This window comes from Ruegeria sp. YKSD163 (assembly GCF_059612905.1).
On record NZ_JBXWRM010000002.1, the window covers coordinates 57,672 to 166,315 of the forward strand.

General features: G+C 64.2%; 117 protein-coding genes, 1 tRNA gene and 3 pseudogenes (2 of these 121 cut by a window edge). 38 read left to right on the forward strand and 83 right to left on the reverse strand.

What is annotated here, in order from left to right; all coding sequences use genetic code 11:
- Both AC2FNA_RS03035 and AC2FNA_RS03040 read right to left on the reverse strand, forming a co-directional pair.
- Positions 1-716 carry the 5' portion of a mechanosensitive ion channel family protein gene (locus AC2FNA_RS03035; RefSeq protein ID WP_496824400.1) on the reverse strand. It extends 307 nt beyond the left edge of the window, so 716 of the gene's 1,023 nt are visible here — the first part of the coding sequence; the start codon lies at positions 714-716; its stop codon lies beyond the left edge, outside the window.
- A 197-nt stretch (positions 717-913) separates the two neighbouring features.
- On the reverse strand, positions 914-2,176 hold the full coding sequence (locus tag AC2FNA_RS03040) for an alpha/beta hydrolase (protein WP_496824402.1): 1,263 nt from the start codon (positions 2,174-2,176) through the stop codon (positions 914-916).
- A gap of 3 nt (positions 2,177-2,179) precedes the next feature.
- On the opposite strand from AC2FNA_RS03040, the gene AC2FNA_RS03045 reads away from it, so the two are divergent.
- On the forward strand, positions 2,180-2,755 hold the full coding sequence (locus AC2FNA_RS03045; RefSeq protein ID WP_496825038.1) for a transposase: 576 nt from the start codon (positions 2,180-2,182) through the stop codon (positions 2,753-2,755).
- Positions 2,756-2,827: 72 nt separating this feature from the next.
- On the opposite strand, the pseudogene AC2FNA_RS03050 reads toward AC2FNA_RS03045, so the two are convergent.
- The 12 genes and pseudogenes from AC2FNA_RS03050 to AC2FNA_RS03105 all read right to left on the reverse strand — a co-directional run.
- Positions 2,828-3,079: pseudogene (locus tag AC2FNA_RS03050) on the reverse strand (DDE-type integrase/transposase/recombinase); the annotation flags it as partial.
- 29 nt (positions 3,080-3,108) lie between these two features.
- Positions 3,109-3,213, reverse strand: a pseudogene (locus AC2FNA_RS03055) (hypothetical protein); the annotation flags it as partial.
- 9 nt (positions 3,214-3,222) lie between these two features.
- Positions 3,223-3,633: an IS66 family transposase gene (locus AC2FNA_RS03060; RefSeq protein ID WP_496824404.1), complete on the reverse strand. Its 411-nt coding sequence runs from the start codon at positions 3,631-3,633 to the stop codon at positions 3,223-3,225.
- Between the two features lie 130 nt (positions 3,634-3,763).
- Positions 3,764-4,000 (reverse strand): annotated as a pseudogene (locus AC2FNA_RS03065) (DDE-type integrase/transposase/recombinase); the annotation flags it as partial.
- A 39-nt stretch (positions 4,001-4,039) separates the two neighbouring features.
- Complete coding sequence (locus AC2FNA_RS03070) at positions 4,040-4,198, reverse strand: hypothetical protein (RefSeq protein WP_496824406.1); 159 nt, start codon at positions 4,196-4,198, stop codon at positions 4,040-4,042.
- 16 nt (positions 4,199-4,214) lie between these two features.
- Complete coding sequence (locus AC2FNA_RS03075; protein ID WP_496824407.1) at positions 4,215-4,388, reverse strand: hypothetical protein; 174 nt, start codon at positions 4,386-4,388, stop codon at positions 4,215-4,217.
- A gap of 47 nt (positions 4,389-4,435) precedes the next feature.
- The gene (locus AC2FNA_RS03080; RefSeq protein WP_496824408.1) at positions 4,436-5,110 is read right to left on the reverse strand and encodes a YcbK family protein; all 675 of its coding nucleotides are present in this window, start codon (positions 5,108-5,110) and stop codon (positions 4,436-4,438) included.
- Positions 5,111-5,219: 109 nt separating this feature from the next.
- A complete protein-coding gene (locus tag AC2FNA_RS03085; protein WP_164128637.1) occupies positions 5,220-5,510 on the reverse strand; it encodes a DUF6127 family protein in 291 nt (96 codons plus the stop codon).
- 44 nt (positions 5,511-5,554) lie between these two features.
- Positions 5,555-6,547 carry a hypothetical protein gene (locus tag AC2FNA_RS03090; RefSeq protein ID WP_496824411.1) on the reverse strand — a complete coding sequence of 331 codons (993 nt, stop codon included), beginning with the start codon at positions 6,545-6,547 and terminating at the stop codon, positions 5,555-5,557.
- Positions 6,548-6,569: 22 nt separating this feature from the next.
- Positions 6,570-9,311: a phage tail protein gene (locus AC2FNA_RS03095; RefSeq protein ID WP_496824413.1), complete on the reverse strand. Its 2,742-nt coding sequence runs from the start codon at positions 9,309-9,311 to the stop codon at positions 6,570-6,572.
- Positions 9,304-9,531, reverse strand: coding sequence for a hypothetical protein (locus tag AC2FNA_RS03100; RefSeq protein ID WP_496824415.1), 228 nt, complete (start codon positions 9,529-9,531; stop codon positions 9,304-9,306). The genes AC2FNA_RS03095 and AC2FNA_RS03100 overlap by 8 nt, the downstream gene beginning before the upstream one ends.
- Positions 9,528-9,776, reverse strand: coding sequence for a hypothetical protein (locus tag AC2FNA_RS03105; protein WP_164128633.1), 249 nt, complete (start codon positions 9,774-9,776; stop codon positions 9,528-9,530). Before AC2FNA_RS03105 ends, AC2FNA_RS03100 begins: the two co-directional genes overlap by 4 nt.
- A gap of 196 nt (positions 9,777-9,972) precedes the next feature.
- Between AC2FNA_RS03105 and AC2FNA_RS03110 the strand changes: the two genes are divergently transcribed.
- The 3 genes from AC2FNA_RS03110 (at position 9,973) to AC2FNA_RS03120 (ending at position 13,054) form a co-directional block, all read left to right on the forward strand.
- A complete protein-coding gene (locus tag AC2FNA_RS03110) occupies positions 9,973-11,157 on the forward strand; it encodes an adenylate/guanylate cyclase domain-containing protein (protein WP_496824417.1) in 1,185 nt (394 codons plus the stop codon).
- Positions 11,158-11,212: 55 nt separating this feature from the next.
- Complete coding sequence (locus tag AC2FNA_RS03115) at positions 11,213-12,478, forward strand: adenylate/guanylate cyclase domain-containing protein (protein WP_496824419.1); 1,266 nt, start codon at positions 11,213-11,215, stop codon at positions 12,476-12,478.
- 87 nt (positions 12,479-12,565) lie between these two features.
- On the forward strand, positions 12,566-13,054 hold the full coding sequence (locus AC2FNA_RS03120) for a thermonuclease family protein (RefSeq protein ID WP_496824421.1): 489 nt from the start codon (positions 12,566-12,568) through the stop codon (positions 13,052-13,054).
- A gap of 31 nt (positions 13,055-13,085) precedes the next feature.
- Here the strand turns inward: AC2FNA_RS03120 and AC2FNA_RS03125 are convergent, their stop codons facing one another.
- From AC2FNA_RS03125 to AC2FNA_RS03155, 7 genes are read right to left on the reverse strand one after another with little or no spacing between them, the layout of a single operon-like run.
- Entirely contained in the window at positions 13,086-13,934 is an 849-nt protein-coding gene (locus AC2FNA_RS03125) for a phage BR0599 family protein (RefSeq protein WP_496824423.1), read from the reverse strand.
- Positions 13,931-15,613 (reverse strand): vWA domain-containing protein, encoded by a 1,683-nt coding sequence (locus AC2FNA_RS03130; RefSeq protein WP_496824425.1) that lies wholly within the window; start codon positions 15,611-15,613, stop codon positions 13,931-13,933. Before AC2FNA_RS03130 ends, AC2FNA_RS03125 begins: the two co-directional genes overlap by 4 nt.
- Positions 15,606-18,071, reverse strand: a complete 2,466-nt coding sequence (locus AC2FNA_RS03135) for a phage tail tape measure protein (protein WP_496824427.1) — start codon at positions 18,069-18,071, stop codon at positions 15,606-15,608. Before AC2FNA_RS03135 ends, AC2FNA_RS03130 begins: the two co-directional genes overlap by 8 nt.
- The gene (locus AC2FNA_RS03140) at positions 18,064-18,249 is read right to left on the reverse strand and encodes a DUF7697 family protein (protein ID WP_496824428.1); all 186 of its coding nucleotides are present in this window, start codon (positions 18,247-18,249) and stop codon (positions 18,064-18,066) included. The genes AC2FNA_RS03135 and AC2FNA_RS03140 overlap by 8 nt, the downstream gene beginning before the upstream one ends.
- A gap of 41 nt (positions 18,250-18,290) precedes the next feature.
- The gene (locus AC2FNA_RS03145; protein WP_164128628.1) at positions 18,291-18,746 is read right to left on the reverse strand and encodes a phage-derived protein YdaY family protein; all 456 of its coding nucleotides are present in this window, start codon (positions 18,744-18,746) and stop codon (positions 18,291-18,293) included.
- 2 nt (positions 18,747-18,748) lie between these two features.
- Positions 18,749-19,687 carry a phage tail tube protein gene (locus AC2FNA_RS03150; RefSeq protein ID WP_164128627.1) on the reverse strand — a complete coding sequence of 313 codons (939 nt, stop codon included), beginning with the start codon at positions 19,685-19,687 and terminating at the stop codon, positions 18,749-18,751.
- A 24-nt stretch (positions 19,688-19,711) separates the two neighbouring features.
- The gene (locus AC2FNA_RS03155; protein WP_496824431.1) at positions 19,712-20,131 is read right to left on the reverse strand and encodes an acyl-CoA transferase; all 420 of its coding nucleotides are present in this window, start codon (positions 20,129-20,131) and stop codon (positions 19,712-19,714) included.
- Positions 20,132-20,315: 184 nt separating this feature from the next.
- Between AC2FNA_RS03155 and AC2FNA_RS03160 the strand changes: the two genes are divergently transcribed.
- The 4 genes from AC2FNA_RS03160 to AC2FNA_RS03175 all read left to right on the forward strand — a co-directional run bounded on the left by AC2FNA_RS03160 (position 20,316) and on the right by AC2FNA_RS03175 (position 24,036).
- The gene (locus AC2FNA_RS03160) at positions 20,316-21,485 is read left to right on the forward strand and encodes an MFS transporter (RefSeq protein ID WP_496824432.1); all 1,170 of its coding nucleotides are present in this window, start codon (positions 20,316-20,318) and stop codon (positions 21,483-21,485) included.
- Between the two features lie 81 nt (positions 21,486-21,566).
- A complete protein-coding gene (locus AC2FNA_RS03165) occupies positions 21,567-22,427 on the forward strand; it encodes a hypothetical protein (protein WP_496824434.1) in 861 nt (286 codons plus the stop codon).
- Positions 22,428-22,665: 238 nt separating this feature from the next.
- On the forward strand, positions 22,666-22,968 hold the full coding sequence (locus AC2FNA_RS03170) for an SH3 domain-containing protein (protein ID WP_496824436.1): 303 nt from the start codon (positions 22,666-22,668) through the stop codon (positions 22,966-22,968).
- A gap of 276 nt (positions 22,969-23,244) precedes the next feature.
- Positions 23,245-24,036 (forward strand): alpha/beta fold hydrolase, encoded by a 792-nt coding sequence (locus tag AC2FNA_RS03175; RefSeq protein ID WP_234184549.1) that lies wholly within the window; start codon positions 23,245-23,247, stop codon positions 24,034-24,036.
- Positions 24,037-24,059: 23 nt separating this feature from the next.
- Here AC2FNA_RS03175 and AC2FNA_RS03180 read toward each other — a convergent pair whose 3' ends face one another.
- From AC2FNA_RS03180 to AC2FNA_RS03210, 7 genes are read right to left on the reverse strand one after another with little or no spacing between them, the layout of a single operon-like run.
- Positions 24,060-24,692 carry a DUF6441 family protein gene (locus AC2FNA_RS03180; RefSeq protein WP_496824437.1) on the reverse strand — a complete coding sequence of 211 codons (633 nt, stop codon included), beginning with the start codon at positions 24,690-24,692 and terminating at the stop codon, positions 24,060-24,062.
- A complete protein-coding gene (locus tag AC2FNA_RS03185; protein ID WP_234184551.1) occupies positions 24,689-25,000 on the reverse strand; it encodes a head-tail joining protein in 312 nt (103 codons plus the stop codon). Before AC2FNA_RS03185 ends, AC2FNA_RS03180 begins: the two co-directional genes overlap by 4 nt.
- On the reverse strand, positions 25,000-26,013 hold the full coding sequence (locus AC2FNA_RS03190; RefSeq protein WP_234184552.1) for a major capsid protein: 1,014 nt from the start codon (positions 26,011-26,013) through the stop codon (positions 25,000-25,002). Before AC2FNA_RS03190 ends, AC2FNA_RS03185 begins: the two co-directional genes overlap by 1 nt.
- A 31-nt stretch (positions 26,014-26,044) precedes the next feature.
- The gene (locus AC2FNA_RS03195; RefSeq protein WP_234184553.1) at positions 26,045-26,410 is read right to left on the reverse strand and encodes a head decoration protein; all 366 of its coding nucleotides are present in this window, start codon (positions 26,408-26,410) and stop codon (positions 26,045-26,047) included.
- Positions 26,411-26,416: 6 nt separating this feature from the next.
- A complete protein-coding gene (locus AC2FNA_RS03200; RefSeq protein WP_234184554.1) occupies positions 26,417-27,400 on the reverse strand; it encodes a head maturation protease, ClpP-related in 984 nt (327 codons plus the stop codon).
- Positions 27,401-27,404: 4 nt separating this feature from the next.
- Positions 27,405-28,913 carry a phage portal protein gene (locus AC2FNA_RS03205; RefSeq protein WP_234184555.1) on the reverse strand — a complete coding sequence of 503 codons (1,509 nt, stop codon included), beginning with the start codon at positions 28,911-28,913 and terminating at the stop codon, positions 27,405-27,407.
- A gap of 5 nt (positions 28,914-28,918) precedes the next feature.
- Positions 28,919-29,134 (reverse strand): phage head-tail joining protein, encoded by a 216-nt coding sequence (locus AC2FNA_RS03210; protein ID WP_234184556.1) that lies wholly within the window; start codon positions 29,132-29,134, stop codon positions 28,919-28,921.
- 48 nt (positions 29,135-29,182) lie between these two features.
- Here AC2FNA_RS03210 and AC2FNA_RS03215 point away from each other — a divergent pair, with 48 nt between their 5' ends.
- Positions 29,183-29,797, forward strand: coding sequence for a plasmid pRiA4b ORF-3 family protein (locus tag AC2FNA_RS03215; protein ID WP_234184557.1), 615 nt, complete (start codon positions 29,183-29,185; stop codon positions 29,795-29,797).
- 10 nt (positions 29,798-29,807) lie between these two features.
- Here AC2FNA_RS03215 and AC2FNA_RS03220 read toward each other — a convergent pair whose 3' ends face one another.
- Positions 29,808-31,706 carry a terminase gpA endonuclease subunit gene (locus AC2FNA_RS03220; protein ID WP_234184558.1) on the reverse strand — a complete coding sequence of 633 codons (1,899 nt, stop codon included), beginning with the start codon at positions 31,704-31,706 and terminating at the stop codon, positions 29,808-29,810.
- Complete coding sequence (locus tag AC2FNA_RS03225; protein ID WP_234184559.1) at positions 31,621-32,217, reverse strand: terminase small subunit, Nu1; 597 nt, start codon at positions 32,215-32,217, stop codon at positions 31,621-31,623. The genes AC2FNA_RS03220 and AC2FNA_RS03225 overlap by 86 nt, the downstream gene beginning before the upstream one ends.
- A gap of 117 nt (positions 32,218-32,334) precedes the next feature.
- Here AC2FNA_RS03225 and AC2FNA_RS03230 point away from each other — a divergent pair, with 117 nt between their 5' ends.
- The 4 genes from AC2FNA_RS03230 to AC2FNA_RS03245 all read left to right on the forward strand — a co-directional run bounded on the left by AC2FNA_RS03230 (position 32,335) and on the right by AC2FNA_RS03245 (position 33,878).
- On the forward strand, positions 32,335-32,604 hold the full coding sequence (locus tag AC2FNA_RS03230; RefSeq protein ID WP_234184560.1) for a hypothetical protein: 270 nt from the start codon (positions 32,335-32,337) through the stop codon (positions 32,602-32,604).
- Between the two features lie 96 nt (positions 32,605-32,700).
- Positions 32,701-33,207, forward strand: a complete 507-nt coding sequence (locus tag AC2FNA_RS03235) for a DUF3489 domain-containing protein (RefSeq protein ID WP_234184561.1) — start codon at positions 32,701-32,703, stop codon at positions 33,205-33,207.
- 75 nt (positions 33,208-33,282) lie between these two features.
- Positions 33,283-33,558 (forward strand): type II toxin-antitoxin system Phd/YefM family antitoxin, encoded by a 276-nt coding sequence (locus AC2FNA_RS03240; RefSeq protein WP_234184562.1) that lies wholly within the window; start codon positions 33,283-33,285, stop codon positions 33,556-33,558.
- A gap of 8 nt (positions 33,559-33,566) precedes the next feature.
- Complete coding sequence (locus AC2FNA_RS03245) at positions 33,567-33,878, forward strand: type II toxin-antitoxin system RelE/ParE family toxin (protein WP_234184563.1); 312 nt, start codon at positions 33,567-33,569, stop codon at positions 33,876-33,878.
- Here the strand turns inward: AC2FNA_RS03245 and AC2FNA_RS03250 are convergent.
- Entirely contained in the window at positions 33,814-34,110 is a 297-nt protein-coding gene (locus AC2FNA_RS03250; protein ID WP_496824443.1) for a DUF7220 family protein, read from the reverse strand. The two genes, AC2FNA_RS03245 and AC2FNA_RS03250, sit on opposite strands and share 65 nt — an antisense overlap.
- Positions 34,111-34,126: 16 nt before the next feature.
- Between AC2FNA_RS03250 and AC2FNA_RS03255 the strand changes: the two genes are divergently transcribed.
- On the forward strand, positions 34,127-34,690 hold the full coding sequence (locus tag AC2FNA_RS03255; protein ID WP_496824445.1) for a CIA30 family protein: 564 nt from the start codon (positions 34,127-34,129) through the stop codon (positions 34,688-34,690).
- On the opposite strand, the gene AC2FNA_RS03260 is transcribed toward AC2FNA_RS03255, so the two are convergent.
- A complete protein-coding gene (locus tag AC2FNA_RS03260; RefSeq protein ID WP_496824447.1) occupies positions 34,660-35,907 on the reverse strand; it encodes a DNA modification methylase in 1,248 nt (415 codons plus the stop codon). The genes AC2FNA_RS03255 and AC2FNA_RS03260 overlap by 31 nt on opposite strands.
- A gap of 636 nt (positions 35,908-36,543) precedes the next feature.
- Here AC2FNA_RS03260 and AC2FNA_RS03265 point away from each other — a divergent pair.
- Positions 36,544-38,190, forward strand: a complete 1,647-nt coding sequence (locus tag AC2FNA_RS03265) for a tetratricopeptide repeat protein (protein ID WP_234184566.1) — start codon at positions 36,544-36,546, stop codon at positions 38,188-38,190.
- An 87-nt stretch (positions 38,191-38,277) separates the two neighbouring features.
- Here the strand turns inward: AC2FNA_RS03265 and AC2FNA_RS03270 are convergent, their stop codons facing one another.
- The 12 genes from AC2FNA_RS03270 to AC2FNA_RS03325 form a co-directional block, all read right to left on the reverse strand.
- Positions 38,278-38,700: a DUF6362 family protein gene (locus AC2FNA_RS03270; RefSeq protein WP_234184567.1), complete on the reverse strand. Its 423-nt coding sequence runs from the start codon at positions 38,698-38,700 to the stop codon at positions 38,278-38,280.
- Entirely contained in the window at positions 38,693-39,382 is a 690-nt protein-coding gene (locus AC2FNA_RS03275; protein WP_496824449.1) for a crossover junction endodeoxyribonuclease RuvC, read from the reverse strand. Before AC2FNA_RS03275 ends, AC2FNA_RS03270 begins: the two co-directional genes overlap by 8 nt.
- Positions 39,383-39,468: 86 nt before the next feature.
- Complete coding sequence (locus tag AC2FNA_RS03280; protein WP_234184569.1) at positions 39,469-42,396, reverse strand: DUF7146 domain-containing protein; 2,928 nt, start codon at positions 42,394-42,396, stop codon at positions 39,469-39,471.
- Complete coding sequence (locus tag AC2FNA_RS03285; RefSeq protein ID WP_234184570.1) at positions 42,389-43,672, reverse strand: AAA family ATPase; 1,284 nt, start codon at positions 43,670-43,672, stop codon at positions 42,389-42,391. Before AC2FNA_RS03285 ends, AC2FNA_RS03280 begins: the two co-directional genes overlap by 8 nt.
- The gene (locus AC2FNA_RS03290; RefSeq protein WP_234184571.1) at positions 43,669-44,442 is read right to left on the reverse strand and encodes a PD-(D/E)XK nuclease family protein; all 774 of its coding nucleotides are present in this window, start codon (positions 44,440-44,442) and stop codon (positions 43,669-43,671) included. The genes AC2FNA_RS03285 and AC2FNA_RS03290 overlap by 4 nt, the downstream gene beginning before the upstream one ends.
- 10 nt (positions 44,443-44,452) lie before the next feature.
- Complete coding sequence (locus tag AC2FNA_RS03295; protein ID WP_234184572.1) at positions 44,453-44,653, reverse strand: DUF6511 domain-containing protein; 201 nt, start codon at positions 44,651-44,653, stop codon at positions 44,453-44,455.
- Positions 44,654-44,817: 164 nt separating this feature from the next.
- Positions 44,818-45,051: a hypothetical protein gene (locus tag AC2FNA_RS03300; RefSeq protein WP_234184573.1), complete on the reverse strand. Its 234-nt coding sequence runs from the start codon at positions 45,049-45,051 to the stop codon at positions 44,818-44,820.
- The gene (locus AC2FNA_RS03305; RefSeq protein WP_234184574.1) at positions 45,048-45,773 is read right to left on the reverse strand and encodes a hypothetical protein; all 726 of its coding nucleotides are present in this window, start codon (positions 45,771-45,773) and stop codon (positions 45,048-45,050) included. The genes AC2FNA_RS03300 and AC2FNA_RS03305 overlap by 4 nt, the downstream gene beginning before the upstream one ends.
- 4 nt (positions 45,774-45,777) lie before the next feature.
- The gene (locus AC2FNA_RS03310; protein WP_234184575.1) at positions 45,778-46,632 is read right to left on the reverse strand and encodes an ATP-binding protein; all 855 of its coding nucleotides are present in this window, start codon (positions 46,630-46,632) and stop codon (positions 45,778-45,780) included.
- Entirely contained in the window at positions 46,629-47,117 is a 489-nt protein-coding gene (locus tag AC2FNA_RS03315) for a hypothetical protein (protein ID WP_130989808.1), read from the reverse strand. Before AC2FNA_RS03315 ends, AC2FNA_RS03310 begins: the two co-directional genes overlap by 4 nt.
- Positions 47,118-47,161: 44 nt before the next feature.
- Positions 47,162-47,551, reverse strand: coding sequence for a hypothetical protein (locus tag AC2FNA_RS03320; protein ID WP_234184576.1), 390 nt, complete (start codon positions 47,549-47,551; stop codon positions 47,162-47,164).
- A gap of 22 nt (positions 47,552-47,573) precedes the next feature.
- Entirely contained in the window at positions 47,574-48,167 is a 594-nt protein-coding gene (locus AC2FNA_RS03325) for a sigma factor (protein WP_234184577.1), read from the reverse strand.
- Positions 48,168-48,529: 362 nt separating this feature from the next.
- On the opposite strand from AC2FNA_RS03325, the gene AC2FNA_RS03330 reads away from it, so the two are divergent.
- Positions 48,530-49,729: an ImmA/IrrE family metallo-endopeptidase gene (locus AC2FNA_RS03330; protein ID WP_234184578.1), complete on the forward strand. Its 1,200-nt coding sequence runs from the start codon at positions 48,530-48,532 to the stop codon at positions 49,727-49,729.
- Positions 49,729-50,199, forward strand: coding sequence for a DUF4411 family protein (locus tag AC2FNA_RS03335; RefSeq protein ID WP_234184579.1), 471 nt, complete (start codon positions 49,729-49,731; stop codon positions 50,197-50,199). Before AC2FNA_RS03330 ends, AC2FNA_RS03335 begins: the two co-directional genes overlap by 1 nt.
- A 60-nt stretch (positions 50,200-50,259) precedes the next feature.
- Here AC2FNA_RS03335 and AC2FNA_RS03340 read toward each other — a convergent pair whose 3' ends face one another.
- Positions 50,260-51,210, reverse strand: a complete 951-nt coding sequence (locus AC2FNA_RS03340; RefSeq protein ID WP_234184580.1) for a helix-turn-helix domain-containing protein — start codon at positions 51,208-51,210, stop codon at positions 50,260-50,262.
- Entirely contained in the window at positions 51,170-52,411 is a 1,242-nt protein-coding gene (locus tag AC2FNA_RS03345) for a hypothetical protein (protein ID WP_234184581.1), read from the reverse strand. Before AC2FNA_RS03345 ends, AC2FNA_RS03340 begins: the two co-directional genes overlap by 41 nt.
- A 337-nt stretch (positions 52,412-52,748) precedes the next feature.
- Here AC2FNA_RS03345 and AC2FNA_RS03350 point away from each other — a divergent pair, with 337 nt between their 5' ends.
- From AC2FNA_RS03350 to AC2FNA_RS03380, 7 genes are all read left to right on the forward strand, one after another.
- A complete protein-coding gene (locus AC2FNA_RS03350; RefSeq protein WP_234184582.1) occupies positions 52,749-53,204 on the forward strand; it encodes a DUF2924 domain-containing protein in 456 nt (151 codons plus the stop codon).
- Positions 53,201-54,526 carry a recombinase family protein gene (locus AC2FNA_RS03355; RefSeq protein WP_234184583.1) on the forward strand — a complete coding sequence of 442 codons (1,326 nt, stop codon included), beginning with the start codon at positions 53,201-53,203 and terminating at the stop codon, positions 54,524-54,526. Before AC2FNA_RS03350 ends, AC2FNA_RS03355 begins: the two co-directional genes overlap by 4 nt.
- Positions 54,523-54,993, forward strand: a complete 471-nt coding sequence (locus AC2FNA_RS03360) for a hypothetical protein (protein WP_496824454.1) — start codon at positions 54,523-54,525, stop codon at positions 54,991-54,993. The genes AC2FNA_RS03355 and AC2FNA_RS03360 overlap by 4 nt, the downstream gene beginning before the upstream one ends.
- The gene (locus AC2FNA_RS03365; RefSeq protein ID WP_234184584.1) at positions 54,990-55,505 is read left to right on the forward strand and encodes a DUF488 domain-containing protein; all 516 of its coding nucleotides are present in this window, start codon (positions 54,990-54,992) and stop codon (positions 55,503-55,505) included. The genes AC2FNA_RS03360 and AC2FNA_RS03365 overlap by 4 nt, the downstream gene beginning before the upstream one ends.
- Positions 55,444-56,208, forward strand: coding sequence for a DUF8758 domain-containing protein (locus tag AC2FNA_RS03370; protein ID WP_234184585.1), 765 nt, complete (start codon positions 55,444-55,446; stop codon positions 56,206-56,208). Before AC2FNA_RS03365 ends, AC2FNA_RS03370 begins: the two co-directional genes overlap by 62 nt.
- A gap of 329 nt (positions 56,209-56,537) precedes the next feature.
- Positions 56,538-58,685 carry a DNA methyltransferase gene (locus tag AC2FNA_RS03375; protein WP_496824456.1) on the forward strand — a complete coding sequence of 716 codons (2,148 nt, stop codon included), beginning with the start codon at positions 56,538-56,540 and terminating at the stop codon, positions 58,683-58,685.
- A gap of 3 nt (positions 58,686-58,688) precedes the next feature.
- Entirely contained in the window at positions 58,689-61,277 is a 2,589-nt protein-coding gene (locus AC2FNA_RS03380) for a DEAD/DEAH box helicase family protein (protein WP_234184587.1), read from the forward strand.
- 346 nt (positions 61,278-61,623) lie between these two features.
- On the opposite strand, the gene AC2FNA_RS03385 is transcribed toward AC2FNA_RS03380, so the two are convergent.
- On the reverse strand, positions 61,624-61,935 hold the full coding sequence (locus AC2FNA_RS03385) for a type II toxin-antitoxin system RelE/ParE family toxin (protein WP_496824458.1): 312 nt from the start codon (positions 61,933-61,935) through the stop codon (positions 61,624-61,626).
- Positions 61,936-61,939: 4 nt separating this feature from the next.
- Positions 61,940-62,197 carry a ribbon-helix-helix domain-containing protein gene (locus tag AC2FNA_RS03390; RefSeq protein WP_496824460.1) on the reverse strand — a complete coding sequence of 86 codons (258 nt, stop codon included), beginning with the start codon at positions 62,195-62,197 and terminating at the stop codon, positions 61,940-61,942.
- An 827-nt stretch (positions 62,198-63,024) separates the two neighbouring features.
- Here AC2FNA_RS03390 and AC2FNA_RS03395 point away from each other — a divergent pair.
- Positions 63,025-64,485, forward strand: a complete 1,461-nt coding sequence (locus tag AC2FNA_RS03395; protein WP_496824462.1) for an ADP-ribosylglycohydrolase family protein — start codon at positions 63,025-63,027, stop codon at positions 64,483-64,485.
- A gap of 30 nt (positions 64,486-64,515) precedes the next feature.
- On the opposite strand, the gene AC2FNA_RS03400 is transcribed toward AC2FNA_RS03395, so the two are convergent.
- Together AC2FNA_RS03400 and AC2FNA_RS03405 are read right to left on the reverse strand one after the other, a co-directional pair.
- Entirely contained in the window at positions 64,516-65,244 is a 729-nt protein-coding gene (locus AC2FNA_RS03400; protein ID WP_496824463.1) for a DUF5681 domain-containing protein, read from the reverse strand.
- A complete protein-coding gene (locus AC2FNA_RS03405) occupies positions 65,241-66,542 on the reverse strand; it encodes a site-specific DNA-methyltransferase (protein ID WP_496824465.1) in 1,302 nt (433 codons plus the stop codon). The genes AC2FNA_RS03400 and AC2FNA_RS03405 overlap by 4 nt, the downstream gene beginning before the upstream one ends.
- A 384-nt stretch (positions 66,543-66,926) precedes the next feature.
- Between AC2FNA_RS03405 and AC2FNA_RS03410 the strand changes: the two genes are divergently transcribed.
- Positions 66,927-67,433 carry a DUF2924 domain-containing protein gene (locus tag AC2FNA_RS03410; protein ID WP_496824467.1) on the forward strand — a complete coding sequence of 169 codons (507 nt, stop codon included), beginning with the start codon at positions 66,927-66,929 and terminating at the stop codon, positions 67,431-67,433.
- Positions 67,430-69,109 carry a recombinase family protein gene (locus AC2FNA_RS03415; RefSeq protein ID WP_496824469.1) on the forward strand — a complete coding sequence of 560 codons (1,680 nt, stop codon included), beginning with the start codon at positions 67,430-67,432 and terminating at the stop codon, positions 69,107-69,109. Before AC2FNA_RS03410 ends, AC2FNA_RS03415 begins: the two co-directional genes overlap by 4 nt.
- Positions 69,110-69,413: 304 nt before the next feature.
- Here the strand turns inward: AC2FNA_RS03415 and AC2FNA_RS03420 are convergent.
- A tRNA-Ser gene (locus tag AC2FNA_RS03420) sits at positions 69,414-69,503 on the reverse strand.
- Positions 69,504-69,711: 208 nt separating this feature from the next.
- On the opposite strand from AC2FNA_RS03420, the gene AC2FNA_RS03425 reads away from it, so the two are divergent.
- The 8 genes from AC2FNA_RS03425 to AC2FNA_RS03460 all read left to right on the forward strand — a co-directional run bounded on the left by AC2FNA_RS03425 (position 69,712) and on the right by AC2FNA_RS03460 (position 76,870).
- Positions 69,712-70,593 (forward strand): SPOR domain-containing protein, encoded by an 882-nt coding sequence (locus tag AC2FNA_RS03425; protein WP_496824470.1) that lies wholly within the window; start codon positions 69,712-69,714, stop codon positions 70,591-70,593.
- A gap of 17 nt (positions 70,594-70,610) precedes the next feature.
- Positions 70,611-71,777: a D-alanyl-D-alanine carboxypeptidase family protein gene (locus tag AC2FNA_RS03430; RefSeq protein WP_496824472.1), complete on the forward strand. Its 1,167-nt coding sequence runs from the start codon at positions 70,611-70,613 to the stop codon at positions 71,775-71,777.
- Positions 71,774-72,409 (forward strand): dTMP kinase, encoded by a 636-nt coding sequence (tmk, locus tag AC2FNA_RS03435; RefSeq protein ID WP_496824473.1) that lies wholly within the window; start codon positions 71,774-71,776, stop codon positions 72,407-72,409. The genes AC2FNA_RS03430 and tmk overlap by 4 nt, the downstream gene beginning before the upstream one ends.
- A complete protein-coding gene (locus AC2FNA_RS03440) occupies positions 72,406-73,527 on the forward strand; it encodes a DNA polymerase III subunit delta' (RefSeq protein WP_496824475.1) in 1,122 nt (373 codons plus the stop codon). The genes tmk and AC2FNA_RS03440 overlap by 4 nt, the downstream gene beginning before the upstream one ends.
- Complete coding sequence (locus AC2FNA_RS03445; protein WP_496824477.1) at positions 73,524-74,339, forward strand: TatD family hydrolase; 816 nt, start codon at positions 73,524-73,526, stop codon at positions 74,337-74,339. The genes AC2FNA_RS03440 and AC2FNA_RS03445 overlap by 4 nt, the downstream gene beginning before the upstream one ends.
- On the forward strand, positions 74,336-75,136 hold the full coding sequence (locus AC2FNA_RS03450) for an MBL fold metallo-hydrolase (protein WP_496824479.1): 801 nt from the start codon (positions 74,336-74,338) through the stop codon (positions 75,134-75,136). Before AC2FNA_RS03445 ends, AC2FNA_RS03450 begins: the two co-directional genes overlap by 4 nt.
- A 61-nt stretch (positions 75,137-75,197) precedes the next feature.
- Positions 75,198-76,130: an AEC family transporter gene (locus AC2FNA_RS03455; RefSeq protein WP_234139003.1), complete on the forward strand. Its 933-nt coding sequence runs from the start codon at positions 75,198-75,200 to the stop codon at positions 76,128-76,130.
- Positions 76,131-76,171: 41 nt separating this feature from the next.
- Positions 76,172-76,870, forward strand: coding sequence for a CbiX/SirB N-terminal domain-containing protein (locus AC2FNA_RS03460; protein WP_496824481.1), 699 nt, complete (start codon positions 76,172-76,174; stop codon positions 76,868-76,870).
- A gap of 2 nt (positions 76,871-76,872) precedes the next feature.
- Here the strand turns inward: AC2FNA_RS03460 and AC2FNA_RS03465 are convergent, their stop codons facing one another.
- From AC2FNA_RS03465 to AC2FNA_RS03495, 7 genes are all read right to left on the reverse strand, one after another.
- Positions 76,873-78,150 (reverse strand): peptidoglycan-binding domain-containing protein, encoded by a 1,278-nt coding sequence (locus AC2FNA_RS03465; RefSeq protein WP_496824483.1) that lies wholly within the window; start codon positions 78,148-78,150, stop codon positions 76,873-76,875.
- Between the two features lie 146 nt (positions 78,151-78,296).
- The gene (locus AC2FNA_RS03470) at positions 78,297-79,373 is read right to left on the reverse strand and encodes a GGDEF domain-containing protein (protein WP_496824485.1); all 1,077 of its coding nucleotides are present in this window, start codon (positions 79,371-79,373) and stop codon (positions 78,297-78,299) included.
- Positions 79,370-79,957: a heme NO-binding domain-containing protein gene (locus AC2FNA_RS03475; protein WP_234143519.1), complete on the reverse strand. Its 588-nt coding sequence runs from the start codon at positions 79,955-79,957 to the stop codon at positions 79,370-79,372. The genes AC2FNA_RS03470 and AC2FNA_RS03475 overlap by 4 nt, the downstream gene beginning before the upstream one ends.
- Before the next feature lie 87 nt (positions 79,958-80,044).
- Complete coding sequence (locus AC2FNA_RS03480; RefSeq protein WP_496824487.1) at positions 80,045-81,820, reverse strand: DUF4153 domain-containing protein; 1,776 nt, start codon at positions 81,818-81,820, stop codon at positions 80,045-80,047.
- Between the two features lie 82 nt (positions 81,821-81,902).
- Positions 81,903-83,462: a trimethylamine methyltransferase family protein gene (locus AC2FNA_RS03485; protein ID WP_496824489.1), complete on the reverse strand. Its 1,560-nt coding sequence runs from the start codon at positions 83,460-83,462 to the stop codon at positions 81,903-81,905.
- 116 nt (positions 83,463-83,578) lie between these two features.
- Complete coding sequence (locus AC2FNA_RS03490) at positions 83,579-84,268, reverse strand: HAD family hydrolase (RefSeq protein ID WP_496824491.1); 690 nt, start codon at positions 84,266-84,268, stop codon at positions 83,579-83,581.
- 24 nt (positions 84,269-84,292) lie between these two features.
- Positions 84,293-84,574 (reverse strand): DUF3572 domain-containing protein, encoded by a 282-nt coding sequence (locus AC2FNA_RS03495; protein ID WP_496824493.1) that lies wholly within the window; start codon positions 84,572-84,574, stop codon positions 84,293-84,295.
- Between the two features lie 96 nt (positions 84,575-84,670).
- On the opposite strand from AC2FNA_RS03495, the gene AC2FNA_RS03500 reads away from it, so the two are divergent.
- Positions 84,671-86,059, forward strand: a complete 1,389-nt coding sequence (locus tag AC2FNA_RS03500; RefSeq protein WP_496824495.1) for a diguanylate cyclase — start codon at positions 84,671-84,673, stop codon at positions 86,057-86,059.
- 12 nt (positions 86,060-86,071) lie between these two features.
- Here AC2FNA_RS03500 and AC2FNA_RS03505 read toward each other — a convergent pair whose 3' ends face one another.
- The 4 genes from AC2FNA_RS03505 to AC2FNA_RS03520 are packed head-to-tail and all read right to left on the reverse strand — an operon-like array spanning position 86,072 to position 87,994.
- Positions 86,072-86,542 carry a periplasmic heavy metal sensor gene (locus AC2FNA_RS03505; protein WP_496824497.1) on the reverse strand — a complete coding sequence of 157 codons (471 nt, stop codon included), beginning with the start codon at positions 86,540-86,542 and terminating at the stop codon, positions 86,072-86,074.
- Positions 86,543-86,914, reverse strand: coding sequence for a hypothetical protein (locus tag AC2FNA_RS03510; protein ID WP_496824499.1), 372 nt, complete (start codon positions 86,912-86,914; stop codon positions 86,543-86,545).
- Entirely contained in the window at positions 86,898-87,500 is a 603-nt protein-coding gene (locus tag AC2FNA_RS03515; protein ID WP_496824501.1) for an RNA polymerase sigma factor, read from the reverse strand. Before AC2FNA_RS03515 ends, AC2FNA_RS03510 begins: the two co-directional genes overlap by 17 nt.
- Before the next feature lie 5 nt (positions 87,501-87,505).
- On the reverse strand, positions 87,506-87,994 hold the full coding sequence (locus AC2FNA_RS03520; protein ID WP_496824502.1) for an EF-hand domain-containing protein: 489 nt from the start codon (positions 87,992-87,994) through the stop codon (positions 87,506-87,508).
- A 234-nt stretch (positions 87,995-88,228) separates the two neighbouring features.
- On the opposite strand from AC2FNA_RS03520, the gene AC2FNA_RS03525 reads away from it, so the two are divergent.
- Positions 88,229-88,621, forward strand: coding sequence for a DUF983 domain-containing protein (locus AC2FNA_RS03525; protein ID WP_234138989.1), 393 nt, complete (start codon positions 88,229-88,231; stop codon positions 88,619-88,621).
- Between the two features lie 23 nt (positions 88,622-88,644).
- Entirely contained in the window at positions 88,645-89,352 is a 708-nt protein-coding gene (locus AC2FNA_RS03530; protein ID WP_496824504.1) for an NUDIX hydrolase, read from the forward strand.
- Between the two features lie 82 nt (positions 89,353-89,434).
- Here the strand turns inward: AC2FNA_RS03530 and AC2FNA_RS03535 are convergent, their stop codons facing one another.
- The 21 genes from AC2FNA_RS03535 to AC2FNA_RS03635 all read right to left on the reverse strand — a co-directional run.
- Positions 89,435-91,102, reverse strand: coding sequence for a ribonuclease J (locus tag AC2FNA_RS03535; RefSeq protein WP_496824506.1), 1,668 nt, complete (start codon positions 91,100-91,102; stop codon positions 89,435-89,437).
- On the reverse strand, positions 91,099-91,878 hold the full coding sequence (locus tag AC2FNA_RS03540; RefSeq protein WP_496824508.1) for a type III pantothenate kinase: 780 nt from the start codon (positions 91,876-91,878) through the stop codon (positions 91,099-91,101). The genes AC2FNA_RS03535 and AC2FNA_RS03540 overlap by 4 nt, the downstream gene beginning before the upstream one ends.
- Before the next feature lie 12 nt (positions 91,879-91,890).
- Complete coding sequence (locus AC2FNA_RS03545; RefSeq protein ID WP_496824510.1) at positions 91,891-92,640, reverse strand: biotin--[acetyl-CoA-carboxylase] ligase; 750 nt, start codon at positions 92,638-92,640, stop codon at positions 91,891-91,893.
- 57 nt (positions 92,641-92,697) lie between these two features.
- Positions 92,698-94,140: an NADH-quinone oxidoreductase subunit NuoN gene (gene nuoN / locus AC2FNA_RS03550; protein WP_496824511.1), complete on the reverse strand. Its 1,443-nt coding sequence runs from the start codon at positions 94,138-94,140 to the stop codon at positions 92,698-92,700.
- 15 nt (positions 94,141-94,155) lie between these two features.
- Entirely contained in the window at positions 94,156-95,697 is a 1,542-nt protein-coding gene (locus AC2FNA_RS03555) for an NADH-quinone oxidoreductase subunit M (RefSeq protein ID WP_234169454.1), read from the reverse strand.
- Complete coding sequence (nuoL, locus tag AC2FNA_RS03560) at positions 95,697-97,841, reverse strand: NADH-quinone oxidoreductase subunit L (RefSeq protein WP_496802737.1); 2,145 nt, start codon at positions 97,839-97,841, stop codon at positions 95,697-95,699. Before nuoL ends, AC2FNA_RS03555 begins: the two co-directional genes overlap by 1 nt.
- A 6-nt stretch (positions 97,842-97,847) precedes the next feature.
- Entirely contained in the window at positions 97,848-98,153 is a 306-nt protein-coding gene (gene nuoK, locus AC2FNA_RS03565; RefSeq protein WP_011048465.1) for an NADH-quinone oxidoreductase subunit NuoK, read from the reverse strand.
- Between the two features lie 78 nt (positions 98,154-98,231).
- Positions 98,232-98,834, reverse strand: a complete 603-nt coding sequence (locus AC2FNA_RS03570; RefSeq protein WP_234138981.1) for an NADH-quinone oxidoreductase subunit J — start codon at positions 98,832-98,834, stop codon at positions 98,232-98,234.
- On the reverse strand, positions 98,831-99,253 hold the full coding sequence (locus AC2FNA_RS03575) for a carboxymuconolactone decarboxylase family protein (RefSeq protein ID WP_496824514.1): 423 nt from the start codon (positions 99,251-99,253) through the stop codon (positions 98,831-98,833). The genes AC2FNA_RS03570 and AC2FNA_RS03575 overlap by 4 nt, the downstream gene beginning before the upstream one ends.
- Positions 99,250-99,744, reverse strand: a complete 495-nt coding sequence (gene nuoI / locus AC2FNA_RS03580; RefSeq protein WP_234138978.1) for an NADH-quinone oxidoreductase subunit NuoI — start codon at positions 99,742-99,744, stop codon at positions 99,250-99,252. Before nuoI ends, AC2FNA_RS03575 begins: the two co-directional genes overlap by 4 nt.
- A 2-nt stretch (positions 99,745-99,746) precedes the next feature.
- Positions 99,747-100,784, reverse strand: coding sequence for an NADH-quinone oxidoreductase subunit NuoH (gene nuoH / locus AC2FNA_RS03585; RefSeq protein WP_234143507.1), 1,038 nt, complete (start codon positions 100,782-100,784; stop codon positions 99,747-99,749).
- Positions 100,785-100,790: 6 nt separating this feature from the next.
- On the reverse strand, positions 100,791-101,177 hold the full coding sequence (locus AC2FNA_RS03590) for a YNQ4 family lipoprotein (protein WP_496824517.1): 387 nt from the start codon (positions 101,175-101,177) through the stop codon (positions 100,791-100,793).
- Positions 101,174-103,198, reverse strand: coding sequence for an NADH-quinone oxidoreductase subunit NuoG (gene nuoG / locus AC2FNA_RS03595; RefSeq protein WP_496824518.1), 2,025 nt, complete (start codon positions 103,196-103,198; stop codon positions 101,174-101,176). The genes AC2FNA_RS03590 and nuoG overlap by 4 nt, the downstream gene beginning before the upstream one ends.
- A 3-nt stretch (positions 103,199-103,201) precedes the next feature.
- Positions 103,202-103,606, reverse strand: coding sequence for a DUF5333 domain-containing protein (locus AC2FNA_RS03600; protein ID WP_496824520.1), 405 nt, complete (start codon positions 103,604-103,606; stop codon positions 103,202-103,204).
- Between the two features lie 98 nt (positions 103,607-103,704).
- Positions 103,705-104,079 carry a hypothetical protein gene (locus AC2FNA_RS03605; RefSeq protein WP_496824522.1) on the reverse strand — a complete coding sequence of 125 codons (375 nt, stop codon included), beginning with the start codon at positions 104,077-104,079 and terminating at the stop codon, positions 103,705-103,707.
- A 5-nt stretch (positions 104,080-104,084) separates the two neighbouring features.
- The gene (gene nuoF / locus AC2FNA_RS03610; protein ID WP_234138972.1) at positions 104,085-105,383 is read right to left on the reverse strand and encodes an NADH-quinone oxidoreductase subunit NuoF; all 1,299 of its coding nucleotides are present in this window, start codon (positions 105,381-105,383) and stop codon (positions 104,085-104,087) included.
- Between the two features lie 9 nt (positions 105,384-105,392).
- Entirely contained in the window at positions 105,393-105,620 is a 228-nt protein-coding gene (locus AC2FNA_RS03615) for a DUF5337 domain-containing protein (RefSeq protein ID WP_496824524.1), read from the reverse strand.
- Between the two features lie 21 nt (positions 105,621-105,641).
- Positions 105,642-106,094, reverse strand: coding sequence for a hypothetical protein (locus AC2FNA_RS03620; RefSeq protein ID WP_496824526.1), 453 nt, complete (start codon positions 106,092-106,094; stop codon positions 105,642-105,644).
- 22 nt (positions 106,095-106,116) lie between these two features.
- Positions 106,117-107,349 (reverse strand): NADH-quinone oxidoreductase subunit E, encoded by a 1,233-nt coding sequence (locus AC2FNA_RS03625; RefSeq protein WP_496824527.1) that lies wholly within the window; start codon positions 107,347-107,349, stop codon positions 106,117-106,119.
- Positions 107,350-107,374: 25 nt separating this feature from the next.
- Entirely contained in the window at positions 107,375-107,686 is a 312-nt protein-coding gene (locus AC2FNA_RS03630; protein WP_496824528.1) for a hypothetical protein, read from the reverse strand.
- Positions 107,683-108,644 carry the 3' portion of an NADH-quinone oxidoreductase subunit D gene (locus AC2FNA_RS03635; RefSeq protein WP_234139054.1) on the reverse strand. Its footprint extends 253 nt past the window's final position, so the window shows 962 of its 1,215 coding nt (coding positions 254-1,215); its start codon lies off the right edge, out of view; the stop codon is at positions 107,683-107,685. The genes AC2FNA_RS03630 and AC2FNA_RS03635 overlap by 4 nt, the downstream gene beginning before the upstream one ends.

Sequence of the window (108,644 nt, forward strand, 5' to 3'; positions counted from 1 at the left end):
TCCGCGTAGAGCTCGCCAGGCTTTGGAAGAATCCGCAGACGCTGACCCGCCAGTTGCGCATTCGGAACTAGGAAGATCGCACGGTCCCAGCCCCGAAGATGCGTTGCCCGCCAATCCATGTCGACAACCTGAGCGACGGTACCGTCCTCCAGCATCACCCAATCGCGGAGTCGGAAAGTGCGCTCGATGCCGAGTGCCACCCCTGCAACGACGTCCGTAAGCATTTGCCGCAGCGCGAAAGCGAGGACCGCGGCAAACCCGCCAGTGGCCACCGTCAGCCGAGGAAAATCGTTCGCGGCAAAGAAGACGAGCAGGCCTGCAAGGAGACAGACCCCATACAGAAAGGTGCGGGAAAGCCGGGTGAGGCTCTCGCCGCGCCCATGGCGCTCTCGTGAGACGGCCGCCGCCTCTAAAAGCCTCGCGACGCTGAAAGAAACGGCAAGGTACATGACCAGCCTGACCAACAGCCCCGGTCGGGCCAGCGTTTGATCCGACAAGAGGCTGTCGCGCAGGAGTTCGGCTGCTGTTCCAAGGCTCCAGCCGCCCGCTAAGACCAGCGCAATCTCGATGATCGCACTCGTGAAGGGATACTTCCCCAGGATTCTACGCAGCATCCGCAAGCGGATGGCGAGGGCCCAGATCACGAGCAGGACGATGGGCAATGCCACTTTCAGGAGAGTTTCGCCCGTCAGGGGTGCCAAGGTGGGGTCAGCCAAAAGGACGCCTCCATTCATTGGGGGGGCGACGCAACGTATACAATACCTCGCTCCAAGTTCGGTCTTTACGAGCGATGGCTTTCTTGAAGATCAAAGTCAACAAACCGCTTGCCGGTGGATCGGGGCGAGCCGCGTCAGTCTGGCTGCGGTAGCATCCAAAGCTTCCGATCCCCGATCGCGCTTTCTGGGACGCCGGCTCACTCGATGATCTCGAGGGCGCCACCGACTCCGACGACAAGCGCTTGGCCGATCAATGTAGGGTTGCTGGCGGCATATCTGTCCCCGGCCAAGATACGCGTGCCGATCAGTTGTACGACTTCGGGCGCATCGGTGAATTTGGTGTGATGGATCGAGCTTGTATCCTTCACCTGGCTGAGGTCGATGACGTTTACGCCAAGACGGGTCAGGCGATCCGCGTCGATATTGCCGACCCTTGGGCGGCGCGCGAGAAATTTCGACAGGCGAAGTGCCTGGTCATCATCGGATATGAGAACGAAGAAACGGCGCTTCTCTGGCGGTATGGAACGCACCTGTGCGGCGAACAATTCGTAGTCGATATCAGGTGCCGCGAGGATGACATTCGCGAGCTTCCCTGTTGAATCGAAGAGATCTTGTTGACCGCCGGCCCGGATCGCTTCCATGGCGAGAAAGTTGCCCATGGAATGGGCGACGACATCTACGGTGTCGAATAAAGACCGACCCAGTTCGCTTGCAACCTCAAAAATTGCATCGCGGGCGATCAGGGCACTGTTGATGTCGTAGACATAGCTGGTGAGGCGCCCGTCGGAGGCCCATGAGAACAGCAACGGAACACCATCATATCCCGTATCCTCGACGAATTGTGCGAGAAGCAGGGCGGCATCGGTCAAGGTCGAGTTGAACCCATGCACCCAGATCAACAGCTTGCGTTCGCCGCGCGGCCTTGTCCTGACGACCGCCTCGGCCTCCGAGAGCAGGCCCTTTCCGTCGAAGGTCTGCGGGTTCGATATGACGAAGTGCCTGTCGGGATCGAGTGGCAGGCTGCGCGGCCGTTCCACTTGCCCGACGACATGGTTCGGCGGGATCTGGACATCCACGGTCGCGAAGCTCAGCGTCTCGCTGCGCTGCCCCGAGAAGAACACGCCCGGCTCCGATGACTGCGCTCGTGTCGTTGCGATGAAGATCCTGTGCGTACGGAGCGATGCGTCCGGTCCTGCGCCCCGCATATCAGGCCCGACAGCGATCAGATGTCTCGGGGCCGAACATGCGCCTGCCGTTCCCGCCAGCAGAAATCCCATCACCGCACGCCGAGTAAGATAGAACCGAGGCTGGACCACGCCGGCATCTCGTCCGCGCTTCTCGTTCTGTCCTGTCACTGGCCCGACCTCGATGTTTCTCTCCAAGCGATCGGAAGCTGCACCCGCCTTGGCAAAACAAGTGCGCGCAGCCCCTCGTGGCTTGTCGTGGGAGATATCATCCAAGACGTGCCCGGGCAATCGCACCGGCGACATAGCATGGCTTTCAACGGCTTGGGAGAGGCCCGTTATCTGTCTACCGTGTTGGATGACTTCTCGCGCTACATCGTGGGCTGGAAACTCTGCACCAGCATGGCGGCAGATGATGTCAGCGCGACGCTCGACATTGCCTTGGCCGCATCAGGCTGTGACAGCGTCACCGTACTGCACAAGCCCCGGCTGCTCAGCGACAACGGACCCTGTTACATCGCGGGGGATCTCGCCGAATACCTCGAGAAGAATGGCATGGATCATGTGCGAGGCACGCCCAACCACCCTCAGACGCAAGGCAAAATCGAGCGCTGGCACCAGACCCTCAAGAACCGCATCCTGCTCGAAAACTACTATCTGGAGGGTGAACTTGAGGCGGCCATCAACGCCTTCATCGAGCACTACAACCATCGCCGATATCACGAAAGCCTCGGCAATCTGACACCCGCCGACGTCGACTTTGGGCGCGGCCCGGCAATCCTGGCAGAAAGGGAGAAGATCAAAACACAGACCATCCAAAACCGGCGCTTGATCCATCAGCGCCAAGCGGCATAACGTCAACCAAAAGAGCCAGAGCCCTCCAGACCAAAATCAGGCCGCCTGTTCCAAATCATTCGACGACGGACAATCCGTGACAAATTCTTCCGGGCAGCCATGTTTACGCATTGCTTCATTTAAGAATTTCAAGGCGGCCTTCTTGTCCCGTCTCTTCGTCACGAAGCTTTCGAGAACCTCACCTTTGTGGTCTACGGCCCGCCAAAGATAGTGTTTCTCGCCGTTGATCTTCACGAACATCTCGTCCAGATGCCAGCGCCATCGGCTGGATTTCATGCTTGCAATTCGGCGCTTTCGGATCTCGGCTGCGAACAGTGGACCGAACGTAACCGCCCGGTTGAGGCCGCGGTTGATCAGGCGGCTTCAGCCTGAGTGTCGCCGATCGGCGCCCAATTCCACGGCAAGAGCTCTTCGAGTCGGTTGATCTTACGATCGTTGATGCGGTCGAGCACGTCGGCGAGATATGCCTAAGGATCGAGGCCGTTCAGCTTTGCCGTCTCGATGATCGTCATGACGCGGGCCAGCGTTTCGCCGCCGGTGTTGGCGCCTGCAAAGAGCCAGTTCTTCCGGCCGATGCCGATCGGGCGCAGGGCACGCTCGGCATCCGCCGCATCGTTCTTTTGCCGCTTAACGTAAGGCTTCACATAGGCCGGCGGGATCAGCCGCACGTCATGCCCAAGCGCCGCAATCTCCCGCGCCCAGAAATGAGAGGTCGGGCAGGATTCCATGCCGATCAGGCAGGGCTTCAGTCGGCCGAGGACATCAAGCAGAGCGGCCCTTCGCACCTTCCTCTGCAAGACAACAGCGCCAGCCTCGTCAACGCCATGAAGCTGAAAGACGGACTTGGCCAGATCAATCCCGAGTGTTGTAATCTCCATGTGGTCGGCTCCTTCCTTTGTTGGCTGTCACACAGTACCAACTTGGCACAATGCGATGCCGTCGGGGTGGAGCCGTCCACACCATCAGACAGATTCTAACTGGTCTCAGTTTCCCACGAACCGCAGAAACTTAGGCGGCGCAAAGCTGACGCCACTCGGCCAGAGCGGCAGCTCGGTTCAACTTGAAATTCTGTCGGCTGGTGAGGTTGCGCTCCGAATTGAAATGGTTGAACACCGAGGCGTGGACGGAAGCAAATTTCTGCAAATTTCGCATGCGTCGAAAGCGTTGGATTGCCCGCTCTCGTCGTCGGAATGGCAGGAGCGAGTTCTCAGCCCTGTTGTTCAATCCTTTCTGCTGCAGGGCAGTGACCAAAGGCTGTTGTCGGTCTTGCTGGCACCCCCGCGCCTACTCCCGCATCACCGCATAGTCTGCCATCATCTCCACGATCACCGCCCCTTCCAGCAGCCGGTCCAGTTCCTCGATCGCCCGCGCCTGTTGCTCCCGGCTGTATTCGACAACCGGCGGACAAGCCCCGAACCCACCGCTATCAAAACCGCCCGCCACGCAACCGCTGAGCAAGCTAATCACGAGACCGAGGCCGACGCGCCGCTGCCGCGAGCATCCGTCGCTTGACATCATTTGCCTTCTCCAAAGTCTCAAGCTTTTCCGCCAGACGCCCGGCTCGCTCGCCCGATCGACGCAGCGCCAGCAGGAACATCAGGATCGCCAGCGCGGTGACGCCATAGCGCAGCACTCAGCGCCCCGCCGCGCTCCCCGCGATCCACGCAATGACCCGACCAATCACCGCCGCCCCCTACGCCAATCATCGAGCCGGGCATAGATCGTGACCGCGATTCCGCCGAGCGCCACGGCGATGAACACCCAGCGGAGCGCATCGAGATAGGGGACCAGAGGCAGAATGGCGTCCTGCGTCTCGGCCAGAATCTCTTGCGCCACCTCGACAACTGCTGCACCCAGCGTCGCCACACCCGCCGCGCCACCCCCCTTCATGGTCCGGCTCTGTGCGAGGCTCTCCCGCGCCAGCGGGGTCTCGGCGGCAAACGCCGTCTCCCGGACCGGAAACCGCTCTCCCCACTGCCGTGCCGGCCCGAGATCGACATGGATGAACCCCGAGCGCGGATAGAAGCCGAACCCAAGGAACCCGACTGCGCGTGCCGCCGCCTCGAACACGACCGGGTCATGGTTCGACATGGCGATATCGAAGGCCGCACCGTCCATGTGCTTGGAACGCATCGCGCCACCAACGGCGCGGTTGTGCTCCGGGCTGCGATAGGCCGAGCGTACGATAAGTGGCTTGCCCAGCCGGTCCCGCAGCGCCTGCAGCCTGTCGAGCGCGACCTCGTTGATCAGCAGCTTGCCCGTCCCACGGCAGGCGATTTCCGCAGGCGAGAAGTTTGGCCAGCGCCAGGCGGCCTCCGGCACATCGCGCCAGTGGGCATAAAATGTCGTGGTCATTGGGGTGTCTCCAGAAACAGAAACGCCGCCTCGGAGGGCGGCGGATACGTGGGGGTTGGTTCGGAATGTCGGGAGTGCCGGAAGCGTACCCTGCGGATCACCGCCCGCCCTACGGCTCGCCGCCAAAGAGCCGGAGCTTGATCACGGTGCCGGCCAGCAGGGCGAGGATGAGACCGGTGGTGATGAGATGCACGGTGGTCTGCACGGCGGTGCGGCGCACGAAGCGGATGCAGTCGAGCAAAGAGCGCAGATCCCGAATGTCGAGCGCGGCGGTCTCGCCCTCGAGCCCGACATCAGCCAGGGCACGCCTGGCGCCTTCTTCCGCGGCGCGCGCCAGCATGGCCTGGAACTCGGCCTCGGGAATGCGCAGGTTGCCGGTCTCACGCAGGGGCGGCGACATGGGCAGTGTTCCTCTTGTCTGATGGTTCAGTTGTTTGACCCGGCTCAGCTGCCACCGGCAAAGCCGATCTCGAGCCCCGCAAGATCGGCCCAGGTCCAGGGCAGGCCGGTATCAGGGTTGACCGCCCATTCGGACGTGAGGGCCTCGAGCGACGCCCCGGCCGGGGCCTGTCCGGCGGCATCATGGTTGGTGCCAGCGATGCGCAGGCGGTTGATGACCTGGCCCGGATTGGGGTTGGTCGAGGCATTGCGGGCGTGGCTTGCCAGGATCACCCGGCCGATGGTACCGGGCGGGGTGGCCCCGGGCGTGAGGGTGGAGGTCACCGCATCCCCGGCCGCCCGGGCATAGGCAAAGGTGGCGGGATCGCCATCGCCCAGTTCGGCATGCCCGCCCACGGCAGTGGCGAGCGCCCCCGGCCCGGTGGGCCGCAGGATGCGGAAGCGCCGGCCGCGGGTGTCCTGGTCGGAGACGAGCACATTGGAGAGAAAGAACCGGCCATTGCCGTCGAGGAAATTGGTGCCGCCGAAGTCGAACCGCACCGCCCCTGCGCCATTGACCTTGTCCGCCTTGCCGAGAACCTGCCCGACCTGGCTCAGATCGACATAAGCCGTGACCCTGTAGTCATCGACATTGCCGGCCACGGCAGCGCCGGTCTCGATATGGATGTCGAAGGTGAAGAGCGTGGCATCGGGAAAGCCTGTGACCGGCGCACCAGTCAGGCTGGGTGCAGAGTTGCTGAGCGTGGCATAATCGAAGGTCATCGCCCCGTTGTTAAGATCGATCCGGGCGATATCGACCGTGGGCAGGCCTATGGAGGCAAAGAACCCATCCCCCGAGGTGGTGCGGTTGAAGTCATCGTAATAGCAATCGGCCCGGATCCAGATGTCGGTCACACCGGGCAGCGAGAGGCTGGCCGCCTGTTCGGCCTCGAAGCGCAGCGCATGGGAGGCAAACACCGGGTTGTAACTCCCCGGTACGGAGGCGTCCTCGACGCCACCCAGCAGGGATGCGCTGTTGGTGATCAGGTAATCGGTCATGATGAAGTCCCGTGGTTGGAGATCAGGGGGTGAGTTCGAGGATCAGCTCCTGCTGGATCACGCCCAGACCGGGCGGCCGGAGATCGAGCACCAGGTGCTGCTCGATAATGTCGAGGCCCGGCCCGGCGCAGGTCAGGATCAGATCCTGTGCAACTACGTCGATGCCGGTGCCGAAACAGAGCAGCACCAAATCCTGCGCCGAGACCTGAACCTTTCCGCCGAGGGTCACGCGATAGGCGCGGAAGGCCCGGTCCTCGTGAGACCCCCGGACGGCGCGCACCCGCAGGGCCGCCTGTTCGACGCCGGGCGGGGGTTCGGGATAATCCGCCTCGGCCAGCGTCCAGCTGGTGGCGGTGCCGGCCTCGATCACCGCGGCCGCCGGTTCCAGGGTCTCGCCGGTGTCGGGATCGACCCAGTGAATGCGGACCTGGTAGGTCACCCCGGGTTCCGGGCCGATATCACTGGCAAGGTAGCTGTCGAAGACGGAACTGGTCTGGGAGAGCCGGTCCCGGTGCGCCCAGGTCAGCATGGCCTCGGGACTGGCCAAAGGGGATACGAAGCCTCCATCGCCCCGGAGATTGCCCGGCGGCAGGGGACGGATCGCGCGGGCGGCAAATGTCACGAGATCGGTGGGCGCCTGCGCCAGCGTCAGGGTGCCAAGCCCGGTGCGCGGCAGGATCCGGACCGGAAGGCTCTCGCCGGCAACATAACGACCGGATGTCGTCTCCGCATGTCCCTGCCAGAAGATCACCGGGGTGCCGGCTGTATGGGCCAGCGGCACGGTGTCGAGACAGCCGCGGCCGACGGTGATCGAATTGGCCGAGAGGCCATCGACCCGGACGAACTCGTCGCCGATGGCGGCCAGCGTGCCTGTGGCGAGACCCGAGAGACCGGTCCAGTCCCGCAGGGGCAGCAAGACCTCCTCGGGATCATCGCCGAGATCGGCATCGAGGATCGCGGTTGGTGCAAAGCTGGTGGTGCCGTCACTGGCATAGCCGGGTCCGGTATCGACCCAGACCAGCGCGTCGAGCGCATCGGCAGAGGGGCGCTCGCCCACGGCCATCAGGAGGCCGGCGTCAGGATCGGCGGCAAGTTCCGCGTCGGCCTGCGCATGTCCCATCTCCTGCACCAGCAGCCAATACGGGGATTCCCGTACCAGCCGGCGCGACAGCGGTTTTGGGGCAGACAGTAAGGATGTGGGCGGAGATACCACCTCACCACCGACAAGGGCGGTTGTACCCAGGGCAAAGGCATCTTCCACGAGCCTGAGGCGAACCCGGTTGTCGCGCCCGTCGCCGTGATCGATCTCGACCACGCGCAGCAGCGCGCCCTCGAGACCCCTCCGGGGATTGACGAGCCGGATGACATCCCCGGGGTCGAGATCGGCGCCCTGCCGGTTCACGGTGATCTCGCCGGAGAGGAGCGGTGCCGAAAGGGCCCGCAGGTCGCGTTCGGCCAGGCGCACGGCGAGGTCCTCGCGCCGGATACCGGGATAGTCGACCGTGGTGGAGATCACCTGTCCCATCAGCTGCACCCGGGCGGTGTCGGTGACACTGACCGATCCGAGCTGGTTGGTGCGCAGGTCGGAGAAGGTGACGGTGAGACTGTTGACGAGGTCCACCGCTTCGCGCCGGCCCAGCTCGCCCCAGTCCACCACGTTGGTGGCATCGAAGACCGGCACGGTCTCGGGGTCGTAATCGTCACGGATGAGCTTCAGCTCCCAGCGGCCGGTGCGGCGGTCGACATAGAGCTGGGCGTCGATGTGATGCAGGATGTCTCCGAGGAATTCCTCGAGACTGGCATCGCTCTGCCAGAGGAGGGAGAGGCCAAGGCCCTCGGCAAGGAGCTGGTCTGCGGCAGCCGCAAAGCTGGGGCCGAAATCCGCCGCCCCGTAGCCAAGCCCCCAGGTCCGGTTGGTGAGGCATTCCCGGATGATATGGGCCGGGTTCATGTCCGGGCCCGGGTCGGAAGCCGGATCGCTCTCGGGTTCCACCGCACCGATCTCGGCCGTCTCCGGATACCATTGCGCCGCGCCATCCTCGGCGGTGAGGATCCGGGTGACCCGGACGGCCCAGGGCTTCAGATAGGGGTTGAGCCCCATGTAGACCTGGCGCAGCACGAGGCTGCAGAGTCCACGGAACCCGGGCACCTCTGTTCCGGCCCGGGCGGCGAGGTAGCTGTTGGGGCCCTGATCGGGCGCCCCCATCAGGATGTCGATATCGCCGACGATGCCGCCTTCACGGCTCTCGCCGCCGAAGAGCTCGGGCTTGTCGATGCGGATGCGGGTGCCCGGCACGGGAATGTCTCCCTCGTCCCCAGACGCTCCGCTTCCGGGCACGGTGGTGAGGCTCACGGCCTGGAAGGCAAAGGAGAGCGTCTTTGGCTCGACCTGCATCCAGGTCAGGTGTTCGCGCTCGTCAAAGGCGATGCCGCGCAGGACGATCCGGTAGGTGGTGCCACTGCCCGGCAGCGTGAGATCGAGCGCCTGTCCGAGGGAGAGGCCGGGAATGCCGTTCGCGCCGTAGATGTTGAGCGCGGCGGTACTGCCTTGCTCACCCGCCGGAAAGGCCGCGGCAGTGGCATTGGCCAGAAGCGTGGTGACCGCGCCAACGCCATCGCCGCTTCCGGAGACGGTGCCATCGGCCAACGACCAGGCGGTGCGGTCATCGACGCGGATCTCGCGGATCACATCCACCGGCCCATGGCAGAGCGCCAGGTGCGCCCCCAGCGCATAGCGATAGCCGACGATCACGGAACTACCCATGGCTCTGCTCCTGCTCCTGCTCCCGCTCCTGCGCCAGTCGCCGCTCGGCCTCGGCAATGGCCCGCATCGCAAGCGCATCGCCGGTGGCGGCCAGCACCTCCGCGTCCACGCCCTCGCGCAGGAAGACCTGCCAGTCGAGCCCGTGGCGGGCAAACCAGCCGCGCGCGCCCCGCAAACACAGCCGGGCGGCGCGCAGATCCCGGACAATCACACGTGTCACTTCTTGCCTCCGGACTTGCGGATCGGATCGACCTTCAGATCGCCGGCCCAGACCACGTTGGGCCCGCGCAGCAGCACCGTGCCGAACACCACCGGGATCGGTCGGCCTTCTTCCGCCGTCGGCAGGTCGAACGCATCGAGCCCCGCGGCCTTAGGAGGCGCCGTCTTCGGCCGCGGCGCCAGCACATAAGAGATCGCCGTCAGCACAAGGCTGGCGACAATCTGGACGACAAAGTTCCAGACCATGGGGAGCGGGCTTTCGGGGGTTGGGGTATGTGCACGTGGCGGCGCAGTACGACGCTAGGGTCGTTGCCGTTTGAAGAATTCTCGATTGCGGCTAGGCTGGACGCATTCGATCAAGGAGGCGCCGGATTTGGCGGAGGTTCAGCCCGAGTTCACATCGCGATTGCCGCGCTGGTTGCGGTGGTATCTGGAGTATGGGTTGGAAGGACACGAAAAACGTCAGAGACGAAGACTGTTCGCCCTCAATTTGATCGCGTTCTTCGCCGTACAGACATCCCTGACATATGCGGCGTTTTATCTGGTCTATGACCTTGATCTAAGGCCGGGCGCACTTGGCGCGACATTCAACGCTGTGATGTTCGGGGCATTGCCCTTTCTTTACCGAAAGAGCGAGTTTTTCGGCTTCTTCATCGGGGCCATTCTGAGCTGCGCCAGTTTTCTTTTCCTGACCTACCTGATGGGGATCGGATCGGGCATTCACTTGTTAATGTTTGTCGCGCCTGCGGCGGTCCTGGTCATCTTCGGCCCCCAGCGATGGGGACTGCTGCTCTCGTCCATTGTGGCGTCGACACTGGGCGTCGGCTGCGCGGTGCTCCTGATCAAAGAGCCTGCTCTGTCCGCGGCTGATGATCCGACCTTGCAGACCGGTCTCATGTTGGTGTCAGCCACTTCGGCATTGTGGTTGGTGCTCATTCCCGGCTATGTCGGCTTCCTCCGTGCCGAACGCGCCGAAGACGCCCTCGAAGCCGAACATGCCCGCTCCGAGGCGCTGCTGTATAACCTCTTGCCCACCGAGATCGCGGCCCGCCTCAAGGACGCCCCCGACCAGACCATCGCCGACAGCCTCGACCACACCGCCATCCTGTTCGCCGATATCGTGGACTTCACGCCGCGCTCGGCCCGGATGACCCCCGAGGAACTGGTGAGCTTCCTCAACAGCATCTTTTCGACCTTCGACGAACTGGCCGCGAAACACGGGCTGGAGAAGATCAAGACCATCGGCGATGCCTACATGGTCGCCGCCGGTCTGCCCCAGCCCGTCGACCGCCCCGTCCACCGCGTCGCCGAAATGGCTTTCGACATGCTCGCCGCCCTGCGCACTCTCTCGGTCGAGATCGACGAAGAAATCGAAATTCGCATCGGCATCCACTCCGGCCCGGTGGTCGCGGGCGTGATCGGGCACCAGAAGCTGTTCTACGATGTCTGGGGCGACACGGTAAACACCGCCTCCCGAATGGAAAGCCACGGAGCCGCAGGCCGCATCCAGGTCACCGCCGCCGCACGCGAGGCGCTCAAGGGCGACTATAATTTCGAGCCGCGCGGACCGGTCGAGATCAAGGGGATCGGCAGGCTGGAGACCTGGTGGCTGACGCAAAAGACCTGACTTGCCAAGCGAGACTGGGTTAGGCTGGACGCATTCAATAAAGGAGGCGCCGGATTTGGCGGAGGTTCAACCCGAGTTCACATCCCGATTGCCGCGCTGGCTGGCGTGGTATCTTGAGTATGGGGTTGAAGGAAAAACAAAGCGTGATCAGCGACGGCAATTCACGGGCAATGTGATAATGGCTTTGTCGGTTCTCACGTCTGTTCTCTATTCTGGCGGCTTTTTCCTCTATGATCCGGAACTATGGCCAACTTGTGCGGTAGCGGTGGCCTTGGGAGTGCAGTTCTTCATTCTGCCGTTTGCCTTCGATCGCTACCCAAATGCAACAATTGCGCTCAGCACGGTGTTTTCCTGCGCTGCCTTTTCGTTTCAGACTTACCTGGTCGGGACTGAAACAGGGCTTTACCTTTACCTTCTGCTGATACCTGCAATCTGGCTTGCGGTTCTGGGACCCAGCAAACCACTTCATCTTGTCTCGACAACATTGACCGGGATCGCAACCATCCTGTTCAGTGTGTTCTGTTTCGGCGCACCAGCACTTCAAGCGGCACAGCAGCCGATTCTACAGGCGCTGCTGATGTCAACTTCAGTCATTTGGGTCGGCCTGCTTATTCTGGCGTTCGGATATGTCGCGTTTCAGCGCGCCGAAACCGCCGAAGACGCGCTCGAAGCCGAACATGCCCGGTCCGAAGCGCTGCTCTACAACCTGCTGCCCACCGAGATCGCGGCCCGCCTCAAGGACGCCCCCGACCAGACCATCGCCGACAGCCTCGACCACACCGCGATCCTGTTTGCCGATATCGTGGATTTCACACCACGATCCGCCCGGATGACGCCTGAGGACTTGGTGAGTTTCCTCAACCGCATCTTCTCGACCTTCGATGGACTGGCCGCAAAGCACGGGCTGGAGAAGATCAAGACCATCGGCGATGCCTACATGGTCGCCGCCGGTCTGCCCCAGCCCGTCGACCGCCCCGTCCACCGCGTCGCCGAAATGGCTTTCGACATGCTCGCCGCCCTGCGCACTCTCTCGGTCGAGATCGGAGAAGAAACCGAGATTCGCATCGGTGTCCACTCCGGCCCTGTGGTGGCGGGCGTGATCGGGCACCAGAAGCTGTTCTATGACGTTTGGGGCGACACGGTGAACACCGCCTCCCGAATGGAAAGCCACGGAGCCGCAGGCCGCATCCAGGTCACTGACGCCGCACGCGAGGCGCTGAAAGACGACTATGATTTCGAGTCGCGTGGGGCGGTCGTGATCAAGGGTATCGGCGCGTTGGAGACATGGTGGCTGACAGGTCGAAAGGCTCTGACAGTTTAGAATAGCCTTCCGCAACCTCGAGCCAAATCCACCACCTGATCAGGTGCCCGCCGAATTTTCGCCACGCGCGCGGGCTAGTCGTGGATCATGGGCAGAAGCATCAGATACAAGCGGTACTACCGCCGAAACGCCATGGTGTTTGCGATGTTCGTGTCCTTGGGCGCCCTGATCCTTTTCGATGTCGATATCGATGACCCGTTCAGCAGCTTCAAATCCGCGGGACGCAACACCGTCCGTATCCTGAACGGTGGAAACGCCAGAACCGGCATCCGTCCGCAGACTGGCTCTGGCGCGCGTAGCCTGACGGGTCCTGTGACGCATGTGCGGGATGGTGATACGATCGAAGTCTCGGGCACCCCGATCCGCATCGCCAATCTTGACTGCGCCGAAAAGGGTTCGATGTCCGGGAACAGGGCCACTGCACGGATGAAAGAACTCGCCCGTTCGGAAACCCTGACCTGTTCCTCGTCCGGGAAACGGTCCTATGATCGTGTCGTCGGAACCTGTGCCTTGCCGGACGGACGGGATATTGGCGCGGTGCTGATCGCCGAAGGGGTCTGCGGCCGCTGGCGGTGACCCAAGAAGCGGTTCAGGTCCGAACACGCCCTCAAATGATACTCGTCCCCCCGAACGGGTTCCTGCCCGGGGTATCCGGGAACCCGCCGAAGTTCAGCAGGTTGCCGAAGCGGTTCGCGCAGGTGTCGCGGCGCAGGTCGCAACCGGGGGCGATCTGGATGCTGGCGGTGAGACCGGGATCGTCGATCTCTGCTTCGAGCGCCGGCATCCGGCCGGAGAGCGTCAGGGTGACACCGGTGTGCCCGGTGATGAAGCCCGGAATGCCTGCGTGGCGCAATATGCCCCCACGATACCAGCCGTCTGGCTGTGTTGCAGCCTCGGGCACGGTGATCTGTTGTCCTGAGCGGGCGGTCGCCGTCGCCGGGACCAGGAAGCTCTCGATATCAAGCCGGCAGCCACCGGCATAGAGCACATGGCGGCAGAGCCGCTGGTAACGGGCGCGCACGCCCTGGCGGCGCATGGCGGTGAAGAGCGACTCGGCCCTGAGAACGATCCGCACCCCTTCGACCCGGGCCGAGACGATGCGGCCTTTCCAATGCGCGACCAGCTCCCCCGGCACCTGCTCATGACCGCGGAAGATGGTAAGCGTGGTGACCGACGAACCCCTCGGCCCGAGCCAGCGGCGGGCGAAGGGATCGGAAAGCGGAAAGGTCAGGCTCAGATCGACCCGGCGCGGATCGCCGCTCTGGACCACGTTGCCATGGGCGAGCGCCGAGGCGGTCCAGGTTGTATCCCCCGGCTCATCGGCAAGCGTGCTGCCGGGAACCACCCAATCCGAGGACCGGCTGGCAAAGCGCCAGGTCTCCGGGCCTTCGGCAAAGCGATAGAGAAAGAGCGGCCGCCCTTCGACGGTTGAGGTCTCGAGGTCGTCATAGGTCATGGGGCCGGATCCGGGATTTCCAGGACGGGGAAGCTCACCTCGGTGCCCGCGGGCCGATGCTCCATCTCGATCCGGTCAGTATCGAGCCGCACCAAGGTCATGAGGTGTCCCGGCGTGGCGATCGGCAGATCCCGGTCGAGCGGGTCGATCCCGAGGCGCAGGCCCAGCGGATCGAGGCTGGCGCTTGTGATGACGCGAAAGATCGGCTGTCCCGGCAGGTCCAGGAGCACATGCCGACCAATCCAGTCGGAGGGCTCAAGGCGCGGCGTCCCGATCAGGACATCGTCACCGGCAAGTGCCTCCTGCTGCAGGACAAGCTCGCGTCCCCAGGTGGGGAGCCAAAACGCCCGGGCCCGCCCGCGCAGTTGATGCAGCCAGCGGCGCCGCGACCAGGTGTTGCCGGGGCTGATATCCTTTAGCGTCAGAACGGAGCCGTGTTCCACCAGGTCGCGGAGAGGTTCGAACACGACCGGGCCCAACCCGCTGTCGACGCCCTCGAAGCTCTGCGACAGGGTCTCGGCCAAAGGCTGACGCAGGATACTCGGGTCCATCAGAACATCCCGGCCGCGGTAGCGTGGAATGCCGAAGAGCGTGCCCAGCAGCGTGTCGCGCAGGCTTTCAGTATCGCCCGGCGCAATCACCGGCACGCCATCGACCGGAGTGTTGTCGAGCATCGCGGTCCAGCTTGTATTGGTGAGTCCGATATTGAACCCGTAGACTTCGACATCGGTGATCGTTTCCAACAGGGCCACGGCCGCCGTGGCCGAGCTCAGCGGATAGGGTTCGCCATCGGTCAGGAACAGGATGATCCGTCGCTTGGCTCCAGCGCCGGCAAAGAAGCCCTGGGCTTGGCTCAGCGCCATGGCAAAATCCGTGCCACCCCGGAGCACCGGCGGCTGGGCCAGCCAGTCCGACAGTTGCGTGAGATCCTGGCGATCAGCGTCGCGTCGCACCTGCATGTCCGCGACCGTTTCGTGCCAGAGCAGGATGCAGATGTCGTTGCGCAAGGCGGGTGGCACACTGCCGGCCAGTTCATCGACCAGGGCCCGCACCGCTGCCATGGCCGCGGTGATCTTGGCCCCGGACATCGATGTGCTGGTGTCGATGGCGATGTAAAGCGCGGTCCCGCGCAGCCCGGAAAGATCGGCGCTCTCCTGCAACAGGAAGCGCGCGGTGACATAGCCGAGATCCGTATGCCGGCGCTCGATTTCCAGCGGCGCCAGCAGACGCGCCAGGCGCGCCGGCGCGATCACCGGGCGGGTGAGATCGACACCGGCTGCAGTTGTCAGGTCAATTCTGTCTGGATGCACTGCCGCAACGTTGAACAAATGCGCCTCCCCGGCATCGCTGGCGGCAACGGCAAAGCCCGGCGCACGGTAGTCGGCGTGACGCGCCGCGATGCTCAGGCGGGTCTCTCCGGAGGTGATATCACCGCCACTGCGGTCCGCCATAAGCCAGAGCGGAACGATCCAGTTGCCCGCCAGACCCCGGCGGGCCAGTGCGAGGGCCTCGGCAAGACCGGGGCCGTCGAGCCGGTGGCGCAGGGTCAGCACCTCGCGCGGGGCATCTCTGAGTGAAAGCCGCTGCTCGCCGGCTTCGCTCTGCAACACGTCCGTGCGCCACTCCAGGACTTCGGTCGCCGGTCCATGCGCGGCGAAGGGCCAGGGGAGATCAGCCATCAAAGGCGCCCCGGTTGCGACGGATCACGTTGAGGATGGCGCGTTCGCCGGCGGGCGTGGCGAGATAGTCGCCCACCAGCCCGGGATCTAGCACGTTGATGATCCGGGGCGTGATCTGTGGAGCGGGTTGTAATGTCCCGGCTTCCACCCCCAGCCGGCCGCCCGGTCCCCGGCGCAGGGGCAGGATGGCCTCCGGCCCGGCCTCGCCCATGAGGCCGATGCCGCGGGCAAAGGGAAACACGGTCGGGCGATCCACGATACCGCCTTGGGCAAAAGCGGCCACTCGACCAGACTGCGCAAAGACACCGCCCTTGGCAAAGCCGCCACCGAAGAGACCACCGATGGCCTTGGTGATCCAGCCGAAAAGACCGCCCCCGCCGCCTGACGCCCCACCACCGGAGAAGGCGCGGAAGAGTGCGTCCTCGATCGGCTTGAAGGCCGAGTCGATCAGCCGGTTCGCAAGGTTCCGGGCAATGCCGGAAACGGCCTGGGCGAAACTGCGCCAGCTGAGCTCGCCGGACTTGAGCGCCTCTTTCAGCGGGCCGGTGATATCCTCGGCCAGACCCTTGGCCAGCTCCTTCGTGCGTTCGATGGCACTCTTCGCCCCATCCCAGGCCTTGCTCCCGGCCTCTGCCGCCTGCTTCAGCGTGCCGCCCGCGCCACCGGCCGCCGATCCCGCCCGACCGAGGGCGGCTTCGGTCTCGCCGAGGGTGGCGTTGAGTCGTTCCGTGGCGGCTGTGGCCTCGCTGGTCGCGTCGCCATTCTCGCCGGACCCGGAGACAGAAGCGCGCAAGACATCCAGTGCGGTGAGCGGTGCCGTGGCCTGACCTGCAAGATCGAGGGATGTGGCCCGCGCCGCAATGGCCCGACCGCGTGCGGCATCGGCGGCCGCAACCAGCCCAAGATCGGGCACGGTGAGCGGATTGTCGGCAAAGGCGCGGTCGAAGGCGGCTCGGGCAACGTTCGCGGCATTGAACGCTGCCCCTTCAAAGTGGTTCTCGATCTGGCCGAGGTCGAGGTCGGGCACGACCGGAATGCGGCGTTCGACCCCGAGGGCCTCGAGTCCGGCATTCACACCGGAGATGAACCCGTTGATCCGGGCAACGACACCGTTCAGCATCGCCTCGACGCCGGCAATCAGGCTGTTGGCCGCCTGGAAGGCGATATCGCCGATCGCGGCGGGCAGCAGGCCCCAGATCGCCTTGATCGCCTCGAATGCGCCTTCAAAGCTGTTCACAACGGTATTCGCAAAGCCCACCACCGCTTCAAGTGCACCCTGCAAGGCGGAAGCCGTCACGGCCTGGACCCCGGCAAACCCGGCCTCGAAGGCGGCGCCGGCGCTGGCGGCGCCCAGACCAATCCGCTCCCAGACCTCGGAGGCGAGATCCCCGAGCAAGGCCATCGCATTGCCAAACCCACCTGCGCCGGAGACCAGCCGGGTGAACTGAAACACGAGTTCGCCGGCACCCACAATCAACGCCCCGATGCCGGTGCGGATGATTGCGCTGCGCAGGAGGACAAGCGCTGTCGCCAAGCCGCGCACGGACAGGGCCGCAACTGCGAGGCCTGCGACCCAACGGCCTGCGAGGACGGCGGCAAAGGTCGCTGCATAGGTGGTCAGACGGCCGATATTGTCGAAGAGCCCAGTGATGGCTTGTCCAAGCGGGCCGGTGCGGTTCGCGAGCGCGGCCATGGCGTTGGTCACCGCTTCCAGCGCGGGCGCCGCGGCGACGGCCAGCTGGTTCGACAGCCCGCGCCAGATCAACCCGAGGCGCGAGATCGCGTCGTTCGTCCGCTCGATCTGGTCGGCATCCTGTTCGGAGACGACAACGCCGAAGGCGCGCACATCCTCGGTCGCCTGGCGGAGCGTCGCGGTGTCGATCCGGCTCATGGCGATGGAGCCTTCCTCGCCGAAAAGCTGGCCCGCGACAGCGGCGCGCTCTGCGGCCGGTACAAAGCTCTCGATGGCGGCGTTGATCGCGCCCACGCGCTGCTCCAGCGGCAGCGCGATCAGGTCGTTGGCGGACAGCCCGAGCCGGTTTAGCGCGTCGGCGGCCGGGCCGGTCCCGGTAGCTGCCTGACTTAGACGGCGCGTCAGATCCTTGGTCGCCTGTTCGATGCCGGACATCGACACGCCGGCCAGTTCGCCCGCGCGCTCCAGCGTCTGGATCGAGGCAACGGTGGTGCCGAGGGACTGCGCAAGCTTGGCCTGCGCATCGACGGTTTCCAGCCCGGACCGGACCATGGTCACACCAGCCGCCATGGCAGCGGCGACGGCGGCAGCCGCAGCCACCTTCACGCGGCGGGCAAAACCCGCGAGCCGGGCGTTCGCCGCTTCCATCTCGCGGCTGAGGCGGCCGAAGCCGCGGGCGCCGGCCTCGCCCACGCCTTCCAGTTCGGCGCGCACCTGTCGCCCACCGACCGCGGTAAGGCGGACTGACACACGCTTTTCAGCCATCGGGACGTTCCATCTTTTCGTTGTATTTGGCGACCATCACCGCTTCGATGACGGGCAGCAGTTCGGCCGCGACGGCGGGCGGCACGCCAAGAGCATCCCCGAGCGCCAGTGCTGCCGACATGTCCCAGCCGACGACGGCGCCAGGGATCACCCGCAGCTGGCCGCCGAGGCGGCCCACGAGGTCCCAGACCTGCCAGCCCTCAAAAGTCAGCGGCTGGTTCAGCCGCGTCGGGCAGTCTTCGCACGCTTGCGCGCCGGCGCCGCAGGGTTCGCAACCCTCGCAGTAGCGCTCGCCCCCGCCGAAGGACCATTCGGCGAGAGCGCGGAGGCGTTTTTTTCCTGCTCCAGCAACAGGCCCTTGGACACGTAGGTCAGCTGGAAGGCCTCGAAGATCGGCCAGATGTCGAGCAGTGCGTCGATGGCCTCGGGGCTCGGGTCGATGGGTTTGCCCTCCGCATCGCCGATGCCTTCCCAGGCAAGCACCGCCCGCCGCGCCAGCGCCTTGGCGAAGGCAACAGCACGTTCCTCGTCGGAGGCCTCCTCTGGCACCACCTCCACCAACCGATCGCTTCGCGTCGCGACCATCAGCGCGGTGGTCAGCGGGCGCAGCTGCAGCCGGACGCCAGGCGCGAGGTCATGCCAGCGCGGCGCGTTGGTCAGGTCGAGCGTCAGCATTCTCAATATACCTCGATGTCGTTGATCAATGTTGCGGTGCACATCCGGCCGACGGCGCCGTCGCGGGCGGCCTGCCAGTCGAATGTGGCCTGCACGCCCTGCGGCCCGGAAATCTCGATCCGTGGCCGCGGCAGGTAGACAGCGTGCACGGTAAAGGTGAAACTCTCGCCCGAGGGCAGCACATAGGCGAACTCCATCTCGCAAGCCTCACCGTTGATCGCCTGCGTCACCAGCGTGCTGTCTGCAAAGCGCACCTCGATCGAGCCGGTCAGCGCCGCAATGGACGGGTCCGCGCCGTCGATCCGCCCGTCGCTGCGAATGGTCTCGATCCGGTCGAGGTTGTTGGCATAGGTGATGTCCGCGGAGACGACATTGCCGAGCGCCGAGCCGTTGCGGGTGACCTGTCCGTTGAAATGGCCGAACCGCTTCAAGGCAATGTCTGCCAGCGCACCGGCACTAGACGCCGTGCCCACCGTCTCGCCCTGTGCCACCAGCCGCACGGTCGCCGTTAGCAGCCCCGACCGCTGCATCTGCCAACTGAGTTGGTCGAGCACGCAGCCCGAGTACATCGCATAGCGCGGCACCTCCGGCATGCCGGTCTCGATGGAGAGGCTCGGCAGCGTCCAGGATCCGGACTGGAACGCATGCGTCCAGGGGCCTGTGCCCGTGGTCGTCGGTGCGCCGAAGGCCGCCTTCAGCCAGAAGCCGAAGGCCTCCGCGTCGAGCGGCACGACGACATCGCCGTCCGCCGTCACCGCGTCCTTGATTGGCGCCAGCGGATCGCGGCCGTAGCCCAGCAACTCCGAATTCAGCAGCGGCTGCTCGGCGCCGAGCGTGGTGCTGGCGAAAGGCATTTTCGTGAAACCGCCTGCCGGCGGCGTGCCATAAACAGTCTCGAACGCAAGCGCCATCTGCGCCCGCGCCCCTTGGGCTCGTGCCATTGTAGTCTCCTCGGGTTGTCGGGATCAGCCGAGCGGATCGGCCGTGGAATAGTGCAGCACCACCGGGATCACGGCTGCCTTCAGACCCGCCGCGCCCTCTACGGCCAGATCAACCGGGCGCGGGGCTTCCGCCTCGACCCAGTCGCAAAGCCCGCCCAGCGTGCTGTCGGCGGCGAGGGCCGTGCCGATGCTGGCGGTCAACGTGTCGAAGGCGGCATCACGGTCGGAACCCTGCACGACCGCCTCGATCTCGGCGCGGTGCTGGTAGTGGTAGGCCAATGGCGACAGCGTCACCTCGGGCTCGCCCGGCTCGCCGTCGCGCAGGATCAATAGGCCCTCGGCCGGCACGCGCTCGGGCAGCACTTCGCCGCGCAGGGCGGCGGCGGGCAGTGCCGAGAGCCGCGCGTGCAGCGCGGCGAGGATGGTTTCGCGTGGGGTGGGCATTGTTGTTCGCTAACCTGCAGAGACACAAAAAGTCGGGGCCGAGGCTGAAGCGGACCTATGGGAACTCAGCCTCAATCGTGCGCGAGGCCAAAATGCTTGCATGGCTCTCGACTTTGGACTTAGCGTGGCTGAGACACGCCGCAGATCACTTCACATCGCATCGTTGTCTTGGAGGATTTCTCGCGTGCCGAAGCGATGGGTTGTTCTGTTTGTGCTGTTTTTCGCCCGAACGGTCATGGCCATCCAGTTTCAGTCCGTGGCAGCACTGTCTCCGTTCATCATGGACAGCCTCGCGATAACGCTCACGGAGATAGGGATCCTGATCGGCCTCTTCTCGGGACCCGGTATCATTGTCGCGGTTGCAGGCGGTGCGGTTGCAAGCTGGTTTGGCGACAAGCGGACCGTCATCGCAAGTCTGGTGCTCATGGTCGTAGGCGCAGCGGTCTTCACGACAACGACGACACTTGCTTGGGCCGTTGCCGGTCGGATCATTTCAGCCGTCGGTGGACTGGTTCTCAACGTTCTGATGACCAAGATGGTGATCGACTGGTTCGCCGGGAGGAATGTTTCAACGGCTCTGGCGATCTTCATCAGCTCCTGGCCCGTCGGGATCGCGCTTGGTCTGCTGATACTGCCACCAATCGCTGCCAATTCGGATTTACGGACAGCCTGGATGGCCCTGACGATCCTCACCGTGGCGGCGCTTCTGCTCTTCGCCTTCGTCTACAAGGTGCCTCCCGGCGCGGTAGCCGGCAACCCGCGGATCAGCTTCTCCGCTCTGCCCTGGACGCCACTGGCATTCGCCGCAATTCTGTGGGGCCTCTACAATTGCGCATTCGCGATGATCTTCGGCTTCGGCACCCTTGTTCTCGCTGAGCGCGGCATGCCGGTCATCGCGGCCAGTTCCGCGATCAGCTTCTACATCATTGCCGGCGCGATATCGATTCCGGTCGGCGGATGGCTGGCGGATCGGACCGGACAGCCCGATCGGATCATCCTCGTCAGTCTGATTGGCGGCATGCTCGTATTTCCAGCAGTTCTTTACCTGCCAAACAGCTTCTTGCTCGCCGCACTTGTGCTGGGCGGCCTGCTGGCCGGGCTGGCGCCAGGGCCCGTGGTCGCCATGCCCGGCCTTATTCTTACGCCTGACATGCGCGCCTTCGGGACCGGCGTATTCTACTCCATCTACTATGTGCTGATGATGATCGCACCGGCTTTGGCGGGCGCCCTTGCCGATTACGTCGGTCATGTCAGCGTCGCCTTCGTTCTGGGTGCCGGGATGATGCTGCTCGCAATTCTTGCGCATTGGGCGTTTCAGCAAACAGCCTCTCCGCCGCAGGTCGCGGGATCATGATCCGGCCATCGCGACAGAAGAAGACAAAGCCGCTTGGCTCACAGGTCTGGCCCGAGCAATGACGGCTTGCGAGGAAAGGCTATGACGGACCGTGGTTTCGCAGAGACCGAGAATGGCAGGATCCTGGCCGGGATGGCCCGAGACTGCCGCATGATCTTTTTCACCGGGCTGCCAGCGTCCGGCAAATCGTTCTTTCTTCGTGCGCTCCTCTCGATTGCAGGGAATGCCGAGCGCCGCGTCCATCTGATGCGATGGGATGCGGGCCTGGCATCGTTCCAGACGGATGCAATCCTGGCACGCTACCCGGATGTCGCGGACGGAAGCCACCCGATCGTCCGAATGGCCGCCGGTTTATGGGGACGACAGGCCACTGCGCGCTGGCTGGACATGCATCCGGATCACGCGGACCTTCTTGTCGGAGAGGTCCCCATCGTCGGAAACAGGTTTTCCGAGTTGGTGAAAGTGCTTCCCGATGAGGTTGAGGCCGCCTTGGCATCGCAGGAGACGGTTTTTGTTTATCCGGTGCCGACCAGGGAGATGCGGGGAAAGCTGGAAGCCCTTCGGAGAGAAACCTTCGCAAACCCAAGGCACCCGGACGAAGCCAGGGATGCTCCTCCCGCCACCATGGATCTGGCCTGGAAGCTGACCTGCACGAAGTCCATCGAACTTGGGCTGGTCCAAGCGGCGGACGCCGAAAGCACGCCCGAATATGACGCGGCAGTGTATCGCCGGTTCTTCGACCATCTGCTGCAGCACCGGAACGCGCGGGCTCTGGATGTGGACATGTTCTATGCAAGCAGCGGATCACCCCACGATATTCAGGATGGCGTTTCGGAAATCTTCGCGACGCCTGGAGAAGTCGAGGACGCGATAGCCGCGATCGAAGCTGTCATGGACCCCGAAGCCGCCGCCCGAGCGGTCGAAAACTGGTATCGAATGTGATCTGTCTGCGGTGGCTGACGTGTCCCGCAAAGCCGACGTCACCGGATTTTGACCTCCGCCCAGTTCACCACAATCAACCCCGGTACGCAATCGAGCGCCCGCTCGACTTGGCGTTCGAGATCCAGTGGGTTTGGCAGTCAGATTGTTGCTAGAAGTCGAACCCTGCCATTGTGTCGATGTTTCTTTCATCCGGCTTACGAACTACGATCCTCATCGAGGCAGATTACAGGAGAAGTCGATGCGCAAAGCCATTTTCGTCGCACTTGCGGCGGTTTCCTTGGGAGCTTTCCTGAGTCCCAACCTTGCATCTGCCGCATCACTCGGGCGCTTCGAGGTTTCCGGCGTCGAAGGAGATGACATGCTCAAGATGCGTGCAGGCCCAGGAACCGGGTACCGCGTGATCCTTGGTCTGCCGAACGGTACCGTGCTGCGCGTCCACACATGCGAGCAAACCGGAGGCACGCGCTGGTGCAGCGTATCCCTTGAGCAAGCACGTGGGCTCAAGGGATATGTATCCTGGGCATACTTGCGGAAATTGTGACCGGAAGCCTCTGGCTCACCTTCGTGTAGACAAGCGGCCGTTGGCCGGCACGCGATCGGGCAGCACCTGACCGCGCAGGGCAGAGGCGAAAGCCGTGTGTGCAACGCGGCGAGGATGGTTTCGCGGGTGTTGGGCATTGTTTTTCGCTAACTAGCGGTGGCAGCCAAGGTCTGGTCGGAGCTCAAAGTTTCCCTTCCTAGATGAGTTGCAAATGATGGCTTCTAGAGCGACGTTTTATGATACGGGTTCTTGGGAGCTCCACAGGATACTGAAATCATGCTGCATCACAGGATTATTGGAACCGGCACACCCGTCATTGTGCTGCACGGTGTGACGCTGGACCTGAGATACATGATGGACGTCATGGAACCCGGCTTTCGCGGGAGCGGTGACTGGAAGCGCATCTATGTGGATATGCCCGGACATGGGCAAAGCCCCGCACGCGAGGACATCAGATCGCAAGATGATCTACTGAACTCCGTGCTGGACTTCGTGAATGTGATATTGCCAGGTGAGCCGTTTGCCATCGTTGGTTTGTCGCGTGGCAGCTACATTGCTCGTGGGCTGATGCATTTCATTCCGGACCGGATTTTAGGCATGGCATTGATCGTCCCTGGCGGCAACCCCTCCGCCGATCCTGCAAGGCTTCCTCCTGCGCAGGTTATTGAACGGGACACATCTATCGGACCGGAATTGTCTGACAGTGAGATCTGGGCACATGAAAACCTTTTTGCCGTCCAGCGATGGGACATTGTCGAAAAGAGGCGACAGATCGTTATCCCCGGTCTCGACGGTTTCGACGTGGAACAGGAAGCACGTGTGAAAAGTGCCTTTGACTTCAGCTTCGCCGAAGAAGAAGAGGCAACGACCGTGACGGTGCCCAGCCTAATTGTCGTCGGGAGACAAGACAGCGTCAGCGGCTATCTCGATGGCATCGATCTGATGCACAGGTATCCGCGAGGGACGCTCGCAGTATTGGATACCGCTGGCCATGGTCTTGGCTGGGAACGTCCAGAAATATTTCAGGCACTGGTGCGGGATTGGCTGGATCGGTTGTCGCGCGTCTGACCGCTTTGTCCGAAGAGCCACCATCACCGAATTTTCCCCTCCACCCACCTCGCCACGATCAGACCCGGCACACTGTCCAACGCCCGCTCGGCATCCCGCCCCAGATCCAGTCGCTTCGGCAACCTGACCTGCGGCACCAGCAGGAAGATCGGCACGGTAGCCCGCCCGCGGCCGGTCTTCGACCGTGACGCCACGCCAAGACCCCGGCTGTTCAGCCGCCCCTCGGCCACGAGCAAGCTCGGCCCGTGGCGGCGATAGACAAACCGCAACCGCAACCCGCGTCGCCGTTCCCATTCACCGGGCGTAATCCGGCCACCCCGCAGGGATTTGCCCGCGGCGGGCAGCGGGATCGCCAGCCAAAACCCGTCCTTCGAGTGGATCAGCGGCCCCGTGTCATGCGCACCGATGATGACCGGCGCCTTCGACCAGACCAGCGCCGCGGCGTTGAGGCTTTCGCCCGCCTTGGGGAAGGTCTGGTTCCGGATCGAGTTCGCCAGCCGCCCCCCGAGCCCTGCTTGCGCGATCTGCCCGCGCCAGGCGGTCTTGAGCCCGGTGCCGGCCTCGCGCATGGCGGCGGTCACGGCCTTCTCGCCCGCTTTCACCTCTGCCGCCATTATCGCGACGATATCGGGATCGATGTTCAGTTTCAGTTTCATAATGGACGCAATTCCACTGTCCAGATCAGCCGTTCGCGGTCCCGAACGGGCTCGCCCTGGACGAGGAAGGCCTCCCCGTCGATCTCGATGCGATCACCGGGACGCGGGCTCGGTACCTCGGCGAGGCGCAGATCCAGCCGGGTGGTTTCCGACCAGAGCCGCGCCTCGCCGAAGCTGGTGATATCGTCCGGCCGCCGCAGGATGGCGCGGATGAGCTTCGGCGCGCCGCCCTCGGCGGTATAGACGACGTCCCGCGCGAGATGCGCATCCGCGAAGAGCGCGTCGAGCGCAGCGGCAAAGGCGCTCATCAGGTCCGCCGGGCCTGTCGCAGCACCTGCGGCCGGGTGCAGATCGGCAGAGGGTTCGACTCGATCTCGAGCCGCACCCATTCATCGCGGTCCCGGTCGGGAATGGTGCGGGCGTAAAGCGGCAGGCCGAGCGTGTTGACCGTCTCGAACGTATCCGCCGGCGCGTGGTAGATCTCGAAGAGCCCCTCGACGCCTTCCGGATAGAAGTAGGCCTTGTCCGTCGGCACGCCAAAGGCGGAACTCCCCCGGTAGCGGCGGAAGGTGATGCCGCCGAAGCTGACCTCGTCGGCCACGCGCCCCCGCAGATCGGCCGCGGCGGCGGTGTTGAGATAGGTCTCGCGCACTTCCTTGTGCGCCACCAGATCGGCAAAGAAAGCCGAGCCACATTCCGCGCGGACCTGCACCGCGCCCGCGGCCAGTCCGCCGAGACTTTCCTCGACGCTCTCGATCAGCGCCTGGCAGCGTTTCCTGAGCGCGCCCGAGGCCGGGCTCGCGTTGTCGAGATCGAAGTCGATCTCGGCCACGGGCGTGATCCCGAACTCGGCGGCGTAATCGATGACGGTCGCGCCGTCCTTCGGATCCTTCACGATCCCCTGGATGCCGTTCAGGAAATGATATTCGAAGGTGGCTTCGGCATCCTGGCGCAGACGCCGCAGCCGGTGAGCCACCTCGGTCTGCACCTGCTGGGTCGCCGTTTCCGAGCCGAAGTCGCGCACCGACTGGATCTCGGAGGCCCAGAGCACATCCTGCTTCTTGAACTGGCGGCAGACGAAGGCGCGCATGTTGCGCCGCTCGGGCACCTGTTGCTCATAGGCCGAGCCGCGTTCGGAAAACGGGATCAGCGACAGCGTGCCGTCGCGGCTTTCGATCACAACGGTGCGGGAGCGCACGCCGCGGGGCGAGAATAGGCCGGAGCCCGAGAGCAGTGCGGGCTTGAACGGGATGTTTTCCAGCGCGCGGGTAAGCTCGATGACCGAGAAGGCATCGGCCTCGAAGATGTCCATGGTGGCCATGGTGCGATCCTTTCGGGGGAAGGGTGTGAGGTCAGCGGGTGAGAATGCCGGCCGCCAGCAGCGCGGTGTGCGCGGCGGTGATCTCGGGATCCGTCGGCGTGCCCGCGAAGACGAGGTCGTGACGGTTGACGATGGCCGGGCCACGCACGAGTGCCACGGCCGGGACATCGCCCCCGCTGGCATCCGCCTTGCCCCAGAGCACCGCCACGGCGGTCTCGGTGCCATCGACGGCGGCCGGGTCGTGGGCGGCGTATTTGCCCGAGGCGGTGATCTTGCCCAGTACGGTTCCAGGCTCGAGCGTGCCGCTAGCCACGGTGATGGTCTCGCGTGTGTAGTCGCGGAAGGCCTCCCAGACGAGGAAGCCGCCGGGATGGGGGGTCTCGGTGAGCGTGGGCATTTGGATTTATCCTTTCTGTCGGAAGGTGCGGGCGATCACATCGCCCCAGGGTCTTGCGGTTGGCCCCGGCCCGGGCTGGGCATGGGCGGGGAAGATGTCGGGGTCGGTCTGCGCCTTCGCGGCCAGCAACGCCGCCCGCACGGCATCGAGGCTGGCATCCTCCTCGAGGAAATGCCCCGCCCTCTGCGGCTGCCCCGCGAGTCGGCAGAGATCGATCACGGCCCGGGCATGGGCGATGGCCTCCGCCCGGACGATTGCGGCATCAGGAGTTGCGTTGCCTTCCGCAACGGAGCTTGCGGGCTCGGGCACCGGAAGCATGGCATCGGCCTGGGTGTTTCCGTCCGGAACACCCTCGGGCGGGGTCTCGGCTGTCTCGGCGGGTTCCACAGGCTCTGCCGCGGCCTCGACCACTTCCGGCGGCGCATTGCGGAAACGCGCCATATCGAAGGCGGCAGCAAGTTTCACGGGCGCGGCGATGCGGTCGATGAAGCCCAGGTCCAACGCCTCCTGCGCATCGAGCCAGGTCTCCGCCGCCATCAGCAGGGCAATCTCGTCCTCGGGCTTGCCGGACTTGGCCACGTAGCCCGAGACGAGGCTGCCCTTCACCTTGTCGAGCGCCTCGGCCATGGCGCGCATGTCCCCGGCCGTGCCCATCACCAGCCCCGAGGGATCATGGATCATCAGGAAGGCGTTTTCCGGCATCACGATCGTATCGCCCGCCATGGCAATGTAGGAGGCAGCCGAAGCCGCGATCCCGTCGATCCAGACGGTGATGTCACCGGCATGGCGCTTCAGCGCATTGTAGATGGCGACCGCATCGAAGACCGAGCCGCCGGGACTGTTGAGGCGCAGATCGACCGGCGTGCCCTCGGGCAGCGCACCCAGCTCGGCCAGGAAGCCCTTTGCCGTGACGCCATAGGCGCCGATCTCGTCATAGATCAGCACTTCCGCGCCGGACGCCCGGGCGCGGATCGTGTACCAGGATTTCATGGGATCACTCCTGCTCAGCTGTGGTGGACGAAGCTCTGCCGTCCCCAGGGGATGTGTCTGTGTCGGGCGCAGCTGTCGGCGTGGCCCGCGCGCCCTGCGTCTCGCCCGGGCTTGTGCGGTAGATCAGACCCAGCTCGGCGGCGCGCGCGGCGTCCGCGGCGTTCTCGCGGTCCACTTCCTCGATGTCATAGCCGGTGGCCTCGACCACCTTGCGCCGGGAGGTCAGCCCGGCCTCCATCGCCAGCACCTGTGCCTGGATGTCCTTCAAGGGATCGACCCAGTCCCAGCGTGGCGGGATCCATTGCACCGGTCGGACGCTCGCCGTGTCGCCAGCGTCGATCGCGCCGGACAACACGGCCGTTTCCAGCCAGCGCCGCCAGATCGGCCGACAAAGCTGATGGGCAATGACCCCGTGCTGCAGCTGTCCGATGCGGCGGCGGAACTCGACGAGCTCGGCTCTGAGGCTCGAGTAGTTGGCCTGCCGGACATCGCCGGTGACGAGGTGATAGGGCAGACCCAGCGAGGCCGAGACCGCCAGCAAGGTGCGGTACTGGAAGGCCTCGTAGCTGCTGCCGACATCAGCGGGCGCCGAGAACTTCACATCCTCGCCCGGCAGCAACACCTGCATGGTGCCGGGCTCGAGGCTGGCGATGGCCGAGCCATCAAGATCGGCCTCACTCTCGCCCATCATGGGGTCTTCCGGCGCGGTCTTGGTGATGAAACCCGCGAACATCGCTGCGGTCTTCTTCCGGTCGAGCTCGGCATCGTCGTATTGGTCGAGCAGGAAGAGCCGCACCATCGCCGGGGCCACATGCGGCAGGCCCCGGATCTGGCCCGCATCGATGGGCCGGTAGATGTGCAGCACATCTCCAGCCGGCACGCGGACCGTCTCCGGGATCACCGCGCCCATGTCGGTGCTGTCACCGGGATGGCGGCGGCGGAAGTGATAGGCGACCCGCCGCCCTATGGCATCGAACTCGATCCCGCAGCGGATACGGTTGCCATTGGCCGCCGTTTCCGTTGTCTCAAAGGGCAGCATTTCGGATTGCAGGAGCTGCAGTTGCATCGGCACCAGCAGCCCATCCTCGGCGCGCCGCGGGCGCAGGCGAACGAAGCATTCGCCGGCGACGAACATCTCGCGCGCCACCATGGCCTGCAGCCCGTAGAAGTCGGTCAGACCGTCGGCATCGGCCTCGTCGGTCCAGGCGAGCCACAGCCGCTGGACACGGTCGCGCAGATCGGCGTCTCCGATCAGCGAGGACGGCTTGATCCCGTCGCCCACGAGGTTCGCGGCAAAGGCCTCGCAGGCGTTGGCGGCATAGCCGTTGGTCACCACCAACTCGCGCGAGCGTGCCAGCAGGCGCGGGCCACCGGAGGCGACCAGCGCGTTGATGTTCTCCAAAGGCGGGTTCCAACCCCTGAGCCGGCGTTTCGCCATGGCGCCTTCGAGACGGGCGCGCATGGAAGAGGGGCCGTCGGTGGTCCGGCGACGAAAGCGATCGAAGAGACCCATGTTGATCAGAGGCCCTTTGTCGTCGTCACGCGCACATGGCGCACCATGCGTCGGCCCTCGGCCGCGGCAATCTCGCGATCCAGCGCCTCGATGGCCCGGTCGATCTCGCCCAGGCTGCGATAGTCGACCGTCTTGCCGTCATAGCTGACGCGGGCGACACCGGAGGACCGCTGTGCGGTCAGTGCGTCGCGCCGGGCGCGGAGGTCCGTGATTGTGGCCATGGCCGTCACCTTGTTATGTTGCCGCCAAACCCAAACTCAGGTCGCGCCATGTCCCAGAAAATCGCCAGGATCAGAATCGCGCTCGCACATCTCGAACCAACGATCTGGCGGCGGGTCGAGGTCAGCCTGACGACCAATCTCAGGGCGCTGCACGAGATCATCCAGGCGGTCATGCCCTGGGAGAGCTATCACCTCTATGACTTTCGGATCGGCGACCGTGTCTATGGCGAGCCCGATCCCGAGGATGCGCTCTGGGGTCGCAAGATCTACCAGGCCAGGAGCATGCGCCTCGGCATGCTCGTCGATCGCGGGGTTACGGAGTTCCTCTACACCTACGATTTCGGCGACGACTGGCAGCATCGGATCCTGATCGAGGAGGTCACCGACGCGGTTCCCGGCACCGACTATCCCACCTTCGTTGATGGAGAACGCACCGCGCCTCCGGAAGACGTTGGCGGTCCGAATGGGTTCATGGACTTTGTCGAAGCCATGGCCAGGCCCCGTCATCCGCAGCACCGGGACATGGTCCGCTGGTATGGCGGTCCGTTCAATCCGGTGGATTTTGGCGCGGCACACATCGCGGCCAACCTTCGCACCATCGCGCTGAAGCGAAAGGCGTCCCTGGAGGCCTTCGAGCGCAGCCGCAACAAGCGGCTGCACTGAACTCTGTCGCTCACCCCATGTAACTCGATCGCGCGACGCGGCGGACATGTGCCCTGCGGGTCGGTTGCTGTGTCGTGACTGAGGCGTTGTCCCTGGTGTCGTTGACCGCGAACTGCGCGGCCAGTTCCTCCCAGCGGGCGTCCGACCAGCGATCGGCCCCGAGGATCCAGGCGGCCGCGCGGGCGTAGACCCGACAATCGAGCGCCTCGTTGCGCTCGCGCAGCTTCTGCCATTCGAGTTTCGCGAACCCGCGTTTGGTCTTCACCGTGACCAGTTGCTCGGCCGTCAGCTGTTTCAGCCATTCGGCGTCGATCCAGCCCGGCAGATGGATGAAGCCAGGAGGAAACCGCTCTCCATCCGCCGGGCTGGACTCCACCCGCGGCTCAAGCCGCAGGAAGCGATATGTTTCCGCCTTGAACGTGGATGTTGCCACAGACCAGAGCCGCGCGCCACGGCGCAGGCGTTTGCCACCGACCGTGGCATCCACGAAGGTCGGACCTGTCACCGGACTGGCGCGGTTGAAGCCCTCGAGGCCCTTGACCGGTGCGACCTGCGCAAAGCCCACCTGCCGCGCCCAGCCATAGACGGCGGCCGTCTCGTAGCCCGTATCGATCGCCAGCCGCGCGATGGTCATCGGCGTGCCGCTCGCATGAGCCCAAGTCCGGCCTAGCAGGCCCGAGAGTTTCTGCCAGCAGGCCGGATCCCCCGGGCCGCCCTCTATCACGATATGATCGATGAGCCAGCTCTGCAGGCCCTTGCCCCAGGCCCAGACATCGACCTCGATCCGGTCCTTCTGCACATCGGCCCCGGCGGTGAGGAACAGACCACCTGCCGGCACCGTGCCCGCACGCCAGTCTTGCTTCAGCCCCAACAGCCGCTGCCAGTCCGGGGCCTCGCCGCTTTCCATCCAGGTCTCGCCCAGCGAGGTGTTGACGAAGGTCTTCATCGTCTCGTCCCCACCAGCGCGGGCAGACAGAAACGCCCTGGACATGGCCTCGAGCCGGACCCAGGGCGAATAGATCTCGTTCAGATGGAACCCGGCGGTTCCGTCAAACGGGGCTTCCGCAATCCAGCGACCCTTCGAGATCGCAGACCAGCGGGTCTCATCCGTCCAGCCCGCATCACAGTCTACGCAGTGGTAGCGGGCCGTTTCCGGACGATGACTGCCATCCTCCGCCTTGTCCCATTTGACCTGCTCCCAGGTCAGCACCTGTTCCGCCCCGCAGCCCGGACATGGCACCCAGAACCGGCGCTGGTCGCTTTCCTCGAAGGCTGCTTCGATCCGGCTCGCGCCCTTGTTCGTCGGCGTCGAGACCAGCACGATCTTGCGGTTCCAGAAGGTCACCGTGCGTTTCTTCGCAAGGTTGACCGGGTCGCCCTCGGCGCCCGCACTGAACGGATAGCGGTCCACCTCGTCGCAGAGGAGCAGCCGGATCGGCCGGCTTGCCAGACCCGAGGGCGCATTGGCGCCGACGATGGTCAGATGCCCGCCCGGGAACCGCTTGTGCAGGATCTTGTTGTTGCCATCGCGGGATTTCGGGTTGGCAATCTTGTCCTGCAGACAGGGCGTGTCCCGCGCCATCGGCGAGAAACGGTCCTTCGACCAGGTCTCCGCGTCCCGCTCGGTCGGCATCACCACCATGATCGGTGCCGGGTCGTGGTCGATATGGTAACCGACCATGTTGAGGATCGACTCGCTTTTCCCGATTTGACTGCTCGACATGATCACGACGGTTTCCGCCGCCGGATCCGAGATCGCATCCATGATGCCGCGCTGGTATTCCGCGCGGCTGGTGCGCCATTGTCCGGGCTCGGCGCTGGCCTCAGAGCTCAGCCGCCGGTTCTGGTCCGCCCAGGCGCTGATCGTCAGGTCCGGCGGGGGCCGCAGCACCGCCAGGGCCTTCTCCACCGTCCGTTTCAGGATCGGCGACCCCCTCAAGGTCAGTCTCGGTCTCGAGTTCAATGTCTGGCTGCGCGAGATCATCGAGCACCTCGCGGATCGCAGTTCGGATCAGGGTCCGGGTGTCTCCGACGGTGGGTTGGTCAAAAACCTGCGGCGCCAGCCGGTCCGGCAGTGCCAGCAGGCGGGTTCTCAGAAGGGCCAGCACGGCAATCCAGGCCGCCTCGATCTCATCGGCCGCGATCAGCGCCCGGCGCCTTTCTTCCGCCTCCATCTCGGCGAGATCGGCCCGGGCCCGAATGAAGCGGGCCCGTTCGGCGGCATAGTCAGGTGCCCCGGCCTGCGCCTTCAGCGCCTGGTCCCGCAGGTAGCGGACATAGCCGCGCACCGAGCCGATCAGGTCATATTGCCCGCGCTCGGCCTTCGGGATCACGCCCTCCCGGCTCAACTGCTGCACCCGGCGTTCGGAGAGATCCAGGAGCCGCGCGATCACGCCGATGGGTTGGGCCGCCGATGACATGAGATGATCCCAATGCTCCGATCAAAGCCATGATATTGCTGCGATTATACTGGATGTGCCTGCGTACCAGAGCGAAGCTGATGAAAGGACAACGACACAGCCCACGGAGCCAGCCCGATGATCCGCCTGAACCCGCAAACAACACCCCGCCACGACCTCCACGCCGAAAAGGCCCGGCGGAACCGGGAAGCGGCATTGGCCGCCTTCGTCGCAAAAAAGGCCGAGATCGACGCAATGCTCGCCCGCCTGCAGGCGCTGAGCGATGACCACTTCGGCTTCGACCCGGACGCCATCAACTGGGGCAGCGTCGGCTCCATCGCCAGCGTGGCCGATGACCTCGCACAGATCACCGACTTCCTCTTCGGCGAAGGCGAACACGCAGAGTGATCTCCAGCCCAGCCGGAACTCTCGCCGCGCTCCCTGCGTGGCTTGGGGTCGTAGGAGGGGCGCGACGGTCGCGGCCCCGCATACGGAGACGACCCCGTGACCAAGCTTTCCGATACCCAAGCCATCATCCTCAACTCGGCGGCACAGCGCGAGGACCGCATCGCACTGCCGCTGCCCGAGAGCCTGCGCGGCGGCGCCGCCGCCAAGGTGGTCAGCGCGATGCTGGCCAAGGGCCTTCTCGAAGAGGCCGAAGCGGACATGCGCAAGGGCGATCCCGTCTGGCGAGAGACCGGCGACGGCCATGGCGTCACGCTGGTCGCCACCGGCGCAGGCCTTGCCGCCATCGGTATCGAACCGGACACCGCCGCTGCCCCCGAACCCGCGCCGAAGACGCGCGCACCGCGCACGGGCACCAAGCAGGCCGCGCTGATTGCCATGCTGCGCGCGCCCAAAGGCGCGACCATCGAGGAAATCACCGCGGCCCTGCAATGGGCACCGCATACCGTGAGGGGCTTGTTCGCAGGCACCCTCAAAAAGCGCCTCGGCCTCGAGGTCACCTCGGAGAAGGTCGAGGGACGCGGGCGCGTCTACGCCCTGCGCTAAGCGAGGCACCTCTCGACGCGCATCGAGTTTCGCACTATATTCGCATTGAATTCGATGCGTGCCGGGAGGTCTGCCATGAACATCACCAAGGACATCAGCCCGTTGACGGAGTTCAAACGGGATTCGGCGCGTCTGATTGCCCAGATCAAGGAGACCGGTCGGCCGCAGATCCTGACCGTGAACGGCAAGCCCTCGGTCGTCGTGATGGATGCGGCCGCGTGGCAGGAGATGCAGGACCAGCTTGATTACGCGGAAACCGTAGCCGGCATCCGCAAGGGACTGGTGCAGGCCCGCGCCGGTGAGGGCACCGATGCCGGCCAATTCTTCGACACTCTCGCCAAGTCCGACTGACCGCCGCCATGATCGAGGCGCTGCCCGTGATCATCACGCAGAATGCGGCGGATGATCTGACCGCATCATGGATCTGGCTGCGGGATCGCAACCCAAGGGCGGCCGAGGATTGGCTGGCGGGGATACGCCAAACCATTCTGGGTCTTGGCACGATGCCCTCGGCCCATCCCATCGCACCCGAGGCGCGGGAGTTCGATCAGCCGATCCGACGTGCGCTTTACGGCAAGGCAACGCGCTGGCGGATTTACTATGCTGTCATCGATGGGGCGGTGCAGGTTCTCCATGTCCGCCACGGTCGCCGGAGCGACTGGCAACCCTGATCGTCTCGAACACCCGCCGCAGCAGATAGGACCGGACCAGGCTCACTCCTGTGAATATCCCGCCCATCGACAGGTTCTGTGCCAGCGTCGTATGCAACCCGAAGATCGGGAAGATCAGGATCTGCGTGACGACCGCGACGCCATAGCCGATCACCACATTGGCTATGGCCTCAACCAGTGACATCAGGCGCGACTGTCGCTGCGCCGAGGGACTTGCGCAGGCGTCAGCCATTCCTAATTTTCCATTCATGCAAGACGACATGCTTTCCCCGACCGTCGCCCCAGAGATCATCGACGATCTCCGCTTTGACCCGCCACTCGCCGTGACCGGCAATGGCTGGGTGCTGGTGTCCGATCGGGTCATGGGCGGGGTCTCCAATGGCGCGGTGACCCGGGAAACCATCGCCGGCCGGGAGGCCATCCGCATGACCGGCGGTGTGAGCCTGGAGAACAATGGCGGCTTTCTCCAGGTCGCCCTTGATCTCGGCGAGGCAGGCGGTGTCGTGGATGCGAGTGCCTGGGACGGCATCCGGCTCGATGTGTTTGGCAACAACCAGACTTACAACCTGCATCTTCGGACGTCGGATATCCGCCGCCCGTGGGAGTCCTACCGCCAGGGCTTTCATGCCCGCCCCGAATGGACGACCGTGTTCCTGCCGTTCGGAGATTTTGCACCACATCGAACCGAGCGGCCACTGAACCTCAGCCGACTGCGGCGCGTGGGTCTTGTTGCCATTGGCCGGGAGTTCGAGGCGGACGTGGCGATTGCCGACATTCGCTTCTATGCCGCGTCTGACGCACCAGGCGGCTGAGCGGTCGAGATTTCGTCGAAGTTGCGCCCATCCCCATCCAACACGGCCTGTTTCCCGGTGAACTTCTGCCAACGCTGGACGGCCACATCGACATAGGCCGGGTTCAGCTCGATGCCGTAGCAGACGCGGCCCGTGGTCTCGGCTGCGATCAGCGTGGTGCCCGAACCCATGAAGGGCTCGTAGACCGCCTGACCCGGGCTTGAGTTGTTCAGGATCGGCCGACGCATGCATTCCACCGGCTTCTGGGTGCCATGAACGGTCTGTTCGTCCTGGTCCTTGCCCGAGATGTGCCAGAGCGTCGTCTGCTTTCGGTCGCCTGCCCAATGGCCCTTGCCGGATTTGCGGACGGCGTACCACGCCGGTTCATGCTGCCAGTGATAATCACCCCGGCTCAGGACCAACCGGTCCTTGGCCCAGATGATCTGCGACCGGATGGTGAAGCCGGCGAGTTCGAGGCTTTCCGCCACGGTCGCTGCGTGCAAGGCGCCATGCCAGACATAGGCGACATCGCCGGGGAACAGCGCCCAGGCCTCGCGCCAATCAGCGCGATCATCGTTCAGCACCTTGCCGGTGCGCCTGGTCTTCGCGGCGCCCGCCTGGTTGCGCCAGGACGGGTCATATTCCACACCGTAGGGTGGGTCGGTGACCATCAGAAGCGGCGAAACGCCGTTCAGCACCCGCTCGACATCCGTGGCGACCGTGCTGTCACCGCAGAGGAGCCGATGGTTGCCGAGGACCCAGAGATCTCCGGGCCGGCTGATCGGATCCTCCGGTGTTTCCGGAATGTCATCTTCCCCGTCCTGCGGGCCGGTGCTTTCGTCGAGGCTTGACATCAGCCCGTTCAACTCATCGTCGGTGAAGCCGGTCAGCCCGAGGTCAAAATCCGCCTCCAGCAAATCGGCCAGTTCGAGGTTCAAGAGGTCCTTGTCCCATTCGGCATTCTCGCCCGAGCGGTTGTCCATGATCCGGAAGGCGCGGGCCTGTGACGCGGTCAGCCCCTTGGCGACATGCACCGGGGCGGTCTTGAAGCCGAGCTTGCGCGCGGCTTCCAGCCGGGTGTGTCCGGCCAGCACGACCATCGCCTCGTCCACGACGATCGGCTGCCGCCAGCCGAACTCCTGGATCGAGGCAGCGACCGTGGCGATGGCCTGCTCGTTGCGCCGGGGATTGCGCGCATAGGGAATGATCTGCTCCAGCGGCAGGTCGACGACGTCCATGGTGATGTCCTTGGAGATGCTTGATGCACGAAACGGGTCTGGTCCGCAAAACGAAATGGGGTACACACCCCGTTTCGGTTCAGGCGGGGGGCTCGGGCCTTCAGGCCCTTGTTTTATTGGCTTTGAGCGCAAAGCGAAACGAAACGGGTGTTTTTCAGGGTGTCACTGGGAAAACGTCGCGCCTCGCCCGCCCGAATACAATTCTCGACAGGAAGGACCCGTTCAATTTCAGTGGGTTAGGTGTCTCACGAATTCGGATGGAGAACAGTTTGTGTGATCAATTGCTCCCCGCTCGCCTTCTGCAAGCTCCTAATTTGATCACGCCTCCGCATTTCTCACGCTTCGTGCCATCTTACCCGTTTCTAGCCCATCTCTCGCGAGAGGTCTCGGCTTGCGGTGTCTCACCGGAAATTGTGTCGGGCGTTCGATTTTCGTTGACATGGCCTACGCTACCGTCTCGCGTCCATCGATCTCGGCGCCAAACAAGTCATTGGAGCGAAACCCGGAAAAAACAACACAGAGCCCACAGCAGCCAATATGGCATTCGTATGCCCACAAGATAACGAAGTTGCATCGGCCCTTTGGAAACAAGAGTTGTCGTCGTAGGATGGAACAATTGGATGGAGGGACAGTGCGATGGAATATTACGATCTCGGGACCTACACCCGGAAAGTGACAACAGTCTCGGGCGAAGCACAGCGTTGGTTTGACCGAGGCCTCGCCTGGACCTACGCCTACAACCATGAAGAGGCGATCGTGTGCTTTCAAAACGCCGTGGCCGCCGACCCTGGTTGTGCCATGGCGCATTGGGGCATCGCCTACTGTATCGGGCCAAACTACAACAAACCGTGGGAAGCATTCGAAGAAGAGGAAAAGCCTGACTGCATAGAGCTGGCCAAGTCTTCCATTGAGACGGCAATGTCGCTGCTAGACAGACTGACACCCGTTGAGCGGGCCCTGATCGAAGCCATTCCCGCGCGCTATCCTGCATCATCGGATATTGAGGATTTCAGTCCTTGGAATGATGCGTTCGCCGACGCGATGCGAAAAGTTCATGCCGGGTTCAGCCAGGATCTGGATGTTTGCGCGGTACTCGCCGAGTCGATCATGAACCGGACACCTTGGCAGCTTTGGGATCTACCGACCGGAAAACCGGCCAAAGGGGCTGACACTCTGGAAGCCATTTCTGTGCTCGACACGGCTTTTGACACGCTTCCCGGCGCGTGGCGCCACGCAGGGCTCCTGCACATGTATATCCATTTGATGGAGATGTCGCCGCACCCTGAGCGAGCGCTTCGTCACGGCGACGCGCTGAGCACATTGGTACCCGATGCGGGGCACCTGCTTCATATGCCGACCCACATCGACGTTTTGTGCGGAGACTATATGAACGTGGTACTGCGAAACGAAGCTGCCATCGTGGCGGACCGAAGGTTCCTTGAGCGCGAAGGCCCAGACAACTTCTATTCCGTCTATCGGTGCCATAATTACCACTTTAAAATCTACGGCGCGATGTTCCTTGGGCAGCCCACAACTGCACTGGAAGCGGCCGAAGAGCTCATCGAAACCTTGCCGTCGGAGACCCTTCGTCCAATGGCGGACTGGTTCGAAGGGTTCATACCGATGAAACAGCATGTCCTGATCAGGTTTGGACGATGGCAGGAAATTCTGGATCAGGATCTACCGGCGGATGAAGAGCTCTACTGTGTAACCACCGCCATGATGCGCTATGCACGTACAGTTGCATTGGCAAACCTACACAGGATCGCAGACGCCGAGCGCGAAAAGACAGAATTTTACAATGCCCTGGCACGCGTCCCCGAAAGCCGCATGCTTTTCAACAACACGTGCCGCGACATTCTGAAGGTTGCCGAGCAAATGATGCTGGGTGAACTCGCATATCATAAGGGAGAACACGAAGCCGCTTTTGGTCACCTGCGCAAATCGGTGGAGATAGACGACAACCTCCCCTACGATGAACCGTGGGGATGGATGCAACCCACCCGCCACGCTCTAGGCGCCCTTCTTCTTGAGCAGGGCCAGATGGAAGAAGCTGAAGCGGTGTATCGTGCGGACCTTGGTCTGGATTCAACGCTCAGCCGGGCGTGTCAGCATCCGGGAAACGTTTGGAGTCTGCACGGCCTGCACGAGTGTCTCACCCGACGCGGCGAAACCGTTGAAGCGTCCCACATCAAACTGCAACTGGACAAGGCCGTGGCTCGCTCCGAGGTGCCCATCAAAGCATCCTGTTATTGCAGGCAGAAAGCCTTGGCTGCGGAATAGTCACTCGTGGAACGGCCCCAAGGCCAATCACAACGTCTTCATCATGCGCGCGCCAGCCATCCGATCGGTCCGCAGCTAACGAACGGCTCACCCAGCGCGCTTGATCACGAACTCCATCGACCGCTTCCGCGATACGCTCTTCCCATTCAGCCGCCAGACGATCACCGCGATGCCATACTGCCAGCGCCGGTTGGCAGTCGCGCGGCTGATCCCCAGCTCCCAGCAGATCGGCTTCCAGGGCGTGCGGTTGGCGCGTAGCCAGACGATCCGGGCGTCATCCTTCTCGGGCCAGCGCAGCCAGAGCAAGGCTTCCTCGGCCTGAGTGATCATCCGAGGCGATGGCCGCGGCCGTCGCATCTGCGGCTCCTGGCCGACCTGATCGGCGAAGCTGTGGGAATACTCGGGCCAGGCGTTGAAGTAGCCCGTCGGCTTCACAGCCGGCAGCTGAGCAAAAACGTCAGCCGCCAGCTCCAACCGGTCCTGGACCTGCGCTGTGGTCCACTCACCCATGGCGCGCCTCCCGTTCCCGCTTGCCGTAGAGCCGCTCGCCGAGCTGTCGGACCATTTCCCGCTCCGGCCACGTAAGCCGCTGGTCGTCCAGTGAGACCGCCAGCATCCGCTGCTCGTGCCAGCCCTCGCGCTTGACCTGTTCGGGGTTGCGGCGGCGCCCGCCATAGCCCTTGGGCGTGAACCGCATGCCGCTCATTGCACACCTCCCCGGGGTCTCCAATGCCCAGAGCAGGATCGCGATGGCGTCGGCCTCGTTGTCGTCGGCGGGCGAGAAACCGCGCTTGCGTGCGGAATCGATCATCGCCTGTTTGGGTGCGTTGCCCTTGCCGGTCGCGTGGCGCTTGATGGTGCCGACCGACACGCCCTGGTAAGGCACGCCGCGCAATTCACCCCAACTTGTTAGAACGGCCAGAAGACCACCGTGGACATGCGCTGCATCCGTGCCGAGGTGTCGACGGACCTCCTCGAACCAGATCGCCGCGATCGGGCCGGACAGCCGGTCCAGTTCCGTCAGCCAGTTGGCGAACCGCAGGTAGCGCATGCCGCCGCCGTCGTAGCGGCTGGGTCGGAAGGACACGGTGCCGCTGGTGATCAGACCGTCCGCCGCTTGCAGGGACCAGCCGGTGGTGGTGCCTAGATCAAGGGCGAGAACGACAGGCACGCCGGGCAACGGGGCGCTCATGGGTGTCGGGGTCAGAGATGCTTGGGCCATGATGGGTTCCTTTCCGGTTTGCTGCTCGATGGGGTGAGGGGCGGGACATGCGGGGCTCATGGATCGAGCTCCCGCAGCCAATCGGGGACGGGTGAACCTCGGGAACCTGCCGCCCGAGGTTCACAAGGAGGTTCACACTGACAAGGCTTTGAATTCGCGGGGCTTTGTGAACCTCGCGAACCTTGTGAACCTTTTCCGGCATCATCCTTCTCATGTGCGCGCGCGCGCGTGTGCGTAAGGGTTGGGAGAGGTTCACAAGGTTCACAAGGTTCACATTTGCCAGTCAGATCAGTGGCTTGATCGTGTGAACCTCGGTTTTGGAGGTTCACACCCGCGCCCCGAGGTTCACACGCTTTGGGCCCTCGTGCGCCCGATTGCGGACGCGACGGTTGCTCCGAGACCTTCAGCTGCCATTTGACCGCCCGCCGAAACGTGCCCGCCTGCACCAGCCTGAGCGTCAGATCGCCCACCTTGAACACGCGGTCCCGCATCTTCTTGATGGCGATCCCGAAGCTGGTCTTCTGCGCGCGGTCCGTGTGGCCGGTGATGGGGGGCGCCGGATCGCAGAACAGGGCCACGTCGAACAGGTCGGCCGCGCCCACCTCGGCGGTCCCGAAACGATCCCACCAGGCGGTGATGAAAGCGCTCCAGCCCGCGCCCTCGCTGTCGGAGGCCTCCATCATCTCGTCGAGATTGCCGAGGAAGCCGGGAATGCCCGCGACATCGAGCACGCCGCCCACGATATGCGCCCAGTTCTCGAAGGAGCCGATGGTGCGCGCACCGCGCGGCTTTCCGGCGGCGATCCACGCCTGGCAGAGCGTGAGGCAGGCGGCGACCAGCCGCGGGCGGTTCGCACGCACCCATGTCATCAGATCGGGATGGCGGAAGCCGGTGCGCTGCCAGGGGCGCTCCTCGTGAGGATCGAGCCTGATGCGCAGGAGGCGGCGCGCCATCTCGTTGGAGAACTCGGGGTTGTTGCCGGTGGCGATCCAGAGGCAGCGGATCGGCAGCCGCGCCATTTCCGATGCGCCGAGGATCCGGTCTTCCCAAAATGGCGCCGTCAGGGCGGCCGCGACGGCGGAGCTGTCGAGCTTGGCGCGCAGGTTGTCGATCAGCACGATGGCGGGGATCTGGCGCAGCTTGGCGGTGACGCGCTTGCGCCATTCGTCATCGTCGCGGCCTTCGGTCATGACGCTTGCGCCCGAGCCGGTAAGGATGGTGGCCACGGCATCGACCATCAGCGTGGCGCCGGAACCTGGGCTGGGCTTCTCGATCAGGTGCAGCGGCGTCGGCCCGTCGATCATGCCCCTCAGGAAACCAAGCAGCAGCAGCGCGATCACATGCGCCATCTCGGCGGGGCCGACGAAGGGGAAGTCGCCGAGCAGATCCTCACACAGGAGGCTGCGGGCGGCAGCAACCTCGGCGGCTGACGGCTTGGCCGGAATGGTCGGCACCACAAACCCGGGCGTTGGGGCATAGAGAAGCCGCGCGTCGGGATGATATCCCGGCGTGGTCAGCAGCGTGCCGCCGCGACCGAAGACCGGGGTGTTGACGATGCCCACCAGCACGGGCAGCGCCGGATCGGGCGTGGCCAGCACCGATTTGACCACGGCGATCGGCGGCGGGGCCGCGACCAGCTCGCCCTTGCCGTTCAGCTTCTTCCAATGCGCCAGCCGCGCCAGCATGTGACGCAGCCGTTCCTCGGTGATCGCGGTGGCGACCGGACGGCCCTCGTCGTCGGGCACCACCCATGTCGGCTGCCCGGCGAAGCGGAACACCCATGGTGTCCGGTTCGAGGCCATAAGCAGGCTCCAGACCCGCTCGACCGAGCGGGCCAGATCGCCTTCGTCGGCGCGCAAGCTGGGGATGGCCTCGCCGCTGCCCTGATAGTTGACCGGCCGGTGCTGCCCGATCAGCAGTGTAGGTTCGGCCTCGGTGATGGCCTCCGCATCGGCGATCAGGGCGGCGACAGCCTCGGACCCTTCGCGCAGCAGCAGGTCGTTGAAATCCTCGCCTTCCTCGGCTGGCAAGATGACGGCCACGTCGCGCCCTTGCGCGCGCAGGCGCCGGGCTGCGGCTTCGGCGGCCCGCAGACCGGCCCCGGAGGTGTCGTTGTCGGCCAGGATCAGCACGCGCCGGACTCCAGGCGGCAGATCGACCTGTTCGAGGCCCGATGTCGACAACGTCGCCCAGACCGGCAGATCGGGGCATGCGGTCATCACCGCGAGGCCGGTCTCGATCCCTTCGGAAAGCGCAAGCCTGTCGCCGTCGCCGAGATCGGCGAGACGCACCGCGCCACCAGCCACTCGGCCCAGCATCTTCTTCGCCTTGTCGAGCGGCGCCTTGGTGACCGCCACGTCGTCGATGGCGAGGTAGCTGCGGTGCAGGCCGATGACCGCGCCTTCGCGATCGCGGACCTGTCCCAGCATGGCCGGGTAGCCGGTCTTCGTCTCCCAATGGGTCAGGTCAGGGTGAAACAGCAGATCGGCGGCCTCGGGCACCATCAGGCCGCGTCCGGTCAGATACCGCGCGACCGGGGAGCCCGTGATCGGCTGCGCACCGGTCATGATGTGCGCGATCTCGAGCGCGGGATCGCGCTTCAATGGGGGCGGCGTCGGCGGCGCGCGACGTTCCGGTGCGCCTGGCGCGATGCCCGCGAGTTCTGCTGCCTCGACAATCAGGAGGCGACCATCCAGCCCGGTCGCTTCCTCGATAGCGCTGATCGGGCCGCCGCCCTGATTGCCGTCGAAGTCGATCCAGTCTCCAGCGTGCGCGCCGCGCAGGGTGATGACGCAGGAGCCGGTATTCCGCGGCGCGTCGCCCCGGATGTTGGCGAGCCGCCACTCGTCGCCCGACCTGCGCCCGCGCGGAAACAGGCGTGGCACCCATATCTCGGCGGTCTCTCGAAGGCGCGCCACCACCAGATCGAGATCGTAGCGCAGGGGCTCACCGCCGAGCGGTTTGGCATCGTTGAGGTCAAGCAAGGATCACCAGACCTTTCTCGGCCCGCGTGATCGCGGTGTAGAGCCAGCGGTTGCGGTCGGTGGCGCTGCGCCCGAAGCCATCGTCGAAGACGACGACGTTCTCCCATTGCGAGCCCTGCGACTTGTGGCAGGTGATGGCGTAGCCCCAGCTGGACTCGATCAGCCCGCGCCGGATCTGCCACTCTCGTCGCCCGCGCTCGGGATCGTAGGCGACATGATCGGCATATTCGCCGCGCCAGAAACTCTGTCGCCCGCCGAGGCTCACCCCGTCCTCGGTCTCGACCATGGCGCTGAAGGCGAAGGCGTCGTCCGGATCCTGCCGCACCTCGGTCAGGGTCAGGAACATGCCGTTGATCAGCCCGAGATCGTGGCGGTTCTTGAGACAGATGATCTTCTCGCCGTGGCCTGTCGGATAATCGGCACCGAACCCGGCCGCGCGTTTCATCGCGGTGTTCAGCCAGCGTCGCGTCGCGTTGGTGCCGCAGATCACCTGGCCGCCCTGCAGCATTTGCGAGGGGCCGACCTCGTGTCGCGACATCTTCCAGACATGATCGTCATGCGCACCGGGTGGGATCGGCAGTCCCTCGCGGGCGAGTGTCGCGAGCCGCAGGATGGCGCTGTCGCCCGCCTGGCGGCGCACCTCGGTCAGCATCACGTCCGGCACGGTCTCGGTGAAGAAGCCCGTGCCTTTCACGGGCGGCAGCTGGCCCGGATCGCCCAGCACGAGGATCGGCTTGCCGAAGGCCATGAGATCGCGAGCCATGTCCTCGCCGACCATCGACACCTCGTCGAGCACCAGGAGGTCCGCGTCGCGCAGGATCGACTGCTCGTTGATCAGGAACTTCGGCTGGTGGATGTCCTTGAGGCGGAGCTCGAGCTGGGCGATGCGCGTCATTGCGAAACCGCGCTCGGCAGGACCCATGCGCGGCAGGTCGCGGCGCAGCGCCGCCAGATCCTCGGTCGCGCGCGCGATCTCTTCGGGCGTCGCCTCGGAGACGCGGTAGATCAGGCTGTGGATGGTCTGCGCGGGCGTGCCGTTGCGCGTCATGACGAGCGCCGCCTTGCCGGTGAAGGCGGCGAAAAGCACCCCGCCAAGCCCGCCCGGGGTCATGGGTTCCAGCCCCAGCGCCTCGATCGCCATGGCGGTGATGGTGGTCTTGCCGGTCCCGGCATAGCCGAACAGTCGGAAGATCTGCTGGTCGTGCCGCCGCGTCTCGTACCAGTCGCGGATGGCGGCGATGGCGCGGCCCTGGGTTTCGGAAAGGGTGACGGTCATGCGCGGTCCTCCCAGCAGCGGGCGGCGAACGGGCAGAACCGGCAGAGGAAGAAGTCAGGGCTGGTCGCGATGCGGGACAGCAGATCGCCCGCGTCGGCGGCGCGCAGCACGTCGACCGCCTTGTCCGACAGCGCCTGTGCGGCGGCCGGATCGAACGGCACATGCTCGTGGTAGAGCTCGCAGGTGTCCTTGTTCAGCGCGGTGAAGAGCGCGGAGCCGAGGCCCATGTAGGCCATGTAAATCTGCATCTGGCCGAAATAGACCGGCTTCGAGAGCTGCACGCCCTTCTTCGCGGTGTCCGACCAGGACGAGGCTTTCAGCGCCTTGTGTTCCCAGAGAACGGGCCATGCGAGGCCGATCTCCGGGCCACCGACGATCACGCCGTCCACATGGCCACGAATGCGCCCGCCCGCCGTCTCGAAACCGAACTGGCCGCCAGCTTGCGTCTGCGTGCGCAGATCGAATCCCGCCTGCCGGAGCCAGCGGATCGCCAGATCCTCGAAGATATGACCGGCCGCGAAGATGCGAAGAACGCGCCCCTCGAAATCCTTGCCGGGATCGGGCGGCGTGTGGGTGACCTCGTAGACCAGCCGCCGCGCGCAGGGCTCGCCGATGCGGCTGGCGCCCAGATAGTCGCGGGGGCGCTGGCCCTCGCGTTCGGCCTCCAGCGCAGCGTCGATGCGAAGGTTGATCCGCGCGCCGAGGGGTTCCGGTTCAGAGGCGTTGCGGCCATAGACGAAGCCGGATCCGTGATTGAAATCGACCAGCATCAGCACCCCCTCAGAACGGCACGTCGCCATTGTCGGACTGGCGCTGCATCGAAGCCTGAAAGCCGTCGACGCAGGCCTCGATCACGCGGTCGATGTCCGCGGCCGGGCGGTCGAAGAAGGGCTCCATCAAGCCCATCTCCGTCAGCGCCTCGGCGAGCATCCGGCGGGCCTCCACGATGGCGCGCGTCTCCATGTCGGTCTTGTCGATCATGCCGTGGTTCCTTTTGGCGTTGGCCGAGCCCGCCATCAGGCAAGCCATCGAGCAGAAGCGGTAATGAGGGTGACGATCCCAGCGCAGGCCGTGGCAGTAGCCGAAGCCCCGGGCCTCGCGACCGCACTGGGCGCAGGGCACGCGCCGGGCGAGGTCCGCGCGCGTCACCCCATGAGCAGCAGGTCCAGCGCATCGCGCTCCTCCTTGTCCGGCGCGGCGGTCCGGCGTTCGGAGGACAGCACGATGAACCGACTGATGGCGTTCGAAGCCATGCATTCCAGATCGCGCCGGGTCAGGCTGGCGATGGGGCGGTCGAGACGCCCGCGCGCCTCGAGCCAGCGTCCCATCGCCAGTGCCGCCTCCGTAGTGACATGCGCCTGCCATTCGTCCGGGCTCACGGGTTCAGCCAGGCCGGGCCGTTGCCGGGTTTGGCGGCGGGCGGGGTCTGGGTGGCGGGCTGGGCGGGAGCCGACGGCGCGCCCCAGGCGGGCGCCGCCGGCGCGGAGGCCGTCTGCGGCTGGCCCCATGCCGGGGCCGCGGGCTGCGCGGCTGCGGCGGCGGGCCGGGGTTTGTTCGAGGGCTGCGCGGCCACGGGCTCGCCCGCCATCACCTGTCGCCATTCGGGCGCGGTGGGCAGCACGACATGGTCGAGCTTGTTAGCGTCCTTGTAGGCGGGGTTACGGCTCGGCTCGATCTGGATCTTCGCGACGAAGCTGATCCCGTCGAGATCGGCGAGCCCGCGCAGCACCCGCTTGGCTTTCGCCGCCTCGCTCATGTCCTCGGGGTTCAGGCCCAGCGCGCTGTCGATCATCGCGCGGAAGGTCGATTTCGAGATCTTCCAGCCGATTGACTGGCCCTGCTCGTCGAGCTTGCCGCCCTGCACGGTGAAGTTCTGCCAGAACTTGCGTCGGGCATGCGGGCCCTCGGCGACGGTGAACTCGGCGTCGAGCATCAGCACGTCGCTGCCGGGCTGGTTCGAGGTCTTGAGCAGCCCGCGATCCGTGTCGCCCGTCCCGTCGGTGCCGCCCTTGCGCAGCGTCATCACCAGCTTGGCGAAGGTGCCGTCGGGGATCAAATCGCCGGACTGCTGCGGCTCCACGTCGTTCATGTCGAAGGTCATGTCGTCATCCTTTCCGGGGTTGGTTGATCTTGATGAGGAGCGCGCCGAGATCGGGCGGCTCGGTCAGGTCGAGCATGCCGCTGCGATCCTTGGCCGGCAGGCCGAACGGATTGCCGGATTGGCAGACGAGGCGGCGCGCGCTGCCCTTGTCTGGATCGTGCCGCCAAGTCGGGGGCGCATCGGGGCCCGCACCGGGATCCTGCGTGAACAGGCTCATCGTCAGCACTTGGTCGACGATGCCGGGGAGCTCGCGGGCGACCTTTCCGCCGTCCATCTGGGGTTGCCAGGTCACCCGGTTCATGTCGTCGACGACCTTCTCGAGGATGCCGACGAAGACGACGGTGCGGCCGGGCGCATGCTGAAGATGCTTGAGGAGACCGATGACCTCGCGCGCCAGCAGGCCGTAGGCGCCGCGCGTGTCGGGTTTGCCTGTGCGTTCCGACAGCGCCTCGGGCCGGGTCTTGGCCCATGCCATGGCCTGGCGCGTCAGGTCGGTGATGCTGTCGACGAAGATGATGCGCTTGGTGTCGATCTTCTCGGCCAGTTCGGGATGCTGCGCCCGCAGATGCTCATGGTGCGCCTCCGAGAAATGCTCCTCGGGCTGGGCGGCCGGGTTCGCGCCGCCGATCAGGCAGGCGATGTCGACCGCGTCGGCAAAACGGCGGATCGGGATGCTGTCGCCCGGCCAGTCCTGAACGGACTTGAGGCCCGCCTCCAGATCGATGCAGAGCGTCTCGGCGGGCGGCAGGGTCTTCAACAGCGTGGTCTTGCCCGCGCCGCTCGGTCCGAACAGCGCCATCGTTGTCTTGCCCTGCGCCTCGCGCAGCCGGTCGTCGGCCGAAATGATGCGCAGGCTCATTGATCGCCCCCCTGCGGGACGATCTCGATCTTCAGCGTCCCGGGCCGGACGGTGCGCGCGGGTTCGAAACCGGCACGGATGGCGTCGGGCCAGGCTGCGTATTTGCGCTCGGGCACCTTGAAGGCGATGTCCACGTACTGCGCGGGATCGTCCCCGGCGGCGCGGATGCGCTCGACCATGGCGGCGAGGCGATCCTGATCCCAATCGACCCGTTTGGGCAGATCGGCGACCACGGTGAAATCACCATCGTCGAACCGGATCGTCCCGGTGTCCTTGCCCGCCGCCTGCCGCTCCTCGGCGGCGCGGGTGGCGTAGCGGACCGTCAGAGCGCCATCCAGGCGGGCCTTCGCGGCCTTGTCGCGCTTGATGCGCTCGTCGACGTCGCGCTGCAGGATGGCCAGCAGTTCGACTGGAAGCTGGGCGATGTCCTGCAGGCCGAGGCCCGGCAGGTCGTCGACGGTGGGGGTGTTCGCGGGGAACGGCATGTAAGGGTCTCCATGATCGGCAAAGAGGGATTGGAAGGCGGTCATCACGCGGCAGCCCGACCACTCGAACCGGTGGCGTGGTCGGGCTGCCCCTGCTCGGCGAGCAGGAGCGCGGACAGCGACACGGCTGCGGCCTTCGGCTTGGGGCGGGCGACGGCGATGTAGGCGAACTGGTCGGGACCCAAGCGCTCTTGCACCAGGTGCACGAGGCCCTGTTCGGCGGCCCAGAACGTGCGGGCGCCTAGCCAGGTCAGCCTTGTGCGTTCTTCGGTCGTGAAGCGGGATAATCCCTGACAACGATCGAGCGTCAGAAAGCCGCGATGGTATTCCAGCCGGTCGCCCGGCACGGCCTGCGCCACCCAGGCGCAGAACTCGATCTCGGTGAGCGGTCGGCGGGCGCGGACCGTGATGAAGGGGGTGGTGCCCATGAACATGATCTCCTCCTTTCGCCTCTACTCAGGCCGCCGCGAGATCGTCCCAGGCGGGACCGAGACCGTGGGCGGTGAGGACGTGGCGGAGATCGGCGAGGCGGCGGTAGAGCGCGGACCGGCTGCCGAAACCCTCGGCCGCGAGCGCGGTGACGGGGCGATGGGCCAACGCTGCGCAGAACCGGCGATCCTCGGCCGGCAGCCGCGCGAGGGCGGCCTGCAGGGCGTGGTGAAGTTCGGTGACGGTTGCGGCGCAGCAGGTCTGGCCGTGCCAGGCGGCAAGCCCGTCGTCCTCGGTCAGCGTGTCGCCGACCGGCTCGCGGGTACCGGCCAGCGGAACCTCGAGCGAGAGCAGCGACCCACCCTGCGCACGGCGCTGGCGGTGATGGCGCATCGCGATCCGCGAGGACTGGTTACGCAGAACGATGTTGGCGAAGGCGCCGATGCTGCCACGCGAGGGATCGTAGGCGGGCAAGCGGCGCAGCAGATCGACCAGGAGGTCCTGACCCAGATCCTCGCGCTCGCAGAGCGGCATGCTCAGCTTGCGCCGGAGCCGTTGTGCCGCCGCATCGGCCTCGCGGATGATGGTTTCAATGTCGTCGGGAGAGAGTTCGATCTGCATCGCAGTGCGCCTCGGTCATCGTTTCTGATGAGCCCAAGGTGCCGGATGCGGTCGGCGCGCAGGTGGGAACGGGGTGGGAATAAGGTGGGGGTTTGGTGGGCGGCGGCTCAGCCGTCGATCATGACCCCAGTCGCCGGGACGCGAGGTGGTATCCCCGGTTGTGATCAGGCCCTTGGTGTCGGCATCGTCGCCTTTGATCTTCGCATCTGCGAGCTAACCTATCGGATTCGCGCAGCTTTCGATTGCTCTAAGTCGGAGAAATTGCCAGAATACCATGAGTGGCCCTGGGCTTCGAACCTCGTTGCTCCCCATTAATTCTCGAGGCACTGCCAACTGTGGTGGGCAAAAAAGGTCAATGAGGCGTGGCTGTTATCAAGGCTCAGATAAAGCGCGAGTTGCTGACGTGGACGCGCGACCGGGCGAAGATCTCGGCTGAAGTTGCCGCGAAGGCTGCCGGTGTAACGGTTGAGCGCCTTCAAGGCTGGGAAGCGGGGGATGACCTGCCGACGCTAGGGCAGCTCAGAAACCTGGCTGAAAAGTACAAGTTTCCGCTGGCAGTTTTCTACCTGCCGGAGCCGCCACTTGACTTTGCACCTCTGCGCGACTTTCGGAGGCTCCCGGATGAGCCTGAGAAAGCACTCTCTGCCCATCTCGCCTACCATATCCGTGCTGCCTACGAGCGCCGCGAGGTGGCGTTGGAACTTCTTCAGGACCTAGCCGAAACGCCGCGGCCGTTGCCCCTTAGCGCCACACTCGATGACGATCCTGAAGCGCTTGGACAGGCAATCCGAGCTTTCCTCGATGTGGATGACCAAGCGCAACAGAAGTCCGCAAGGCAGGCGTTTGACTTCTGGCGAAGGCGACTTGAAGAACATAACGTCCTTGTTTTCGTCGTCAGCGGCCCCCATCGCAGCGTAGAGTTGAGTGAGATGCGAGGCTTCGCGATCGCAAAGGCGGAGCTTCCCGCCATTGTCATCAATGGCAAGGACTACAGCCAAGGCGGCAAGGCATTCACACTGCTCCATGAGTTTTGTCACGTTTTGCTTGGCGAAAGTGCCATTTCCAACGGCGCTGGCGACGATATCGCGCTCACGCCGGACGAGCGTCGCATAGAACGATTCTGCGATGCTGTGGCAGCCGCCACCCTAATGCCGCGCGACGTATTGATGAGCTTCAGCGAGGTTGCAGATGCTGCGCGGCGCGAATGGAGCCATGATGAACTGCGCCCAATTGCGCAGCAACTGGGAGTAAGCCGGGAAGCCCTGCTTCTGCGCTTCGTCAGCATAGGCCGCGCGTCATGGGACTTTTATATGGGCGAGCGACCCAAGTTTCAGGAAGAATATCGGCAAGCCGCAGAGGAGCGCGCGAAAGATCGGAAGCCGGTTCCGATCAAGCGGCCTGTAATGTTGATGAGCTGGAACGGGCGCGGCTTCACGCGCCTCGTGCTGCGAAGCTACTATAATCAGCGGATCACGTTGAACGATGTTGCGGGCTATTTGGGAGCGAAGCTTAAACACATACCGCCGCTGGAGCAGGCCGCATTCCAGCGAAATGGTCTGTGATGGTGGTCTACTGCATCGACACGAGTGCACTTATTGCTGCTTGGCAGGAACGCTACCCGCCAGAGAATTTTCCCCGAGTCTGGGAACGGTTCGACGACCTCATCGAGTGCGGGCGGATGGTCTCCCCGATCGAGGTGCTGCACGAAACCTCAAAACGTTCCGACGAATTACATGTCTGGCTAAAGGCACGAAGCGAAATGTTTCGTGAACTAGAGGACCAGATCCAAATTGAGGCCGCAAAAGTCCTCGCTTCCTATCCGAGGCTAGTCGGAGAAAGGAAACTCCGAACATCCGCTGACCCATTTGTTATTGCTCTAGCGCGTGTAGATAACTTGCAGATTGTCACGGACGAGAAGCCAACCAGCAACCTGAACAGGCCCAACATCCCTGATGTGTGCACCGATATGGGCATGGCCGGCACCATGAACTTACTTCAGCTTATCCAAGCGGAGAAATGGGTGGTAGGCTAAGCTTGCTTGTCCAAAAAAGACATAGCCAGATCGACATTCCAGCCAAACACTTGCGGCAGTTCAACCTTCGACCACGATCTGGGTTGCCGGCACTCCAAGCCTATAGCCCCGGTTGCGCACTGTCACGATCAGGGTCTTGCTCTCGGCATCGGTGAAGCCGGCAGCCTTGAACGCGTCGCGCAACTCGCGGATCAGATCCTTGGCCTCGCGCGCCGTCGTGCCTTCGACATGGGCTCCGGAGGCGACCTGATCGCGAGACAGCGCCTTTTCCAGCAGACGCTCGAACACGGGGAAAATTTGACGCGATAGAATGACGGAGCGACCGCCCCACTGAACCTCGGCCGTCGCTCTCCGCACGCGAAGCACGGGCGCCATCGGGACCGGCGCCAGAGCCACCATGTCGATCGCGCCGCAGATGCCATTTGTGGCGGGCGTCAGCACCTCGAGGGTTTCGACCAGATGAAATCCCGCATCGTAGTGTCGCCGCGCAGCCTCCGCTGGCACTTCCGGTGCGAGGATCGTGATGTCGGAGCCCTGCGCCGCTTGGCGCAACGATGCGATGATCCCGTCGCCGGTCAGGGCCGCGGGCTCCAATGCAAGAAACACCGCCCGACCGGATGGCGTGTCGCCGAGCCGCCAGACCTTCTCCACCGCCAGATTCGGGGCCGCCCGGAATCCCGCCGCCGCGCCGATCACGGATGCCAGGGCCCCACCGCCGATGTGGAACACGCGCAGATCGTCCTCGGTGAGATCGACGTCGTGTCGGCGGTCGAGCGGGCACTCGGCCCGAAATGCATCGCCGACTTTCCGGATCGGCCGACAGGGGAGCCCGCACTCGCAGGCGTCGCAGACCTCCCAATCGGCCAGCGGCGCCTGTTCGACGAGGACACGTTTTGCCAGGAGGCGGTCGAAGGTGGGGCCGAAGAACGGCGCGGCAAGCTCACCGGGCAGGATTGCGTCGTCACCAGCCTCACTCAGCCGCGTCAACAACCTCAAAATCGTCTCGGTCATTCATCAGCCCGTTCCGTTCGATCAGCTTCATCACCCGCGCCTCATGCTGGGTGCGGCGGAACTGCACTACGCCCGGGGGCCGCAGCTTGACCGTGACCTGCGGCTGGCGCTTGCCGTCGCCCTTGAACAGGATCCGGAACACGAGCTCGCCCAGCCGCCAAGCACCAGCGAACGAGACTGGCGTACTGCCGAAATGCTGGAGCGCGTCACCGCCCAGATCCCGCGACCGCAGCGTGCGCACCACGCGGGGATACCCCTGCTTGCCGGGCGCCATCAGGTCGGCCGCCGCCTCGATGATCAGCACTTTGTCGATCAGTGGATCGTAGGCAGCGTCGAAGGCGAAGCCCGGTCCGGCCAGTTCGACCGGGCGCAGGGTATAGAGGTCCTGCGCATCGTCGCCGTCGAAGAAGCCGGGCCTTTCGAGGATGATCGAGGCGAAGAGTTCCGCGATCTCGGGCTGATGCGCCTTCCGGATGCGGGCCAGTCGCAGCATGCCGGTGTTCTCGGAGTATCGCAGCACGGCGTGGGAAATCTGGCGCACGCTGATGACCCGTTCGACCTGGCCCTCGACGACCGGCATGGTTGAAACCATGGAGCCGTGGCTGACCACGAGGTTGATCTCGTCATCGTCGTCGTAGTCGCCCACCCGGCAGTAGTCTCCGAGAAAGGCGTCACGGAAGAGCGCGGCAACGGCCGTCCGGAACGCCTCGACCTTCTCCGCCGTCAGATCGATCGCGACGCCACGTTCCCGCCCGGCATATTCATGCAGGCGGTCGGCGGTGAGCATCGCCATGTGGTCGGCGGCCGCATCGAATAGATCGGGATGCTCCAGAAACACCCGGACGGCGATGTGCTTGGGATCATGCGCCTGGTTCGGCGCGTCCTCGTCGCCGGTCTTCATATCCGGGAACAGATCGACGCCCTGACGGGCGGCCTGCCCCTGGATGATCTCGAGGCCGCGGGCATCGCCCAGTTCCGCGATGCGGTGCAGATCGCTGCGCAGCCCCTCGGGATAGCTGTCCTCGGCACCGGTCAGCAGTTTCTCCAGCGCCTCGCGGGCGGCATCCTCCTCCTGGTCCAGCAGGTCGGCGGAGAAGCCCTTGTACTTGCCCTCGTGTCGCGCCAGCAGCGGCTTCATCAGGGCGAGATCGATGGTCTTGATGAACCGGGGGTTCACGAACTTCTTCAAATTGCCGGCCACGACGAATCCCCTTTCCTGCAAAACAAGTGTTCCTGTTACGTTCTTTTGATCGATTCTTCAACCTGTGCGGGATCGGTTGGGACGCTTTCCGACATCGACGAGTAGAGGCCAGAGGAGACGACTGCTCCGAGGCCTGCATGAAACGCCCCAATCCGCTCCCGCCCGACCAGATGACGCCCGCAGAGCGCCGTGCCGAATTATGCGGTCTGTTGGCGCTCGGGCTGGTTCGGCTACGGATGCGGGATGGGGGCGAAGCATCTGAGGATACTGGAGATAGTTGCCTACACTATCCGCCCGACGAATGCCGTCATGCAACTCCAACTCACAGGAGAAATGCATGAACAAGCTCGATCCCATCCCCGCGCGCCTGGCGGCCCTGAAGACCACGCCGACGGCCGACCTGAAGCAGCAGTGGCGCGACCTGTTCGACCGCGAGCCGCCGCCGTTCAACCGGCGCTACCTCGAGTCCCGCCTGGCTTACCGCATTCAGGAACTCGCCTATGGCGGCCTGAAACCTGAGACGATCCGACGGCTGGAACGGCTTGGCGAGGAACTAGACGGCGGCGACAGGAGGAAGCGCAGCATCCGCGCCGACCGCGATCGCCCCATCACTGGCACAAGGTTGTTGCGCGAGTGGCAGGGCGTCGAGCAGATCGTCACCGTCACCGCCGACGGCTTCGAGTGGCAGGGGCGGCCCTACAAGTCACTGTCCGCCATCGCGCGCGCCATCACGGGCACTCGCTGGAACGGCTGGGTCTTCTTCGGCCTCAAGAACCACTGGGGGCGGAGATGACGAAGGCGCCGGAAAAATCGAAGGTCGTCCGCAAGCTGCGGTGCGCGGTCTACACCCGGAAATCCTCCGAGGAAGGGTTGGAGCAGGAGTTCAACAGCCTCCACGCTCAACGTGAGGCCTGCGAGGCATACATCGCTAGCCAGCGGTCCGAGGGCTGGGTGCTGGTCCGCGATCAGTATGACGACGGCGGCATCTCGGGCGGCACGCTGGAACGGCCCGGCCTGAAGCGGCTGCTGGAGGACATTGAGGATGGGCTGGTCGATGTCGTGGTGGTCTACAAGATCGACCGCCTCTCTCGGTCGCTGGCGGATTTCGCCAAGCTGGTCGAGGTGTTCGACCGGAACGGCGTGACGTTCGTCTCGGTCACGCAATCGTTCAACACGACGACCTCCATGGGACGGCTGACGCTGAACATCCTGCTGTCTTTCGCCCAGTTCGAGCGCGAGGTCACGGCCGAGCGCATCCGCGACAAGGTCGCCGCCAGCCGGAAGAAGGGCATGTGGATGGGCGGCGTGCCGCCCTTCGGCTACCGCGTCGGGAATCGGAAATTGGTGGTCGACGAAGAAGCCGCAACGCATGTGCGCTGGATTTTCGACCGCTTTCTTGAGATCGGGTCCTGCACGGAACTGGCGCGAGAGGTCGGCACGCGGGGCCTCCGGACGCCGCGCGGCAACCGGATCGACAAGAAATACATCTACCGGATGCTCAGCAACCGCGCCTACATCGGCGAGGCGGTCCACAAGGGCGATAGCTACCCCGGCGAGCACGACGCGATCATCGACCGCGAGACGTGGGACAAGGTTCACGCCATCCTCCAGGAGAGCCCGCGCAAGCGCGCCGCGCGCACGCGCGCCGACACGCCCGCGCTGCTGAAGGGGCTGCTGTTCGGTCCCGATGGCGCCGCGTTCTCACCGACGCATACCCGCAAGGGCGATAGGCTCTACCGCTACTACGTCAGCCAGACGGTGCTGAAGCATGGCGCCGGGTCGTGCCCGGTCGGCCGCGTGCCTGCGGGGGAGATCGAAGCCGCCGTGATCGATCAGCTTCGCGCCGTCTTTCGCCAGCCCGAGATCGTGGCGGGCACGTTGAGAGCGGCTCGGGCGCATGACGCGGAGATCACCGAGGCCGACGCACGGGCAGCGCTTCAGCAGCTCGACCCGCTGTGGGACGAACTATTCCCTGCCGAGCAGGCGCGCATCGTGGCGCTGCTGGTCGAGCGCGTGGACGTCGGCACGGATGGGCTCAACGTCCGCCTCCGCGTCGATGGCCTCGGCAGCCTCGCGCGAGAGATGCTGGCTGGAAACTTGGGGGCGGCTGCATGACACGCGGCACGCCGGTCCCCGAAACCATGACGCTCCACGTTCCGTTTCGCATCGTTAAGCGCGGCGGGCGGAGGGAGATGCAGATGCCCGACCGTGTCCGACCAGAGCGAACGCCGGACAACACGTTGGTCAAGGCGCTGGCACGCGCCTTCCGGTGGAAACGCATGCTGGATTCCGGGGAGTTCGCCACCATCGCTGAACTGGCCGAGCGAGAGGGGATCGCCGCACCATACCTCACGAGGACGATGCGCCTGTCGCATCTGTCCCCAGACCTGGTTGAGGCGATCCTCGACGGACGTCAGCCGCGCCACCTCACGCTGGAAGTCCTGCGACAACCACTGCCGGAAGACTGGACCGAGCAGAAGCTTGCGCTTGGTGAACCCGCCACAGCACAAGATCTGCGGCAAATCAGGGGATTCACGTCGGCGACCGGGCATGTTACGGTCAAAGAAAAGGGGCAGGTATGAGCGTAGTATTCACGGTTGGCTATGAGGGAACCGACATTGATCGGTTCGTCCGGACGCTGAAAGCGGCTGGCGTCGAAAGGTTGGCCGATGTTCGCGCGGTCGCTGCATCGCGCAAGGCCGGCTTCTCGAAAACCAAGCTGGCCGCGCGTCTTGCCGACGAAGGCATCGAGTATTCGCATTTCGTCGACCTTGGCGATCCCAAGCCCGGCCGCGAGGCAGCCCGGGCCGGAGATTTTGACCTGTTTCGTTCAATTTACGGCGCGCATATCGAGACAACCCCAGCGCAAGAATCGCTGCGGGAATTGATCGATTTCGTTCAGGATGCGCCGACTTGCCTGCTCTGTTTCGAGCGCGATCCGGAAACCTGCCACAGGACAATCGTTGCGCACGAAGTGATCGAAGAGACGGGCTTCGAGGTATTCAATCTGTTCGCTGATGATCCGGAGCGATATGTCCGTCACGCTGCAAAACTGCCGCGTTTCCATTCTGGTGAAGGCCTTACCGCAGCGTAGCGCCAACCACGGGGAAACTGTCTGCTGTGCCGGGGTGACAGCCCACGGCGAATTCAAGCGCCTGTTCCCAATCCGATTTCGGCATCTTTCCGACGGCGCTGCGTTCAAGCGCTGGGACTGGGTAGATTTCAAGTTCAGGCCGCCGACCAGCGATCGTCGTGCAGAGAGCTGCCATGTGATGGAAGACAGCATCACCGTGAACGGCAGCATGTCGCCGAAGGATCGAACGTCGTTTCTCAGCCCGCTCGTGTCTGCCTCCATCAAGGAAGCCGAGGCGGCTGGCAGGTCGCTTGCGCTGATCCGGCCGAGAAACACCCGATTCTTCTACAAGGCCAAGAAGCCGGATGAGATCGAACAGGAACGGCGACTGTATGCGGAGGCCGCGCGCCAGGGGTCGTTCTTCGATGAGCAACTGAAGGCGCTTGAGCCCAGTCCCTATGATTTTCGCTTCAAGTTCGAAGATGGCACAGGCCCCCATGACTGCGCGAATGGCGATTGGGAAGCCCACGCCATGTTCTTCAACGGCCGTCGGCGGGAGGGATCCGACCAGGCTGCGCTGGACTGGATGAGCAAGACCTTCAACGAGGAATACCCTCGGAAAGGCATGTTGTTCTGTGTCGGCAACATGGCCAAGCGCCATCATACATGGCAGTTGCTCGGTGTCCTCCGTGTGGATGACACTGGTCAGACGTCGCTGTTCTGAAAATCGCATGGCCATTGTTGTCCATCCTGGCGCAGACAGGAGCCAAGGACTGCGGGCGCAAGCCGCCATTCGGCTTGCTTCATCATGCACTTGCGGTTTAGTCTCCGCGCGTAAACGGCGGTTCTGTCAGCTCATTTTCGCAGGGCGTTCGGCAAGTCCGTCGCCGCCTGACAGGACATAGAATTGATGACAGCCGCGACCGCGATCCCTACCACCTTGCCTGCCCACCGGCCGACTGCGGTCGAACGCGCGAATGCCTTGCTCCGCACGTCGCGCGCGGGGCATCACGGGTGCGGTGCAGTTGCGGGTGCGGGGCACGAGGGCTGGCAATGTCGCGTCTGACGGATCTCATCGCCCGGGCAAAGGCCAAGGACAGTGCTCTGGGGAACGAGCTCGAGCGGGAGTTCAAGGCGCTGGCGTCGCGGCGGGCCTTCGGTCTGAACTTCGAACGACACCGCCCCGAAAGCGTGGAGCTGCCCGGCCGCCCCGTGCGGCGGGGTGACAAGGTACGCATCCTGCCGCCGCGGGGCTCTGTCCAGCGCGCAGACCAGCGGCTCTGGCGCGTCAAGCGAATTGAAGGCGAAGCCGAGACGCGGATGGCGCTGGTCGAGCTGATCGACGCCGAGGCGCCAGAGACTGTGGATGTCGCGGTTGCCGATCTGGTCGTGGTGGCCGAGTTCCGGGATTACATCTACCCTGGCCTGGTCAGCACCGGGCGGGTAGAGCGCGGCGGCGACAAGCCGTTCCACACGGTGATCAACGGCGAGAACTTCCATGTGCTGGAGGCGCTGACCTACACACATCGTGGCAAGATCGACGCGATCTACATCGACCCGCCTTACAATACCGGAGCGCGGGACTGGAAATACAACAACGACTATGTCGAAAGTGAAGATCTCTATCGGCATTCTAAGTGGCTCGCCTTCATGGAGCGGCGCCTGAAAATTGCCGAGATGCTTCTAAATCCGAACTGCAGTGTTCTGATTGTAACAATCGACGAAAAGGAGGTCTTGCGGTTGGGCCTTCTCCTCGAACAGCTTTTCCCCGATGCCAAAATTCAAATGATTACGAGCGTGATAAAGCCAGGAGGCACGTCACGCACAAAGGAATTTTCTAGAGTAGATGAGTATATATACTTTGTATTTTTTGGAGCAGCCGAGGTCACGCGTAATGCCGACAGCATGCTTGAAAACTCTGGAAGTCAACCGAGAAATGGGCTTTCGGAATCTGACCTTTGGGAAGGAATGATACGCCGTGGTATAGGCGTAGTTCGCTCTCAACGACCAAATCAGTTTTATCCCATCTTTATTGATACCGACAGGCAGGCAATCGTTGATGTGGGAGAACCACTTGCACCAGATGCGGATCGAAGCGACGTTAAAGCGCCTGAAGGCCTCACTTGCGTCTGGCCAATCAAAGATGACCTGACGGAAGGGTTCTGGCAGTTATCGCCGTCTGGCTTGAAGAAAGCGCGGGAACAAGGAACTGCGAGAGTAGGAGCATTCAACTCCAAAACTGGCCAGTGGCGAATTCAGTACATGAAGGCAAAGAAAGCCAAGGCGGTAGTGACCGGCCTGATCCCGACACTTGGCAAAGATGAAAACGGCGTCGTTATTCTCGAATTGGATGGCGCTGCATTAGAGTCTTTGCCAACCCCAAGAACAGTCTGGACTAAGAAGTCCCACGACGCCAGCACTGGCGGGGCTGGACTGCTCAATCGTGTTTTGCCGAAGAGGAAGTTCCCCTTCGCAAAATCGCTATTCGCAGTTGAAGATAGTCTTCGATTCTTTGTGAGCGAAAACTCAGACGCCATCATCCTCGATTTCTTTTCCGGATCGGGGACAACTGCCCACGCAGTCATGCGATTGAATCGTCAGGATGGCGGGCGACGGCAATGCATCTCCGTCACCAATAACGAGGTTGCGGCCGACGAACACGCCGCCCTACGAATGGAGGGCCTGCGCCCCGGTGACGCGGATTGGGAGAAGCTGGGTATCTGCGACTACATCACCAAGCCTCGCATCGCCGCCGCCATCACCGGCAAGACGCCGGAAGGAGATGACATCAAGGGCGACTACAAGTTCACCGATGAATTCCCGATGGCCGAGGGGTTCGAGGAAAACGCCGAGTTCTTCACCCTGACCTACGAAGCGCCCGTTGCCGTCAGCCACAACCTCGCCTTCCAGCGCATCGCGCCGCTGTTGTGGATGCGCGCCGGATCGGAGGGGCGCCGCATCGACGATCTTCCCGCCACCGGATGGGACGTGGCCGACACCTACGGTCTGCTCGTCGACCTGGACCGCGCCGCCGCGTTCTGCGACGCGGCCGCCGCCCAGCCGACCCTGCGGATCGCCTACGTCGTGACAGATGACGACCGCCGGTTCCAGGCGGTGGCGCGCGCGCTGCCCGACAGCGTCGAACCGGTGCGGCTCTACGAGTCCTACCTCTCCAATTTCCGCTTTTCGATGGGCCGCTGAGCCATGAAGTTCACACTCAAGGATTATCAGGAAGAAGCCGTTCGGGAGGTTCTGGTGAACCTCAAGAAGGCCTCGCGTCGCTGGCGCGAGGACGGCGACAAGCATGCCTTCTCGCTGACGGCCACCACGGGCGCGGGCAAGACCGTGATGGCGGCGGCGGTGTTCGAGGCGCTGTTCCACGGCGACGACAACTACGACATCGAGCCTGACCCGGGTGCCGTGGTGATCTGGTTCAGCGACGATCCGTCCCTGAACGAGCAGTCGCGGTTCCGCCTGCTCGAGGCATCGGACAGACTGTCGATCTCGGACCTTGTGGTGGTGCAAAGCACGTTCCAGCGCGAGGTGCTGGAACCGGGAAAGGTCTATTTCCTGAACACCCAGAAGCTGAGCAAGTCGAGCCTCCTGGTGCGCGGACACGATCCCGATGACGAGGGGATCGAGAAGGACGGGCAGATCCGGCTGATGCCCGACAGTCGCTCCTTCACCATCTGGGACACGATCCAGAACACCATCGATGACCCGGCGCTGACGCTTTACCTCGTGCTCGACGAGGCGCATCGCGGGATGCGCGCCGCGACCGGCGCGGGCGAGAAGACCACCATCGTCAAGCGGCTGATCAACGGCTCGGGACCGGTCCCCGGCATACCGGTCGTCTGGGGCATCTCGGCCACGGTCGAGCGGTTCAACGCCGCCATGACCGACATGACGGGCCGCGCGACCCTGCCGAACGTGGTGGTGGATTCCGCCAAGGTCCAGGCGTCAGGTCTGCTGAAGGATACGATCATCCTGGACGTGCCGAAAGAGGCGGGGCAGTTCGATACCGTGCTGGTGCGCCGCGGCACCGACAAGCTGAAGGAGATATCCTCCGCCTGGGAGGCTTATGGCAAGCAGCAGGACGATGCCGGAACAGTGCTGCCCCTTATGGTTCTGCAGGTTCCGAACGCGCCCGATCACAACGACATCGGCCGGGCTCTCGACACCATCTTCACGCAGTGGTCGGACTTGCCCGAGGATGCGGTGGCGCATGTGTTCGGGGAACACTCCACCCAGACCTTCGGCCGCCACACCGTGCCCTACATCTCGCCCGAACGCGTTCAGGAATCGACATGGGTCCGGATCCTGATCGCGAAGGACGCCATCAGCACGGGGTGGGACTGTCCGCGCGCCGAAGTCATGGTGTCGTTCCGGCCTGCTCGGGACAAGACGCACATCACGCAGCTGCTGGGGCGCATGGTCCGCACCCCACTGGCGCGGCGGATCCCGGGCAACGAACGACTGAACTCGGTCGATTGCCTGCTACCGTTCTTCGACGAAGCCTCGGTCAAGGACGTCGCCAAGGCGTTGATGTCCGGCGGGGACGGTGGCGACGATTTGCCGGGCCGCCGCGTACTGATCAACCCCGTCGAGTTGAAGCCCAATCCTTCGATCCCGGAGCCGGTGTGGGACAAGCTGCTCTCGCTGCCGTCTCAATCCCTGCCGAAGCGGCATGCCCGTCCAGTCAAGAGACTGACCTCGCTGGCGCATGAGCTGGCCGTGGATGGCCTGCTCGAAGACGCTGGCAAGGCTGCCCATGCGGAAATGCACAAGGTGCTCGATGGCGCCAGAGCGCGATACAAGGCGGAAATCGAGACTGCCCGCAAATCGGTCCTGACAGTCGAAGGCAAGAGCCTGAAGGCCGACCTGAAAGGCGGCGGCATGTCGTTCGACGACTTCCTCGAGGAAGCGGACTACGCCGTGATCGAAGACGCATATCGCAGGGCGGGCCGTGCGATCAGTCCGGATCTTGCGACGTCGTACAGCGACTACCTGGCGCGGAGCGAAGGCGATGCGGAGGACATGGAGGCCGCTCTCATCGATGCACACGTCACGATTGGCGCTCTGGGATTGGTTCCCGGCATCCGAGAGACACTTGAGACTGAGGCCGAGAAACTCGCGAACCAATGGCTCACTCGTTTCCGGGTCGACATCAAGAACCTGTCCGACGAGCGTCAGGACGTGTATCGCCAGATCCGGGAGATGAGCGCGAACCCCATGGATGTGGACTTGGCTCGACCGACGTCTTGGATGCAGCCGACGACAATCCGGGAGGCGAACGGCTCAGAGACCCCGCTGCCATCGTTCGAGCGGCACATGCTGTGCGATGAGCATGGGATGTTCCCCGAGGACTTCAATTCCTGGGAAGGTGAAGTCGTGAAATCCGAGCTCGCGCGGGCGGGAGCCGTCGCGTGGTATCGGAACCCGTCGCGCGCCAGCCAGGACTCGCTTGGTATCATTTACGAGGATGGGGGCGAACCAAGGATCGTCAGGCCAGACTTCGTTTTTTTCGTTCAGCAGGACGATGGGACCGTCGCCGCCGATATCGTCGATCCGCACGGCATTCAGTTCGGCGACGCGATGCCGAAGCTCAAGGGGCTTGCGCAGTACGCAGAACGCTTCGGCGACCAGTATCGTCGGATCGAGGCCGTTGCGAAGATCGGCGACAAGTTCCGTGTTTTGGACCTAAAGGAAGCCGCGACGCGCGCGTCGGTCTCTGCCGCGACAACCATCAAGGCTCTGTATGAAAGCGCGGATGCATTCGATTACTTGCCCTAACCATCACAGAGTTCGACGCCAGTTCCCTGCGGCATGGATACGTCTTTCAAAACGGTTACGAATGACCTGTGGCTCAAAATACTTCATTATCAGGACCTTGACCGGCTTAACCGGATCGCGCGCGGTTAACAGGTCCGGAGAATATCGGCCTGGAGAGAACGGATGCGCGCCCTTCGGGGCGTAGGCCGGTTAACAGCCCCTCCCGCATAACCCTCCAAAACAACGAGAAAATCCGGCCGCAGCCGGATCGGGAGAACGCTTTCGCGAGGGCAAGTGGCGGAGCCGATGGGATTCGAACTCTCGGGACGGCCCTGGAATTTTCAACGGATCGACCTGGGATTGGCCGCTACGCTGTGTCGTCCTCCTTGAATCGATCCATCTGATGCATCCGCTCGTGCAGGATGGTGACGATTCCAATGTCGCCGTTGGCGAGCCGCCGCCAGTACACGAAATGCCGCTCGTAGCGGAAGAAGTACCCCTCCACCTCGAACTCGGCTGCCACAGGCCTGGACCGGACGCCGCGTGTTTCGATCTGCTCGAACGCAGCGAACAGGCCGGTGATGTAGGTGTCGGCCCGTGCTTCGCCCCAGCGGTCGCGGGTGTACCTGTAGATTTCGTCGAGGCGCACCGAGGCCACCTCCTGAACCCGGATCGCCATCGGTTCAGGTCTGCCGATTCCGGGCGATCACCTCGGCGGCGGTCAGCGGCCTGTAGCTTTCCTCGGGCGCGGCGAAGGCTCGGTTGAGTTCAGCCTTCAGGCGATTGAATGCCTCGCGTTCCGCGCGCTCCTTGTCGCGGCGGATCAGGTCGCGGATGTATTCGCTGACGTTCTCGTAGGAACCGTCCGCGCCGACATTGGTCGCGACGAACTCGCTGAGGGTACCGCTGACGCGGACGGTCATTGTGGTGGTGCGAGGCATGGCGCGCTCCCTGCTTTACGATGTATTCAATATAACCAAAATCGAACACAAAACAAGGACCCAGACACTGTGCGACGCCCCGCGTATTGACGCTCCCGGTCCTCGGCATCCTCCACGCCAGCCAGTCCGCCAGCGCGATCAGCACAGCATCGGAATGACGCGCGAGCGACACCGGGAACTCGCCACTTGGCCCCGATCGCCCGCGAACCAGCATTTGACGGTCCCTTCGCTGGCACCCATCCATCCCATCGCGGACTTGATCCCGCATTTCTGGCAAATGCTCCTGGGGTGGGCCAATATGTTGCCAACGCGATCCTGCTCTTTAAGAATGATCAACCGCGTCCTTTGATCGACGTCACATGGTCCGAGTGATCGAGCGCTTCGCTCGCCCCCGTGTGCTCGCGGACATACAATACGACCATTGGCTGCAAGCAGCATCGCACTGGCTCGTGAAAGACCAGCCGATCTGAGCAAATTGGGCGACGCTAGATTTCGTGGCGAAGGCCTGCACTTCGCGCGCCCCACGCTGCCATCGCTGTACCGTCAGCGCACGGTGCGATCGGCTGCGCCGTCAGGTTTTGCTGCAGCCCTGAACATGGAAAGCATCTCCTTGTTCGAAAGCAGGTCCGCCATCGAGACGTTTACGCACGATATCCAGAAAGTGGTTCCGTTGTCAGGGTCTGTCTCGTCTGCCTCCCATAAGAATTCTGCAAAATGGCACTAACCTCTTGCATTCCCTTTGGTTCGGAGCATTGCTGCCCTGCTGCGAGTTGATTGAGAAGCTCCTTCCGACATACGCGGCCACCCCCGTTGAGAGGAAGTATTCCATGCGCACCAGCCTGACCCATCCCCTTCAGATCGCCACGCTCAGTCCCGGTCGAGGCTTGGGGCGGATCGGTATCACCTTCTGTCCCGGCAAGGTGCAGGCCGATGCGATGACCGGCAGCTGGAACCGCGATCTGGGGCGCGACCTCGATGCCGTCCGCGATTGGGGCGCCGTGGCGGTCGTGACGCTGGTCGAGGACCACGAGCTTGAAGCACTGCAGGTTCGGGGACTGGGGAAAGCCGTGCGTGATCGTCACATGGACTGGCTTCACCTCCCGATCCGGGACTATGGGGTGCCGGATCACGGGTTCGAGCAGGCATGGGACTTGATCGGCCCGGGCCTGCTCGACCGTTTGTACTGTGGTTTCGACGTGCTGGTGCATTGCAAGGGCGGGCTTGGCCGGGCCGGAACCATCGCGGCGCGTCTCATGGTCGAACTCGGCCATGAGCCGCGAGAAGCGATCAAGGCCGTGAGATCGGTCCGCCCTGGCGCCATCGAAACGCTCGAGCAGGAACGGTTCGTACTGGCGCTCGGGCGGCCACCCGAGCCAGAGCCTGCCACCTCAGAAGCCGCGATCCGAGATCGTGCCATCGGGGCGCTTCTTGGCCTTGCGGTCGGGGATGCCCTTGGCACAACGCTCGAGTTCCGCAGTCGAGACAGCTATGTCCCGCTGACCGATATGGTGGGCGGCGGGCCTTTCGGACTGGCGCCGGGGCAATGGACCGATGATACGGCCATGGCGCTTGCCCTGGCGGAGAGCCTTTTGAAGTATCCCGATCTCAACCTGAAAGACCTGATGCAACGTTTCGTCGACTGGCACGAGAACGGCACCTATTCTTGTACCGGGCAGTGCTTTGACATTGGCATCACCACCAGACAGGCGCTGGCCCGCTGGAAACATTCCGGCGACCCGATGGCCGGATCCACCAATCCCAAAAGCGCGGGCAATGGCAGCCTGATGCGACTTGCGCCGGTAGCGATCCGCCACTGGCGGGACCGGGACCGGTTGCGCGATGTCGCGGCTCTGCAGAGCCGGACCACCCATGCCGCGGCCGAGGCGGTCGATGCCTGCGTCGCCTGGGCTGAGTTGCTTGCAGATGCCATCGAAGGCCAACCCCGGAGGACCGTGCTGGAGCCTCGTGCGGGGAAGTACGCCGGAACGATCGGGCCGATCCTGTCCGGCAGTTGGCGTGGCAAGCGGCGCGACCAGATCCGGGCCTCGGGATATGTTGTCCATTCGATGGAAGCCGCCCTCTGGAGCGTTGGCGCCTCGGGCGACTTCTCATCGGTAGCACTGCGGGCGGCCAATCTTGGCGAGGATGCCGACACCACCGCTGCCATCGCCGGCCAACTCGCCGGCGCGCTTTATGGCGCGGATGCCATTCCAGTCCCTTGGCGTGAGCAACTTGCCTGGTCGGGACGGATTGAAACGCTGGCCAACCAGCTTTTCGAGGCAAGCTGAATGGCCCGGGCCACATGCCCGGGCCGCTGGTCAGCGATACCTTTCGATCTCCGCGCGCTTCCGGTTAGCGCTTTCCTTGACCCGGCGGCGCACCTCCTCGGGGAAGCCCGCCTTGTCCGGGTCAGCGGCGCAGTATTCTTCAACGGAAGCTATCTCCTCTTCCTTCTTCGCTTCCCACTCATCCACCTGCCGGTGCGCTTCGGCAATCGCCGCCTCGTATTCGGCTTTCTCCTGCTCTGTCATAGGCCCAGCAAAGGTCACACTGCCATCTTCGAAGTCGATCAGGATATGGTCTGGATGCGGAACCGGATCCGGAAGATGGCTGATCCCCAGGCGTTTGCGGCGGGCCAGTTCGTTTTCCCAGTACGTTTTGTAGGCAATTGTATTCTTGAGCAAACGTTCGTTCTGACGTCTTGCATGTGCGTCGTCAGCGGCCATCAACCTGAGCACAATTTCTCCGTGTCGGGCACTGCCCTGAACAGCCTTCACGAACATGGCACTGACCATCGCTTCCGTCATTGTCATGTTCGATTCCCTGGCCCCGTCGCGAACCATGACCTCGCGCTCAGCGGCTTCCCTGACCGCATTAAACAGCCGTTCCTGTGGACCTGAATAACGGCGATTGAATGCCCCTACCGGCCTGCCCTTGGGATTGCCCGATGCCCCTTTGCGGAACCGCTTGTCCCGCGGAGGCTTGCCATAGCCCACCTCGTAATTCGGCGAGGGCAGGAACGGCGGCTTGTCATCATCCTTGCTCATTCTGCAGCCTCCATTCCGTGGGCCTCACCGTCCCGTCCGGGGGACAGCAGAACCGCAGTATCCTTGGCATAGGCCTCCCAGCGCGCGATGATCCGGTCGCAGTAGACGGGATCGATCTCGCAGAGCCGCGCCCGCCGGCCGGTCTTCTCCGCCGCGATCAACGTCGAACCGGAGCCGCCGAAGAGATCGAGCACGATCTCGCCCCGCCCCGAGACATCGCGGATCGCATCCGCGATCATCTGCACCGGTTTGACCGTCGGGTGCATTGCAAGTTCGTCCATGCGTCCCCGCTTGCGCGTATTGACCCCGCGATATTCCCAGACATTGGTCCGATAGCGGCCGTGCTGGCCCAGTTCGAAGCTGTTCACATGCGGGGCAGTGCCGTGTTTGAAGGCCAGGATGAACTCGTGGCGTGACCGGTAGAAGGTGCCCCTGCCGCCATTGTCCTTGACCCAGACGATCAGGTTCTTCAGCTCCGAATAGACCTGCCCTCCCGCCGCCTGCACCTCGCCCAGATGGCGCCAGTCCATGCAGATGAAGTGGATCGACCCATCCATGCTGTGCCTGGCAAGCTGACCGAACGCGTCAGAAAGGAAGGCGGTGAAACCCTCGGGGCTCATCTCTCCCGCCGCCATCGCGAACTCACGATGGCGCGTCCGGCCGGAATTCCCGGCATGGCCCTCGATCGGCACGTTGTAGGGCGGATCCGTGAAGACCATCCGCGCGCGATCATCCCCCATCAGGGCCTGCCCCACATCCGGGTCCAGCGCATTGCCGCAGATAAGGCGGTGCTGCCCCAGTTGCCAAAGCTCACCCGGACGACAGCGGACCGGCACGTTTTTGGGCAGGACATCGTCGGCGGGATCGTTCGGTTCCGCTGGCGACACCCCGTCCATGATCATGTCCAGTTCCGGGACCGAGAAACCGATCGCGCCGATATCGAAGCCGAGATCGGGCGAGGCCAGCAAGGCCTCGAGTTCCTCGGCCAGAAGGTCCTCGTCCCAACCGGCATTCAGCGCCAACTGGTTGTCGGCGATGACAAAGGCCCGGGCCTCTTCTTCGCTCATGTGCTCCAGTCTCAGACAGGGAACCGTGTCCCGGCCCAGGTGGCGGGCCGCCGCGACCCGTCCATGGCCCGCGAGAATGCGGTTCTGCGCGTCGATCAGCACCGGCGTGTTGAAGCCGAAAGCCTGGATACTCGCCGCGATTTGCCGGATCTGTTTCTTGGGGTGCTTGCGTGCGTTACGCTTCCATGGCGTCAGCGCCGCGATCGGGGTTTCTTCTATCTGAGCACTCATGTCTCATACTGCTCCTAAAGGGGTGGTTAGCGACCACCCCATGACCAAACAGACGACCTCCGATAACGTCTGTCTGCGATTGAGAGCCATCGCCTGCAATGGCTCGGTGAATTGGGTTCATCGGGTGTTCCCACGAGGGAATCAGCACGAGTGGCCCAATATCAGCATAGCGTAAAAGCACGCCTCAAAAAGTGAGTTATTGTATTGCTTTCATATAGTTATTTATCATCCAGGTGATAAAATCCAGATTGAAAAGATTGCCAAAAACCACTGGACTTTGACGCGACACGGAGCGTCACTGGCCCCATGCCCGGCCCGAGTCCGGGCCTCTCCCGGTACAGGCTGATCCCTCCGGATCTGCCAAACAAGAAGGAGAGACCAGCGATGAAAGACCTGCCCGAGATTACTCCCCCGGCAACAGGCAAGGCACCCCCGATCCCCCTGCCGTCGTTTGCCACGCTCGAGACTGCCGATCGCGACACCCTGCTCGGTCTCTGGCGGGATGTCTTCGCCGCCCCACCTCCCAAGGGCCTGAGCCAGGTCTTCCTGCGGCGTTTCCTCGCCTTCGAACTGCAGTCCCGGCAGCAAGGTGGCCTGCCCAAGGCCCTGGTGGTTCGGATTGCCCGGGAAGCGGCCGGCGAGACGCGCAAGGTGTCCCCCGCGCTTCGGCCCGGCGGGCGACTGTTGCGGGAGTGGAACGGGGTCACCCACGTGGTCGACATTCTCGAGGCGGGCTGTCTCTGGCAGGGCAAGACCTATCCCTCCCTCTCCGCCGTCGCCCGCGCCATCACCGGCGCACGCTGGTCCGGGCCGCGTTTCTTCGGGCTCACCAGCGCCCCGAAGGCACCCGGCACCCGGCGGGTCACCAATGGCAAAGGCTCCACCCGATGAAGCCCGGACAGAAGACCATCCGCTGCGCGATCTACACCCGCAAGTCCTCCGAGGACGGGCTCGAACAGGAGTTCAATTCCCTCGATGCCCAGCACGAGGCCTGCGCCGCCTATGTCGCGAGCCAGAAGCACGAGGGCTGGAAACTGATTTCCGCCCGATATGACGATGGGGGGATCTCCGGCGGCACGCTGGGCCGGCCGGCCCTGAAGCGCCTGCTCGACCACATCGAACTCGGCCGAATTGACATGATCGTCGTCTACAAGATCGACCGCCTGACCCGGTCGCTGATGGATTTTGCCAAGCTGGTCGACCGCTTCGAAGCTTCGGGCTGCTCCTTCGTCTCCGTTACCCAGGCATTCAACACCTCTTCGTCCATGGGTCGCCTCACCCTCAATGTGCTCCTCTCCTTCGCCCAGTTCGAACGCGAAGTGACTGCCGAGCGCATCCGCGACAAGATCGCGGCCTCGAAGAAGAAGGGCTTCTGGATGGGCGGCAACTTGCCGCTGGGCTATGACCGTCACCCCGACCCGGAGAAACGCACCCTGGTGATCAACCCTATCGAGGCGGAAATGGTGACCACCCTGTTCCAGCTCTATGACGATCTCGGCGCGCTGGGGGCTGTGGCCCGCGAGGCGGACCGGCTTGGCCTGCGATCGAAGCTCCGCACCGACAGATCCGGCCGTAAGAGTGGAGGGTCCCGGCTCAGCAACGGACAGATCCAGCACCTCCTGCGCAACCCGGTCTACATCGGCAAGATCCGCCACAAGGACAAGGTCTGGCCCGGGCTGCACGCCCCGATCCTCGACCCCGATCTCTGGACCCGCGTCCAGGCCCGGCTTGATGCAGCCTCGCGCCGCGGGCGTGGCGGCACGGCCAACGGAACCGGTTCGGGGTGGACAGCGGCACTGACCGGAAAGCTCTGGGACGACACCGGCGACCGCCTCACACCCACCCACACGCTGAAGGCCGGACGGTGCCATCGCTACTATGTCTCCAACCGCCTGATCTCAGGCGGTCCCGATCCGTCCGGCTGGCGCCTGCCGGCGGCCGCGTTCGAGAAGGTCGTGGCCGCCGGTCTCGCGGATCACCTCGAGGCAATGGTCAAATCGCACCGTCTTCTCGCCACCCCGGATGCAAGCAATGCCGAAGCGCTCCTGGCGCGGGCCGAGGTGTTGGGCAAGGCGCTCCGCACCCGGCCGGCGGAAATCGCTCCACTCATCGCCGAGGCCCGTCTTGCTCGCGCGTCCCTCACCCTCACCTGCGATCCAGTGGTTCTGGCAAACTGCTTTGACCTTGCCGCTGACACCTTCGCGCCTGAGGTGCTCTCCTTCACACAGCCGCTCACCCTGCGCCGCCGCGGCGTGGAAACAAGGATCGTGACCGGGACGCGCGCACCCATGGCAGACCCGGTGCTGCTGAGTAACCTGACCCAGGCGCATGACTGGACCCGAGACCTGCGCGTCGGCATCCCGATGTCCGGTGTCATCAGCAAGAGCGGCCAGTCCGAATCCTTCGTCCGCACCCGATCGCAACTGGCCTTCCTGTCGCCCCGGCTTCAGCAGGCGATCCTCGCCGGCACGCTGCCGCCCGAAATGACCACCCGGCGCATCCTCTCCCATCCGATCCCCCTCGATTGGGCAGAGCAGGAACAGCTCTACGGACTGCCCAAGGTCTGATCCTTCTCCAAACGCTCAACTCCCGGGCCGGTCTCTGCGCCAGAGATCGGCCCGGTCTCATTCACGCGTGTCACCGCAACATCGGAGCGGCACTGCCGTTGCGTTTTTCCCTGTAAATTCCCTGTTAATCGCTGCCCGAAACGAAAAACCGCACCGCCACAATGGCCAGCAGAGACTGCGCCAGAATTCCCGCCCCTCCACCTCGCTCCAATGCGTCTCCAAGCGCCAACACTCAGCGCAACCGCCCGGAATACCCGGCAGAAACGGCGTCTACTTCGTTACAAGGGGATTACCCGAAGGTGGCTGGCGGGGAGACAGGGATTCGAACCCTGGGATGGCTCTCACCATCAACGGTTTTCAAGACCGCCGCATTCGACCACTCTGCCACCTCCCCGGTCGCATTCCCTCTATGCTTTCGCCCCGGACGAGGCAAGAGGCCAACCGGGAAAACTTGCCGAAGCCCGTGCAGCAGGCTTTCAAAGGGCGGTTCCGCGCGTTATGATCTGCCCGGAACCGGGCCGTGGCGCCCGCAGCAGCGTAATGACCGGACAACCGGCAATGGGGCCGCACCGACCCCGAATACAGGCAAGGAAACGATCGACATGCACCGCAAGACGCCATTGTCCAGCCCACTGACCCGGTTGTCGGCCGTGGGCCTCAGCCTTTTGCTGCTGGCCGGGTGCGAAGAGGGCGCGAACCTGTCCTTTCTTCAACCCAAGGACAAGGACGCCGCCACCAGCGCCGAAACCCGCAGCACCAAACTGGTCGAACGCGATGTCGAGGCGCCCGAGATATTCCAGGTGACAGAGGCCGGTCTGTGGGACGGGCGGCCGTCGCTGGGCGGTGTCTGGGTGGCGCATCCCGACGTCAAGGAACCCGAGCGGGTGATAATTCGCAACGCCACCAACGACAAGTTCGTGATTGGCGCCCTTTTCCGGCGCGAACGCGACATTCCCGGCCCACGTATTCAGGCCTCGTCCGATGCCGCTGCCGCGCTGGGCATGCTGGCCGGTGCGCCGGTGGAACTGAACGTGACCGCGCTGCGCCGAGAAGAGGTTCAGGAGGAGCCGCCGCTCGAAGAGACGCTGGCCGAGGCCGACGCGGTCGAACCACTGCCCGAGGTGGCCGAAACCACGCTTGACCCAGTTGCCGGTGCTGCCGCCGCGATCGAAGCAGCCGCGCCCAGCCCGGCCCCGGCGGCCGCCCCCGCCCCCGCCGCACCACCCAAGCCGAAACCGCAGACCTCATCGCTGGACAAGCCCTATATTCAGATCGGCATCTTCAGCGTCGAAGCCAACGCAAAACGAGCCGCGGATCAGATGCGCGCCGCAGGCATGGTGCCAACGATCCGGCAAGAGGCCACCAGCGGCAAGAGTTTCTGGCGGGTCGTGGTCGGCCCGGCGCAGTCGAAATCCGAACGCACCGCGCTGCTGAAGCAGGTTCAGGGCACCGGTTTTTCGGACGCCTATGCAGTGAAGAACTAAGACGGGAGGGTTTCCCAGTGCCGACTTTCATCCGCTCCGCCCTGCTGGCCCTGGGTCTGGCGCTGGCCGCCCTGCCCGCGCTGGCCTATGACACCTCGGCGCGCGCCGCCTATGTGCTGGATCAAAGCACCGGCACCGTCCTGCTCAACAAGAATGCGGACGAGGCGTTGCCGCCCGCGTCGATGTCGAAGCTGATGACGCTCTACGTCACCTTCGAGGCGCTGCGCGACGGACGGCTAACGTTGGACGAGCGGCTGCCGGTGTCACAGCACGCGATGAGCTATGGTGGCTCGACCATGTTCCTCAACACCACAGACCGGGTGCGGGTCGAGGACCTGCTGCGCGGCATCATCGTGCTCAGCGGCAACGACGCCTGCGCGGTGATCGCCGAGGCGCTCAGCCCCGACGGGACCGAGGCCGGATTTGCCCGCTTCATGACCAAACGCGCCGAGCAACTGGGCATGACCCGCTCGACATTCGCCAATTCCAACGGCTGGCCCGCGGCGGGGCATCTGATGTCGGTGCATGATCTGGCGGTGCTGGCCAATCGGCTGATCACCGATTTCCCCGAGTACTACCCGCTGTTTGCCGAGACGGAATTCGCCTTTGACGGCCGCGCGCCATCGAATGTCCGCAACCGTAACCCGCTGCTCAAGCTGGATATCGGGGCAGACGGGCTCAAGACCGGGCACACCGCCGAGGCGGGCTATGGCCTTGTCGGCTCGGCCCGGCAGGGCGACCGCCGGGTGATCTTTGTGCTGACCGGCCTCGAGAGCGAAGCCCGCCGCGCAGAGGAGGCCGAAGCGATCGTGAACTGGTCCTTTCGCCACTTTGCCACCAAAACCGTTGCCCGCGCCGAAGACCCGGTCGCCCGCGCCGAAGTCTGGATGGGAGCAAAACAATCGGTAGGACTGGTTCCGGCCGAGGATCTGAACCTGCTGCTGCCGGTTTTGTCCGACACCAAGGTCGAGGCCGAAGTGGTCTATGACGGCCCGATCAACGCGCCCATTGCCAAAGGCCAGCAACTGGCCGAGCTGGTGATCAAGCCCGACGACCTGCCTGAAATCCGCCGCCCGCTGGTGGCGGCCGAGGCGGTGCCGGCGGGTGGCTTTGTGGTGCGGATCAAGACCGCCGCCAACCTGCTGCTGCGCCAGCTCAACGCCGGACCGGCGGAGGCGATGTGAGCGGCACGGGGCTGTTCCTGACCTTCGAAGGCATCGACGGATCGGGTAAATCCACCCAGGCGCGGCGGCTGGCGGAAACCCTGCGGGCGGCGGGCCATGATGTGGTGCTGACGCGCGAGCCGGGCGGCTCGCCCGGCGCCGAGGAAATCCGCCGTCTGGTGCTTGAAGGCGACCCCGACCGCTGGTCGGCGGAAACCGAGATCCTGCTCTTTACCGCCGCCCGCCGCGATCATCTGGAACGCACTATCGAACCGGCGCTGGCAGCGGGCCGCGTGGTGATCTGCGACCGTTTCGCAGACAGCACCCGCATGTATCAGGGCCTATCGCGCGGCGACCTGCGGCAACTGGTCGACCAGTTGCACGCGCTGATGATCGGACGCGAGCCGGACCTTACCCTGCTGATCGACATGGACCCCGAAACCGGCCTGAGCCGCGCCAAGGGCCGACAGGGCAGCGAGGAACGGTTCGAGGATTTCGGTCCCGAGCTGCAACAGCGCATGCGCGCCGGATTTCTCGACCTGGCGCGGGAATATGACCATCGGTTCCGCATCGTCGACGGCAATCGCGACATGGATAGCGTGGCGGCGGATGTGACCGAAATCGCGCTGAGCCACCTGAATCCACCCCAATGAGCGACGACCTCCCCACCCCGGATCAGGCGCCCGGTGCACCGCATCCGCGCGAGACGCCCCGCCTGTTTGGCCAGGACGCCGCGGAGCGGGCCTTTCTCTCCGCCTATGGCTCGGACCGGCTGCATCACGGCTGGCTGCTGACCGGGCCCGAGGGGGTCGGCAAGGCAACGCTGGCCTGGCGCATCGCGCGGTTTCTGCTCGCCACGCCACCACAGTCCGACGATGGCCTGTTCGGCGCTCCCCCGCCGCCACAGACGCTTGACATCGACCCCGAACACCCGGTCGCGCGCCGGATGCAGGCCGGGGCCGAACCCGGGCTTGCCGTGATCACCCGCTCGGTCAACGACCAGGGGCGCTTGCGCTCCGAAATCGTGGTCGAGGATATCCGCAAGCTGGGCCGCTTCTTTGGTCTCAGCTCGGCCGATGGCGGGCGGCGCGTGGTGATTGTGGACAGCGCCGACGAGATGAACACCAGCGCCGCCAACGCGCTGTTGAAGATGCTCGAGGAGCCGCCCGCGCGCACCACGCTGCTTTTGGTGTCGCACCAGCCCTCGCGCCTGTTGCCGACCATCCGCTCGCGCTGTCGCACCCTGCGCCTGACACCGCTGTCACCCGCCGACATGCAGGCCGCACTGGAACAGGCGGGCGCCGGGACCGAGGCGATGCCGGAGCATCTGGCCGCGCTCGCCTCGGGCTCGGTCGGGCGGGCGCTGCGGCTCTTGAACCTAGACGGTCTGGCGCTCTATGCCGAGCTGATCGCGCTTCTGGACACGATGCCCCGGCTCGACCGCCCGCGCGCGCTGGCGCTGGCCGAGGCTGCGGCAGGGCGCGGCGCGGCCGAACGGTTCGACCTTCTGCTGGGCCTTGTCGACATCGCCTTGGCCCGACTGGCACGTACCGGCGCCACTGGCATGCCCCCCCAACCCGAGGCCGCGATGGGAGAGGCGCAGGTTCTCTCTCGCCTCGCCCCCGACCCTGACAGCGGTCGCCGCTGGGCCGATATTGCGGCCACCATCTCGGCCCGCGCCCGGCATGGTCAGGCGGTGAACCTTGACCCCGCAGCGCTTGTCCTAGATACGGTGTTCAAGATGCAGGATACCGCCAGCTGGGGCCGATGAGCACGACCGACACCACACCCGAGATCACCGACAGCCATTGCCACCTCGACTTCCCCGATTTCGAGGGGCAGCTGGACGAGATCGTGGCCCGCGCCGCGCGGGCTGGCGTCACCCGGATGGTGACGATCTGCACCCGGCTGAAGAACGAACCCGCCGTGCGCGCCATCGCCGAGGCGCATGCGCCCGTGTTCTATGCCGCTGGCACCCACCCGATGAGCGCCGCCGAGGAACCCATGGCCACGGTCGAGGAACTGGTGGCGCTGGCCCGGCACCCGAAATTCGTCGGCATCGGCGAGACCGGGCTCGACTATCACTACACCGCCGACAGCGCCGAGGTGCAGCAGCGCTCGCTGCGCATTCACATCCGCGCGGCGCAGGAAACCGGCCTGCCGCTGATCATCCACGCCCGCGCCGCCGATGACGACATGGCCCGCATCCTGGCCGAGGAACACCAGCGCGCGCCCTATTCCTGCGTGATGCACTGTTTCTCCTCCTCGCCCGCGCTGGCGCGGGCCGCACTTGATTTGGGATTCTACCTGTCGATGTCGGGCATCGCCGCCTTCCCCAAAAGCCAGGAGTTGCGCGATATCTTCGCCGACGCGCCGCTCGACAGGATACTGGTCGAGACCGACGCCCCCTATCTGGCGCCGCCGCCGCATCGGGGCCGGCGCAACGAGCCGGCCTATACCGCCCATACCGCGCGGGTCGGGGCCGATCTGTTCAGGCTGGACTACGCCGATTTCGCCGCCCGCACGCAGGCCAATTTCGACCGGCTGTTCACCAAGGCCGCCCGCTTCAAGGCCGCTGCATGAGCGGCGAGCTGCGCTTTACCATCCTGGGCTGCGGCTCGTCCGGGGGGGTGCCGCGTCTGGGCGGCCATTGGGGCGACTGCGACCCGGCCAATCCGCGCAACACCCGCCGCCGCTGCTCGATGCTGGTCGAGCGTGAAAGCGACGCGGGCGTGACAACCGTGCTGATCGACACCACACCGGACATGCGCAGCCAGCTGCTGGATACCGGTACCGGGCGGCTTGACGCGGTGGTTTATACCCATTCCCATGCCGATCACGTGCACGGGATCGATGATCTGCGGATGATCGTGTTCAACATGCGCGCCCGCATCCCGGTCTGGGCCGATGGCGATACCCAGAACGCGCTGCTGTCGCGCTTTGGCTATGCCTTTGTACAGCCCGATGGCTCGCCCTATCCGCCGATCTTGAAGATGAAGACGATCTCGGGCCCGTTCGAGATCGACGGCCCCGGCGGCCCGATCGCCTTTCGCCCGTTCCGGGTCGGCCATGGCTCGATCGACAGTCTGGGCTTTCGCATTCACGATCTGGCCTATCTGCCGGACGTGGCCGAGATCTATGACGAGGCCTGGGCCGAGTTGCAGGATCTCGATTGCTGGGTGCTGGACGCGCTGCGCCGGACCCCGCACCCGACGCATGCGCATCTGGACAAGTCGTTGGACTGGATCGCACGCGCCGCGCCGCGCCGGGCGGTGCTGACCAACATGCATATCGACCTTGATCACGACACCGTAGCCGCCGAAACCCCCGATCACATCACCCCCGCCTATGACGGGATGGTGATCCGCTACGCGCTCTGAGGTCGCCCTGTCTGCGCGTCGCCATATGTTCCCGGCCCCACAAAGCAGGGCCGGCTGAACCATGTTTCAGGCGCTGATAGATGTTGTTCTGCCGGTTTTTCTGGTGATCGGCGCGGGATATGGCACCACGCTTGCGGGCTATTTCAAGCCCGAGCATATCGACGGGGTGATGCGCTTCACCCAGGGCTTCGCCATCCCCTGCCTGCTGTTTCGCGCCATTGCCAATCTGGATCTGAACGCAGGCTTCGACCCCGCGCTGCTGGCCAGTTTCTACATGGCGGCCTTTCTCTGTTTCACCGCGGGCCTGCTGGGCGCCCGATTCCTGTTCAACCGCGATTGGGAGGATAGCGTCGCCATCGGCTTTTGCTGCCTGTTCTCGAACTCGGTCCTCTTGGGCCTGGCCATCACCGAGCGCGCCTATGGCCCCGAGAACCTTGTCGGCAATTATGCCATCATCGCCATCCACTCGCCCTTTTGCTATGCGCTGGGGATCACCACGATGGAGGTGATCCGCAATCGCGGGCGCGGCGGGCGCAAGATGGTGACCTCGGTCCTGAACGCCATGTTCCGCAACGTGCTGATCCTGGGGATCGCACTGGGCTTTGTCGTCAATCTCACCGGAATCTCGCTGCCGCAGATCGCCGATGACGCGCTATCGCTGATCATCCGCGCGGCGCTGCCGGGGGCATTGTTCGCCCTGGGCGGTGTGCTGGTGCAGTACCGGCCCGAGGGCGACACCCGAGTGATCGCCTATATCTGCGCCATCTCGCTGCTGCTGCATCCCGGTCTGGTCTGGCTGTTCGGCTCGGCGCTGGCGCTGCCGCAGGACCTGTTCCGCTCGGGCGTGCTGAACGCAGCCATGGCACCGGGGTTCAACGCCTATATCTTTGCCAATATTTATGGCCGCGCCAAACGGGTCGCGGCCTCGTCGGTGCTGGTGGCGACCGCCGCCTCGATCCTGACCGTGTGGATGTGGCTGATGCTATTGGGGTGAGTTGGGTTGACTTCGCCCGCACGCGCCCCACAACTCGGACCATGACAGAGACAACCGCCCTGATCGTCGCCCATGGACAGCCCTCGGACCCGGACCCGGCCGAGGCCGCTCTGACCCGTTTTGCCGCACGGGTCGCTGCATCCGGCCCCGGCCTGACCGTGCATTCTGCAACCCTGGCCGCTCCGGGCCGGCTTGAGGCCGCGCTGGAGAGCTTGCCCGAAACGGTGCCAATCTATCCCCTCTTCATGGCGCGGGGCTGGTTCGTCACCTCGGCCCTGCCGCGCCGGCTGGGCGCGCGGGGCAATCCGATCCTCGACCCGCTGGGCATCGACCCTGACCTGCCCGCCCTGATCGCCGCGCATCTGTCAACGGAGCTGGAGCAGCGCGGCTGGCCGGTGGCCGAAAGCGGGCTGGTGTTGGCCGCACACGGCTCGGGCCGCAGCCGCAACCCGAGCGCCGTGGCGAATGGCTTTGCCGAGCACCTTCGGGCGCATCTGCCCGTGGCCCGTCTGTCAGTGGGATTTGTCGAAGAGGCGCCCTCGATCACCGAGGCCGCAAGCGTGCATGGCTCGATGTCGCTCTGCCTGCCCTTCTTTGCCTGCGCCGGTGGCCATGCCAATGAGGACGTGCCGCAGGCGCTGGAACAGGCAGGCTATGCCGGGGCGCTGTTGCCGGTTCTGGGTGACCTGCCCCCGGTTCCGGCGCTGATCGCGCGCCGGATCGCGCAGGCAGGCCGCTAGGCTCAGTTGCCGCTGGTCGAGGCCGAGAAGACCGGGATCGCAGGTGCCGCCGCAGCCGAAGTCGAGGCCTCGGTCAGCACGGCGACCCGTTCCGGCGTCTGTCCCAACACGCCCGACCCGCTCTGGGCCGCGTTCAGCGCCAGTCGCATCCACTCACCGGCGCGTGCCATGCCGACCGGAGCACCAAAGCCCTGACGCAGCTGGTGGCTCACCACCTCGCCATAGCCAAGCTGACCGGCCGATGCCAACAGCGTCGCCGAGGCCAGCGCCATCTCGGCGTTGTCGGTGCGGTATCCGACACCTAGACAGATCTTGCCGCCCGAAATCAGGCTGGCCATCGGCTGACCCGAGGCCTGCAAGAAGGCCGAAGTGGCCGCGACCACCTCGGACGGGGCCTTGGTGTCGATGCCCACCATCTGCGGCGCCATTGCCTGGGCGAGGCCATCGCATTGCTGCTCGACCTGCACGGCGGTCATGTTGGGAATCGTGACCTCGATCTGGCTTGCCTCGGTCATCGCCTGACTGCGGGCCTGGCAGAACTGTTCGTTCAATGCAAAGACCGGCTCGCGCAACTGTCCGGCGCGACTGGGCCCGCCATTCGAGGTGGTCAGCAGATTGACCTCGTTGCAATGGGCGTTGATCGAAACAGGTGTGGTCTGGGCGAAGCCGAAATTGGGCAGGGCCGCACCGGTCGCCGCCCGTGCGGTCACCACCTGCGACGTCTGCGGGGCCGTTGCCGCCATATGGGTCTGGGGCTGTACCGGCTGCACGGCCTGCGGGGTCTGTATTCCCAGCTGTTCGTTGCGATATGTGCGCAGAAGCCCGCCCTGCCCCTGGCTCGCCAGGATCTGATTGTACGGCGCCACATGGGCGCTGGCCAGGGCACGCTGATGCGAGGCAAGCAGGAAGCCGCGCTCGTGATCGTCAAGATAGCCGTCGATCGGATAGCCCATATCAGCCTGGAAATGCGAGATGCCGGCGCGGCTGCGGCGCCCCAGAGACCCGTCAACGGTGCCGACATTATAACCGAAATAGTTCAGCGCGCTCTGCACTTCGCGATTCTGCTGGCGCTGCGCCGAGGAGACACCGGTCGACTGGCGTGTCGTACGGGACTGGGCCTGCCGCTGGCGCTGCTTGTTCTTGTGAACCTCGTTCACGATCAGGCCGCCCAGCAAGGCGCCACCGATCAGCGCAGCAGCCTCGTCGGCCATGGCGCGCTGAGCCGGCACCACCACCATGCTCGCGGCTACGAAAGATGCACAAAGGCGTCGCTTCATCATGTCAATGACCTTTCCTTGCTGCCATTGACCGCGCGTGTTCGGGCGCGCAACGGCCCGGTTTCGAAAATGACCTCAACTGGAACAATGCGACCAAACCCACGGCGGAATGTCAAGGTTGTTGTGGCGCAGCCTTTGGTCCGCTGGCGCTAACCCGCCATGTTGCGGGCCGTCCTCTGCCTGACTTCGGCATCGTCTCCAGCAAGCAGCGTGCCCGCCCGTTCAAGCGGCTCGACCCGGGCCGAGGACAGGTCCGCGTTATAGAACCGATGCGTCGCCCGCCCCGCTCGCTTGGCCGCATAAAGCGCCAGATCGGCCGCATGCAGCAGGGCCGAGGCCTCGGGCCGGGCGAATTGCGAGGACAGAACCGTTCCCACGCTGGCCGAGATACAGCATTCCTCGCCGTTAAAGGGAATGGGCTCCTCCAGCCGGTCGATCAGACGGCGGGCAATACTGTCGAGCCGCTCACGTTCTTGCAGGTGATTGAAGATCAGCACGAATTCATCGCCGCCGATCCGCGCCACCGTATCGTCGCCGCGGGTCTCTTCGACCATTACCCGGGCCACATGTTGCAGCACATGGTCGCCGGCGGCATGGCCCAGCGTGTCATTGACCGATTTGAAATAGTCGAGATCCAGATGCATCAGCGCGAACGGGGTGGTCCCCGACAGCAGCCGCGACAGGATGTGATCCATCGCGCGGCGGTTCTTGAGCCCGGTCAGCGTGTCGGTAAAGGCCTGCTCCTCGGCAGCGATCATCGCACCCTGAAGCCGCAGGTTCAGCTTGCGCGAGGCCTCCATCGCCGCCGATTTCGCCTCGACCAGGTAGAGCAATTCGATGGCCAGATCGGTGCCCGAGAAATCGGCGCTGGTCAGTGCATAGTCACGCACCGCGTCCAGGATCGAGATCCCGAAGGACAGGTTGACGATGGCTCCCTGTTCGCCCGGCAAGGGCACGATCAACCCCTTGAGCGCGGTGCGCGGTTCGTCCCGCAGGCTCAGATGCAGCTTGGCCCCGGAACTGGCCATCAGCGCCGGTACCGTCGCCACCGACCGGGGGCGCAGCAATTCGAAGGTCTCCAGAAACTTCTCGCCCTGCATCGGTTGCTCCGGACGCAGTTTCTGCAATGTGGGTCCGACACGGGTCATCCGGCCAGAGCGGTCCAGCAGCACATACATCGGACAGAGCCGTTCCAGCAGAAAGGCAAGGTCTTCCAGATCAATCATCCCGCGCGCGCCCCCAGTTCGAAACTGCGCCCTTCGGCAAAGGCGGTTTCGATCAGCGTGATCTCGATCACCTCGGCCCGGCCGCGCGTTCCGGCATGTTCCAGCATCACCAAGGCGCCATAATCGTCGGCCATGGCACGCAGCACCCCCATCATCACATTGGCATAGCCGGGCAGACCCGCATGGCAGGTCAGGCTGAACCGGCCACCCGCCTCCTCGCGCAGTTCCAGCGCCGGCAGATACAGGTCCGACACCGCCAGCCGTGCCCGGTCGGGCAAATCGTCGAGCGAATGCAGAAACTCCAGATAGGTCACGCCGCCGAACCGAAGCAGGCGGCGCAACGCCTCGGTATTGGGGTTCGACACCAGGTAGGTACCCAGATCCTCCAGCACTTCGCGTTGCGGGCGGCCCAGTTCTAGGCACAGTTCCTGCAAGACCCGCAACGAAGTTTCATCCTCATAGACAAGCATCGCCTCGAATTCGACAAATCCGAGATGCGCCGCCTCCGTCACGCGGATCCAGCGGCTCTGTCCATAGGTATTGCATACAAAGGATTGTATGGCCCTGTTGATCAGCCCATGCATGGATGGTCCCCTAACGCTTGCCGGTACTGTGGCATTCGAAACATTAACAAAGCGCCAACAGCGCCCTGTCTTTACCTTGAATTGCTCCTAGTCTCGGGGTGAGATCAGCATTCCATCGACCTCCAGCGCCTGCTGACCCGATGGCACGACGGCAAATGCACCATCCAGCACCCGCATTAGCAAATCTGACGCCGCGGCCAGTTCGCTGCTCTGCCGCGGATCTCCGGCAGGGCGCAGGAACAGATCGCCCGCCGCATTCCGCCGCAAATGAGTGGCACGGACCCGGCCCAGTTCGTCGAGAAAGAGCACGATGGCCTGGTCGTCGGCGGCAACCGCCGGGCTGAAGGCACCCCGGATCAGCGCACAACCGGGCCGCCCATCGGGCAGCGGACGGGCGCATCCATCGCGCCAGCTCTGCAACTCGTGCTGCGGGATGCCGGCCAGATCCGCCGCGCTCAGCCCGGAACCGTCCGGGCGCACCTGCATCCGCGCCACCAGTTCGGGCACCAGATCCTCGGTCAGCGGCAGTTCCGGCGTCTCGAAAAGATAGCGGCTGTCCACCGCGCGGGCCCGCTCCAGCGCTCGGATCAGCCCGGCGTCCTCGCGCGCGATGGCCAGTTGCCGCAGCTGCTCCAGCCCGGCCTGCCCGGCCCGGCCCCAGTCATGGGTCATCTCCCAGATCGGCAATTCGCCGTGTTCCGCCCGCGCCTCTTCATAGCGTGCCACCTGGCTCGCGGTTGAGATGCGCAGACTGTCTAGGAGGGGTGTCAGCCATAGGGCCGAGGCCACCAGCAACAACACCGCCATCGTTACGTTGAACCGGCGCAGCTGCGACGTCCAGTCGCCACCGCGCAGCGCCAGCAGGCAATAGCCCAGCCCATAAATAGCCATCAGCGCCGCGCTAAGCACCGCGAACAGGCGCGCAGGCGTCCAGCCATACCCCATCACGCGGATTCCCAGCGCCCAGACCGCCAGCGCGATTGGTACCGGCAGCAGGATGGCTAACGCACGGGTGCTGCTGCGCAGACCAGGCGAGTTGACCGCATGCGCCTCGTCCCGGTCAAGCGCGGTCGAGATCAATGTGATCGCCGCGGCGGCAGTGGCCAGCAGGATCGCGGCCGAGGACAGATCGCCGAACAGCCCGCTCAGCCCCCTGAGCGGCAACGCCGCCAGAAACAGTACCATGACGGTCAGCAACACCGGCAGCAGCAGCCGCAACAGCCGCAACACCGGGTAGGGAGAGACCCTGCTTCGTGCCTCGTGGATCACCGCCAAGGCAAAACCCAGCACAGCGCCGCTGAGCGCGTAAAACAGCACCCCCTCTTCCAGTATCCTGTCGATCACCCCGACCCCGACAAGGTCAAGCAGCGCATCCGACAGCAGCAGCACGCCCCAGAACAGGCCGACAAAGACCCAGGCCAGCACGAAGCGCAGGGCGGTTTCCCAGGTGGCGGCAAACAGGCTGGCATAGTCGTACATGCGGCCCCGCCCCTCGGCCCGGACCACCAGGAATGGCAGCGCGACAAAGACGAAGCCCACCAGCGCCAGCACCAATTGCGGATGCTGCAACAGGCGCGAGGCCGGTTCGAACCGGCCAGCAACGGACCAGGTCAGCAGTGTGGCGGGCAGCGACAGCCACAGGCTCATCGCGCTACCCCGAACAAGGCCGACCGGGCCAGCCAGCGCCAGCGTTGCGCCCGCGTGCACCATCACCAGGCTGAGCAGACAGAGCCAGACCAGCTCGGGCAGGATGTCGCGGCCCCAGACATCGGCCAGCGCCCAAAGCGCCAGCGCGGCCAATGTCCCGGCGGCGGCCTGCGCCAGCCGGTCCCGTATCGCAACCGTCACGTCCAGATCCGTCATGCCCGCCTCTTGCGCCTGCCTTGCTTCAGTTTATGAGGCCAGCGCCGCGATTGCCAACGGCAAAGACACCTGTGCAGAGCGATCAGAAATCGGTCGGTGCGCCGCCCTCGGCCTTGCGGCGGGCCACGAAATCGGCCAACTCCTCGCGAATGCCCTCATCCATGGGCGGCGCCTCGAAACTACCAATGATCTCCTTGAACAGGTGATGGGCGCGCTCGGGCGTCCAGATGGCGCCTGCCGCCTCCCAACCCTCGTAATTCTTCCAGTCGCTCAGGAACGGCTGGTAGAATGCGGTGGTATAGCGGTCCTGAGTGTGCTGGATACCAAAGAAATGCCCGTCATTGCCCACAGCGCGGATCGCCTCCAACGCGATATCGTCCGGCGTGGTGGCATAGGTGGCGGGCTCCATATAGCGCTGGATCTGCTGGAGCACCTCGCAATCCATGATGAACTTCTCCGGACTGGCGATCAGCCCGCCCTCGAGCCACCCGGCAGCGTGATAGACCATGTTGGTCCCCGACTGAACCGCCGCCCAGAGCGAGTTGGATGTCTCCCACATGGCCTGACCATCCGGCACATTGGCGGCGCAGACCCCGGAGGAGCGCACCGGCAGCCCGTAGAACCGCGCCATCTGGCCGGTCATCTGGGTGGCGCGCATGTATTCCGGGGTGCCGAAGGCGGGCGCGCCCGATTTCATATCCACATTGCTGGTAAACGTCCCGATCACGCAGGGAATGCCGGGGCGCACATATTGGAACAGGGCAATGGCGCACAGCGCCTCGGCCAGCGATTGCGCCACGGCGCCCGCCATGGTCACCGGCGCCATCGCGCCCGCAAGCGTAAAGGGCGTCACCACGATCGCCTGTCCCCGCCGCGCCAGCCGCAGGCAGCCGTCGATCATCGGATGGTCGTGTTTCAGCGGCGAGGTCGAGTTGATGTTGGTATACATCCGCGGCGTCGCCTCGAACTCCTCGTCACTGAGGCCGCCCGCGATGCGCACCATCTCCATAACATCCTCGACCCGCTCCTTACCCAGGCTATAGGCGTGCATCACCTTGTCCGAGATCGTGAGCTTGTCATAAAGCACGTCGAGATGGCGGACCGAGGCGTGGATGTCCACCGGCTCGACCGGATAGCCGCCCGCGAAATGGATACAGTTGAAATATTGCGTCAGTTTCAACAGGTTCCGGCATTGCTCGCGATTGCCAGGCACCTTGCGGCCAATCTCCATGTCCCAATAGTTGGGCGGCGACGAGACATTGCCGAACAGGATCACATTGCCGCCGATCTTGAGCGTGCGGTCAGGGTTGCGCGGGGTCAGGGTGAACTCGCGCGGCGCCTTGGCCACCATCTCCATCACCCAGTCGCGGCCCATGCGGACGATCTCGCCATCCACGTTACAGCCCGCTTCGCGGAACAGTGCCAGCGCCTCTTCGTTGTAAAAGGCGACGCCGATCTCTTCGAGGATGCGCATGGCCCCGTCATGGATCGCCTCGACCCCCTCGGGGGACAGCGGCTCGGTCGGGCGGTCGGTATTGACCGGCAGGCGCCACGGCATCTGCTCGATGACGGCCTTGCCCCTGCGGGCGGCGGCGCCGGCGCGGCCTCCGCCGCGGCGTTTGCGGGTGTCGGTATCAGCCATGGAACCCTCCTGACATTTTGGTCAGGTTCCCATCTTGTCGGGGCAAAGCCGCTCTATCCACGACACGTCATGTCGCTTTTGGTCAGAGCAGTGGCGTATTGACGCAAAATTTCGCGTCAGTGACCCAACCACTCGCCGATATGGCCGATATGGGGCAGAACGACATCGGCATGAGGGGACAGATCCTCGGCCCCGGCCATACCGGTGAGCACTGCCACAGTGGTCATTCCCGCGGCGCGCCCGGCCATCATGTCATGGGTACTGTCGCCCACCATCGCCACGCGCGCTGGGTCGAGCCCGATCCGGTCGGCAAAGGCCAACAACTGCCCCGGCCCCGGCTTCGCCCCATGGCCGCTGTCGAACCCGGCGATGAAATCGAACCGGTCCGCCACCCCGACCGAACCCAGATGCGCCCGCGCCGGGGCCTCGCCATCGTTGGTGGCAACGCCCAGCCTGAGACCGCGCGCGCGCATCGCATCAAGAAAGGGCGCCAGCGGCACCGCCTGAACCTGCGGCGCGCGGGCGCTTTCCTCGTTGATCATGTCGACCAGTGCGCCGTGGCTGACCCCCGGAAGCTCTGGCAGCAAAACCTCGGCGATCTCGCCCGGCGTGCCTGCGATCACCACACTGTCACGGGCATAGCGCGCGGCATCGAAATCGAAACCGATCATGGCGCCCAACTGCGCCGCACGTGCCGCATCGCCATCGCCGATGCGGATCAGAAAGGCACGCCCGAAGGCCCCCCAAGTGGCGGCAAAGTCGAACAGTGTTCCGTCCTTGTCGAACAAGAGCGCGTCGATCGGCATGTGATTTGGCTCCGTCTGTCTGGGTCAGGTCCAATGCATCTCGCCACCACCCAGAACGGCGCGCGCCTGCATCGGCTGATCATAAGCAATGCCCTGTTCATCGCAAAAGGCAATGACCCAGGCATCGTCCATTGTCAGGAAATCCAGCACCGAGGCAAGAAACTGCCTGTCTCCCGCCCGCGCGCGCAGATCGCCGATATCGGCGCCGGTCGAGCCCAGAAACACAGGTAACAGCTCGTCATTGGTCACCAGCCAAGTCAGCGCCTTCAAGGCCAGCGTCTCGGCGGCATCGGCGGAAATTCGCATGCAAGCTCCGGCTGGGAGAGGGTTGGAAAGGGTTTGTTAACCTGTCTCATAAACACTTTGACAAGAATTGGAAACAATAGTCGAAAGGCTGGGACCGTGCAGGGAACGATACTGATCCTCGACGGTGTCTCCACCAACCGGATCATGCTCAAGGTGCAGCTGTCGGCAGCCTGGTACCATGTGGTGCAGACCGACCGGCTGGAGGGGATAGGCGCATTGCTGCGCAGGGTGCGCCCGGACCTGATCCTGTGCGCGATGACCCTGCCCGATGGCACCGCGATGGATGTCAAACGCGCGCTGCTGGCCGATGAGAGCCTAGCCAACATCCCGATGATCGCTATCGCCGGGCAGAACGACCATACCGCCCGGCTGAGCGCGCTGGAGAGCGGGATCGAGGATGTGCTGTCCCAACCCTATGACGACGTGGTGCTGCTGGCGCGGGTCCGCAGCCTGATCCGCGCCTATGCCGGGATCGAGGAATTGCGCCTGCAAAGCGGCGCCCGCGACATGGGTTTTGCCGAGGAGACCGCCGCGTTCCGCGGTCCGGCCCGGATCGCTGATATCGCGCTGGTCACCGAGACCCCCGGCACCGGCGCCATCTGGCGCAGCCGCCTCAAGGGGCATGTGGCCCATCGGATCGACCTGCACCGGATGGAGGATATCCAGCACCTGCTGCGTGACCGTGAGCCGGATGTGATCGTGGTCGAGTTGAGCGATGGCACCACCGGCCTGCGCCTGCTGGCCGATCTGCGCGCCCGCGGCAGCACACGCAATGCCGCCATCCTGGCCATTCCCAATCCCGCCAACGCGCACCTTGCCGCCGACGCGCTGGACCGGGGCGCCGACGATGTGATGCCCGGCGGCTTTGCCCTGCGCGAACTGGTGTTGCGTCTCGAAACGCTGCTACGGCGCAAGGCCCGCGCGGACCGGTTCCGCAGCACGCTGAACGCGCGCCTACAGGCGGCACTGACTGACCCGATGACCGGGCTGCACAACCGCCGTTACGCCCTGCCCGCGCTGGACCGCATCCTGAACGAGGCTGCCGAGACCGGGCAGCCCTTTGCAGTGATGCTGGCGGATCTGGACCATTTCAAGGGCATCAACGACCGCTTTGGCCACCCCGCCGGCGACGCCGTTCTGGTCGAAACCGCCCGGCGGCTGAGCTGCCAGATGCGCTCGGGCGACCTGTTGGCCCGCATCGGCGGAGAGGAGTTTCTGATCGTGCTGCCGGGCGTTTCACAAACACAGGCGCTTGGTGCCGCCTCGCGGCTTTGTGCCCGGATAAATGGCGAACCCTTCGTGGTGCCTGGACAGGCCCACCCGATCGCAGTCACCACCAGTATCGGGCTTGTCACCGTCACCCCCGCCGGGACCGAACCACCGCTCAGCCCCGGCGAATTGATCGCACAGGCGGACCGGGCGCTTTATCGGGCCAAGGATACCGGGCGCAACCGGGTGTCTCTGGCCGATGCGGCAGCGGCCTGAGCCGCCATCCCTCTAGTTCCGGTCGCGCCGGGGATGTCCGTGCATCCGCATCCGTTCGATGCGGTCGGCATAGGCGGCACGCGCACCGGTATCCATCGAGGCGATCCGGTCGATCAATGCCGCGCGCATGACCTCATGCCCCTCGGCCCGCCGCATTTCATGCTGTTCCAGAAGCGCGGCGAACCGCGCTGCGTCGAAGGGCGAAGCCCTGAGTGCCGCCGCCAGTTCGGCCATATCCTGCGCGCGACGTGTCTGCCGGGCATCCAGCCGCCCATGCGCATGCTGACGCAGATAGTCGCGGTCGGCGTCCGGCAAGGCCCTGTACAGCGTTGCCGCCATCGGCAGCGGTGGCCGATGACCATGATCACCGCCAAAGCGCCAGATGGCCCCCACCGCCAGACCGATCACCAGCAGGTTGAGGGCCAGCGAGCCCAGCAACAACAGGCGGAGCGGCCAGCCCAGCGTCTTTTTCTCCTCTGTCATTCACCCATCCTCGCTGATGATGTCGGCCAGGTCATAGAACCCCAGCGTCTCGGTTTCGGTCTGTGTACCCAGCACCAGTTGCGCCGGATCCGGCAGGAATTCGGGCGGTGCGACGCCGATCCAGACCCCCGCCGCACAGGCGGTGGCCAGCCCGCCCATGCCGCGCCAGCCCCCCAGCGCCGCCAGCAGAGCACGCCAGGCGCCATGCGCATGCAGATCGCGCCCCGGCACGGGTCGTGGGGTCAGGCTGGCCTGTACCCCGGCCGCGTCGGCCAGCATCCGCTGCGCCAGCGCCTCGGGCAGGTCGTCCCGCCCGGCGCGCGCCGCGTGCAGCATCCGGTCCAGATCGGTCATGTCATCCGTCATCGTCATACCCCAAAGCTGCGCGCTGTCCGGCCAGTTGCCCGGCAAGCGCCCGTTTCCCCCGTGCTGTCAGGCTTTCCACGGCCTCGACCCCGATCCCCATGATCTCGGCGATCTCGGGGTTCGAGAGTTCCTCGATATGGCGCAGGACCACCGCCTGCCGCTGCCGGTCCGGCAGGTGCATCAGTGCCGCCTGCAACGCATCGATCCGCGCCGCCTGTTGCAGGACCTCGATCGCTGGTGGCGCGTCGTCCGGCGGTTCGGGCACGGTGCCCAGATCGACCGGCTGCGCCCGCCGCTTGCGGTCAAGGCACAGGTTCAGCGTCACACGGTAGAGCCATGTACTGATCCGCGCCCGGCCCGGCTCCCACTCGGGCGCCATCCGCCACAGGCGCAGCATCGCCTCTTGTGCCACGTCCTCGGCCTCGGCCCGGTTGCCCAGCACCCTGAGCGCCACGGAGAAGGCCCGAGGCCCCAGGCAACCGGTCAAATCCCGCGCCGCCTGGGGATCGCCCTTGGCAAACCGCGTCAACAGCGCCTCGTCCGCCGGGCCGGCGGCCTCTGCCGGCCCGTCTGTCGAAGCGCGTCGCTCCATCGGTCTCAGTTTTTCCGTTTACCGTCGCAACCGTGTTTCATGCCATGGCCGCCATGGCGGTCATGCCCTCGAGCCTGCATTTCCGAAAACTCCTGCTCCGAGATCGCCCCGTCGCCATCGGCATCCATATGTTCGAACATACGCATGGATTTGCCCTCTTTCTGGTGCTTCGGCATCTCGTCCTGGCTCAGTGCTCCGTCCTTGTTCGCATCATGCCGCTCCAGCATCCACGCGACCCGCGCCTTGGCGTGGGTCATGGCCTGCGCCTCAAGCTCGGCCTGGCTCAGCTTGCCGTCGCCATCGGAATCGGCACCGGTGAACATGGCGGCACGGTGGCCTTGCATCTCCTCTGGCGTGATCTTGCCATCGCCATCGGCATCGATCTCGGAGAAGTTATGGCGCATGCCGCCCCCCGGACCCATCGCCAGCGCCGAGGTGGCGGTGACCGCGACACCGGTCAAAAGGAGGGCTGCGATAAAGCCTGCATGTTTCATATCGGTTTCCCTTGCTCGCCAGCGGCCCCGTGCCGCCGTTCGTATCCTTGTAACGGCCGGGCGGTGAAACTCCGTCGCGGGCGGCGACAATATTTTGCCATTGCTGGCGCGCCGGGGTAAAGATGCCCTGAGCCCGCCCCTTTTTGCGACATGCCGACGCAAGGCCCGCAAGTGGCCTTTTCCCGGCGACGAAACAGGCCCAGATTGACGGGCAATCCTAGACCGAGAGACCCCATGACCGATCAAGCCCTCTGCGCCGAGACCGACCGCCCGACCTGGCCCGCCATCCTGACGGGTTTTCGCGGGCGTTGCCCCAATTGCGGCGAGGGGCGGCTGCTACATTCCTATCTCAAGGTGAACGACCATTGCAGCGAATGCGGCGAAGAATACATGCATCACCGCGCCGATGACGGCCCGGCCTATCTGACCATCCTGCTGGTGGGCCACCTGATGGCACCGCTGTTGCTGGTGGTCTTCGAGACCTGGCGGCCCAGCCCGATGACGCTGTTTACCATTTTTGCGCTTGGATGCCTGAGCCTCTCGCTCTACCTTTTGCCTCGGCTGAAGGGGATGGTGGTCGCCTATCAATGGGCACGCCGTATGCACGGGTTCGACAAGAACCGCTGATCCCCGGCCCGGCAGGAGGGGACATGACAGAACAGCAGGACAAGACGGAAATCCGCAATGCGGCCACGGTGATCGTGCTGCGCGACCGGCTGGACAATCCCGCAATCCTGATGGGACAGCGTGGCGCCAAGGCGGCGTTCATGCCCAACAAGTTCGTTTTCCCCGGTGGCGCGGTGGATGCCGAGGACGCGCAGGTGCCGCTGGCAAGCCCGCTGCCACCTGTCTGCGCCGACCGGCTGACCGAAAAGGCGCCTCAGGGCTTGGGCCATGCGCTGGCGGTGGCCGCGGTGCGAGAACTGTGGGAAGAGACCGGCCTGATCCTGGGCCGTCCCGGTGACTGGCCCGGCATGGTGCCGAATGATTGGCAGAGCTTCGCAGCGACCGGCCACCTGCCGGCGGCCGAGGCGCTGCAATTCGTGTTCCGGGCCCTGACCCCGCCGGGTCGGCCGCGCCGGTTCGACGCGCGGTTCTTCCTGGTCGATGCCGGGGCGATCTCGGGTGACCTGGACGATTTCACCCACGCTTCGGACGAGCTGTCACACCTGCAATGGATCCCATTGAAAGACGCGCGCAGGTTCGATCTGCCCTTCATCACCGAGGTGGTGCTCGCCGAGGTCGCGGGCCGGGTGACCGACCCCGAACCGCCCGCCTCGGTGCCCTATTTCCACAACAACGAAGAGGCGAGCCTGTTCCTGCGCCTGCGCGGCTATCCTATGCCCGAGACCGGGTAGCCCGGCCTTGGCTAGGCGCGGCAAGATTTGAAGTCAAATCTTGCCCACAAGGTCTTTTTCAAGACCTTGTCCCGCGCCCGGCTCAGCGCATGCGGCTGATCACCACCGTTACTTCCGGCTTCTTGCCGATCTCCGCCTGGGCGGTCTGGCGCGCGATCCGGCGCAGCGCCTCTTCCAGCCGGTCATCGTCGCGCAGGGTCTTCTGGTTCGAGCGCATGAGGAACTGGTTCAGATCCTCTTCCATCACATCGACCAGCGGCGCCTTGGAGCTGCCGATCTCGGGCAGACCCATGACGTCGCACCAGGGCTCGCCCAGCGGTTCGTCCTCTTCGTCCAGGATCACCGTGACCGTCACATGGCCGTTCAGTGCCATCCGGATCCGGTTGCGGATCACCCCGTCCAGCGCGCCCACCTGCACCGTGCCGTCAAGATAGGTGCGCCCGGTCTCTATATGGGCGGCCACCACGGGCGCATTGCCGCTGAGATCCAGCATGGTACCGTTCACCGCCACCACGCCCTGACGCCCGCCCGCCTCGGCCACGCGCGCATGTTCGCGCAGGTGCCGGTGCTCGCCATGCATGGGGATCACCATCTGCGGGTCGATCAGCGCATGTACCCGCTCCAGGTCGGGGCGGTTCGCATGGCCCGAGACGTGATACCGGCCCGAGCTGTCGTCAACCACATCCACGCCCTTTTCGCTAAGCTGGTTGATGATGCGGATGACTTCCTTTTCGTTGCCCGGGATGGTCTTGGACGAGAACAGGAACAGATCGCCCTCGGCAAGTTCCAGCCCGCGATACTTGCCGCGCGCCAGCTGGGCGCTGGCGGCGCGGCGTTCGCCCTGGCTGCCGGTCACGATCAGCATCAGATGATCGCGCGGGATGTCCTGCGCCTCTTCCGGGCTGATCACAGGCGGAAACTCGGTCAGCACGCCGGTTTCCATCGAGGCCTCGATCATCCGCCGCATCGCGCGACCGAGCAGCACCACCGAGCGCCCGGCCCGGGCGCCCGCCTCGGCCAGGGTGCGCACTCGGGCCACGTTCGAGGCGAATGTGGTCGCCACCACCATGCCGGTGGCGCCTGCCACCAGTTTCTCGATCTCGGGGCCGACCTCGGATTCCGAACGGCCCGGATTGGGTGAGAACACGTTGGTCGAGTCGCAGACCAGCGCCCGCACCCCGCTTTTGCCCACCGAGCCCCAGAGTTCGGGATCAAAAGCCTCGCCCACCACCGGGTTGGGGTCGAGCTTGAAATCGCCGCTATGCACGATCCGGCCCGCGGGCGTCTCGATGACCAGCGCGGCGCTTTCCGGGATCGAGTGCGACACCGGCAGGAACCCGACGGTAAAGGGACCGGCCTGCACCTGCTCGGGCCAGGCCGAAACCGTCTGTACCGCCTCCTCGGGCAGGCCCAGTTCGGCCATCTTGCGCCGGGCGAGGTTTGCGGTGAAGGCACGCGCGTGGATCGGTTTGCGCAACTGGTCATAGGTATGGGCAACCGCGCCGACGTGATCCTCATGCGCGTGGGTGATGAATACCGCCTCAAGCCGGTCGACATTCTCTCGCAGCCACGAGATGTCAGCCCAGATCAGATCCACCCCCGGCGTGGTGTCCATATCGGAGAAGGCGACACCGATATCGACCAGGATCAGCCGCTCCTTGCCCGGCTTGCCATAGCCATAGACATAGGCGTTCATGCCGATCTCGCCGGCGCCCCCCAATGGAAGGTAGATCAATCTCTCACGGCTCATACGGTCCCGTTTTCCTTGTTATAGCGATGGATCACGGTCAGCCCGTGCATCGTCAGATCGTCTTCGAAGATATCGAACAGAATTTCACTTTGCTGAAACAGCGCCGCCAGCCCGCCGGTCGCGATCACCTGCATATCGCGGTCGCGTTCCGCCTTGATGCGGGCGCAGATTTCCTTGACCAGCCCGACATAGCCCCAGAACACGCCCGATTGCATGCAGGCCACGGTATTGGTGCCGATCACCGCCTGCGGCTTGGCGATATCCACATGCGGCAGCGCCGCCGCCGCCATATGCAGCGCCTCAAGGCTGAGGTTCACGCCGGGCGCGATCACGCCACCCACATAGGCGCCGTCGTCATCGACCACGTCGAATGTGGTCGCGGTACCGAAATCGACCACGATCTTGTTGCCGCCATGGCGGTCATAGGCAGCGGCGGCATTGACCAGACGGTCGGGGCCGACGGCGGTACCCGCATCGACACGCGGCTGCACCGGCAGCAGGCAGTCGGGCTTGCCCACCACCAGCGGACGGCAGCCAAAGAACCGGTCGGCAAAGACGCGCAGGTTGAACACCACGCGCGGCACCGTGGACGAGATGATCACATCGGTGATGTCGGTTTCGATCCCGTAATGCTTGATCAGGGTCGAATACCAGGTGAAATAGGCATCCGCCGTGCGCGCGTGATGGGTCGAGGTCCTGAGCGTGCACAGGAATTTCTCGCCATCCCAGATCGAGAAGACGGTATTGGTATTGCCGCAGTCAATGGCCAGAAGCATGGCCCTGTCTCCCTAGAAATAGACCTCTGCCGCCGGGATGCTGACCCGGCCCTGGGCGGTGTTTAGGACAAGGTTGCCCTCGGCGTCCACCGTTTCAAAGGTGCCCACGGTTTCAGACGTCGCGGTGCGTGCGGTGATCACCTCGCCCAGACGCGCGGCGCGGGCCAGCCAGGCACTGCGGATAGGCGCAAATCCATAGGTCAGGAACTGCGTCTCGTATCGCGCAAAGGCAGCCGCCAGTTCGGTCAGGAACAGCTCGGGCTCGACCTGCGCGCCGGTCTCCGAGACCAGCGAGACCGGGCGGACCGCGCCCGGCTCGACCGCGTCGGCGCCGGGGGCATCGGCCAGGTTGACCCCGACGCCTATGGCCAGATGCGCCACACCACTGCCGTGGCCGGTGCTTTCCAGCAGGATACCCGCCAGCTTGCCGCCGTTCAGCAGCACGTCATTGGGCCATTTCAGCGTCAGCCCCTCTGCCCGTCCGGTCACCGCCACACAGGCATCGAACAACGCCAGCGCCGCGACAAAACTGCGTAGCGCGGCCTGTTTGGCCTCGCCCACCGGGCGCATCACCAATGTTGCCGCCAGATTGCCCTGCGCTTGCACCCAGGCCCTGCCCCGCCGCCCTCGGGCGGCGGTCTGGCGCCGCGCCATGATCCATTCCGGCCCCGACACGGTCGATGCGATCCTGCCTGCCTCGTTCAGCGTGCTGTCGACCTCGTCCAGCACCCGCTTGCCGTAGCCTTGAGGCCATTCACTCATTGCGCAAAAAGGCCCGGTCCACGGACCGAGCCCTCCTTTGTCGGTTGTGTTGCAGGATCAGTTGACAAGCGTCGCCGCCGCGGCGGCAGCCGCCCCTTCAACCCCGAACTGATAGAACAGCCCCACCAGCATCATCGCGGCCGACCCCATCAGCGCCACCCAGAGCACGGGCGAGGAATGGGTGTCGATCGGTTCCTCGTTCTCGGCGCCGAAATACATGTAGAACACGATGCGCAGATAGTAGAAGGCGCCGATGACCGACGCGATGGCCGAGGCCACGACCAGCCCCATCAGCCCGGCGTCGATACCGGCCTGCCAGACGCCCAGCTTGGCGAAGAAGCCCAGCATCGGCGGCACGCCCGCTAGGCTGAACATCAGGATCAGCACCGCCAGCGCCTTGCCCGGATCACGGCGCGAGAACTGGCGCAGGGCGTCGATATCCACCACCGGCTGGCCGTCCCGCTCCATCATCAGGATAAAGGCAAAGGTACCCACGTTCATGGTGACGTAGATTGCCAGATAGATCAGCATCGCCTGCACCCCTGCCTGGGTGCCCGCGGCCAGACCGATCAGGGCATAGCCCATATGCGCGATGGAGGAGAACGCCATCAGCCGCTTGATGTTGCGCTGGCCAATCGCGGCCACCGCGCCCAGGAACATGCTGAGGACCGAGAGCACCACCAGAACCTGTTGCCAATCGCTGACTGCATTGCCGAAGGCATCGAACATCAGGCGCGCGAACAGACCCATCGCCGCCACCTTGGGCGCTGTGGCAAAGAAGGCGGTGATCGGGGTGGGCGAGCCTTCGTAGACGTCCGGCGTCCACATATGGAACGGCACCGCCGAGACCTTGAACGCCAGACCCGAGATCAGGAAGATCAGACCAAAGAGCAACCCGATCGAGACCTCACCATGATGGGCGCTGGTCAGGATGCCCGAGAACAGCGTGGTGCCGGTATAGCCATAGACCAGCGAGGCGCCGTAAAGCAGCAGGCCGGAACTCAGCGCACCCAGCACGAAGTATTTCAGACCCGCCTCGGTCGATTTCACGCTGTCGCGGCGCAGCGAGGCTACGACGTAGAGCGCCAGCGATTGCAGTTCTAGCCCCATGTAAAGGGACATCAGGTCGCCGGCGCTGACCATCATCATCATGCCGACAGCGGCCAGCGCCACCAGCAAGGGATATTCGAACCGCAACAGCCCGCGCCGCGCCATGTAGTCCTGGCTCATCAGCAGAACGGCACCGGCCGACAACAGGATCGCCACCTTGGCAAAGCGGGCAAACGCGTCATCGACGAACATGCCGCCGAATGCCACGCGGGTGCCGCTGTCCTGGGTCGCGATCCAGATCGCCAGCACCGCCATCAGTGCCGCCGTGGCCCAGACCAGCGCCGGTCCCATCCCGTCCTTGGTGGTGTAGACCGCCCCCAGCAGCGCCGCCATCGCATAGAGCGCCAGAACGATCTCGGGCAGGATAATGTACAGATCAGCCTGGATCATGTTCCCAAAGCTCCCTTAATGCGATGCGACCTGGGTCGCGGTCTCGGCCGCGGCCAGGGCCGTGTCAAAGTTCGAAATCAGCGCAGCAGTCGACGGCCCGATGATATCGGTGACCAGCGCGGGATAGACCCCCAGCAGGATGGTCATCACGATCAGCGGCGCAAAGATGGCGCGCTCACGCGAGGTCATGTCGGTGATCGCCTTCAGGCTTTCCTTGATCAGATCCCCGAACACCACCCGGCGATAGAGCCACAGTGCATAACCCGCCGAGAAGATCACGCCCGAGGCGGCCACCGCCGCGACCCAGGTGTTCTTCTGGAAGGTGCCCATCAGGGTCAGGAATTCACCGATGAACCCGCTGGTGCCCGGCAGGCCGACATTGGCCATGGTGAACAGCATGAACACGCGGGCATAGGTCGGCATCCGGTTCACCAGACCGCCATAGGCGTCGATGTCGCGGGTATGCATCCGGTCATAGATCACGCCCACGCACAGGAACAGCGCCGCCGAGATGAAGCCGTGGCTGAGCATCTGGAAGATGGCCCCGTCGACACCCTGCTGGTTGGCGGCAAAGATGCCCATGGTGACAAAGCCCATATGCGCGACCGAGGAATAGGCGATCAGCTTCTTCATGTCCTCCTGCACCATCGCCACCAGCGAGGTGTAGACAACCGCTATGGCCGAGAGCCACAGGATCAGGTCGGTCATCACCTCTGCCCCCACGGGGAACATCGGCAGGCTGAAGCGCAGGAAGCCGTAGCCGCCCATCTTCAACAGGATCGCGGCCAGCACCACCGAACCGGCGGTCGGCGCCTGCACGTGCGCGTCCGGCAACCAGGTATGCACCGGCCACATCGGCATCTTGACCGCAAAGCTGGCGAAGAAGGCCAGGAACATCAGGGTCTGCGCCCCGCCCAGCACGTGCACGCCCAGCACGCTGAAGCTTTCGGACGAGAACTGATGCTTCATCAGCAGCGCGATATCGGTGGTGCCGGCATCCACATACATGGACACCATCGCCACCAGCATCAGCACCGAGCCGAGGAAGGTGTAGAGGAAGAACTTGAAGGAGGCATAGATGCGCTCCTTGCCGCCCCAGATCCCGATGATCAGGAACATCGGGATCAGCCCTGCCTCGAAGAACAGGTAGAACAGCACCAGGTCGAGCGCCATGAACACGCCCAGCATGAGTGTTTCCAAGAGCAGGAAGGCGATCATGTATTCCTTGACGCGGGTCGTGACCTCCCAGCTGGCCAGGATGGTCAGCGGCATGATGAAGGTGGTCAGCAGCACGAAGAGAACGCTGATCCCGTCAACGCCCATCTTGTACTTCAGGCCCATCAGCCATTCGGCCTCTTCCACCATCTGAAAGCCGGTGTCGGCCGGGTCAAAGCCGGCATAGATACCGATGGACACAAGGAAGGTCACGGTTGTCGCAAACAGCGCCACCCATTTGGCATTGCGCTGGGCTGCGGCATCCTCGCCCCGCAGGAACACGGCCAGGATCGCCGCGGCCAGGGCCGGGATGAAGGTGACAATGGAAAGGATGTTGTCCATCAGTGTGCGCCCCCGCCGATCGACATCCAGGTGACCAGGGCAGCGATGCCCAGAACCATCCAGAAAGCGTAAGTGAAGATGTAGCCCGACTGAGCCTTGCCCGCGAGGCGGGTGAAATAGGGCACCACGCCCATGGCGACGCCATTCAGGAAGCCGTCGATCGTGCCGCCGTCACCGCGTTTCCACAACAGCCGGCCCAGGGCCAGCGCCGGGCGGACAAAGATGGCGTCGTAGATCTCGTCGAAATACCACTTGTTCTTGAGGAACAGGTAGAGCGGACGCTGATTGGCCGCCAGCCGCTTGGGCAGCTCGGGATTGACGATGTAGAACAGATAGGCCAGCGCCAGACCCAGCACCATCGCGATGAAGGGCGAGACCTTGACCCATTTCGGGGCCGCGTGGGCATCGTCCAGCACATGGTTGTCGGGACCGAAGTAAAGCGCTCCCTCGCCCGGTGCCCCGGCAAAGGCTGCGTGATGCTCGCCCTCGCTCTTGCCATGCGTCGCGTCATCGCCGTGACCGGCGTCCGCGTTGCCATGGCTTGCATCGCTGCCACTGACCGTGTCGCTGTCCGAGGCGCCATGGGCCGCGTCCTGACCACCCGCAGCGGCCTCGGCCACCGGGATGCCATAGAACTTGCCCACCTGATCGGCATGGCCAAAGAAGTTGCCGTACCAGATCATCCCCGCAAACACCGCGCCCAGGCTGAGCACGCCCAGCGGCACCAGCATCACCTTGGGGCTTTCATGGGCGTGGTCATGGGTATGTTTGTCGCCCCGCGCCTCGCCGTAGAAGGTCAGGAAGATCAGTCGCCAGCTGTAGAACGAGGTCATGAACGCGGCGATCACCAGCAGCCAGAACCCGTAGGCGGATCCACCCGCATAAGCGCTTTCGATGATCGCGTCCTTGGACAGGAACCCGGCAAAGCCGATGGTTGTCAGCGGGATGCCGACACCGGTGATGGCCAGTGTGCCGATCATCATCGCCCAGAAGGTATAGGGGATCTTCTTGCGCAGTGCGCCATAGTTCATCATGTCCTGCTCGTGATGCATCGCATGGATGACCGAGCCTGCGCCAAGGAACAGCAGCGCCTTGAAGAAGGCGTGCGTGAACAGGTGGAACATCGCCGCCGAATACATGCCCACGCCGGCGGCCACGAACATGTAGCCCAGCTGCGAACAGGTCGAATAGGCGATCACGCGCTTGATATCGGTCTGCACCAGACCCACGGTCGCGGCAAAGAACGCGGTGGTGGCGCCCAGCACGGTGATGAAACCGGCCGCACCCGGCGCAAATTCATAGAGCGGCGACATCCGGCAGACCAGGAACACGCCCGCCGTCACCATGGTGGCCGCGTGGATCAGCGCCGACACCGGGGTCGGGCCTTCCATCGCGTCGGGCAACCAGGTGTGCAGGATCAGCTGCGCCGATTTGCCCATCGCGCCGATGAACAGCAGCACGCCGATCACCTCGGCCGCGTTCCATTCACGCCAGAGGAAAGTCATCTGTGTCTCAGCCAGCGTCGGCACGGCGGCAAAGATGTCAGAGAAGTTGATGCTGTCCACGAGGAAGAACAGGGCAAAGATACCCAGCGCAAAGCCAAAGTCGCCCACCCGGTTGACGATGAACGCCTTCATCGCCGCCGCATTGGCACTGGGTTTGCGATAGTAGAACCCGATCAGCAGGTACGAGGCGACGCCCACGCCCTCCCAGCCAAAGAACATCTGCACCAGGTTATCCGCCGTCACCAGCATCAGCATCGCGAAGGTGAAGAAGGACAGATAGGCAAAGAAACGCGGCTTGTAGCTTTCACCGGTGCGCCATTGCGGGTCGTGATCCATATAGCCGAAGCTGTAGAGATGCACGAGCGCGGAGACGGTCGTCACCACGATCAGCATGATCGCGGTCAACCGGTCGAGGCGGATCGACCACGAGGTCGAGAGCGACCCGCTCTCGATCCAGCGCAAGATCTCGATCTGCTGGGTATGGCCGTCAAAACCCAGGAACACGATCCAGCTGAGCGCACAGGCCAGGAACAACAGGCCCGTGGCGGTCCACATGGCAGCTTTCTCGCCAATGAACTTCCAGCCGAACCCGCACAGGATGGCACCCACGAGCGGGGCAAAGAGGATGGTTGTTTCCATGATCCCTTACCCCTTCATCACGTTGACGTCTTCGACGTCGATGGTGCCGCGGTTGCGGAAGAAACAGACGAGGATGGCGAGGCCAATGGCGGCCTCGGCGGCAGCGACGGTCAGCACAAAGAGTGTAAAGACCTGCCCGACCAGATCGCCCAGGAACGAGGAGAAGGCCACAAGGTTGATGTTCACCGCCAGAAGCATCAGTTCGATGCTCATCAGCAGAACGATCACGTTCTTGCGGTTCAGGAACAGACCGAAAATGCCGATGACGAACAGCGTCGCCGCGACCGTTAGATAATGTTCAAGTCCGATCATTCGTCCATCCTGTCCTTCGCGCGGCACCGAAATCTTGCAAAGATTTCGGGCCGATTTTTTTGCAAAAAATCGGGTCGCTCACAGCCCCTGCCCCGGTTTTACGTCCTTGAGTTCCATTGCCTTGGCCGGGTCGCGCATCATCTGTGCGATCACGTCCTGACGCTTGACGTCCTGGCGGTGACGCAGGGTCAGCACGATGGCTCCGATCATCGCCACCAGCAGGATCAGACCGGCAAGCTGGAACAGAAGGAAATACTGATCATAGATGATAAGGCCCAAAGCCTCGGTATTGTGGCGATCCGCCGGCACCGGCTGTGCCAGATGCCCGGCGGCACCCTCGGCGGTTTCCCAGGCGCCATAGGCCATGACGAACTGCATCAGGATCACCAGCCCGATCAGCAAGGCCAGCGGCATATAGCGCGCCATTTCGGCCTTCAGCTCGGCGAAATCCACGTCCAACATCATGACGACGAACAGGAACAGAACCGCGACCGCGCCGACATAGACGATGACCAGCAGCATGGCCACAAACTCGGCCCCCAAGAGCACAAAGAGGCCCGCCGAAGAGATGAAGGCCAGGATCAGCCACAGCACCGAATGCACCGGCTGGCGGCTGATCACGGTGAACAGCCCGCCAGTGATGGCGCTGATGGCAAAGAGGTAAAACGCAAACACGCTCATTGATCATCGTCCCCATTATCGCCCATGACCTCTTGCGCCAAATTCAGCGCGCGGGTCATGGCCGGAATGCCGGCAAAGACCGACATCTGTCCGATCGTTTCCACGATCTCTTGTTTTCTCGCCCCCGCTTCCAGCGCGTGGCGCACCGTCTGGCGCACGGCGGTATCGGCCTGGGCACCCTGACAGGTCAGCCCCGCCAACGTCAGCAGCAGCCGGGTTTTGGCATCCAGCCCGTCCTTGTTGACGGTGTTGCCGAACATCAGTTCCATGACCTCTTTGGGCATGGTCGGCCACATCGCCTCGAACCCCTTGAAGGCCTCGGAGGGAGAGAAATTCTCCAATGCCGGATTGAACGCCTTGGCCATGTCATGGGCCTGGGCGAGCATCATCTCGAACGGGTTTTTCGGCGCATCGGTCATCGGTAGGGCGCATCCAGTTCCAGGTTGCGGGCGATCTCGGCCTCCCAGCGGTCGCCGTTCGACAGGAGTTTCTCCTTGTCATAGAACAGCTCTTCGCGGGTTTCGGTTGCGAACTCAAAATTCGGTCCCTCGACGATGGCATCGACCGGGCAGGCCTCCTGGCAGAAGCCGCAATAGATGCATTTCGTCATGTCGATGTCGTAACGCGTGGTGCGGCGGCTGCCGTCCTCGCGCGGTTCGGCGTCGATGGTGATCGCCTGCGCCGGGCAGATCGCCTCGCACAGTTTGCAGGCGATGCAGCGTTCCTCGCCATTCGGGTAACGGCGCAGCGCATGTTCACCGCGAAAGCGGGGGCTGAGCGGCCCCTTTTCATGCGGATAGTTCACGGTCGCCTTGGGGGCGAAGAAGTATTTCAGCCCCAGCTTCATGCCGCCCCAGAAATCCTGAAGCAGGAAGTATTTGGCGGCGCGGGTATAGTCGATATTCGCCATGATCAGCCTCCCACGGTCCAGCGGGCGAAGAGGCCCCAGAACCAGTCGAATTTCGCCGCAAAGGCCACAAACACCACCCAGACCAGGCTGAACGGCAGGAAGACCTTCCAGCCCAGCCGCATCAGCTGGTCATACCGGTAGCGGGGCGTGATCGCCTTGACCATTGCAAAGAGGAAGAAGAAGAACGCCATCTTGGCGACCATCCACAGCACCCCATCGGGCAGGCCCGGAATGGGCGACAGCCAGCCGCCGAAGAACAACAGCGAGGTCAGCGCGCACATCAGGAAGATGGCGATATATTCCCCTGCCATGAACAGCAGGAAGGGCGTGGCGGAATATTCCACCTGATAGCCCGCCACCAGTTCCGATTCCGCCTCGGGCAAGTCAAAGGGCGGGCGGTTGGTCTCGGCCAGCGCCGAGATGAAGAACAGGAAGACCATCGGGAAATGCGGCAGCCAGTACCAGCCGAAGAAGCCCCAGCCGGTATCCTGCGCTCGCACGATATCGCCGAAGTTCATCGAGCCGGTGGACAGGATCACCCCGATGATAATGAGGCCGATGGAGACCTCGTAAGAGATCATCTGCGCAGCTGACCGCAGGCTACCCAGGAACGGGTATTTCGAGTTCGAGGCCCAGCCGCCCATGATCACGCCGTAAACCTCAAGCGAGGAGACGGCAAACACATAGAGGATAGCGACGTTGATATCGCTCAGCACCCAGCCATCGTTGAACGGGATCACCGCCCAGGCGATCATCGCCAGAACAAAAGATGTCATCGGCGCGAGGATGAAAACCGTCCGGTCGGCGCCGGCGGGAATGACCACTTCCTTGACCACGTATTTCAGCGCGTCGGCCACCGATTGCAGCAGGCCATAGACGCCCACCACGTTGGGGCCCCGGCGCATCTGGACCGCGGCCCAGATCTTGCGGTCGCCATAGACGAGGAAGAGAAGCGAGATCATCACGAAGGCAACGACCGCAAGCACTTGTGCCAGGATGATCAGGGCTATGCCGCCTGGGGTGTCAAAGAATTCAGCCATAGGTCCTCACACCGTGGGTATTCCGTTTTCGGCGCAGTGCGCGACCACGACTTCGGCGTCGATGGTCTTTGCCCCGCGCGGCAGGGATGGCGAGATGGTGTAAACAGCATCCGCCGCCCACACGCCACCCTTTTCATTCACATTCGTGCGCAAATGACGCGCAAAGCCGTAGCCCCGGATCAGGGCATATTGGGCTGCCGCGCATTCGGCATAGTCATCCAGATCGGCGGCGCTGCGCGCGCCGCTCATCCGCACCCCGAATTGCACCAGATCACCTTCCAGCAGCGCGGTTTCGACACCCATGTATTGGGGCGCGAAACGCGACACCTGATCCTGCGCCGGGTCGGCACAGGCCATCAGGGCCAGGGGCGATATGAGTGCAATACGGGTCATTCGGCGGCAATCTTCTCCGCCCGACGCGCCTTGGCGGCGGCCGACAGTTCAGCCATCAGGGCGCTGGCCCGCGCAATCGGGTTCGAGAGATAGAAATCGTCCACCGCGTTGCGGAAGCTGGCCGCGCCCAGCGGGCCCTGTTCCAGCGCCTCGACCACGTTTTCCGGCACCTGGTCGATCTTCGCCAGATGCGGCACCTCAGCCACGAGCGCCTGACGCAGCTGCGCCAGCGAATCGAACGGCAGGGTCGCGCCCAGCTCGGCGCTCAGCGCCCGCAGGATGGCCCAGTTTTCCTTGGCCTCGCCGGGGGCAAAGCCCGCGCGCATCGCCAATTGCGGGCGGCCTTCGGTGTTGACGAACAGGCCGTTTTCCTCGGTATAGGCGGCGCCGGGCAGGATCACGTCGGCACGATGCGCACCCCGATCACCATGGCTGCCCTGATAGATCACGAATGCACCCGCGTCGATTTCGACCTCGTCGGCACCCAGGTTATAGATCACCTCGGCTCCGCCGATGGCCGCCTCGATGCCGCCTTCGGTCACCGCGCCGATATCCATTGCACCCACACGACCCGCCGCGCTGTGCAGCACCAACAGGCCCGAGCCCGAGATTTCGGCCATCTTCTGCGCCGCCGCCAGAACCGCCAGACCGTCGGCCTCTCGCAGGGCGCCCTGCCCCACGATCACCAGCGATTTCTTGTTCTCGCGGGTCTCGTCCGAAACGCCCTCGGCGATCATGTCGGCCAGCGCCTGCCGGTCGGTTCCGGCGTGGAAATAGTCATAGGTCAGATCGGCGGCGGGGCCGATCAGCGCCACTTCGGCGCCCCGGGTCCAGGCCTTGCGGATACGTGCGTTAAGCACCGGCGCCTCGTCGCGCGGGTTGGTGCCAATGAGCAGGATCATATCGGCGTCGTCGATATCCTCGATGGCGGCGGTGCCCACATAGGCGCCCCGGTTGCCGATCGGCAGGCGGGCATTGTCAACGCGGCATTCCACCTCGCCGCCCTGTCCCTCGACCAGTTGTTTCAGTGCAAACGCGGCCTCGACCGGGGCCAGATCACCGATCAGGCCGGCAAGTTTCTTGCCCTTCATCGCAGCGGCGGCGGCGCTCAGCGCTTCGGGCCAGGTGGCGGGTTTCAGCTTGCCATCTACGCGCACATAGGGGCGGTCCAGCCGCTGACGGCGCAGCCCGTCCCAGACAAAGCGGGTCTTGTCGCTGATCCACTCTTCGTTCACGCCGTCATGGTTGCGCGGCAGGATACGCATCACCTCGCGGCCCTTGGTATCGACGCGGATGTTCGACCCCAGCGCATCCATCACGTCGATGCTCTCGGTCTTGGTCAATTCCCAGGGACGGGCGGTGAACGCATAGGGTTTCGAGGTCAGTGCACCCACCGGGCACAGGTCGATGATGTTGCCCTGCAGGTTCGAATCCAGCGTCTGGTTCAGGTAGCTGGTGATCTCGGCATCCTCGCCCCGGCCGGTCTGGCCCATCTGGGTGATGCCAGCCACCTCGGTGGTGAAGCGGACGCAGCGGGTGCAGGAAATGCAGCGGGTCATCGCGGTGCCAACGAGCGGGCCCAGATTCAGATCGTCCACCGCACGCTTGGCCTCGCGAAAGCGGCTGAAGTCGACGCCATAAGCCATTGCCTGATCTTGCAAATCGCACTCGCCGCCCTGATCGCAGATCGGGCAATCCAGCGGGTGGTTGATCAGCAGGAATTCCATCACGCCCTCGCGGGCCTTCTTGACCATGGGCGAGTTGGTCTTGACCACCGGCGGCTGGCCTTCCGGCCCCGGGCGCAGGTCGCGCACCTGCATCGCGCAGGAGGCCGCCGGTTTCGGCGGGCCGCCCACGACCTCGACCAGGCACATCCGACAATTGCCCGCGATCGACAGACGCTCGTGATAGCAGAAGCGCGGCACCTCGATCCCGGCCACTTCGCAGGCCTGAATCAGGGTCATTGCGCCCTCGACTTCGATCTCGTGCCCGTCGATGTTGATCTTGCGGAGGTCAGACATGATCTAATTCGCCCTCAGTAGCGCGCCGATTGCGCTGTTGTTCGAAATTTCCAGCCGGCCCAGTCGGCACAGGTCGCCCGGCTTGTCATAGTTGAGGCCCAGTTCGGCCATGTACTTGCGGCCACGGTCGCGGAACCGTTCCTTTTCGACGTCGCTGTCAAGAACGGCGCGGATCTCGCTGTCGGAATAGCCCAATTCGTTGGCACGGGCGCGCAGGCGGCGGATCTCGCCGATCCCCTTGAACAGGCGCCCGTCTATATCGTCGCAATTCTTGCGGATTTCGTTTGCCACCACGATGGTAAAGATGCCGTCGGCAATCTCGGGCACCTCGCGCAGCGGCGGCTTGGCCGCGGCGGCCGAGGCCGCAATGGCCAGGCTGGCGGCGGCAGTCAGGATGGATTTGATCATGGCATGTCCTTTCGGTCTGGAAGAACCAGACCGATGCATGCCGGGCCTGTTATGCAATAACAGCGCGCCCGACCGGCAGGGATATGCCGACCGTCCGCTCATGGCCGCTGACAGGTGCCTTGAAAGGTCATCTTGTCGCCCTCGATCCGCAGTTGCGCGGGGTCGCTGTCGGGGCCGACCTGCCAGTCTATCCTGGAGTTGCCGTAATTGGCGATGCAGTAGGAGATACCGCCATGCCGCCCCGCCTCGCGTGCGTCGTCAAAGGATTGGCTGACCTTGTCCACCGTCACCGTGAACACCGACAGCGTCGCCTTCTTGTCGACCGGCTTGGCCTTGACCGGAAAGTAATGCCCGCCGAACAGCAGCCGATTTTCGCGTTTGGTTCTGTTGCAGGCCGCCGTCACGGCGACAGCACCGATCAAAAGGGCCAGCGCGGCCCTTTGAGAGAAACGAGAGGCAGTGGGTTTGCTCATCGCGTTCACTCCGCCGCCATCGCGCCCATGCGGCCCGATTTCTGCGCCTTGATGCGATCCTCGATCTCTTCGCGGAAGTTGCGGATCAGGCCCTGGATCGGCCAGGCTGCCGCGTCACCCAGGGCACAGATGGTGTGGCCCTCGACCTGCTTGGTCACGTCCCAGAGCATGTCGATCTCTTCTAGTTCCGCCTCGCCGCGCACCAGACGATCCATCACCCGCATCATCCAGCCGGTGCCTTCGCGACAAGGCGTGCACTGGCCGCAGCTCTCATGCTTGTAGAACTTGCTGAGGCGCCAGATCGCTTTCACGATATCGGTGGATTTGTCCATCACGATCACCGCCGCGGTCCCCAGGCCCGAGCCCAGTTCGCCGCGCAGGTAATCGAAATCCATGATCGCGTCCTTCATCTTTTCCCCGCGCACGCAGGGAACCGAGGAGCCACCCGGGATCACGGCCAGCAGGTTGTCCCAGCCGCCGCGAATGCCGCCGCAATGGGTCTCGATCAGTTCCTGGAACGAGATCGACATCGCCTCTTCGACCACGCAGGGGTTGTTCACATGGCCCGAGATGGCAAACAGCTTGGTGCCTGCGTTGTTCTGGCGGCCAAAGCCTGCAAACCATTCCGGTCCGCGCCGCAGGATCGTGGGCACCACCGCGATGGATTCGACGTTGTTGACCGTGGTCGGGCAGCCATAAAGCCCCGCACCCGCCGGGAACGGCGGCTTCATCCGGGGCATGCCCTTCTTGCCTTCGAGGCTTTCGATCAGCGCCGTTTCCTCGCCGCAGATATAGGCGCCCGCACCGTGATGCAGATAGAGGTCGAAGTCCCAGCCCGACTTGGCGGCATTCTTGCCCAACAGGCCCGCGTCATAGGCCTCGTCAATCGCGGCCTGCAGCGCCTCGCGCTCGCGGATGTATTCGCCGCGAATGTAGATATAGCAGGCGTTTGCGTTCATCGCGAAACTGGCGATCAGGCAACCCTCGATCAGCGTGTGCGGATCGTGACGCATGATCTCGCGGTCCTTGCAGGTGCCCGGCTCGGATTCGTCGGCATTGACCACCAGATAGGACGGGCGGCCATCGCTTTCCTTCGGCATGAAGGACCATTTCAGACCGGTGGGAAAGCCCGCGCCGCCGCGCCCGCGCAGCCCGCTATCCTTCATCTGCTGGATGATCCAGTCCCGCCCCTTGGCGATGATGCCGGCGGTTCCGTCCCAATGGCCGCGTGCCATCGCGCCTTTCAGCGTGCGGTCGTGCATCCCGTAGAGATTGGTAAAGATCCGGTCCTGATCCTTCAGCATGCTTCCTGCCTACCTTTGGCTATCCTGACGCAGGCGCCAGAGTTGAAAAATGTTGATCACCGCATAGATGAAACCGGCAAGTGCTGCGAAATCGATCAGCAGCGCGTACCGGCCCGGCAGCCCAAGCGCCGGACCGATGAACATCGACAGGACAAGCCACAGCACCATGGTCACGGCGATGACCAAGGCGATATGGCGGCCCTTGCGGGCAATGTCCTGTTCCAGTTTATCGTCCATGTTACCAGTGCGCGCCACGGATCATGCCGTGGCACTGTTTCCTTCGTATCGCCACGTGCCCTTGCGCGCGGCAAGTTCAGCTTCGCCCGGCAAGGCCTTGGAAGGCTGAACCAATTTCATCTCTTCTTCTGCCACGGTCGCGACCGGCTCGGGCTCTGCCATGGCCTCGACCGGCTCGGGCTCTGCCACGACGTTGACCACCTCAGGTTCCGCCATCGGCGCCGGCGCACTCTGGGCGACATCGGCACGAATGTCCTCGGCCAGATTGCCCCGCGCCTCGGCCTGTTGCGCGGCCGCGGACATTCTGCCCCCCAGGTAGCCGCCCGCGGCAAAGGCCATCAGTCCGGCGACAACAGCTGTCATGAAGCTTGTCTGACCGAATACCAGGATCACACCCGCGACCACGAGCCCGCCATAGGCCGCCCGTTTCCAGACACGCGCCGTGTCTGCCGATTTGTCCGTTGAGGTCGTCATGATGTGGTCTCCCTGTTATCAGTTATTCGTCGTAAATTCCGTCCTTCTTCGCCCGTTTGGCAAATTCCGTTTCCTCGCCCGCCGCCAGTTGGCGGGCCTGATCGATCCAGCCGTCCCGTTCGATCCGGCCCTTGAACTTCAGCCGCGCATCGACCCAGGCAACCTGAGCCGGGGTCCAGGCGGCAATCTGGTCGAAATGATAGAATCCCAGCTCGTTGAGCAGACCTTCGAGCTTGGGCCCCACGCCCTTGAGCAGCTTGAGGTCGTCGGCCCCACCTTCGCGTGCCGCGCTCAGGGTCAGCGGCTGTTCCTCGCCCGCCTCATCGGCCGTGGTATCGGCACCCTCGGCCTCATAGCGCCATGTGCCCTTGCGGCTGGCCAGAGCCTCCTGCCCCGGCAGTGCGGTCGAGGGTTTCACGACCGGCTCCGCTTTGGGCTTGGGCGCGGGTTCCGCCTCGGCCTTGGGGGTCTGCTTGACCGCCGGTTTCGGCGCGGCGGGTGCGGGCGGCGGGCTGACCTTGCCCGCGCGACTGGCTACCGTGCCGTCCTTGCCGATCCAGGGCGTCAGCAGCGGTACCTCGGTGCCGTCGATCCGCTTGACGGTGTCACCGATATCGGTGGCCAGTTGCACGCTGGCATTATAGCGGGTCTTGCCGCTGTCATAGTCGGTGAGGCTTGTCAGCCCCTTGAGAGGCTCGGACGCGTAACGCCCATTCTGCGGACCCGGAACCGGCACCTTGCCAGCGGCCAGCTCGTCCAGAAGCTCGCCGAACCGCTTGGCGGTCAGATCCTCGTAATAATCCTTACCGATCTGCGCCATGGGCGCATTGGTGCAGGAACCGAGACATTCCACCTCTTCCCAGCTGAACTTGCCATCGGCGGACAGGGTATGCGGTTTGTCGGCGATCTTTTCCTTGCAGACCGCGATCAGGTCCTCGGCGCCGCAGATCATGCAGGAGGTGGTGCCGCAAATCTGGATATGTGCCACGGTTCCAACCGGTTGCAGCTGGAACATGAAGTAGAACGAGGCCACTTCCAGAACCCGGATATAGGCCATGCCCAGCATGTCGGCGACGGCTTCGATGGCGGGCCGGGTCAGCCAGCCCTCCTGCTCTTGCGCGCGCCAGAGCAGCGGAATAACCGCGCTGGCCTGGCGGCCTTCGGGAAACTTGGTAACCTGCGCCTCGGCCCAGGCCTGATTGGCGGGCGTAAAGGCAAAACTGTCGGGCTGTTCGGGATACAGACGGCGTAGCATTGTGTTCTTGTCCTTCTAATTCCCGTTACGCGGCACAGGGCCCGGTGTTGATCCGGATGGAGTTACCATCCCCCACCCGTTCCGCCTTGCCTCTCGACAGATAATTCGCGGTGATCGCCAGCGTCTGCTCGCGGCTCAGACCGGCCTGAAAATCGACCGCGCCATATTGGCGTTCGTCCCGCAGCACGCAGCCGACGCTCGCCACAGCGTCCAGATAATCGTCGCGCATCTCGCCGGTGATCACGCCCGTGCTGCCCTCGCCCGTGGGCGCCACGTCACAGGCGGCCAGCGCAGCCAGCACCCCCATTCCGATCAAAGTGGATCGCATCGGGCTCATCTGTCGATCTCCCCGAACACAACGTCCATCGTGCCGATGATGGCGGCGACGTCAGCCAGCTGGTGGCCCTTGGCGACATGGTCCATCGCCTGAAGATGCAGATAGCCCGGTGCCCGGATCTTGGAGCGATAGGGTTTGTTGGTGCCATCGGCCACCAGATAGACGCCAAACTCGCCCTTGGGCGCCTCGACGGCGGCATAGACCTCGCCTGCGGGCACGTGGAACCCTTCGGTGTAAAGCTTGAAGTGATGGATCAGGCTTTCCATCGAGGTCTTCATGTCACCGCGTTTCGGCGGCGTCAGCTTGCCCCGCGCCAGCACGTCGCCGGGGCAGTCGCGCAGCTTGGCAATGGCCTGTCGGATGATCGAGATCGACTGGCGCATCTCTTCCATCCGGCAGAGGTAACGGTCGTAACAGTCGCCGTTCTTGCCCACCGGCACCTGGAATTCGAATTCGTCATAGCATTCATAGGGTTGTGCACGGCGCAAATCCCAGGCCAGGCCCGAGCCGCGCACCATCACGCCCGAGAATCCGTATTGCAGGATCTCTTCCTCGTTCACCACGCCGATATCGCAGTTGCGCTGCTTGAAGATACGGTTCTCGGTCAACAGCCCGTCAATATCGTCGAGCACCTTGGGGAAGGTATGGCTCCACGCCTCGATATCGTCCAACAGCGCATCGGGCAGGTCCTGATGCACGCCGCCGGGCCGGAAATAGGCCGCGTGCAGGCGCGCGCCGCAGGCCCGCTCGTAAAAGATCATCAGTTTTTCGCGCTCTTCGAACCCCCAAAGCGGTGGCGTCAGCGCGCCCACGTCCATCGCCTGGGTGGTCACGTTCAACAGGTGGTTCAGGATACGGCCGATCTCGGAATACAGCACCCGGATCAGGCTGGCGCGACGCGGCACCTCGACACCCGTCAGCTTTTCAATGGCAAGACACCAGGCATGTTCCTGGTTCA

Bases quoted from the DNA above. Each gene is read 5' to 3' on its own strand.
- AC2FNA_RS03060 (WP_496824404.1), bottom strand. From the start codon at position 3,633: ATGGAGATTACAACACTCGGGATTGATCTGGCCAAGTCCGTCTTTCAG.
- AC2FNA_RS03080 (WP_496824408.1), bottom strand. From the start codon at position 5,110: ATGACCACGACATTTTATGCCCACTGGCGCGATGTGCCGGAGGCCGCC.
- AC2FNA_RS03085 (WP_164128637.1), bottom strand. From the start codon at position 5,510: ATGTCGCCGCCCCTGCGTGAGACCGGCAACCTGCGCATTCCCGAGGCC.
- AC2FNA_RS03090 (WP_496824411.1), bottom strand. From the start codon at position 6,547: ATGACCGATTACCTGATCACCAACAGCGCATCCCTGCTGGGTGGCGTC.
- AC2FNA_RS03095 (WP_496824413.1), bottom strand. From the start codon at position 9,311: ATGGGTAGTTCCGTGATCGTCGGCTATCGCTATGCGCTGGGGGCGCAC.
- AC2FNA_RS03105 (WP_164128633.1), bottom strand. From the start codon at position 9,776: ATGGTCTGGAACTTTGTCGTCCAGATTGTCGCCAGCCTTGTGCTGACG.
- AC2FNA_RS03120 (WP_496824421.1), top strand. From the start codon at position 12,566: ATGGGCAGAAGCATCAGATACAAGCGGTACTACCGCCGAAACGCCATG.
- AC2FNA_RS03125 (WP_496824423.1), bottom strand. From the start codon at position 13,934: ATGACCTATGACGACCTCGAGACCTCAACCGTCGAAGGGCGGCCGCTC.
- AC2FNA_RS03130 (WP_496824425.1), bottom strand. From the start codon at position 15,613: ATGGCTGATCTCCCCTGGCCCTTCGCCGCGCATGGACCGGCGACCGAA.
- AC2FNA_RS03135 (WP_496824427.1), bottom strand. From the start codon at position 18,071: ATGGCTGAAAAGCGTGTGTCAGTCCGCCTTACCGCGGTCGGTGGGCGA.
- AC2FNA_RS03145 (WP_164128628.1), bottom strand. From the start codon at position 18,746: ATGCTGACGCTCGACCTGACCAACGCGCCGCGCTGGCATGACCTCGCG.
- AC2FNA_RS03150 (WP_164128627.1), bottom strand. From the start codon at position 19,687: ATGGCACGAGCCCAAGGGGCGCGGGCGCAGATGGCGCTTGCGTTCGAG.
- AC2FNA_RS03155 (WP_496824431.1), bottom strand. From the start codon at position 20,131: ATGCCCACCCCACGCGAAACCATCCTCGCCGCGCTGCACGCGCGGCTC.
- AC2FNA_RS03165 (WP_496824434.1), top strand. From the start codon at position 21,567: ATGACGGACCGTGGTTTCGCAGAGACCGAGAATGGCAGGATCCTGGCC.
- AC2FNA_RS03170 (WP_496824436.1), top strand. From the start codon at position 22,666: ATGCGCAAAGCCATTTTCGTCGCACTTGCGGCGGTTTCCTTGGGAGCT.
- AC2FNA_RS03175 (WP_234184549.1), top strand. From the start codon at position 23,245: ATGCTGCATCACAGGATTATTGGAACCGGCACACCCGTCATTGTGCTG.
- AC2FNA_RS03180 (WP_496824437.1), bottom strand. From the start codon at position 24,692: ATGAAACTGAAACTGAACATCGATCCCGATATCGTCGCGATAATGGCG.
- AC2FNA_RS03185 (WP_234184551.1), bottom strand. From the start codon at position 25,000: ATGAGCGCCTTTGCCGCTGCGCTCGACGCGCTCTTCGCGGATGCGCAT.
- AC2FNA_RS03190 (WP_234184552.1), bottom strand. From the start codon at position 26,013: ATGGCCACCATGGACATCTTCGAGGCCGATGCCTTCTCGGTCATCGAG.
- AC2FNA_RS03195 (WP_234184553.1), bottom strand. From the start codon at position 26,410: ATGCCCACGCTCACCGAGACCCCCCATCCCGGCGGCTTCCTCGTCTGG.
- AC2FNA_RS03200 (WP_234184554.1), bottom strand. From the start codon at position 27,400: ATGAAATCCTGGTACACGATCCGCGCCCGGGCGTCCGGCGCGGAAGTG.
- AC2FNA_RS03205 (WP_234184555.1), bottom strand. From the start codon at position 28,913: ATGGGTCTCTTCGATCGCTTTCGTCGCCGGACCACCGACGGCCCCTCT.
- AC2FNA_RS03210 (WP_234184556.1), bottom strand. From the start codon at position 29,134: ATGGCCACAATCACGGACCTCCGCGCCCGGCGCGACGCACTGACCGCA.
- AC2FNA_RS03215 (WP_234184557.1), top strand. From the start codon at position 29,183: ATGTCCCAGAAAATCGCCAGGATCAGAATCGCGCTCGCACATCTCGAA.
- AC2FNA_RS03225 (WP_234184559.1), bottom strand. From the start codon at position 32,217: ATGTCATCGGCGGCCCAACCCATCGGCGTGATCGCGCGGCTCCTGGAT.
- AC2FNA_RS03230 (WP_234184560.1), top strand. From the start codon at position 32,335: ATGATCCGCCTGAACCCGCAAACAACACCCCGCCACGACCTCCACGCC.
- AC2FNA_RS03240 (WP_234184562.1), top strand. From the start codon at position 33,283: ATGAACATCACCAAGGACATCAGCCCGTTGACGGAGTTCAAACGGGAT.
- AC2FNA_RS03245 (WP_234184563.1), top strand. From the start codon at position 33,567: ATGATCGAGGCGCTGCCCGTGATCATCACGCAGAATGCGGCGGATGAT.
- AC2FNA_RS03250 (WP_496824443.1), bottom strand. From the start codon at position 34,110: ATGGCTGACGCCTGCGCAAGTCCCTCGGCGCAGCGACAGTCGCGCCTG.
- AC2FNA_RS03255 (WP_496824445.1), top strand. From the start codon at position 34,127: ATGCAAGACGACATGCTTTCCCCGACCGTCGCCCCAGAGATCATCGAC.
- AC2FNA_RS03260 (WP_496824447.1), bottom strand. From the start codon at position 35,907: ATGGACGTCGTCGACCTGCCGCTGGAGCAGATCATTCCCTATGCGCGC.
- AC2FNA_RS03265 (WP_234184566.1), top strand. From the start codon at position 36,544: ATGGAATATTACGATCTCGGGACCTACACCCGGAAAGTGACAACAGTC.
- AC2FNA_RS03270 (WP_234184567.1), bottom strand. From the start codon at position 38,700: ATGGGTGAGTGGACCACAGCGCAGGTCCAGGACCGGTTGGAGCTGGCG.
- AC2FNA_RS03275 (WP_496824449.1), bottom strand. From the start codon at position 39,382: ATGAGCGCCCCGTTGCCCGGCGTGCCTGTCGTTCTCGCCCTTGATCTA.
- AC2FNA_RS03285 (WP_234184570.1), bottom strand. From the start codon at position 43,672: ATGACCGTCACCCTTTCCGAAACCCAGGGCCGCGCCATCGCCGCCATC.
- AC2FNA_RS03290 (WP_234184571.1), bottom strand. From the start codon at position 44,442: ATGCTGGTCGATTTCAATCACGGATCCGGCTTCGTCTATGGCCGCAAC.
- AC2FNA_RS03295 (WP_234184572.1), bottom strand. From the start codon at position 44,653: ATGATCGACAAGACCGACATGGAGACGCGCGCCATCGTGGAGGCCCGC.
- AC2FNA_RS03305 (WP_234184574.1), bottom strand. From the start codon at position 45,773: ATGACCTTCGACATGAACGACGTGGAGCCGCAGCAGTCCGGCGATTTG.
- AC2FNA_RS03310 (WP_234184575.1), bottom strand. From the start codon at position 46,632: ATGAGCCTGCGCATCATTTCGGCCGACGACCGGCTGCGCGAGGCGCAG.
- AC2FNA_RS03315 (WP_130989808.1), bottom strand. From the start codon at position 47,117: ATGCCGTTCCCCGCGAACACCCCCACCGTCGACGACCTGCCGGGCCTC.
- AC2FNA_RS03320 (WP_234184576.1), bottom strand. From the start codon at position 47,551: ATGTTCATGGGCACCACCCCCTTCATCACGGTCCGCGCCCGCCGACCG.
- AC2FNA_RS03325 (WP_234184577.1), bottom strand. From the start codon at position 48,167: ATGCAGATCGAACTCTCTCCCGACGACATTGAAACCATCATCCGCGAG.
- AC2FNA_RS03335 (WP_234184579.1), top strand. From the start codon at position 49,729: ATGGTGGTCTACTGCATCGACACGAGTGCACTTATTGCTGCTTGGCAG.
- AC2FNA_RS03340 (WP_234184580.1), bottom strand. From the start codon at position 51,210: ATGACCGAGACGATTTTGAGGTTGTTGACGCGGCTGAGTGAGGCTGGT.
- AC2FNA_RS03350 (WP_234184582.1), top strand. From the start codon at position 52,749: ATGAACAAGCTCGATCCCATCCCCGCGCGCCTGGCGGCCCTGAAGACC.
- AC2FNA_RS03355 (WP_234184583.1), top strand. From the start codon at position 53,201: ATGACGAAGGCGCCGGAAAAATCGAAGGTCGTCCGCAAGCTGCGGTGC.
- AC2FNA_RS03360 (WP_496824454.1), top strand. From the start codon at position 54,523: ATGACACGCGGCACGCCGGTCCCCGAAACCATGACGCTCCACGTTCCG.
- AC2FNA_RS03365 (WP_234184584.1), top strand. From the start codon at position 54,990: ATGAGCGTAGTATTCACGGTTGGCTATGAGGGAACCGACATTGATCGG.
- AC2FNA_RS03370 (WP_234184585.1), top strand. From the start codon at position 55,444: ATGTCCGTCACGCTGCAAAACTGCCGCGTTTCCATTCTGGTGAAGGCC.
- AC2FNA_RS03375 (WP_496824456.1), top strand. From the start codon at position 56,538: ATGTCGCGTCTGACGGATCTCATCGCCCGGGCAAAGGCCAAGGACAGT.
- AC2FNA_RS03380 (WP_234184587.1), top strand. From the start codon at position 58,689: ATGAAGTTCACACTCAAGGATTATCAGGAAGAAGCCGTTCGGGAGGTT.
- AC2FNA_RS03385 (WP_496824458.1), bottom strand. From the start codon at position 61,935: ATGGCGATCCGGGTTCAGGAGGTGGCCTCGGTGCGCCTCGACGAAATC.
- AC2FNA_RS03390 (WP_496824460.1), bottom strand. From the start codon at position 62,197: ATGCCTCGCACCACCACAATGACCGTCCGCGTCAGCGGTACCCTCAGC.
- AC2FNA_RS03395 (WP_496824462.1), top strand. From the start codon at position 63,025: ATGCGCACCAGCCTGACCCATCCCCTTCAGATCGCCACGCTCAGTCCC.
- AC2FNA_RS03400 (WP_496824463.1), bottom strand. From the start codon at position 65,244: ATGAGCAAGGATGATGACAAGCCGCCGTTCCTGCCCTCGCCGAATTAC.
- AC2FNA_RS03405 (WP_496824465.1), bottom strand. From the start codon at position 66,542: ATGAGTGCTCAGATAGAAGAAACCCCGATCGCGGCGCTGACGCCATGG.
- AC2FNA_RS03410 (WP_496824467.1), top strand. From the start codon at position 66,927: ATGAAAGACCTGCCCGAGATTACTCCCCCGGCAACAGGCAAGGCACCC.
- AC2FNA_RS03415 (WP_496824469.1), top strand. From the start codon at position 67,430: ATGAAGCCCGGACAGAAGACCATCCGCTGCGCGATCTACACCCGCAAG.
- AC2FNA_RS03425 (WP_496824470.1), top strand. From the start codon at position 69,712: ATGCACCGCAAGACGCCATTGTCCAGCCCACTGACCCGGTTGTCGGCC.
- AC2FNA_RS03440 (WP_496824475.1), top strand. From the start codon at position 72,406: ATGAGCGACGACCTCCCCACCCCGGATCAGGCGCCCGGTGCACCGCAT.
- AC2FNA_RS03445 (WP_496824477.1), top strand. From the start codon at position 73,524: ATGAGCACGACCGACACCACACCCGAGATCACCGACAGCCATTGCCAC.
- AC2FNA_RS03450 (WP_496824479.1), top strand. From the start codon at position 74,336: ATGAGCGGCGAGCTGCGCTTTACCATCCTGGGCTGCGGCTCGTCCGGG.
- AC2FNA_RS03455 (WP_234139003.1), top strand. From the start codon at position 75,198: ATGTTTCAGGCGCTGATAGATGTTGTTCTGCCGGTTTTTCTGGTGATC.
- AC2FNA_RS03460 (WP_496824481.1), top strand. From the start codon at position 76,172: ATGACAGAGACAACCGCCCTGATCGTCGCCCATGGACAGCCCTCGGAC.
- AC2FNA_RS03465 (WP_496824483.1), bottom strand. From the start codon at position 78,150: ATGATGAAGCGACGCCTTTGTGCATCTTTCGTAGCCGCGAGCATGGTG.
- AC2FNA_RS03470 (WP_496824485.1), bottom strand. From the start codon at position 79,373: ATGATTGATCTGGAAGACCTTGCCTTTCTGCTGGAACGGCTCTGTCCG.
- AC2FNA_RS03475 (WP_234143519.1), bottom strand. From the start codon at position 79,957: ATGCATGGGCTGATCAACAGGGCCATACAATCCTTTGTATGCAATACC.
- AC2FNA_RS03480 (WP_496824487.1), bottom strand. From the start codon at position 81,820: ATGACGGATCTGGACGTGACGGTTGCGATACGGGACCGGCTGGCGCAG.
- AC2FNA_RS03485 (WP_496824489.1), bottom strand. From the start codon at position 83,462: ATGGCTGATACCGACACCCGCAAACGCCGCGGCGGAGGCCGCGCCGGC.
- AC2FNA_RS03490 (WP_496824491.1), bottom strand. From the start codon at position 84,268: ATGCCGATCGACGCGCTCTTGTTCGACAAGGACGGAACACTGTTCGAC.
- AC2FNA_RS03495 (WP_496824493.1), bottom strand. From the start codon at position 84,574: ATGCGAATTTCCGCCGATGCCGCCGAGACGCTGGCCTTGAAGGCGCTG.
- AC2FNA_RS03505 (WP_496824497.1), bottom strand. From the start codon at position 86,542: ATGACAGAGGAGAAAAAGACGCTGGGCTGGCCGCTCCGCCTGTTGTTG.
- AC2FNA_RS03510 (WP_496824499.1), bottom strand. From the start codon at position 86,914: ATGACGATGACGGATGACATGACCGATCTGGACCGGATGCTGCACGCG.
- AC2FNA_RS03515 (WP_496824501.1), bottom strand. From the start codon at position 87,500: ATGGAGCGACGCGCTTCGACAGACGGGCCGGCAGAGGCCGCCGGCCCG.
- AC2FNA_RS03520 (WP_496824502.1), bottom strand. From the start codon at position 87,994: ATGAAACATGCAGGCTTTATCGCAGCCCTCCTTTTGACCGGTGTCGCG.
- AC2FNA_RS03525 (WP_234138989.1), top strand. From the start codon at position 88,229: ATGACCGATCAAGCCCTCTGCGCCGAGACCGACCGCCCGACCTGGCCC.
- AC2FNA_RS03530 (WP_496824504.1), top strand. From the start codon at position 88,645: ATGACAGAACAGCAGGACAAGACGGAAATCCGCAATGCGGCCACGGTG.
- AC2FNA_RS03535 (WP_496824506.1), bottom strand. From the start codon at position 91,102: ATGAGCCGTGAGAGATTGATCTACCTTCCATTGGGGGGCGCCGGCGAG.
- AC2FNA_RS03540 (WP_496824508.1), bottom strand. From the start codon at position 91,878: ATGCTTCTGGCCATTGACTGCGGCAATACCAATACCGTCTTCTCGATC.
- AC2FNA_RS03545 (WP_496824510.1), bottom strand. From the start codon at position 92,640: ATGAGTGAATGGCCTCAAGGCTACGGCAAGCGGGTGCTGGACGAGGTC.
- nuoN (WP_496824511.1), bottom strand. From the start codon at position 94,140: ATGATCCAGGCTGATCTGTACATTATCCTGCCCGAGATCGTTCTGGCG.
- AC2FNA_RS03555 (WP_234169454.1), bottom strand. From the start codon at position 95,697: ATGGACAACATCCTTTCCATTGTCACCTTCATCCCGGCCCTGGCCGCG.
- nuoL (WP_496802737.1), bottom strand. From the start codon at position 97,841: ATGGAAACAACCATCCTCTTTGCCCCGCTCGTGGGTGCCATCCTGTGC.
- nuoK (WP_011048465.1), bottom strand. From the start codon at position 98,153: ATGATCGGACTTGAACATTATCTAACGGTCGCGGCGACGCTGTTCGTC.
- AC2FNA_RS03570 (WP_234138981.1), bottom strand. From the start codon at position 98,834: ATGAGCGTGTTTGCGTTTTACCTCTTTGCCATCAGCGCCATCACTGGC.
- AC2FNA_RS03575 (WP_496824514.1), bottom strand. From the start codon at position 99,253: ATGACCGATGCGCCGAAAAACCCGTTCGAGATGATGCTCGCCCAGGCC.
- nuoI (WP_234138978.1), bottom strand. From the start codon at position 99,744: ATGGCGAATATCGACTATACCCGCGCCGCCAAATACTTCCTGCTTCAG.
- nuoH (WP_234143507.1), bottom strand. From the start codon at position 100,784: ATGGCTGAATTCTTTGACACCCCAGGCGGCATAGCCCTGATCATCCTG.
- AC2FNA_RS03590 (WP_496824517.1), bottom strand. From the start codon at position 101,177: ATGACCCGTATTGCACTCATATCGCCCCTGGCCCTGATGGCCTGTGCC.
- nuoG (WP_496824518.1), bottom strand. From the start codon at position 103,198: ATGTCTGACCTCCGCAAGATCAACATCGACGGGCACGAGATCGAAGTC.
- AC2FNA_RS03600 (WP_496824520.1), bottom strand. From the start codon at position 103,606: ATGATCAAATCCATCCTGACTGCCGCCGCCAGCCTGGCCATTGCGGCC.
- AC2FNA_RS03605 (WP_496824522.1), bottom strand. From the start codon at position 104,079: ATGAGCAAACCCACTGCCTCTCGTTTCTCTCAAAGGGCCGCGCTGGCC.
- nuoF (WP_234138972.1), bottom strand. From the start codon at position 105,383: ATGCTGAAGGATCAGGACCGGATCTTTACCAATCTCTACGGGATGCAC.
- AC2FNA_RS03615 (WP_496824524.1), bottom strand. From the start codon at position 105,620: ATGGACGATAAACTGGAACAGGACATTGCCCGCAAGGGCCGCCATATC.
- AC2FNA_RS03620 (WP_496824526.1), bottom strand. From the start codon at position 106,094: ATGACGACCTCAACGGACAAATCGGCAGACACGGCGCGTGTCTGGAAA.
- AC2FNA_RS03625 (WP_496824527.1), bottom strand. From the start codon at position 107,349: ATGCTACGCCGTCTGTATCCCGAACAGCCCGACAGTTTTGCCTTTACG.
- AC2FNA_RS03630 (WP_496824528.1), bottom strand. From the start codon at position 107,686: ATGAGCCCGATGCGATCCACTTTGATCGGAATGGGGGTGCTGGCTGCG.